We start from the raw sequence: 115,343 nt of genomic DNA on the forward strand, positions 1-115,343 counted from the left end.
GGTCTCTACAGCTTGGATTCGAATTAAACTTCCATCCGAACTTCCAAAGGACTACGGCATGTATATCGATGAAATATATGCACAGCAGTTATCGGTTTACATTGGTGATCGACTCCTGCATGAAGTTATATTTGATTACCCCTCGGATCAGCAACGCAGTTTATTTCCAATTAGTTCGGAGGATGCAGGAGGAACTGTCTATTTGAAGCTCCAGACATCCATGGACCGGCTAGGTATTCAATCTGATATCCGATTAGATCATTATTCAACTCTGACGCGTACATATATATTTCGGGATTTACAGAACATAATTCTCGGATTTGGCTTTCTTTTTATAGCTGTGATCATGCTCATTTGTTCCTTCTTTTTAAAGAAAATTGGGCGGGCTACCTGGATTTCCCTGAGTTTAATCATTCTTACACTAGGTACGATCTTTCTAACGTATTCACCATTCCTGTACGCTAATTTTACCCAGTTCGGGGCTGTGTTCCTGGATTTATTCGATATATCACTGTCCATATTCTTACCTTCACTTACTTACTTTTTTGAGAAAATATTCGACAATGGCAGATTTAAATGGATTCGTATTTTTCGCAAATTTCAAATTGGTTATTCGATTTTCTGTATTATCCTTATGCTATTTAATCAGCTCAATCACTATCAATTTATTGAAACCTATTTATTTTTCACACTAACAGTACTAAGTATGATTATGATTTTCCAATTTATTGTGATGATTGGACTATCCGTTGTTTTTGTAATACGGGGCAATAGAGAGGCTGTTATTTTCTCATCCGGCTTCGCCATCTTTGCATTGATGGGGACTTTTGATCTCATTCTTTACTATTCTAATAATCAAAAGTATCAGTTCTTCCTATGGAAGTTTGGTGTGGTTGGATTTATTATTGCACTCATCGTGATATTGGGCAGGCGTTTTGCCATTAACCAAGAGCAGATGTCTAACTATTCGAAGGAACTAGAATTTTATAATCACCAGCTGCAGCTTTCTGAAAAGATGGAAATGATTAGTTCCTTAGCGGCATCGGTTGCGCATGAAGTGAGAAATCCGCTTCAGGTTACACGGGGATTCTTACAGCTTGTTGCTGCTAGAACGGATGACAAGAACAAAGAGTATATGACGATCGCGATCGAAGAGTTGGATCGGGCCTCAGTCATTATTACAGATTTCCTGACGTTTGCGAAGCCGCAGCTGGATGAGCTTGTGGAATTGAATTTGAGCAAGGAAATTGGTCAAATTGAAGGTATTATTATGCCTTTAGCGACGCTGAATGGTGGACGGATTACAGTCAGCGTGCCTTCTGATTTATACATTTATGGGAATTCTTCGAAGCTCAAGCAAATCTTGATTAACCTCATCAAGAATAGTATCGAAGCGTTTCAAGTAGATGGGCAAATTCATATTTGGTCTTATGAAAAAAATGAAGAGGTATTCATCCATATCAAGGATAATGGCGAGGGAATCGAGCCCATGCAGTTGACGAAATTAGGTGAGCCTTACTATTCTACGAAGACAAAGGGGACCGGGCTAGGATTAATGGTAACATTTCGTCTGATCGAGATTATGAAGGGACATATTGAGTTTAAAAGTCAAAGATACTTGGGTACAGAAGTAATTATACGGTTTCCCAATGTGACAGTAAATTAAGAAAAGGTGTTCCGCTAATTTAGCGGGACACCTTTTTTATTCTACCAAATTGCTTCTGCGCCATTTGATGTTACTAAAATCTTAGCTGGATTTGTAGGGATTACTAGAACAAACTCTGTCGATGTTTCTTCAACAGCTTTAACCTTAATGTCGTCAGGAAGTGTAATGTTAAATGCTTGCTTAAGCGCAGCTTTCGGATTGGATAGAAGTTGTTGTTTAAAGGCTTCATCTTCCCAAGCTTTTTGAATAATTTTGGCTTTTACGCTTTCATTTGTGGACATTCGTAACCACTCCTAGTCATATGGGTAATTTTGCCTACAAGTAAAAGTATACCATGTTCATCTCTATTAATCTATCAAATTCTATCAGAATTAGACAAAAAATAGTAAAAGCCGCCAGAGGCTAACGCTGCTCTTCGTTCTTTAATTTCGTTAGCTACACGATGGATATTTTGCACAAGAGAATCATGGAAATCTACGATTTGCACCATGCGGCCAGATAAGCTTAGCAAATGCTCATGATGGGAATCAGCAATCTTGGCATAAACCGCCAAATAATCGTGGACTAAGAGTTGCTGTTTAACCATTTCGGGTGTTAGCTCATCTGTTGTCGTAAGGTTCAAATGCTGTCGGATAGAGGCTAATAAGCAATTATACGATCCTTCTACCAGATCCTCTTCCCAGTCTGCCCAGTCATCCAGCATTTGAAGTGTAACTAGCGTTTGTTCAACAGCAGCTGTGACAGCGGGTAGTAGATGAGCTTGATTGGCGAGAAGAAGAGCCCCTGTGCTGGCATTTTTGACGGGGCTGGCTTTCTTGGCAATTTGCATTTTGTCATTATGGAAGTAATCCGATTGAAGCTCATTCGTTACACACTTGGACCATTCTATGATGTACGTTTCATAATGGCTCCAGAAGGGGGAACTAGAAGGAAAGAGTTCACGATACAGGGATAGGAATTGGATGTGAAATAAGTTGGCAAGCGGCAGCTTGCTGGAGTGTTCCTCTTTGGCAGCATCCATAATATCGTCTTGAATGAAGTAGTAGAGCATGACGAATACATTTGCCAGTGACAGTTTGTTGAACTCTTCTGTAGTCAGCTCACAAATATCTTCCATCCAATACGGGAGGAGATAACAAATATAATTTTTGGTACTCCCCTCGTTACTCGCGTCAAACTTAGCTAAATAAGCAAGTCCTAATTGGTCCAATGGAGAAGGGAATTGTCGTACGGCTTCCTTTGCCTCGGCAAAAATAATTTGCAGTTGGTTTTCGTGAKCACTTAACCATTTCATCGTTCTTCAATTCCTTTCTGGACGAGCGTATTCTCGTATTTGAGCTGCTTACGGAAATCGTTAGGGGTGATGCCGTTGTACTTCTTAAATAACCGATAGAAATAAGAGTCACTGGTGAAGCCGGTTTTTTCAGCAATTTCCGCCACGGAAAGCGATGTGTTTAATAGCAGATCTTTGGATTTATGCATGCGGACATCCTGGATCACATCGGTAATAGCGACCATCGTGTGTTGTTTGTACAAGCGGCTTATATAAATAGAGGACATCGCGAGTTCATCAGCAATGGAGTTGAGTGACAGGTTTTGATTCGCATAATCCCGATCAATGATATCGTTCATTTTCTTTATGAGTTCTACATGCTTGGAGCTTCGCTTTTCATCCAGCTTTTTCTGAAGCTGCTTGAATAAGTCAATGAATTGCAGGTTAATTTCTTCAATCGTCTCTACATGCGTTAGAGAAGCAACCGCAGCATCCAAATAGAGGGGAAAAGCAAGCGCGTTATTCTTGTTGATGGTCGTCAACACGTTGTTGACGGTTAGCGTCAGATGGGAAATGGCCAAATGAACGACCGTGTACGGATACAGCGATGTTTCATTCACGATGTCGATATAAATGATTTCGGCTTCTTCTGAATCACCCGTCATGAGGCAATCGACAAGCTGTTTTTCTTTCTGTGACGGAAACTTGTACTCTTTGGTACGGTACGCAATGATTTCGTCTGACCAAATGATGCAACCATGACCTCTGAACAAGCGATGATAAGAGGCTTCTAGCAGTTGTTTATAGAGCTGGAAGCACTGTGTGGCTTCGTCTTGCAGCGGACTTACTGTTATCGATACCGATAACTTAATGAAGGAAGAGATCGATGCTTGCATGCTTCGGAGCAACTCGGTGAAAGCTTCAGGCTCCAAACGAAAATCCGCTTCCTTAGCAGAAAGCAGCAAAATGATATGATCGTCTCCCATATCCGTGCCTTCCGCGTGGAAGCTGGAGGAGCTAATCTCGGTACATATATTCATGACCGCATAGCGTAGTAAGGTTAGTTGATCCCTATAGGTTCGAATGTTTTCTTCATATTGATCGATTTTAACCATAAGAAGCAAGGAAGGATGCCTAATTGTGATTTTGGAGCCGAAATAACTTAATTTCGACTGCAGAGCTTCGGGGTGATAAGCATCTCTTCCCATAATCATATTTCTCAGGAAATTTTGTCGCAATATTTGAAGATTGTCTCGCTTTTCGATTTCTAATGTTTTTAAGCTTCTTATTACTTTGTCAATGGGATCGAATAAGCGTTTGGACATGAAGAAGGAAAYAAGTAGACCTGCAAGGAGAATGCTAAGTGAGATATAGATTGTCTTGGCACGCATGTCCTTAATTTCTTTGGTGATAATCGTGTAAGGGGTCGTGCGAACGTAACGCCATCCCAGAGAATCAGGAGCTGTATACGAAATTAAAGACTTCGTCTCATTCACGTTGTCTACCAAATAACCTGGTGAGGAAGCATTGGCGATAATCTTCTGTATGTAGTCTTTATCTGCATAATCGGATAGTACGGGATTTGTGCCATCGGTGGAGATCAGGAGGCCTTCTTCATTAATAATAAATTCATTGCTGGCTCGATTGTTTGCAAAGTTTTTCAATGATTTACTGAAGAACGATTCTGAAATATTGACGACAACGGCAGAATTCAAGGAATTATTCAAATTGATGGCATCGTAACACAAATAGGAATAGATCCCCACAGATGTGGATTGGATGGAGCTTGCATCATTCGCCTTGAAAGACCTTGGAATCGGTAAGAAGGGAATATAATCCTGAAAATGATCCAGAATATCGACCATGCTTGGATCGCCTAGGGTAGCTTTCGTTTGGATACCACTCTGAAAGTTGTTTGAACTGACATAGAAGAGCTCTGATTTCGCGTTATAAACATAAATCGAGTCGATAAAAGGCATCGCTAACCGATATAAATTCAGTTGTGACATACTGCCTTGGACATCATAAATATCAGGTTTATCGTAAAACAACAGTTTGCTGATTACGAAATCACGATAAATTTGAAAGGATAATGAAGTGGCTGTCTCTGTAATGGTCCGAATTTCTTGACTCGTTTGCAGCAAGGAGTTGGAATCCGATTCATACACCTGCTTGAGCGCTATATTGTCGAAATTGACGTAGAGAATGGTAGAGGAGACAAGTAGTGTAATTACGATGGACAAAACAATACTGAGAAGTATGTTGCGATACATAAATTTGCTCTCCTGATTTCGAAGCTTCATGCCATCCGTCTCCCCCTTTGGTAGAAAAAGTATATCCCAACTATATACTGCTTGCAATGGAATCGGATAGCCCTTGGGGATGAAAAAGCACGATAAACGCCATTTTATCCATGAATGTTTACTTTGTGCATATGCTTTTGAGGCGATTTCAGGTAGGTTCGTTCATAAATGTTAGCAGATATTCAGTATCGCTGACGTAACAATTCTGTCTATAATTCGAGTATGGCAACCGACAAGCAAAATCACGACATATTAACGCAGGGAGGTTTTACAGCATGATCCGGAAGAAAGGATTCTTCTATGAGTTAAACAAAAATAAATTGTTGTTTCTCATGATAGCGCCAACATTGATCTTCTTCTTTATTAATTCGTACGTACCAATGGTTGGGATCTACTTCGCATTCACCAGGTTTGACTTTAATGGGGGGCTTTTCGGAAGTCCATTTGTAGGCTTGGAGAACTTTGAGTTCTTATGGAAATCAGGCGTGTTGTGGACATTAACGCGCAATACGGTGGCATACAACCTGGCATTTATTGTTTTCTTAAATGTGGCTGCTATCTTTTGCGCCATCCTATTAAGTGAAATGGCAGGGAAGTTCTTTAAGAAGATTACGCAGTCCGTGATGTTCTTACCTTATTTTATTTCATTTGTTCTTCTTAATGCAATCGCATACAACATGTTTAATTATGATACTGGTTTTGTGAATGCAACGCTGAAATCCTGGGGTTCATCACCCATTGATATTTATAACTCACCATCTGCATGGCCAGTTCTGCTGGTGATGTTCTACGTGTGGAAAAATGTCGGCTACACGATGGTCATTTATCTGGCTACGATTACAGGCATAAGCGATGAGTATTACGAAGCGGCCACGATCGATGGAGCGAACATTTTTCAAAGGATTTGGTACATTACAATTCCAATGTTGAAGCCAACTTTCATCATATTGCTCTTATTTGCTTTAGGCAGCATTATGAAAGGCCAATTCGATCTTTTCTACCAGCTTATCGGAAATAACGGCATTCTGTACAATGCGACAGATATTTTAGATACGTATGTATTCCGCTCCTTGAAGGTCACGTTCGATATCGGGATGGCGACTTCTGCTGGATTGTATCAATCCATCTTCGGCTTCGTACTGATTATGACAGTGAACTATTTTATTAAAAAATCAAATGATGAATATGCACTTTTCTAGGGGGTGACTGCACGTGCGATCCAGAGGAATTGATTCCGTTACATTTAATATTATTGCCTATCTAATTATTATCGCATTTTCCGTAATTTGTATATTCCCCTTTCTACTTATCATTTCGGGCTCGTTAACGGACAATGATTCCATTATACGTGAAGGCTATCACCTCATACCGAAAGACTTTTCAGTAACAGCGTACACGGCAGTGCTTACCTATCCAGAAAAAGTATTAAGAGCATACGGAGTCACGATCTTCGTTACGGTGGTAGGGACGGTTCTAGGGCTGTTTATGATGACGATGGCGGGCTATGTACTGCAAAGGAAGGATTTTAAATATCGGAATAAGCTTTCCTTCTATATTTACTTTACAACGCTTTTTGGCGGCGGCCTTGTCCCATGGTACATCATGATAACGAAATATCTACAACTAACAGATACCTATGCAGCGCTGATTTTCCCAGGACTTATGTCTCCTTTCCTTATTATATTAATGCGCAGCTTCATTAAGTCTTCCATTCCAGAAGAACTTACTGAGTGTTCCAAAATTGATGGAGCGAATGATTTTACGATTTATTATCGTGTTGTACTCCCTCTGGCGATGCCAGGGATTGCCACCGTAGGATTATTCCTGGCTTTACATTATTGGAATAGCTGGTTTTCGACATCGCTCTTTATTAATGATCAGAACAAATATGAACTTCAGTACTTCTTGTATAACATCATTAATACAGCAGCAGCAATTTCTTCATTGGGGATAAGCACAGGGGCAACGATGAGTCAGGAAATTCCAACGGAATCTACCAAACTAGCTATGGCTATTATCGTGACGGGACCGATTTTATTCTTGTACCCATTCGTCCAACGTTTTTTCGTAAAAGGCCTAACAATAGGCGCTGTCAAAGGTTAGAACTGAAACGGAATTATTCCGTCAGCTAACATAGATTGGTATAACTGAACCAAATTAGCACGATAAAAGGGAGGATTTACATGAAAAGAAATGCGAAAAAGATGTACAGTGTATCAGTTGCTATTGCTCTTGCGGGTTCCGTTGTTGCAGGGTGCAGCAGCTCGACTTCCACAACAACACCTAGTCCTTCAGCAGCAACAGCAACGAAAGCACCTGAAGCGACTGCAGCAGCGCCTGCGAAAACAGGTATCGATACATCCAAGAAAGTGGAATTGCAATTTTATATGCTAGGACCTGCGCCGAAGGATCTTCCTATTATCGAAGAAGAAATTAACAAGCTGGCTTTGAAAGATTTGAATGCGACAGTCAAATTTAATTTCACAACGTGGACAGATTGGGATCAGAAATATAAGTTATTACTATCATCCGGTCAAGCGGTGGATCTGATCTTTACAGCAGAATGGACGCAATATCAATCTTACGCGAAAAAAGGTGCCTTCCTAGAACTGGATGGGCTTCTACCGAAAGCTGCCCCTAAATTAAATAGTTTTGTACCGAAAGATATGTGGGAAGCCGTGAAAATTGATGGCAAGATCTATACCGTTCCTGCTACTTATAAAGAGTATGTAACGACAGGCTTCATCTGGCGTGAAGATCTCAGAGAGAAATACAACTTGCCGAAGCCGGATTCCCTTGCTAATTTCGAAGCGTATCTAGCTGGTATCAAGAAAAATGTGCCTGATATGGTACCATTGGCAGCGAATAGTGATGTAAAGGGCAGTCTTTCTGATCAATACAAAAATTTGACGATCGATCCAATAGGAGCTGTTCCTTATGGGTTGAACATTGGTTACAAAACGCCATCAGAGGTTGGCTTGTATTGGGGCTCTGCAGAGCACTTGAATGAACTCAAAACGATGAAAAAATGGCAGGATGCTGGCTATATTACGAAGAACGTCCTGAATACGAAGGATGCGATGACGGATCTGATCACAAGCGGAAAAGCGGCAGCGAATTTAGGAGATAACCCTACTCGCTTTAACGATCAAAAGCTGAAAATTGCTTCTACACACCCAGAGTGGAAGCTTGAATACTACCCAGCTCCAATGATCAAAGGCCATGCTGAGCCCGTTCACCCAATCCACAATGGTTTTGCAATTCCGAAAAGCAGTAAAAACGCTGAACGTGCACTTGCGTTCTACGAAAAAATGGTAACGGATAAAACTTACAATCAATTGACAGAGTACGGTATCTTAGGCAAAAACTACACAGTTGATAATGGCTACTATACAATGATCGGTGACAGCAACAGCAATGGTTTCCCTAGAGAAGCTATGCAGGGTTGGGCTTGGAGAAATCCAGAGTTTATGGTGTTCGACAAAGGCTATGACGGCGTGAAAAAAATCTTCGCAGATCTAGATAAAATAGCAACGCCTGATAAATACACAGGGTTTGCTGAAGACTACACAAGCTATCAAGCAGAAAGAGCAGCTTTAGAGCAAGTTGAGAAGCAATATCTCTACCCACTTGAAGCAGGTCTGGTTGCGGATGTTGAAGGCGGATTGAAAACATTTATGGAAAAAGCGAAAGTAGCTGGACTTGATAAAATTCAAGCTGAGTACAAGAAGCAATGGCTGGAGTATGTGAAAAGCCAAAATATTAAATAAGTAAACTTGATTAAACGAAAAGAGCACCCGATGGATGGGGCTCTTTTCGTTTTGTATTGACAGTCGGAGGCTTTTTGTTTAAATTGGAAGCAAATCGATTGTTCACAATATGACGGTGGGAAGGGAAACGACAATGAGCAGTAGTGAATTTTTGAAGCTGGAGAATCAACTTTGTTTCAGCTTATATGCGAGCTCCAGAGCGATTACGCGTATGTATCGCCCTTTTCTCGAGGAGCTCGGCATCACCTATCCGCAATATCTCGTTCTGCTAGTGCTCTGGGAGCAAAAGGAAAGCACAGTTAAGGAGCTGAGTGAGAAGCTTGACCTGGATTCAGGAACATTGACTCCGATGCTCAAGCGGATGGAGGCGCAGAAGCTGCTTGTTCGGAACCGTTCGCAGGAAGATGAGCGGGTCGTACTCATCCACATCACGGAGATGGGGCAAGCTCTCTACGAGCAGGCACTCTGCATTCCACAGACGCTGTTTGCATCGAGTGGATTGTCGCCAGAGGAAATTACGAATTTCAATACACAGTTGAAACGAATTATTACAAGCGTGAATGCCTCAATATAAGTAGCAGCATGGGGATTCTCGATGAATCGAGGCTTTGAAATGAATTATTTCATGTATATTCTTATCAATAATATTGTTCCAATTTGCATTATGATCGCGATAGGCGTGACCATGTATCGTGCCTTTCAAATTGATATCCGAACGCTCTCGAAGCTCAATTTTTATGTGTTCTCGCCTGCGCTTGTTTTTGTGAAGCTCTATGAATCCGAAATGAGTCTCTCCATACTTATGCAGGTGCTTTTATTTTTTGTCATTTTCTTCAGCCTGCTATTCGCGATCATAGAACTGATCATTCGCATACAGAAGCTGCAGCGCGGTATGCGGATCGCCATGCGGAATAGTGTTATTTTCTATAATAGCGCGAATTACGCGCTGCCGTTGAATCAAACGGTATTCGGCGGCAATGCCTATACCTTAGCCATCCAAATCGTCATAATGATTATGCAGTCGCTCATTCCCAATACCTATGGGATTTACACGTTAAACGCTCATAAAACTTCTTGGAAAGCAACGATGAAAACGATTCTCTCGTTACCGGTGATTTATGCAATTCCCATAGCATTGTTATTGCGTTACTATCATGTCCCAGTGCCGTCCTCGATCCATATCCCTTTGACCTACATAGCAAATGCCTTTATGGCAACAGCGTTGTTGACCTTAGGCGTGCAGCTCGGTGCGATGAAATGGGAGTTTCACTTCTCCAATGTGCTGTTGTCGAACATGCTTCGCTTGGCGATCAGCCCACTGCTAGGTTTACTCGTCGTTTGGATGCTGGGCATTGAGGGCTTGACGGCGAAAGCATTAATTCTGTCCTGCGCAGTACCTACTTCATTGAGTAGTGTACTCCTTGCCATTGAGTATGAAAATGAGGCCGAGTTTTCTTCACAGGCCGTCTTTACATCGACACTATTCAGCATGTTTACCATACCGATTGTCATATATTTGTTGGATTTCATTTAAAAAATGTGGGGAATATTGAAAGTAGCAGGATTATCGACAATTTTCGGCGAATGGGTACTTATACCTAAACTTATCCAATTCAAGGGGGATTATTGCTATGCGATACCAATTTTGCCAGTACGTTACGATTGTCGATATGAGTGATGAAATTTTGTCTGAGGTGTTATTTGAACATGGGGAATATGAGTCTAACGCAGTCGCTATTGGTTCTTCCGTTCTAATTCATCAACTGGGATTGAAGCAGTTCGAAGTTGTCTATGATAAGCGTGAGGGCAAGACGATTCGTTACAAGATCGAAGATATTGAAGTAAATTTAATTGAGCAGCCCACGGTGACTCGTGTTTTCCTTGAGCCTGTTCGATTGATTGTGGGACAGCATGATATAGGGGAAGTCGAATAATTCAAATTCGTTGTGAAAGGAAATAAAGTCATATGATGAAAATATTTATGTTGATTGGAAGCTTAAATGCTTTCCTTTCTGTCGCATTAGGAGCGTTCGGTGCTCACTACTTGAAAACGAAAATTCCCGATAAGATTGATGTCTTTCAAACGGGAGTTCACTATCACATGATTCATGCGGTTGCGTTACTCGTGATCGCACTGCTGTCAGACAAGCTGGGTAATAACGCATTGGTGAATGCCTCTGGATGGGCAATCTTCATCGGAATTATCTTGTTCTCTGGCAGTCTGTATGCTTTGAGTACGACTGGTCTTAAGGTCTTCGGACCTATTACGCCGCTAGGCGGACTGAGCTTCCTAGTAGGTTGGATCCTGCTTGCCCTAGCTGTACTAAAATTAAAATAGGAAAAGAGCCGGAGAAATTCGGCTCTTTTTCTTATTTTATGGCAAGTTAGCAGGAAATGGCACAACCGTTGTAGAAAGAAAGCAATGATTTGGAAATTAGAACGTGATGGCTTAACTACGACTGGGAGCAAGATCGGAAATCAATGCAATGCTTCCCTAACGAAGACAGAACCTGATAAGGAGGCCAATTCGTGAAAAATCGGCTCTATATTGGCGTATATGTCGTCGCAGCCATATTCATTAGCCTATTCGTAAAGCCGTATGCTCCTTGGATTTGTCTTTTGGGCGCACTCGTACTGCTTTATCTATTGCGTATGAAAAGGAATCTGTGGCAACAACCTATGCCAAAGGAACTACCGAGGGATCATGCGTATCTCAGTGTACTGGATTCCCTTTTTGAACATAATCCCAATGCGATCGGAATCTTTAATGCGGAGGGCAAATTCATTCGGATGAATCAAGCGGCGGAATCGATATTGGGGTATTCGTTCGCAGAGCTTATACATCAACCATTTACTGGCATTGTAACGGAAGAACAGTTGAAACACACAGAGTGGCAATTGCAACAAAGCCGAAACGGTCTCCCTTACACCTTTGAGACTTCGGTTCATCATCAGCGCGGTTATCGCGTCGATTTATATGTAACAGCTGTTCCTGTTGATATCCATCACCATTCCAAAGGAAACATTCTGATTTGTCAGGATGTTACGGAACGTAAGCGTGGTGACGAGCAAGTCCGATATATGGCCTATTACGATGATATGACCGGGCTTCCGAATCGGCGGTTATTTAAAGATCATTTAAATGAACGACTTCGTGTCTTCCAGTCGAATGGACATAAAGTGGCGGTGTTTTATTTAGATATTGATCGCTTTAAGCTTGTGAATGACAGCTTTGGACATGATTATGGTAACATGTTGCTTCTTCAGCTAGCTGAGCGTTTCACGCGATGCTTGACCGCGGAGGATTTCCTGGCGCGTACGGAAGGCGACGAGTTCGCTTTTTTCTATTCAAATGTTGAAGATGTGAATGATGTTATGACCGTCATTGCGGAAATTAATCGTGTATTGGAGATGCCTTTCCTCCTTGAGGAGTATGAGCTGCATGTCACTGCAAGCATTGGCGTCGCGATTTCCTCGGAAGATACGAACGATGCGGACATATTGATGAAATATGCGGATATTGCACTTGCGAGGGCCAAAGAGAAGGGCAGAAACGATTTTCAGATTTTCAATAATGATATGAAATCTGTTTCTATTAATCGTTTGAAGCTGGAGAATGAGCTTCGCAGAGCGCTAGTCAATGAAGAATTCGTTGTCTACTATCAACCTCAGGTAGATATTGAATCAGGGCGAATTGTTGGGGTAGAAGCGCTGATTCGTTGGAAACATCCGGAAAAAGGCATGGTTATGCCCAATCATTTTATCCCATTAGCGGAGGAAAGCGGCTTAATAGTACCCATCGGCGAATGGGTGCTGCGCGCGGCTTGTAAGCAGAATAAGACATGGCAGTCGGCAGGGTATTCCGCTATTCCCATCTCAGTGAATTTATCGATGAGACAATTTTTTCAGCATAATCTGAAAGGGAAAATTAGTCATGTGCTTGAACAAACAGGGCTGGATCCGCAATATTTGGAGCTGGAAATTACCGAAAGTATGACCATGGATGTTGATCATGCGATACAATCGCTGCTTGAACTGAAAGAGCTTGGCGTGAATGTGAGTATCGACGATTTCGGTACAGGCTATAGCTCGCTCTATTATTTGAAGAAGTTTCCGATTGATAAGCTGAAAATTGACCGGTCCTTCGTACGAGATATAATGGTGGATCCGAATGACGCGGCCATCGTTGCAACGATTATTGCGATGACGCACCATTTGAATCTGAAGGTTATTGCTGAAGGTGTAGAGACAGAAGATCAATTGAAATTCTTATATCAAAATCGATGTAACGAGGTTCAGGGCTATTGGTTTAGTCCTCCTGTGGATAGCGTGAAGCTTGAGCATATGCTAAGGAATGGCATTTCTGTTGCGGCTGCGGCTGCTTCAGGTGAATGAAAAAAAGGTACTCTTGCGGATCGTCTGCAAAGGTACCTTTTCTCATTCAATTTGTGGTCACGTAATCATCGATTTCATTCAGCTTAAACAGATAAACCTTCTTCTCATCGACATGATAGACGGTAACATTCTGGCTGCTTGTATCAAAATTAAGGATTCGACAAGGGAGATTCAGCTTGATACCTTGTGCTTTAATCACCGTCAAACGGATCAAGGTATTGTTGGCTTTGAATTTCTCTAACTGTTCAACAATATGCATGGCAGCTTCTGAATTTGTCGTTCGTCCCGCTGGTGTTGGCGTAGGAGCAGGAGCTGTTGGTTTTTTATTTGTATGTAGGGAAGCTGAGCTTCCTTGTTTCTTGTTCAGTTCAATGAGTTGACCAAGCTGAATACCTTTAAGGATTTGATAATCTTTGATCGTGTCTACATTTAACAAATGAAGGAGCTTTTCCATTGCCAGGCCATTTGTCTCATCTTCAATTAATATCTCTACGGTGAATAAATGTCCGTTTTTCGGACTTGTGTTTGGATTCCGTTGGTTCATCATAGCCTCCTTACCGCACTGAAATCGCACTTATCCTAACTATATCATGATATTCTAGCCAAATGTAGCTTCCTTTTCACAATTACCTGACATCAAAGCTGACATCCGTAAATGCGACAGGTAATATTTGTATTGCCTACTATTCACTGGAGAAGTACGATGGATTTATCGAATAGAAATGAAAATAAAATGAAGGAAGGTTGAGCCATGAAGTGGATCGTACTCGTTATCATCCTAGTTGTTGTCCTTCTTTTGGTTTATAAAATTAATTTGAAAATTAGAAATAAGATGGCTGCTTCAAAGGTTATTAAAATGTCTTTGCAAAGTAAAAAATCTTCAAAAATAAACAAGCAAATGTGTTCGTTTTGCCGGAAGAAGGAAAAGAAGCTGTCCTTCTACACAGATGAACAGGGAAGAGTTGTTGGCGTTTGCAAAGTTTGTAAACCACAAGCTGAGCGGAGAGCTTTAATGAGGTTGTAGGAAAATCACACAATATCTTTACAGCGATCTCACACCGTACTAGCCGCAGGCGCATATACTACCGTAAGACTGCGAAGAGGAGCTGTGCAGAGCATGATGCGCGTAGAACCCATTCTTCTTGAAGGACATACAGCAATCGCGATTGAGGTTAAATTACCGAAGACGACCTTGCTAGTGGTGACAACGGATAAAGGTTATATTATGTGTGGCGCCCTCGATGTGGCGCTGCTCAACGAGCGACTAAGTGACAGGAACATTGTAGCGGCACGAGCCACCGGGGTTCGAACGATCGAGGAGCTCCTGGAAGCACCGCTTGAATCAGTAACCCATACAGCGGAAGACCTTGGCATTTTTGCTGGGATGACGGGCAGGGAAGCCATTTTGAAAATGATGTAGGGAATTCATACGGCATGCTCGAACGCTTGGGTCTTTAAGACCTAAGCGTTTTATTTTTTTAGACAAATGAACAAAGCAGATCTGTTGTTCTGTGCATGAAACTAAAAATGCATGAAAATTCACATTTCCTGCAATTTCCTTGCTTATTTTATGTATAAAGGTGTTGTTATTTTATTGACCAAGTGTTAATATATGATTCGTCCATTACATAGAACGGGGGAAAAATGATGAAAAAATTAATGATTTCTGTAGTAGCAGCAGCTTTAGTTTTGACAATGACAGGTTGCGGTTCTAAAGATAGCGGTGGCACGAAAGTTAAATTTGCAACAGATGCAGCCTATGCACCGATGGAATATATGGATAAAGACAAGGTAACTGGTTTCGATATCGACTTCCTTGCTGAAGTTATGAAAGAAGCAGGTCTTTCTTATTCGGTTACCAACACAGGTTGGGACACGATGTTGACAAGTGTTGAACAAGGGAAAGAGTACCAAGCAGGAGTTTCCAGCGTATCCATCACAGATGAGCGTAAACAAACGTATGATTTTTCAGCTCCGTACTTCGAGTCAACGAACATGATTCTAGTTAAAGAAGGCAGCCCGATCAAAAGTGCTGTAGATTTGAAAGATAAGAAAGTAGCGGTTCAAATCTCAACTACGGCGGATACGCTGATGACGAAAATCATGGGTAATGATAACAAATCCTTGAAACGTATGGATAATAATACGCTTGCACTTATGGAACTTGAGAGTAATGGTGTAGACGCGGTAGTTGCGGATATTGCTATTATTCGTGAGTATGTTAAAAATAATCCAAACAAAAAATTCGCTTCGATTGCAGATCCGAAAAATTTCGAATCCGAGTACTACGGCATTTTGCTTCCTAAAGGCAGCGACCTTAAAGCGAAGCTTGATCCAGCGATTAAGAAAGTAATCGAGAACGGCACATACGCGACAGTGTACAAAAAATGGTTTGGTCAAGAGCCAGATACGAAGAAATTGCTCGAACAAAAATAAAAAGTTCAAAAGCATGCGTGATTTAACCTTACGCATGCTTTTCTTCTGTGAGTAGAAGAATAATGGAGAAAGGAAGTGTGGAATGGATTTTCGTTTTGATATCATTCTTGATTATTTACCCTTACTGTTGAAAGGAACGCTTTGGACGATTGGCATTTCCATTCTCTCCATTTGTTTCGGTTCTGTTTTAGGGCTGGCAGTTGGTTTAGGCAAAATGTCACACCGCGGCTATTTGAGATGGCCAACTAGTATGTATGTTAACTTTTTCCGCGGCACACCGCTGCTGGTTCAAATATTGCTTGTCCACTTTGGTGTTGTACCCTTATTCATAGGCTCTACAAACCCAATCATTGCATCAATTGTGGCTTTGTCCTTGAATTCAGCGGGGTATATGGCTGAGATTTTCCGTGCAGGTATTCAATCCATTGATAAAGGCCAAACAGAAGCCGCGCATTCATTAGGCATGACACATTTCCAAACGATGAAATCCGTTATTTTACCGCAAGCGATTAAACGAATGATTCCGCCGTTCGGAAATGAATTCATCGTTCTGATCAAGGATTCCTCGCTATTTGCGATCATCGCTGCACCTGAACTTATGTATTGGTCCAATGCGATGCGCAGCCAATATTTCAAGGTGTGGGAGCCGTATTTAACAGCTGCACTTATTTATTTCATTCTAACCTACTCTCTAAGCAAGCTTCTTAGCTATATTGAAAGGAGAGTATAACGATGACTGCTTTAATTGAAGTAAAGAACCTAAAAAAAGCGTTTGGAGATAATGTTGTTCTACGTGACATTAGTACGGAAATTCAGCATCAAGAGGTGCTAGTTGTGATTGGACCTTCGGGTTCAGGGAAATCCACGTTCCTACGATGCTTGAACCTTCTGGAACAGCCAGATGGCGGAACGATCACCATTGATGGACGTAATCTCATGAATCCTGCAAATAAAATTAATGAGATCCGTATGGATTTGGGTATGGTATTCCAACGGTTTCACTTGTTTCCACATATGAAGGTTATTGATAATATTATGCTTGCACCCATCCAAGTTCGGAAATGGCCGGAGGATAAAGCACGGAAGAAAGCGCTGGAGCTATTAGCTAAGGTAGGGCTTGCTGATAAAGCAAACGCACTACCAGACTCATTATCTGGTGGTCAGGCGCAACGCGTTGCGATTGCCCGGGCACTTGCGATGGAGCCGAAGATCATGCTGTTCGACGAGCCAACCTCTGCGCTTGATCCCGAAATGGTCGGCGAAGTGCTTAACGTCATGAAGCAATTGGCCAAAGAAGGCATGACGATGGTTGTTGTTACCCATGAAATGGGCTTTGCGCGTGAAGTAGGCGATCGCGTCATGTTCATGGAACAGGGTGTCATTGTTGAGGAAGGCAAGCCGCATCAAATTTTTGAGGCACCGACCCAGGAACGTACCAAATCATTTTTGTCTAAAGTGCTATAGTATTCGATTAGGGAGTCGCATAAAGCGGCTTTTTTTTTTTCTACCACATAAGAATTTATAAGTTTCCTATACTAGGAAGTACAAATTCTTATTGGCGATAAAAACAACCTCTAAAACGCGGTCGCACATCCTCGAAGGACTTCGATAGAAGTTTTTCTCATTTTCTCAATAAAAAAATAAGATGGAAAAAATTCCAATATGCTATGATGGACAATAAGGTAACCAAACCATTCGATACGAAAGGTGACTTATGCCATCACAGCTCACGCATCTATTTAACCGATTTCAACTTCGTGTATTTTTTTATATACTCTTGGCGATCTCACTACCCTTGCTGCTTGCGCTTTATGTTGGCAATCAGCAATTCTCCTCCTACAGAGAGAAAGAGCTTATGCGTGCGATAGATCAACAACACGATCAAATCATCAAGGGACTACAACAGGAATTGCGTTTTGTAAAAGAAACGACACATCGACATGCTGAAGATTATGGCATCATTTCTTTTGCTAAACTCAAAGATTCTTCTTCACAAGCTGCCAAAGAACTGAGTACCTATACGAATAGCTTGCTATCTGAGCAAACATCCCAAAATCGTTACATTGAGCAGGTATGTGTATCGATCCGGGTTTCTAATAGAACGCTTTGTGCGCATAATGGGGAAGTGGATGGGGCGCTTGTTGCACGGGAGAGAAGCACGAACAAAAGCTTTGAGCCATTAGGTGAAGAGTCAAGTCGATTTAACGCCTACCTCATGACCTATTCGGAGTTGATGATTGACAAGTCTAGCATGCTGGAGCTTGGACGCGTTACGCTATGGTTGAACATGAATGAATTATGGAAGACGACATCCATGAAGAGTGGCAGTTCTCAATCTTATGTGCTTATGGACGCAGAGAAAAGGATTGTCTACCGTAACGGGGCCAACATCGGGGATTTGCAAGGCATGGGGCAGGACCAAGTCCGTATAGATAAAATGACAATTCGTTCCTCGAAGCAGGTAGAGATCATCGGAGAAACCCCGTGGATTTCGTATTATGAAGTTCCACTGCCTATGAACGGTGAAGCATTTCCACATTATCATTCCTGGCTGATTGCTTTAGTTGCTTTGGTAATCGCACTTAGCTTAGGCTGTCTCTTCCTTTACATCTCATCTGTGACGAAGCCGCTCTACGCCCTCAAAGCATTAATGAACCGCGCCGAGCGGGGGGATCTGAGAGCCTATTGGACTACTAAGAGTTCCGAAGAGTGGACACAAGTAGGGCAGAGCTATAATCAAATGTTGAACCGTTTGGAAGACCTCATTAAACAGGTGAAGCGGGAAGAATCCTTGAAGAAAGAAGCTGAAATGGAAGCGCTCCATTATCAGTTGAATCCGCATTTCCTCTATAACACATTGAATACGATAAAATGGGTTGCCAAAATACATAAGACACCTCAAATTTCAGAGGTCGTTAGTGCGTTAGTTCGTCTTTTGCAAGCTAGCTTAGGTAAAAAAGGGGACTTTATCACATTGCGTGATGAAATTGGTCTGACCCATGACTACATGGAAATTCAAAGGTTTCGTTATGGGGATCGCATTCAGATAGAAACGCGTGTGGATGAGATCACATTAGGCTGTTTAGTACCGAGGATGCTCCTGCAGCCGCTTGTGGAGAACGCGATTATTCATGGAATCGGGCCATCTAAGCGAGAGGGAACGATTACAATTCGGACATGGTTAGATCGAGACCTCTTATTTTGCCAGGTGGAAGACAATGGGATTGGGATGCAAGTCGAAGAAGGCAGTTCGGGCTGGAAAGCGATGCATGCAACGGGAGGAGTGCAAGCTGATCGCATGCTGAAGGAGCGAATGAGCGGCGTTGGAATTTCACATATTCGGGAGAAAATTAAGCTGATCTATGGGCCTGAGTTTAAAATGCATATTAGTAGTAAACCTGGCGAAGGAACCACGGTTAGGATGTTTCTTCCGATCCATCATGGAGAGGAGTGAAGTGAAGATGAATGTGCTTGTTGTGGATGATGAACCGATCATTCGGCAAGGATTGCGTGAGTTGGTGGATTGGGAACAGCATGGGTTTACTTACGCAGGTGATGCAGAGGATGGTATGGAGGCCTGCGAGCTTCTGGAAGCCTTGCATATCGACATCGTGATCACAGACCTCATTATGCCGCGCATGGATGGCTTAGCGTTAATTCGTAAGCTAAAAGAATGTTCAAGACCGATCAGCGCCGTCGTATTGAGCTGTATGGATGACTTCACCTATGTGAAAGAAGCGATGAAGCTAGGGGCCAAGGATTATATTCTTAAACCAACGATGGAGCCCGAGTCGTTAATCGACATCTTGCTTGGCGTGAAGAAAGATCTCGAAATCCAACGGAATGAGCGAATGGAACAGGGGATTAGGGAGCTTGAGCTGGCATCGACGCTGCAGATGCAGCTGTCGAATCGGCTGCAGGCTTATCTGCAGACAGGGGTTGATGAAGCTGCGCTGCAGGCAGAGCTATTCGGTGCTGAGCGCAGCGCGGGGAGCAGCGGCAGCGAAGGGAGTGACAACAGCAGCTTGGTCATCAGTCTGCTGCTGCACACCGGCGCAAGCGCTGCTGCCGCAGGCTGGCGCTGGACAGGCTGCCTCGCGGCGCTGCCGCTGGCCGCAGACAGCGTGCTGCTGCTCATCCCGGCAGCAGCAGACGGCGACGCCCTCGCTGCGGCCGCAGCGCTCGAGCGCGCAGCGCAGGTCCGGCTGGCGCATGCGCCGGACTGGTTCATTGGAGCCGGCAACGTCATTCGCCGGCTCCAAGACGTGCAGCCTGCTGCGGCGCTGCACGCGCAGCAACTGCATGAGCGATTCTACGGCGTGAGCCGGAATCGCCGGATTGTACTTGCGCCAGAGGCTGCAAGCAAGACAACCGCAGCGCTGCCGTATGACATACGCAGCGACCTGCTGCGCTGTATCGTACACGATAACAGCGAAGGGTACTTGCATCACACGGAGCTTCTGTGCGCCAGACTGAGGGAGCAGCGACCGAAGAAGGAAACGGTGTTGTCCTTTATCCAGGAGCTGCTTGCATTAGCTGCTGGATATGCGCGCGAACGCGGCTACACAGAGATTGAACGCTATGAAGAGCTGTTCGTTCATAACAAGGAGATGAGTAAATGCGCAACCTTTGAACAGGTAACGGAGCTTCTTCTTCAAGCGATGCGCATGCTCATGGACAACCCAGTAGCCCTAGGAAATGATAAGAAGCATCGCTCAAACAATACGTTTATCCGCAAGGTTCTGAGCTATATGCAGGAGAATTATGCCTCTCCCATCAGCACTTCGGACATGGCCGATCATGTGAGGCTTAGCCGCAGCTATTTAAGTGATTTATACAGTAAAGAAATGGGCGAGTCACTGAGTGAAACACTGACACGAATCCGCATGGAAGAAGCGAAACGCCGATTGCGAACGGGTGAAATGAAGGTATATGAAGTAGCAGATGCGGTAGGCTTTCCAGATGCCAAAACATTTGCAAAGACGTTCAAGCGCATTGTAGGCTGTTCGCCGAAAGAGTTCGAGAAGCCTAATTAGAAATTCCTGCCTTTTCATTGCGATGATCCGAGAAAACGAACAAACAGACACCTTTTCCAACAAAGGCAGTCTGTTTATTTATTATGTAAAGGTTTACATTTATAGAGAAGATACGAGATTAGCGTAAAGATGAGGTGTTAACTTTGACTATGCATGAGGTTCAGGTGCCCATGGTGCAAGCTATTGGTGTCACACGTATATTTGGGAAGGGACCAGGCGCGGTTCATGCGTTACGTGGAGCGAATCTTTCGATTCCCAGAGGCAGACTAGTAGCATTGCGCGGAAGGTCCGGTTCTGGTAAAACAACCTTGCTGAACATCATAGGAGCTTTGGACCATCCTACAGAAGGTGCTGTTTACCTAGATGGGATGGAGATCAGCACGCTCTCTGAATCCAAGCGAAATGAACTCAGACGGAAGCAAGTCGGACTTATTTTCCAATCGTTTGCCTTAGTGCCCTATATGTCCGCTTACGAAAATGTCGAGTTTGGTTTGCGCATATCGGGTATTCCTCCCAGTCAATATAAATCATTAGCAGAAGAGGCACTCCATTTCGTGGGCTTGAAGTCGAGAATGAAGCATCGACCTTATGAGCTTTCTGGCGGAGAACAGCAGCGAGTAGCGATAGCAAGGGCTATTGCTCACAAGCCTAAGCTTATTTTGGCAGATGAGCCTACGGCGGAGTTAGACAGTAGAATGGGTCTTCAGATCCTCAAATTATTCAAGGATTTGGTGCAAGAAGGGATGACCATTATTTTGACTACGCATGATCTGGCGATCATGGAAATTGTAGATGAAGTCTATGCATTGGAGGATGGTTCCATTGTCGATGAAGGTTAATAGAATCGCTTCGAGGTTTGTTCTTATCACCGGAGTGATATTCATACTTGCTGGCTGCTCCTTGCTGCCGAAAGAAGAAGAAGCGCTGAAGCCGCCTTTAGTTAAGCCAGTCAAAGAAAATTTTGAACTGTATGAAGTGAAAAAAGGCACCATTACGAGGAAGGTCAGTGCAATTGCGACGTTTAAGTCGAGTAAAACGACCAGCTATTATTTTAAGGAGTCGGGTCTCCGCTTAGCTGGATTACGTGTCAAATCAGGCGATATCGTGAAACAGGGTGATGTGCTGGTTGAGTTGGAGAAGGGCGATTTAGAAACGAGGATTGCGCTTCAACAATTAAATCTGGAGAAAGCTCAGATCGCTAGCTTACAAGCCAAGCAAACTTCCCCCGATCAAGAGCTAACGATTCGTCTAAAGGCCATTGATGTGGAAGCTGCGCAGCTGCAACTGGCAGCCCTTCAAACGCAATTGGCGAAAACGAGAATAACGGCAGATGCTGGTGGCGTCGTCACTTATGTGACGGATGCTCAGGAAGGAAAGATGGTAGATGCCTTCAGTACGTTGGTCGTCGTGTCAGACCCTACCAAGCTGCAACTCTTTTATGAATCATCAGATAGCAGTGCACTTTCGGGAATTGAAGTGGGCATGAATGTAGACGTGAAGTTTGGTACCAATGATAAGGTAGTACAAGGCAAAGTGCTGCAAACCCCTTCAAGCGCTCCTCCAACCGATAATAAGCCGCAAGCCGAACGAAATGCCAAGACTATTATCGTTGGGATTCCCGAGGGGACTGAAGGAGCCGTGATCGGTGCATCGGGTGACATGACGATCAATGTTGAGAAACGAGAAAATGTAATCGTCATACCGAGAACAGGTCTTCGGTCTTATCTAGGTCGAGATTATGTGCAAGTGCTGAATGGTGAAAGCCGCAAAGAAGTCGATGTTGAGAAAGGGCTTGTCACAGCTACGGAAGTGGAAATCCGAACGGGGCTTAAGGAAGGCCAGAATCTCATTTTAAATAATTAGGACGCTTTAGAGCTTATGCTTACGATGCTAGTTTTGCTAAAGTAAAACGCTTAGGAGGATTACAATGTCTTTATTTCTGATGATTCTCCGTAAAATGGCAAAGAACCGTTGGTTAGAGTTAAGTTTACTACTAGGGTTAATTATATCCGTTGCCCTTGCCAGCTCTATGCCGATTTATACGCATGCCATTTTGCAACGTATGTTGATCAAAGATTTGGAAGTTCAACAGACCCAAACACAGCAATATCCAGGACAAGTGTATAACCACGCCTACTTTGCCAAATCCAAAGACGGAGATAAACGATTAACGGAAACGGATGCTTTAGTGACCGAGCAGGTTAAGCGCTTTGGTTTGCCTATTCTCCTATCTACGATAACCCGAAGTACACAGACTTTTGATCTTACACCTAGCGATCCTAGTAAAGTAGATCCACTAGTAAGACGGTATGGCGAATTAGCTGCCATGACGGATTTGGAAAAGCATATTCGTCTCGTAGATGGCGTTATGCCTTCCAGCAAGAGCGTGGACGGTGTATATGAGGCGTGGGTATTTCCAGAGTTGTTGACGAAGCAGAAAATCGTACTTGGCAATGAATTAACCATCGTGAGCAACGATTTGAAGAACAGCATTCGAATTAAGCCTGTAGCGGTGATTGATCGCGCAGATTTTGCTGATATGTACTGGACGACCAATAAGATGAATGATACGAGTTCAAGATTTTTCATTCCATATGCCTTATTTGATCAAGATTTTACGAAGAACGGCAATTTTAAGGATATGTTCTCTTATTGGAATCATGCTTTGGATTATCATCAATTGAAGTTAGAGGGCATAGATAACTACATCGCGACATACAAAGAACTGGAAACTTATTTTCGAAATTTAGAAACCTTTACATCTAGTAATCCAACGATAACCACCTTACAATCCTATGGGGAGAAAGAGAAGAAGCTCCGTATTCTGCTTTGGTCATTGAATGTGCCCGTATGTATATTACTGGCTTTCTATTTATTCATGGTCGCTAATTTGATTACGGAACGGCAGAAAACAGAAATTGCCGTATTGCGAAGCCGAGGAGCAAGTCGAGCTCAGATTTTGATTGGGTATGTGATCGAAGGCATTCTACTTGGTGGAGTTGCCCTGCTAATCGGTCCTTTTGTAGGGCTTCAATTAACGAAGGTTTTGGGTGCTTCGAATGGTTTTCTGACGATCGTCCAGCGTGCTGCAATGGAAGTGAAGCTGAATGAAGAGGCCTATCAATATGGTTTGATCGCTGTAATCGCATCGGTTTGCATGACGCTCATCCCCGCTGTACTGGCTACACGTGTGAGCATTGTTGGTCATAAACAGACACTTGCGAGGAAGAATAAGCTTTCTTTTGTTCATAAAATATATCTGGATATGATCTTATTAGCCGTATCCATGTATTTATTGCAAAGCTTTAAGCGACGGATGGATGATCTGGTAGCGCTAGGATTAGATTCTATGGACATGAAGGTTGATCCACTGTTATTTGTCGTGCCTGCCTTTTTCATATTCGCGATGGGTCTTTTCCTTCTGAGGATCTATCCATGGGTCATTCAACTGATCTATACGGTCGGTCGCAAATGGTGGCCAGCCTATTTATACTCAACGCTGCTGCAAGTGGGAAGATCAACCACACAATATCAATTCATCATGTTATTTATTATTATGACACTGGCAACAGGCATTTTTAGCGCGAGCGCAGCCAGAACGATGAATAAGAATGTGGAAGAGAAAATCCATTATAAGAATGGGTCCGATATTGTTCTGCAAACGGCATGGGATAACGACGCGCCTCCTCCAGAGACTGGGCCGCCAGGCCCCTCAAGTGAAGCGAAACCGCAAGGAAGTGAGGGCGGGGGTAAGAAACGTGTCCAATATGTAGAGCCGCCGTTCATGCCTTTCACGCAATTAACAGGCGTAGAAGCAGCGGCACGCGTATTTCAAAAGAAGGACGCCTATCTCGGTCTTGACAAAGATTCGAAAAAAATAACGCTTATGGGAATTGATACCGATGATTTTGGTCGAACAGCCTGGTTCCGTGACCATTTGCTAGATCATCATTTCTATGACTATTTGAACCTGTTGGCTACGGATTCCAAAGCCGTGTTGATTTCTAGGTCCATTGCCGAGGAAACCGGGGCTGAAGTGGGGGATGTTGTTCGTATCGGATGGAATGATGTTGAGGGAGCTACAGCGGTCATCTACGGCATTATCGATTATTGGCCTAGCTGGAATCCGAATCCGATATTGACGGCCTCTACAAGCTCGGTGAGCAAAACAGATGCGCCAAAGCAAAGTAAAGTGGACGCACCGAAACTAGTCATTGGACATCTTTCTTATATCCAAAATAATTTAGCTGTGGAGCCGTATGATGTGTGGTTAAAGCTAAAGCCGGGGATGACGAGTCAAGCCTTATATGAAGCGCTGGATCAAAAGCACATGAAGGTATCTCGTTTAGTTGATACGAATATGATGGTGATTGGGTCTAAGAATGACCCATTCCAACTGGCAGTGAATGGCGTCATGACGCTTGGATTCTTGATTGCGATTGGTATTAGCTTTATTGGATTTCTTCTATACTGGCTACTTTCGTTGTATGGGCAGATTCTACAATTTGGCGTGCTTCGTGCGATGGGAATTTCCTATAGGCAATTGATCGGAATGCTAGTCGCCGAGCAGCTTCTTACTTCAGGCGCAGCTGTACTAATTGGTATGATTACGGGGAATACAGCTAGCCGGTTGTTCGTTCCTCTTTTCCAATTAACATTCGATTCATCAAGCCAAGTGCCGCCTTTCCAAGTCAGCTTTGATCCGAGAGATCAACTGCATTTATATATCATCGTTACGATCATGATCGGGATGGGGCTCCTATTGCTCGGCACGATGCTCTCCAGAATTAAGATTCATCAAGCCGTAAAGCTTGGGGAGGATTAGCATGATTCATTGTGAAAATTTAGTTAAAATTTATAAAGCGGCAGATCTTGAAGTGGTCGCCTTGCAGGGTCTTGACCTTCATATTCAAGAGGGTGAGCTCATGGCCATTATCGGTAATAGCGGCAGTGGGAAATCGACGCTGCTCAATATGCTGGGCGGACTGGATCGACCTTCGGCAGGGAATCTGACGGTGGATGGGAAGGATTTATTGAAGTTTAAGGAATCCGATTTGGTCAAATATAAGCGAGAAACCGTAGGCTTTGTCTGGCAAAATAATGCCCGCAACCTGATTCCCTATTTGACGGCATTGGAAAATGTGGAATTGCCCATTCTGCTGCAGGGACGACGTAAAAGGTATCGTGCTATGGATTTATTGGATGCTGTAGGATTGAGTCATCGGAGAAATAACAAGCTCAATGAGCTTTCCGGCGGGGAGCAGCAGCGTGTCGCCATTGCAATTGCGCTCGCTAATCAGCCTAGGCTCCTGCTGGCGGATGAACCGACAGGATCCGTCGATACGAAGATGGCGAATCAGATCCTAGATCTGTTTCGTGAGTTGAATCGTAACTTCGGGCTGACTGTCGTAATCGTAACGCACGATCCGCTTCTGGCGAAGAAGGTAGACCGTGTGGTTGCAATTCGTGACGGCAAAACCTCCTCCGAAATCCTGCGACGCAAATCTTATCAAGAAGAATTGCTGGAGCTGGAGCAGGGGATCATTTCTTCGGAAGAGGATTCACATGTTGAGTATGCTGTCGTTGACAAGGCAGGCAGGTTGCAAATTCCAGCTAACTATCTTGAATCCATAGGAGCTGCTGGTACGAATAAAGTTCGCGTAGAGATGGAGAATGGACGCATTATTCTTCTACCGCAGGACAAAGTATAAGGAAATCCCCCGCCCGTAATCGAAGCCATATACGATTATGGGCTTTTTCCTTTTCTGAAAACTTGAAACGTTACCCCGTTCCGCATAAAATATGAGAAGGCTGCTGCGATTTAGGAGCTCAACCTAAAACGCAGTCTTTTCTTTGGACTTTTGTAAATAATAGGAGAGTTGAAACTTTTCCTGATCATACGCTGTCTAATTTATAGTTCGCTGAAACAACTTCTAGGAGGCATGACGACAAAAAATGAAAGATAAAATGAAAGTATCTATTTCCATACTTTTAGCGTTATTCATCTTTGCAGGTTGCGGCAATAAAAGTGAAGTGACGCCTAGTAGTTCGCCTACGCCAACAGTGGCAGCAACACCAACAGCGACGGTTTCATCAAGTGCAGAAGCGACTCCTACTACACCGGTGACCCCTTCGGCTACGGTTACACCTAAGCCTTCTGCTAAACCACCAGCTTCTCCAGCGGCAAGCAGTGCTCCGCCTAAGAATGGTGAGATGCAAGTAATTGCTAGGCCAGAGAGTATTACCGTTCTTGTTAATAAGCAAAATATGCTGCCATCGAGCTATGAGCCGAAGGATCTTGTTTATCCGAACATTGCATTTACGTTTTCTGAAAAAAATGATAAGCGTAAAATGCGGCAAGTTGCAGCCACTGCCATTGAGAAGCTTTTCGCTGGAGCGGCAAAGGATGGCATCCCTTTAGCAGGTGTTTCTGCGTATCGCTCGTATGCAACCCAGAAAGCCCTTTTTGACAGCTATGTGAAACAAGATGGCCTAGAAAAGGCGAAAACGTACAGCGCGGTTCCCGGAACAAGTGAGCATGAAACGGGGCTTGCCATTGACGTGTCGGGCAGTAACGGCAAATGTGCGGCAGCGGATTGCTTTGGCGGGACGAAAGAAGCGATTTGGTTAGAGAAGCATGCAGCTGAGTACGGTTTTATTATCCGCTACCCACAAGGAAAAACCGCTATAACGGGCTATCAATATGAGCCGTGGCATTTGCGATATGTAGGAACAGACATTGCGAACGAAATCCAATCGAAGAATTTGACAATGGAAGAATATTATCATACGGTTCCAGTCTCGAAGTAATCCTATGAAAATAACCCCGCTAGGACCAATCGTCCAAGTGGGGTTATTTTTGTTGGTTTACCGACCGCGTTGGTAAGGTGCTGGTGGAGCGAGTATACTGTTCCTGTTGGAATTATCAAATTTAAGCGGTTCATTAAAAATACTTGACGTTTTAATCATTCTATCCTAAAGTTCGATTAAGATGATATTCGAATGGATGTCGTAATTTTGCACCTTCATCTGTCGTCAATTCGAAATTTATCCGCCTTCAACCCCATGATACAATGAAGCCAAGTCACTTATTTGGAGGTCATTTAGGATGAAAGTAGCAATGTTAAGTTTCTGGCACGTACATGCAAAGGATTATGCAAAACAGGTAAACGAACATCCTGAAACTGAAATTGTCGCGGTTTGGGACGAGATTGTGGAAAGAGGTCAGCAAGAAGCTGAAATACGCGGTGTGGCTTTCTACGCTAGTCTCGAAGAGCTATTAGCAAATCCTGAAATAGAAGCAGTCGTTGTGGATACACCAACAAATCTTCACCGAGATGTGATCATCGCTGCCGCGCAGGCAGGTAAACATATTTTCACAGAGAAAGTCATTGCTCCTACGCTTCGCGAAGTGAATGAGATCCTCGCAGCTGTGGAGGAAGCAGGTGTAACCTTAACGGTCTCGTTACCGCGTTTAAATTCACCATCTACTTTAGCAATCCAAGAAATTGTTCAGAAAGAGCTGTTGGGTCAAATTACGCTTGTTCGCACGCGACTCTCTCATAATGGCGGAATTTCTACCAATGCGAATCCAAATGGTTGGTTGCCGCAGCATTTCTACAATGCCGAGCAATGTGGTGGCGGAGCTCTCATTGATCTTGGCTGTCATCCCATGTACCTCAATCGTCTATTCTTAGGTTTACCTGTTGCTGTAAGCGCTTCTTATGGCTATGTGACGGGTAGAGAAGTTGAAGATAATGCCGTATCGTTACTCCAATATGAGAATGGTGCATTGGGTATTGTTGAAGCGGGCTTTGTGAATGCTTTCTCACCTTTTGTCATTGAAGTTCATGGCACAGCAGGCAGTGTATTGTACTCCGAGCAAGATGGACGTGTTATGCTGCGTACGAACAAGCTAGAAGAAGCGACGGGACAATGGGTGGCTTATGAGTCAATTCCAGAGGCTAAGCCGACTGCTTTTGATCAATGGGTATCACATATTCAAAATGGCACCAAAGCCACTGAAAATATCGCACTGGCTGTGGACTTAACGAAGCTTATGGAAGCTTCCAATCTGTCAGTTGCAAGCAAAAGCCAAGTCCGCTTGGATTCCTTGGTTAACTAATGCTTACAAGCTGGAAAGGAAGCGGTGATCACCGATATGAGTCAACCCTTTTACTTCGAACCTATGCTCGAAAATCCGATGGCTTTAGATCGCCTGGAATTAAGCTTCCGCTGGGGGGCTTACGGACTTCGGGTATTGCGTTGTCACCTGACTTCCTTTCCAGCAGGAGCTATCGTTGATTATCATCAGCATTCCGAGTACGAAATTCACTATATCCCCTGCGGCAAAGGGAGAGTCATTCTGGATGGGATTACACATCCACTCCATGAAGGACTGCTCTATGTCACAGCCCCCGGCGTCATCCATCGGCAAGAAGCGGATGAGCTTGAAGCCATGGGGGAGCTGTGTCTCCATGTGGATATTGTAAAGCTTACTCAGAAGGAGGAAGCAGGTTCTTCTATGACCACTCCTGGTTGGGGTGAGGAATGGGAGATCGCGGAAGCGGAAGCCTGCATCGGACAGATAGGTGAGCTGCCCCACATTCCGGCCGTAGATCGCCATGAGGCGATGAAATGCTTCCTCGTTGCTTATGAAGCTTGGCGGAACAATCAGCTGGGTCAATATACGATTATTAAACAGTCCATCGTTCAGATGCTGCTAAGGACAGTAAGTGCCTATAGACCGGACCAGCAGGGAGTTAACCTGCCTGCCCGTGATATGAAAAGCTATCGCTACCAGATGGCTATTCAGTTCATAGCCGATAATTTTCACCGTCCCCTTACGTTAGAGGGAGTAGCTGATCGGGTGCAAATTAGTTCGCGGCAGCTCCAACGTATTTTCAAAGAGAAGGCGAATGTGTCGTTTAGCGAGTATTTGGAACAAGTGCGTCTCAAATTCGTTTGCAGTGAGCTGCACCAAACGACGCTTACTTTAGAAAAGATTGCGGAGCGCAGCGGGTTCACATCCAGCAACTATTTGCACTATGTGTTCAAAAAGGCGCACGGAACGACCCCCAATGCCTATCGTGAAAATAAGCTGCCCCTGCAAGCTAGCGTCATCTAGAACCCAGAACAGCTCAAACGTAGATTCACTACGTTTGAGCTGTTTTTTCCATACTTGCCCACTTCAACCCCAACCCCAACCCCAACCCCAACCCCAACCCCAACCCCAACCCCAACCTCATTAACTGGAAAAAATCCATCTATTTTGAGCGAAAAACGAGCTAGAAGTCGAATAAATGGAAAAACTCCAGTTATTTTCAGGCTAATTCCGCAATTGAAGCAGAACGCCGAAATTTAACTGGAGTTTTTCCATCTAAACACATATATTGGCTAAAATTAGAGGAATTAACTGGATATTTTCCGGTTAATTGGAAATCTAGACAGCTTTAGCATCGAGTATTAAGATCTATTCGAAAAGCTTACGCAGATTTTCCCCGTATGGCGCTTGAACGATACCTTTTTCCGTGATAATCGCAGTGACGTACTCATTCGGCGTCACATCGAACGCAGGATTGAACACTTTCACGCCAGCTGGCGCTGTGCGTTTGCCAAAGCCTTGCGTGATCTCGTCTTCATGGCGTTCCTCGATCGGAATATCGCCGCCAGTCGGCGTGTTCAAGTCGATGGTGGACAACGGACTTGCCACATAGAACGGGATGCCATGCGCCTTCGCCAGCACAGCTACGCTGTACGTGCCGATTTTGTTGGCTACATCGCCGTTAGCAGCAACACGGTCCGTTCCCACGATGACCGCTTGAATCCAGCCCTTCGCCATGACCGCACCGGCCATGTTGTCACAGATCAGCGTGACGTCTACGCCGGCCTGCTGCAGTTCAAAAGCCGTTAGCCGCGCGCCTTGCAGCACAGGCCGTGTTTCATCGGCGAACACTTTGATGTTCAGCCCTTGTTCCTTCGCCAAGTAGAACGGCGCTAGCGCCGTGCCATACTTGGCGGTTGCCAAACCGCCGGCGTTGCAGTGCGTCAGCACGCCGAACCCATCCTCGAACAGCGTGAGCGCATGTTCGCCAATACGGCGGTTGGTGTCTTCGTCCTCCGCCTGAATAACTTGCGCTTCTGTCAGAAGCGCAGCCTTGAAGGCATCCGGGCTCACGCCCTCGGCTGCCAAAGCACCTGCTCTCGCACGCATGCGATCGAGCGCCCAGAACAAGTTCACTGCTGTCGGACGTGATGTCGCCAGGTAGTCTGCTTGCTTCTGGACTTCGGCCAGAAGCTCCCCCCCAGCAGCATCCACGCCGCGGATTCCGAGGTACACCCCATACGCGGCGGCGATCCCAATCGCAGGTGCGCCGCGAACTTTTAAGTGCCGAATCGCTTCCCACACCTCAATCGGTGTCTCCAGCGGCAAGTACACAATCTCCTCCGGCAGGAGTCGTTGATCCAGTAAATCAAGCTGCTGGCCATTCCAGCGCATGGATTGCAAAGCCCCTTGCTCTTGGTTTTCATCTTTTACGTTGTTCGTCCCTTGGTTTTCATCTTTTACGTTGTTCGTCGTCATAGTACATAACCTCTCTCTGCTGCTCGTGTTGCGATTGCAATTAGCTCATCAATCGAGGTAACCTGACGGTTCGCACGAATGCTGGCTGTGCCGATCGTTAAAGCCATACGCTGAGCGCGTTCTCTCGCTGCAGCATCTTCAATTTTATCAATATCAGCAACATGGGCGAGTCCGATTACGCGTCGTACCATTTTGGCACCTGCGAATCCAACCGTATCACGCAACAAGTTAGACATGAAATAATCTTGATAACCCGGAGCCGTAAATACACGATCTACCCCATGTTCGTTCCAAAGCGTACGGAAATTTTGTTCGAAATGTGTCCATACATCCTTAACGGTTTCAGTTAAATAAGCACGGTAAGCGGAACGGCTTTCTTCGTCCTTGCTCCAACCTTCTTGTGCAGCGAAGTTGAGAAGCAAGTTGGCTAATACAGCGCCAATATCGAAGCCCATCGGTCCATAGTAGGCGAATTCAGGGTCAATGACCTTGGTCGAATCAGGTTTGATGAAAATACTGCCCGTATGCAAGTCACCATGAAGAAGGGCTTGCGCTTGTGTAAGGAACTTGTTGCGCAGAATCGCAACTTCGAAGTGAAGTTCTTTGTCTGCCCATAGCTGTTCGGCTGCATCACGGATAGGTGCTTCAAAATTGTTCGTTTCCGCATCACGATATGGATCATCGAAGATCAAATCCTCGGTAATTTTGCAAAGCTCAGGATTGATGAAGCGTCCCAGCTGGATTTTCTTCTCTTGTTGATTTTTGCCTAAGTCCGAAGTGAAGAATAATGTATTAGCAAGAAAACGCCCAATATGTTCGGCGAAAAGCGGGTATTGATTGCCCTCGATTAACCCTCTGCGCATAATGACATGATCGCTCAGATCTTCCATTACCGTTAGGGCTAGATCAGCATCATAAGCATAGACATGCGGAACGAGATCTGGATTTAAGGTTTCTTCAATCATCAAAGCTTCACTCTCGATACGCGCGCGGTCAAGCGTCAACGGCCAAGATTCCCCAACCACTTTGGCATAAGGAAGAGCTTGCTTCAAAATAATACTTTTTCCTGTAGCAGCTTCGGTTATACGAAATACGAGGTTTAAATTCCCATCTCCGATTTCCTGGCTGGCTAGATCAGCACCTGCTTGAAATAATTGCGGAATACGGCGTGCGTATTCGATGGCTTGCGCTTCTGTTAATGGATGATAAGTGGACATGAACGGCCTCCTATAAGTTTTCGTCAGAAAACTGACTTCGTAAGCGTAATCTTAAGTGATTGGAATTAATTCCAACTAGTTTACTGAGTATTAATATTCTTTACCTAGTATAAGACAAATTGATTCCGCATGAAATACACTTTTCATAAATGTCGGTTATTTTACATAAAATCCGCGGAATTAACGTAAATTAGCGTGTACAAGCACGATTTTACAGGCAAAATGAAGGAGGATTTTGATGACGAGCGCAACCTTAGTTTCAACTCAATCTATCCAAGTCGTTCTTAATAAGCAAATTGCTAATTGGAACTTACTATTCGTCAAGCTCCATAATTTCCATTGGTATGTCAAAGGGAATCAATTTTTCACGCTCCACGTGAAATTCGAGGAGTTATACAATGAGGCTGCACTTCATGTAGATGAGTTGGCTGAACGATTGCTGGCCATTGGCGGTCAACCTGCTGCAACGATGAAAGCGTATTTAGAGATTTCTTCTTTAAAAGAAGCCTCCGGCACAGAGACGGCCACGAAAATGGTCGAAGCGATTATCGAGGACTTCACCGTTCTTACGCAGGAGTTGAAGGCTGGCATGCAGATTTGTGAGGAAGCAAGTGACGATACGACGTCGGATATGCTTTTAGCGATCCAAACTTCATTGGAAAAGCATCGGTGGATGCTGCAATCATTTTTGGGGTAAATGAGAAATTTACACAATCTTCAACTCGCTAGAACATACCCATAATGAAAACAAGATATCCTTGAGACAAGATGGTTTCGAAGGATGAGGATGTGGGATAATGAAATTCCTGAATGTCATTACTGCCGTAGCAATAGGTACAGTTTTCCTATGGATTGCTGCTCAGGCAGATACGCCTGACACGACCCGCGAGCCGAACCCAATGAAAGTGAATCAAGAACAGTTTGCCCGAATAGAGCAAGCTAATTACGCTGAATTAGTGAAATAAGAAGAAGGAATGGCCGAATTATTGCGCCGTTCCTTTTTATTTTTCCTGAAATATGTCAATTTTCATTTGTTTTGCTTAGAAAGTTTATTTATAATAGATGGATTAATGAGGAGAACGAGGAGTTGGCGTAAATGGGGCAGGGGATGGCTTTAAAAGAATGGGCATCTGCGGTCAAAGCATTAGAGGCAGGTTCTCAAATTTTTATTATGCGCAAGGGAGGTATTGTCGAAGAAACAAGAGATTTTCAAGTGGAATCGAATGATTTCTTTCTCTATCCAACGTATGAGCACCAGAGAAAAGAACTTCTGAAAGAGCAATATCGCGGGGTTATCGATGAAACTTTGGTTAATTGGAGCGTTGAAGATACACATGTGACGATCAGCTCCTTTGCCCRAATGGTTGAAGATATTGAAGTGAGCGATCAGGATAAGCTCAATCAGTTATTTCCTTTCCATATTTGGACAGAAAATTTCACAGAAGAGCGTTTGAAGTGGAAACGTAAAAACCCGCTGCATATAATGATTTTAAGGGTATATACGCTCAATCAACCGGTTCAAATTGAGATCGAACAGGCCTATATTGGCTGCAAATCATGGATCCAGCTTGGGGTTTCAGTTCCGGAAGAATCCGCGATGACCCCTGTGTTGAATGAGGAAGAATTTACCGCCCAAGTTGCTGAAATAAAACGTACTTTGGCGTAAAAATTACGTAGTATTTCACAAAACGCTCTCCTTTTTCACGCAATTGCCCTTTCTTGATTTGTGACAGTAAGTTATAATAGAATTATTCTAATGAGAATCAGTGATTATCACTGCATGTGATTGTCATCAATCTAGTACACTCAAACATTATGGAGGCTTAAAGAAAATGGCAAATTCATCAACATTTACAATAGAGGGTCTGAAAGCGACCATCGAAGGAAAGGAAATTTTGAAAGGCGTTAGCCTAGAAATCAAAGGCGGAGAAATTCACGCGATCATGGGGCCGAACGGTACTGGTAAAAGTACATTGGCATCCGCGCTAATGGGTCACCCGAAATATGAAGTAACAGAGGGGTCTGTTACATTAGATGGCGAAGATGTTCTTGAGATGGCTGTTGACGAAAGAGCACGCGCTGGTTTGTTCTTGGCTATGCAGTACCCGAGCGAAATCACTGGCGTAACGAATGCTGACTTCTTGCGCAGTGCAATGAATGTTCGCCGCGGTGAAGGCAATGAAATTTCTTTGATCAAATTCATTCGTCAAATGGAAGCAAAAATGAAGCAACTGGAAATGAACCCTGAGTTCATGCACCGTTACTTGAACGAAGGCTTCTCCGGCGGAGAGAAGAAGCGTAATGAGATTCTTCAAATGCTTTTGCTTGAGCCTAAATTCGTTATCCTTGATGAAATTGACTCTGGTCTAGATATCGATGCATTGCGTATCGTTGCTGAAGGTGTTAATGCTATGCGCAGCGAAGAGCGTGGATTCTTGATCATTACGCATTACCAACGTTTGTTGAACTACGTTAAGCCTGATTTTGTACATGTTATGATGCAAGGTCGTATCGTGAAGTCCGGTGGTCCTGAGCTCGCAGAGCGTTTGGAAGCGGAAGGTTACGACTGGGTCAAAGAAGAACTCGGCATCGTTGATGAAACGGTTGGTCAAGATGCAGAAGAATTCAAACTTCCAATGAACACGCCAGGACCGAAGTACTAGGAGATGAGAGACTTTGATCTTAGGGTCAAAGATACTTATAAATGGAGGAAATCATGAGCACTAAAACAACACTTTCCATCGATTCTAACGCTGTTATCGAGCTCTCCCGCAGCAAGCAAGAGCCGGAGTGGATGACAGCCCTTCGTACAGAAGGGTTAGCGTTAGCTAGTTCGTTGGAATTACCTATACTAGAGAAAACAAGAATCGACCGTTGGAGCATTTCTGCTTACGGTTCCTATAAAGAGCAAGCAACTTTGAGTTCACTTGATGCATTGCCTGAAGTGACCAAAGGATTAACAAATTCCGAGAATCTGATTGTGCAACGTAACTCCGGTATCGTGTACAACCAAGTGTCTGAGGATTTGAAAAAGCAAGGCGTGATTTTCACTGATCTTGAAACAGCGATTCGTGAGCATGGCGATTTAGTTAAGCCTTACTTCATGCAAGCTGTTCAAGCAAATGAAAATCAGTTGACTGCTTTGCATGCAGCGTTATGGAATGGCGGTATCTTCATCTACGTTCCGAAAAATGTTGTTGTTGACATCCCTCTTCAAGCACTGTTTGTAGCAGACGATGCAGAAGCAACATTTGCACCGCATGTTCTGATTGTTGCTGAGCAATTCAGTTCCGTAACGTACGTAGATAACTTCGTATCCTCCGTTGGAGACGCAGCCCTTGTACAGAACGGAATCGTTGAAGTGTTTGCAAAACCAGGATCCCGTGTAAGCTATTCGTCCATTCACAGCTTGGAAGCCTCTGTAACAGATCTGACTTACCGCCGTGCAATCCTTGAAAATGATTCAAGAATCGGATGGGTTGTAGGTGAGTTGAACTATGGGAATTCGATGTCCGATACGACATCCATTCTCAAAGGTAAAGGGTCTGACTCCGATGCGAAAGTGATCTGTGTTGGTACGAATGATCAGAAACTAAACTTGACGACACGCGCCGTACATTGGGGCAAAGCGTCAACTAGCGATATGATTACACGTGCAGTAATGCGTGATAGCTCTACAGCGATCATCAATGGGATCACGAAGATTGAAAAAGGCGCACAAGGCTGTAATGGTCAACAGACAGAGAAAGTCTTGATGCTTAGCCCGAAAGCTCGTGGAGACGCGAACCCGATTCTTCTAATTGACGAAGATGACGTGAAAGCAGGTCATGCTGCGAGTGTTGGGCAAGTGAACGCAGAACAAGTACATTACCTGATGTCTCGTGGTATTACCAAAGAAGAAGCACAACGTTTAATCATTTATGGATTCTTGGCTCCGGTCGTATCCGTAATTCCAGTTAAAAGCGTTGAAGAACAGCTGCAACGCTTAGTAGAAAGGAAGCTAGGACAATGATATCTGCCGAGATACGTGAACTTTTTCCCATTCTGAAGCAAGAAGTGAACGGTCATCCTCTGGTTTACTTGGATAGTGCTGCTACTTCCCAGAAGCCTATTCAGGTGATTGAGGCACTGAAGCATTACTACGAGTGGGATAATGCGAACGTTCATCGCGGGGTTCATACCCTAGGTTCCCGAGCTACAGATGCGTATGAAGGAGCTAGAGCCAAAGTGGCTAAGTTCATCGGCGCAGCCAGCGAGCAGGAAATTATTTTCACAAGAGGCACGACAACTGCTATCAATATCGTGGCAGCCAGCCTTGCCCAGTCGGAACTTCGTGAGGGCGATGAAATCGTCCTTACACCGATGGAGCATCACAGCAACCTGATTCCTTGGCAGCAAGCTGCTAAAAAGTCAGGCGCCACGTTAAAATATATTCCGTTGCAACCTGACGGATCCATTTCTCTTGCTGATGTCGAAAACACGATTACAGATCGAACGAAAATTGTTTCGATTGTGTATGTGTCCAATGTGCTAGGTGTTATTAATCCAGTCAAGGAAATTGCAGCCATTGCCCATAAGCATGGTGCCAAAATCATGGTCGATGGTGCGCAAAGCACCCCGCATATGAAAGTGGATGTGCAAGATTTGGATTGTGACTTTTATGCCCTATCCGGGCATAAGATGTGTGGTCCTACCGGAATCGGGGCATTGTATGGCAAGAAGTCTTTGTTAAATAACATGGAACCCGTAGAATTTGGCGGCGAAATGATCGATCATGTCGATCTTTACGAGTCAACTTGGAAGGAACTTCCGTGGAAATTCGAAGGCGGAACGCCTATGATTGCAGGAGCAGTTGGGCTTGGTGCGGCAATCGACTTCTTAACTGAAGTCGGAATGGATAATATATATAAACATGATATTCAGCTTACGAATTATGCCTTGGATCGTATGATGCAGATCGAAGATCTAGCTGTTTACGGGCCAACAACGAATCGTGCAGGTCTTGTTACATTTAATCTTGGGGATGTTCATCCTCATGACGTGGCAACCGTACTGGATTCCATGGGCATTGCCGTTCGTGCCGGTCACCATTGCTGCCAACCGCTGATGAGATGGCTAGAAGTGAGCAGCACAGCTCGTGCAAGCTTTTATCTATATAATACGGAAGATGATGTAGACCGTCTTGTGATGGCCTTACAGAAAACAAAGGAGTACTTCGGCGATGCAATTGGATGATTTATACCGTAGAGTAATTATGGATCACTATAAAACACCGCGCAACCGTGGGAAGTTTGAGTCCGGCGAGTCTGTTACGATTGATCTCAACAACCCAACCTGTGGTGATAAAATTTCACTTCAGATGCAAGTTGAAGAGGGCATCGTGAAGATGGCGAAATTCACAGGCGAGGGCTGTTCGATTAGTTTATCCTCTGCATCCATGATGACGGACGCAGTCAAAGGCAAAACAATCGAAGAAGCACTGAAGATAGCTGATGATTTCTCTGGCTTGATGAAGGGCGAATCTGTCGAATTCGAATATGAAGACATTGAAGCTCTATCTGGCGTGAACAAATTCCCAGCGAGGATCAAATGTGCAACTCTAGCGTGGAACGCTCTTCGCAAAGGGATTGAACAAACTCATAAGACCGATAACTAACGCATTTTGCGATGGAATAGGTAACCATAGGTAAGAAAGATAATGTTAAGGAGGAATCAACCATGGCTAAACAAATGCCAGATTTAGAGGATTATAAATATGGTTTTAGAGATGAGCACAAATCCATTTTCCAATCAGGTAAAGGTTTGACTCGTGAGATCGTTGAAGAAATCTCTAGAATTAAAAACGAACCAGAATGGATGCTGGAATTCCGTCTGAAATCACTTGAGCAATTCTTCAAAATGCCAATGCCGCGCTGGGGCGGAAACATGGATGACTTGGATTTCAATGATATCCAGTACTATGTTCGTCCATCCGAGAAGCAAGGTAAAACATGGGAAGAAGTTCCTACGGAAATTAAAGAAACATTCGACAAGCTTGGTATTCCTGAAGCAGAGCAAAAGTTCCTAGCTGGTGTATCTGCACAGTATGAATCCGAGGTCGTTTACCACAGCATGCAAAAAGAGCTTGAAGATCAAGGTGTTATCTTCACCGACACGGATACAGCTCTTCGCGAACACCCGGAGTTGTTCAGAAAGTATTTCGGAACGATCATTCCTCCTACGGATAACAAATTTGCTGCTCTAAACAGCGCAGTATGGTCCGGTGGATCCTTCATTTACGTACCAAAAGGTGTGAAATGTGAAGTGCCTTTGCAGGCTTACTTCCGTATTAACTCCGAGAACATGGGTCAATTTGAACGTACTTTGATTATTACGGACGAAGAAAGCTTGGTGCATTACGTTGAGGGCTGTACAGCTCCTATCTACAGCACAAACTCCCTTCATAGCGCAGTAGTAGAAATCGTATGTTTGAAAAACTCCCGTGCTCGTTATACAACGATCCAAAACTGGGCACCTAACATCTACAACCTCGTTACCAAACGTGCGGTTGCAGAAGAAGGAGCAACGATGGAGTGGGTTGATGGTAACATCGGTTCCAAGCTTACGATGAAGTACCCAGCTGTTGTTCTTAAAGGCCGCGGCGCTAAAGGGATGGTTCTTTCCATCGCTGTAGCGGGCAAAGGTCAGCATCAAGATGCGGGCGCGAAAATGACGCATCTGGCACCAGATACAACATCGACGATTGTTTCTAAATCGATTTCCAAGCATGGCGGTAAAGTAACATACCGTGGTTTGGCTTCCTTCGGGCGTAATTCCCAAGGTTCCAAAGCTAACATCAAATGCGATACGTTAATCTTGGATAACGAGTCGACATCAGATACAATTCCTTACAATGAAATCTTGAACGATAACATTACGCTAGAGCATGAAGCGACAGTATCCAAGGTATCTGAGGATCAATTGTTCTACCTCATGAGCCGTGGACTTACGGAAGCAGAAGCTACGCAAATGATCGTTATGGGCTTCATTGAGCCATTCACCAAAGAACTTCCAATGGAATATGCCGTGGAAATGAACCGTCTCATCAAGTTTGAGATGGAAGGGTCCATCGGTTAATCTCCTGACAATAAAAAAAGCGTTCCAGAGATAATTCTCTGGGACGCTTTTTTTGTATGTTAACCGTTAATACGCTTACGATTCTGTGTCGCTGCCGATTGGAGAGCAACATAGAGCGATTGGATATTGAACTTTTTCTTAAACTCAAAGCGATAAGCCGCGGTAGAGATGTTGTTCGCTTTGTAATAAGGTGAGGTTATGTAATGGATGATTAACTCGCTGTCATCAAAGCCTGTACCGCCAGATTCCATCGAGACTTCATAGATCGAGTCTAGATCAATGGTCGAAACCTTGGTTTTTTTGCCAGTAACACCCTGGTGATCAATCAGGATAATACGCTCGTCAGTGATAACGAAAGAATCTCTTACTAGCTTGAAGCCTGTAGAAATGGTTTCATTTGGCATAAGATACACACCGTACTGCTTCGAAAGCTCCTCAACAGAAACCTCCGATAAATTTCCTAATATTCCACTGAAAATACCCAATACCATCACTCCTTCTTGAACAAATATATGTATGTATTCCACATTTAGACTGTGTTTCCTTTCCGCAATATCCGTCCGACTTTCCAACATACTCCAAGACAGTTTGAGCGAACTGATTGCATATTTGCATGCTAGTTGTCTCACTCTATAAAGGATAATAATGCGTTCCTTAAGGAGAGAGAAATTCATGTGGAGTAAGCTAAAGGCACCTGCAATAGGAAGTATGGTCGTCGTGCTGGCGATTACGACAGCATGTGGGAAGGATTATGCGAGACCTCGAAGTGTAACACCATCGCAGAGTCCTACAGGTCAAACAGGCCAAGGAAACTCGGTTACTAAGAGTCTGTCTCAAGCGGGAAAAGATATCATCGCGCTCGGGAACAATGACGCTACCCTCCCAATGAAACAGATTGGTAATGTGAATTATGTATCTGCTCAAGAATTAATTAAAACGTTAAAATTCCAATCTGAATGGGAAGAATCCGAGAGTAAGTTGTTATTAGGCGATAATGATGCCAACTTTGAATTAATCATGAACTCGAAAAAAGCCATTAAGGATGGCGCGGAAATCCAATTGAGTCAGCCAATTGTGAAAGAGGGAGCTACGGCTTACTTGCCTGTCTCGGGCTTGGCTGATTTATTTCAAGATGATATGTCATATGAAGTGAGAAAAAGTGATGTGCTAATTCACGCATCCCCGACCGCCATCATCGAAAATGAAGATGATACCGTAAATGTGAATGACAATTCATCAGAGTTGGATTTCGGAGATGATCCTACTGATCCCTTCAAAGACAATGGAGCAGGCGCAAATCCGGCATTGATGCCTAATAAATCAATAGGTGATATACAAGTTTGGTCCCCTTATGATCAAGAAGAAGCAGTGCCAGTTCTGAAGAACATCGATATCAATGCCATGATTAATAAAGGAAAGCAATATTTAGGTGTCAAATATAAATTTGGAACAGGGCCCTATCCCAAAACAGGCCGATTCGACTGCTCAACATTCACCCAATATATTTTCGGGAAATATAATGTTAAGCTACCGCGGCTATCTCGCCAACAAGCGACTTACGGCTCCTTGGTCTCCCGCAAATCGTTGCGTAAGGGTGATCTGGTGTTTTTCTATGTGCCAGGACGCTTCAAATCGAACAAAACGGTCGGGCATGTTGGTATTTATATTGGAAATATGCAGATGCTTAATGCAAACACTGCGCCGAAAAATGGCGTACAAATCACGAATATTAACAAACCATATTGGAAAAAAACATTTCTCAAAGCAAAACGAGTTGCCTATTAATGGACGTAATGGTAAAAGTCTATCCCTCGGATAGGCTTTTATTTTTGACCACATTAGAAAGTATAAGTTTTCGGTTCCCGAAAACATCTTTCTATTTGGCGATAAAAACTACCTTTAAAACGCGGTCGCTCATCCTCGAAGGACTTCGATTGAAGTTTTTCTCATGATTTTGAAACAATTGAATCCTTCGTGCGTTTAAATGAGTAGGAACTTTTTTGCGGAGGGAGGCATGGAAGAATGAGAATTATGCTTTATGAAAAATTGCTGGATGGGCAACTGCTCCAAATCGGTGAGCGCGCATGGGATGATAAGCTGATTCAAGCCTTAAATGTGGCTAATTTCATTCTCGTTGGCGGGAAGGAATTCGAAATGATTGAAGGTCGATTAAATCTAGATATCCAAGTATTTGAACTGCTTCTCGTTGCAGCCAGCTCAGAAGGGGGAGGGAGCAAGTCGTGAAACGACCGCTTAAAGTACTATCAGCTTCGCTCAGTCTGATTCTGTTAAGTCAAATGCTGTTGGTATCGGCTCAGGCTGCAGAGACGCCAAGTCCGAATACAAGTTCATCCAAATTGGTGGAATGGTCGAATGAAGACGTTAAAGCGTATTACGATCCACAAGTGGATTGGAGCTTACCCGTCCCGCCAGATAAGAGCTTAGTTTCACCATCACCATCGCCAACCCCGAGCGCAACGGGTGGCAGCAGTGCTCCTATCATTGTGAATCAGGTATCGGGTAGTGGTTTTGGATGGGATGATCTTCTCCTGTATCATCTTATTTTCAACACGGTAAGCCCATATTCATCTAGCAGCTGGGGGAGCAATCATCGTTCGTATTATTATCGTTCGAATACCCCATATGTCAATAAAACGTATCAACCAAGCTCGTTTACGAATCGTTCCACCACCAAGACGCCTACAACCTCAAGCGGAAGTGGAACCTTTACAACGAATAAATCGTCAACTACCACGAAATCAGGCACGACAAGTTCTTCAGTTAACAGTTCTAATTCCAGCAGCACCAAATCAACTTCAACCTCTTCAGGCAGCATAGGTGGTAAATCAAGCGGCTTTAGCTCATCCTCAAGCTCAAGCTCTGGGGGTTAATCGAATGGGATTTGAAGTTATAGGGACACCAGCTCCTGACAGAGACTTCAGAGTTCAGCAATTGGCGGAACTTGGGTTCACATGGGCCAATTTGGAGAAGGAAGACTACTGGATTGATCAGCTCGTCGCTATGCCGGGCGAGGTCTACGAGGAACTTATTCATGCCGCAACAGGGCTATGGCAGGTGTTTGATAAAGCGGTCCGTTATGTTCATGGGAATCGAGAGCTTTATGCAGACTTATCCATACCTGAAGTGCTGTGGGATGGGTTGGATCGGCTTGAACCCAATGCAGAAGGCTTCATAAGCCGTTACGCCAGATTTGATTTTTCCGTCGGTCAGGATGGTGCGATTAAACTGCTTGAACTGAACGCAGATACACCTACCGGCTATGTCGAAGCTGCCATTGCCACCCCATGGCTCTGTGAGCAATATGGTGCCCAATCACCGAATGTCAGGATGAAAGAGCTCATTAAAGCTGCATGGGAAATTGAGGCACCCGATTACGCGGCGTGCATAGCATACGGACAACATGCGGAAGACACTGGCACGATAAATGCGCTTGTCGCACATAGCCAGAGAGAGATGACATGTGTGGATTGTTTGGATTTATGGATTGACGAGGGCGTCGTCAAGGTTGGAACTGATCAGACCATTCAGCGTATGTTTGCCCTATATCCAAAGGAGTGGATGGGGGTTGACGACGGGGGAGAGGCACTGTCGTATGCAATCGAAGAACAATTCCTTCACTTGTTTAATCCCTTGCACGCTGTAGTTCTGCAATCCAAAGGCTTACAGGCGTTAATTTGGGATCTTCATAAGAGATATTCGGAGCTATTTACGCTAGATGAGCACGAGGTGATTAAGACCTACATGCTGGCTACTTACATGGCTCCAATCCTCGAAGGCAGTTATGTGTCCAAGTCGATGTTTGGACGTGAGGGCGGCTCTGTAGAGCTGTATAACGAGCAAGGAGAGCTGGAGTTCAAGGATGAAGCGGGCTTTGATACAAGTGTGTTTTTTAAACGTGTGTACCAAGAGCGGGCAGATTTGCCGCGGCTTTCCTTCCAGCATGGCCAAGGTCATTTATTAACAGGCCTTTTTGTATTGAATGGTGAGCCTTGCGGGCTTCTAGGAAGAGCAGGCGGAATCATAACGGGAAATGCAAGTCAATTTGTGGCGATTGGAGTGAAAGCGCCTTGAAACAAGGAAGATTCATGCTATTGGCAATAGGACTTATCGGAATCATTGTTATTATATGGATGTTCAGCATGGCATTCGATAAAAAACCATCCGTCCTGAGCACAACAACATCCGGGAACGCAGCAACAATGACGAATGCTACACCAGGTGAAGTTCCGTGGGACTATCAAGTTCAGCAAGTGAAGGTCGGCGATTTAATCGATGGCGACATGGTGCTGTTGCCTAACAATGATCGAATTTCCAACGATCAGAATTTTGCGACAGGAGATACCATTTGGGTATTGAGCTATATGCAGGCAACGATGAAAGCGGATAGTCAAGGGAAGAACGATGTCACCTTGTCGCAGTGGAAGCCCATAAAGTCTTTCAAAACAAAAGAAGAAGCAGACAAGGATCTGGCAGAGTTGAAAGTAGAAATAAAGACGGATGTGAAGTTGGTCGGAGTTTATAAAACGGAACTTGATAGCAAATTTAGATTCTTTGCCGTGGTAGAATTGCCAACTGGCCAGAAGGTCAAGCAACCGATTCCAGAAGCTCGTTATCAAACTTTTAAGGATAAAAAAGAAGTAGGCGTTGTTCTAGAGGAAGTACATGATTATTCAGATTTTGATCAATCCATGGCTAAATTTCGGGGGTGGGCAGAGTGATCGTTTTGGATCTAGTGATTAGTTTATTTGTTATCGTCCTGCTACAGTTTGCAGGGATGTACATCTTTAGTTTAATGACACCTTATCGCGACATGGAAGAAATAAATAGTGGCAATGTGGCCGTAGGCATCACCATGGGAGGTAAGTTCGTAGCGACTGCCATCATTCTAGCCATTGCTGCCTACACGAACTCCTCCATTTGGCATATGAGTCTTTGGTTTGCGGTAGGGTACGCATGTTTAATAGCTTCATATTGGGTTTTTGATTGGTTAACCCCAGGTATGAAGCTATCAGATCAGTTGAAGCAAGGTAATGTTGCTGTGGGTACCCTACTGGCTGCTGTATATATTGGTATTGCGATTTCGGTGAGCAGTCTAATTATTTAACTTGCCTTTGTATTAGATCGCAATTGTTGTAATTTCTATATTGGCGAGTTGCGATAAGTCCAAGAATTGATTGTCGATGTTAATGAGCGGTCGGAAGAAATCGGTAGGGTTCGTCATAATGATGGTTCCTTCACGTCCGTCGCTCAGAGACACCTTCTTACCAATAAAGTTAGGAATCATATTACGAATGAATACTTGCGTGATTTTGGGATCCAGCTCACCAAAGCTCATGCGGTGCAGTTCCTTAAGAACATGCAGCATATCACGTCGTTGTTGATAGACCCTGCTTGATATCATTGCGCTGTAGACATCTGCAACCGCGACAATACGCGAATAAGAATGAATGTCCGTACCGAATTTCCGGAGCGGATAGCCGGAGCCGTCCATACGCTCATGATGCTGAAGAGCAACGAGAGCTAATGTATCGTCCTTTATTGATTTACGAATGATGTCATAGCCATAAATGGTATGCTTCTGAACTTCCTCGAACTCGTCCTTCGTTAGCTTGTCTGGTTTATTCAAAATATCCGGATGAATTCTACTTTTCCCAATATCGTGTAAATAACCTGCTTTACCGATCACTAACGCTTCTTTCTCCGATTTGTTCATCCATTTGGCAATATAATAGGATAACATACCTACTTGGACACTATGCTGAAGGGTGTAATCGTCTTGACTGTTCAATGAAAGGAGTAGAGAGACAACATCTTTCTCCTCATGAATGCTGTCAATCATCGGATTGAAAGCGGATTCTACAGCTTCATTGCGAAGAGAACCTCCGTCTTGCAAAGCTTCAAACATCTCTTTAATGCCTTGAACAGCGCTGTTAAATGAGTTAATCTGCAATACATTTGCTTGTCTGGTCGGTTTTTCTTCGACGACTTTCTCGATTTCACTGCTTCTTGGCGCTATATCAACATAATCCACACTGTGGCGATTAAGCATTGAAATGTCTCCAGCATCGAGAACCGTGTCTGATGATAGGAGATGTAGACCTACTGAATTGTAGGAATCGGAAATTAATTTGTCACCAACGATAAGTTGAAGCACATGTACACGCATAGAAGCTCCTCTCCAAGTCCAGATATCACGTAGGTATATAGTAGTAATACTACATCCCAATATAACGGCTGTAAAGACTTTTGGCTTGAATTAAATCTTCAGTCCCTTGAATGAGAACACGACCGCCAGGGAATAGAATAATTTGAATATCCGCAGAAGCGTGAAACTTCAACAGAAAGCGGTTCTTTTCAACAAGACCAAGCGGTTTTAACCGTTCTTCCCAGTATTCCAGAGGGTGTGTGCTTGGGATGATCGGATGAATCTGAACCGAATTACGGCCGCAGAGGGATTGAATTGTATCGCTTTCAAGAATCGCATCTAAGTACTCATATTGCTTATTGGCACAAGCGGGACAATCCGACTTCTTAGCCCCTAATACCCGTATCGCTGAGTTCTGATTGAACCATAAGTCCCATTGCTGCATGCTGAGATTGAGCTGATCGGTAGCTCCTACGAGCAGCTTGAGTGCCTCTGTGGCTTGAAAAGAAGCGACAACATGTATGATACCGCCAATGACCCCTGCTGTATCACAAGTATCCGTAGTGCCCGCAGCAGGTGCTTGTGAAAATAGACAGCGCAAACAAGGTGTTTGTTCAGGGAGAATCGTCAAAGAGACGCCTCTCGAGGCAACAGCACCGCCATAGATCCAAGGAATGCCTAATTTCATGCTGACATCATTTAGCAGAAAACGGACGGCAAAATTATCCGTGCCATCGAGAATGACATCGATATCATGCAGCAAGTGTTCCGCATTCGTAGCGTTAAGATCGCAGACATGAGGGTCAATAACGACAGCTGAATTGACAAGCTGTAGACGTTTCGCAGCAGCAATCGCCTTAGGAATTGTAGCAGCAGCATCCTCTTCATCGTAGAGCATTTGCCTTTGCAGATTGCTCTTGTCTACAAAATCACGATCAATGATACGGACATAACCAACACCGGCACGCACCATATGATTGGCAAGAACGGTGCCTAAAGCACCCATTCCAACAATGGCAACTCGTCCGTGGCCTAGCTTTCGCTGACCTTCTAGTCCGATGGGGGGGAATAGAATTTGTCTCGAATAACGCGGGTCAACGTCTGGAACTGCTTCTGTATGTAAATGTGGATCCAAGTTAAGTCATCTCCGATCAAATCAGTATTCAGCCTTCGGTGCTTGGAGCGGATTCCAGGGTCCAGTTTGATTACCTTTCCATTCGGACCCGTCTTCCCATATTTCTTTTTTCCAAATGGGTACAATTTGTTTCAATCGCTCAATCGCATAGCGACTTGCTTCATAACAATCAATACGGTGAGGAGAAGATACGGCGATGACGACACTCGCCTCTGCAATCGCAACCTTACCCAAACGATGGGTGATGGCACACATGGTGCCAGGCCACTTGGCATCGATTTCCTCACCGATGCTCGCCATCGTTTTCAAGGCCATAGGGACGTAAGCCTCATACTCCAATAGGACGGTACGCTGTCCATAAGTCATTTCTCGTGTAGTACCGATGAAAGCAAGTGAAGCGCCATGATTGGGATGATTCACCTTTGAGGTCACTGATGTAACATCAATAGAAGAATGGGTGATTTCATAAAGGGAAGGTTGTCCACCCGAAACAGGCGGAATGAGAGCAAGCTCATCAGAAGCGGATACGGTATCCTGATCACCAGCATAAGCTTGATTTTTGGCGAAAAAGCATATAGGAAGTTGAGCCGCAGCTGCAGGATAGTCAGTCATGATTTTATCCTTTAATTGTGCGATCGTAATGGACTCTTGTTCGAAGGAAATCGTTAGAACAGAAGTCCCGAATAGGTCGACAAGACCTGCGAAAAGTTGGATGTGTAGGTTCAATTTGTATCTCCTAGCCATAGGTGTTAGAATCCCTTACAGCATATCATATTTTGCCCTAAAAATGGTATAATGGAGTGATCCTTTGATAGGAAAAGCCTCTGAAATAGGGAAGGAGATCTAAACATGCAAACTAATTTACTTATAGAAGTGTCTGACATACATAATAAGAATGTAACCTTTACCGTCCCTGAAATGGTCGCTTTGGCGGAACACCGGTTGAACATTCAAGATCGTGTACCCGCTGTGGAGGGAGATGCATTTGATCTCAAAACGTGGTACCACAACTGGTCAAGCAAGGGGCAAAATGATGGAAGCGAGGAGCCTACCCACGTGAGGGTGGAAGCCGTAGATGAGTTCCAAGCGTTAATACCATGGTCACAGGTGGATCAAGCCCTTTTTCTATATGCACAGGAGGGACAACCGCTGAAGAAAGGGTATCCCATTCGACTATACGTACCTGATGGAAGCAGCGAATGTCTCAATGTCAAAAGTATTGTAAAGATATGGTTTCTGTACGAACCGGCTTTGGGCGAGGAAGCGACGTATGGGTTTAAGAACAAAGTGGCACTCGATGAGTTGAAATTCAAGAAATGAGCAGACGGATACTTGCATAACATAGTGACATGCTAGGAAACGAGTTTAGTTCGAAGAGAGGTGAACGGGATGTCGGCCCCCTTGCAACGGTTAGTCATTTTACATACGAATGATATTCACAGTCATTTTGAACAGATGCCCAAAATAAGCGCGTATTTCGATCGTGTTCGCCGCCTCTGGCCGCCACATCAGGTATTGACACTCGATATTGGCGATCATATGGATCGGATGTTCCCTGAGACAGAAGGAACGAATGCGATCGCGAACTTAGAAATTATGAATGCCACAGGCTATGATGCGATGGTTTTGGGAAATAATGAAGGATTGACCTTCACTCCGGATTGGCTAAGAGCTGTTGTGCTAGAACATGCTCAATTCCCGATCATTGGCAGCAATATTACCGAAATATCTACTAAGAAGACGCCGGATTGGATGCTGCCGACGCTTACCGTTGAGAAGTCGGGTCTTCGTATTGGATTGATAGGGGTCACTGCGGCTTATCAGGATTACTATGAGCTGCTGGGCTGGCATGTATCCGATCCTATGATGGCTGTAAGCGCCCATGTGAGCCTTCTGCGACCTAAGGTAGATATTCTTATCGTCATGTCGCATCTGGGCCTGAGGACCGATCAGCGAATGGCTGAGGAGCTGGAAGGCATCGATGTGATCCTAGGCGGACACACGCATCATCTCCTTGAAGAGCCGCTATTGCTCGGCAGCACTTATATTTGTGCGGCCGGCAAGTTCGGTCAGTATGCCGGCCATATCGAACTTGCCTACGACCCGGCGCAGCGCCGGATCGTGGAGATGCACGGCCGTGTCGTCCCGATGACGGCGGACAGTGAAGAAGACAGCAGCGTGACCACGCTGCTGGAGCACTATCGCATCGCCAGCGCAGCCTCGCTGGCGGTGGAGGTGGCGCAGCTGCAGCAGCCGCTGCGCTTGGATTGGTACGGCGAATCCCCGCTCGGCAACTTGCTTGCCGCGGGTATTCGCCGCTGGACCAGCGCCGAGATCGGGCTGGTCAATAGCGGGCAGCTCCTTCAGGGACTGAAGGAGGGGGGCTTGACCCGGGGCCGGCTGCTGGAAATCTGCCCCGGCCCGATCAATCCCTGCCGCATGCTGCTCAGCGGCGCGGATATTCGTCAAGCGCTCGAAGAGTCGCTGCTTGACGAATTCATGGAGAAGCCGATACGCGGCTACGGCTTCCGCGGGGAGGTGCTCGGCGTGCTCTGTGTGGACGGGATAACCGTCCAAGTGGATGCCACGCGCCCTCCCTATGAACGCATTCTCGCCGTGCATGTTGGCGAGGAGCTGCTAGATCCAGAACATTCCTATCTCGTCGGAACGATCGATATGTTTACGTTCGGTTCCGGCTATTTATCGCTGAGCCGGGGCAAGCAGATCGTCTACATGCTGCCAGAATTTATCCGTGACGTACTGGCGGATCAACTGCAAGATGAGGCCGCGATTGCAAGCAGCCATATGCCTAGGTACACAGATATTGTCAGACCCACTCCCAAACAGGTAGAATAGGTAAATGAAGAAGGATTCACGATATTTATCAGGTCATAGGGGGCAATTATGCATACAATTTTTGAAGCGATCATCATTGGGATCGTTGAAGGCTTGACTGAGTTTTTACCCGTATCATCGACAGGACATATGATTTTGGCGCAAAGCTTATTAAACACACAAAATGATGAAGTTATGAAAACATTTGATTTCGTGATTCAGTTGGGTGCCATCATGGCGGTTGTCATTATCTATTGGAAGCGAATCCTATCTCTATTTGGACTCGTGAAACGGAAGAGTGAAAGTAATACAGGGAAAAAGCTGAATTTAATTCACATTTTAATTGGTATCGTGCCTGCTGGTGTGATTGGCGTCTTATTTAATGATATTGTGGATGAGAAGTTATTCAACACGACAACTGTGTTAGTAGGTCTCGTGCTTGGCGGTATTCTTTTGATCATTGCCGAGAAGAAGAAGGAACGGCCGAAGACGATGGTTCTGGATGACCTGACGTATCGACAAGCTTTTGCAATTGGATTATGGCAGCTCATATCCATCTGGCCAGGCTTTTCCCGATCAGGCTCCACGATCGCTGGCGGTATGCTGTCTGGCGTTAGCCGAGCGGCTTCAGCCGACTTTACGTTTATCATGGCGATTCCAATTATGTTCGGAGCTTCAGGCGTCTACTTTTTGAAAAATTATGATGCGCTTTCTACGACTGATTTGCCCTTTTTTATTGTAGGATTTCTAGTGGCTTTCGTTGTTGCGTTACTGGCTGTCGTATCTTTCATTAAATTTGTACAAAAGATGAAGCTAACTTACTTTGCCTATTATCGTTTCGCAGTTGCGATTATTTTCGCGCTTTATATGTTTTTAAAGTAGAAAGTCTCATAAATCTAGCGAATCGCGTCGAAAGACGCGGTTTTTTGTATTGAACTTTTGGGCAAAATCTATTACATTAAAATAGTACTTAATGCTCACCTAAGCGGGGGTCCTGAAATGCTGTTTATGCCGATCAACATGTGTCAACCTGGAATGAGGCTGGCCAAGAATATATACAACGATGATGGTATGGTTCTTCTGGCCGTTAATGTTGAGCTTACACAGAGACTCCTTGATCGCTTGTTTAGCAATGGAATTGATTATATTTACATAGAAGACGCAAGAACGAATGACATTATTCAAGAAGATGTGATTCAAGATGAAACAAGAAGCAAGGCGGTTTCCGAAATTCGTAATACCTTTAAGAAGGTAATGGAGGATTCGAATAAACGCGGAGCCGTTAATTATTACGATATTGGGCGTAATTTTCGTGATGTCATGAAGATGATTATTGATGATCTCAGTGCTCATGAGGGTGCAATGGTCATGCTCAATAATATGAATGTGAAAGATAACTATTTATTTCAGCATTCTGTGAATGTAAGTATATATGCGATTATGCTTGGAATCAGTTATGGGTATAGTCGGGATAAGCTGGAGACACTTGGTTTGGGTGCGTTATTGCACGATATTGGGAAAACGAAAGTACCGTTAGGAATTCTGCGCAAGCCTTCTCAGCTAACACCTGATGAGTTCAAAGAGATGAAGAATCATACGACCTATGGTTTCAATCTTTTGAAAGATGAGCCGAATATCCCACTTCTTTCTGCCCATTGTGCCCTGCAGCATCATGAACGGATTAATGGCAGTGGATACCCACGGGGGATTCAAGGTAGTGAAATCAATGAGTTCGCTAGATGGATTGGACTCGTTGATTCCTATGATGCTATGACGACAACACGGGTATATCGAAGACCTTTATTGCCGCATGAAGCGATGGAGCAGCTATTTGCGGGCTCTGGAACGATGTATGATCAAAGTCAGATTGCGTTATTCCGTGACAAAATTGCCATTTATCCATTAGGTATTACGGTACGCTTGAATACAGGCGAATACGGCATTGTATCCAAGCTGAACATGGCTGTTCCGCAAAGACCGATTATACGCGTGCTTCAAGATGAGGCAGGTACTGTACTTAAAGAACCCTATGAAATCGACCTTTCAAGCAAGCTGTCGATATTAATTTCCGAAATTGGGGAAATTAAAGTCAGCGAATCGGAAATAGATTTAAGTATGCCAACAATTCTTTAGAACAGATATAGCACTTATTGAATGAAGAACCTGGGAAACCAGGTTCTTTTTGTAGATCAAGGAGGATGTACGATGCGGGAGTCCACGGTACAAGGAAAGTTTTGGAGATGGGGCCATGCCATGTTTCAGTTCCGCTGGCTCGTGTTAACAATCGGAATCATCTTCATGCTCATCTTTGCTGTCTTCGCTCAAAAAACGCCAAGTATGCTCAAGGACAACGGGTTTACGCCAAAAGGGAGTGAATCCGATCTGGGCTTGATTCAAATGCGGAATGAGCTTGGCGTGCCGGGAACACAGCTGAATTTCGTTTATCAGGGTATCAACGGTCTTAATTTAACAGAGAAAGCGCAGCAAGATGCGATTATGGACTCTCTTACTGAACTGAAAGAGTTGCCCTATGTAGAGGGTGTGAAGTTTGTATCCACACCTCGTAAAGAAGGACATCTAGATGTTCAAGCTGTTACCGTATCACTCGAGTTGGATACGGATCCTGCGTTAGAGAAATATCCAGAGCTCAAGTCATATGTGCATCCGCCTCCAGGTATGGACGTGTATGTAACTGGGGGCCCAGCGATTCTATATGACATGCAAGTAGCCAGTAAACATGATATTGCAAAGTCGGAAGCCATTGGTTTACCGATTGCACTTATTGTTTTGCTTATTGTTTTTGGTACATTCGTTGCAGCGCTCTTACCCATGATCGTGGGTATAATGAGTGTGACCCTTACACTTGGCGTTACCTATTTTATCGCACAGCACCAATCGTTATCGAATTTTTTGCCTAATATGGTTACGATGCTGGGACTTGCTGTCGGTATTGACTATGCGCTTTTCCTGGTCAGCCGATTTCGTGAGGAGCTCAAAGTCCAAAGGAATGTCGCCGATGCCGTAGCGATGACTTGTCAAACCGCTGGTAAATCGATATTTTTCTCTGGTATCGCTGTACTCATTGGTTTGTTGGGCATGTTTTTTGTAGATTTGACCTTCTTCCGCTCCTTGTGTCTAGGGGGTGTCATCGTTGTTTCCATCTCTGTGATTGTTGCCAATACGGTGCTGCTAGCGCTTCTAGGAGTTCTTGGTCATCGTATTAACTCCTTACAGGTTGTTCCTAAACGATTCCGCAAGCAAGGAACATCCTTGTTTTGGGAAAAAATCGCTTATGCGGTGATGAAACGTCCGGTCATTTTAGTTGTTCTTGTAGGTGGCGTGTTGATCTATAGTATGACGCCCCTCAGTCATATGAAATTAGGTGTGCCGAATGCGGAAGTGCTTCCTCCGAGCTATGAATCCCGTTTTGGAGCAGAACTGATGAAAACCGCCTATGACCCTCGAATGACAGGGCCGATTCAAATTGTGATACATACGAAAGATGAGGTTTGGTCGTCAGCTTCGATTGGGGAGATTCACGCGTACACTGATCGGGTTAAAGCTGTCGCTGGTGTAAAAGAGGTCCAGAGCTATCTAAGCGTACTAGGGGCGCATTCCGATGCTGAGCTTGCAGGCATGTTGGCAAATCCTGATGTTAAAAAGCAGCTTGAAGACACGCAATTAGCGAATGGCCATACCGCTTTGTTGGTCGTTGTACCTGAGAAGGATACGGATGACCCTGCGACGGATACGCTTGTTCACGAGCTTCGCATGCTGAATAAAGCGGGATTAGAGACTGCGGTTACTGGCGGACCTGCCTATCGGCTGGATATCATTGATCGCATTCAAAAGGAAATTCCTGCAGTCTTAATTTTCGTCATGGGAATTACTTATCTTGTTCTGATGTTTGCTTTTCGTTCTGTTCTGCTTCCACTTAAAGCTGTGCTTATGAATATGCTTAGTCTGGGTGCTAGCTTAGGCATCGTTGTTTTAGTTTTTCAACATGGGTATATGGCAGATATGCTGCACATTACGTCGATCGGATATGTGAGTGCAACGCTGCCAGTGATCATCTTCTGTGTCGTTTTTGGCATTTCCATGGATTACGAAGTGTTCCTTATTTCACGTATCATGGAAGAATATGAGGCAAGCGGCGACAATGATCAGAGTACAGCAGAAGGGTTGAAAAAAACGGGAAGCTTGATAACAAGCGCAGCTTTCATCCTTGTTGTCGTAGTGGGTTCATTTATTTTCACGGATATTGAAATCATGAAGGCGCTGGGACTGGGTCTTGGACTTGCCGTATTGATCGATGCCACAATTGTAAGAGTCATGCTCGTTCCTGCGCTTATGAAGCTGCTAGGCGATGCTAATTGGTGGGCACCGAGATGGCTCCGAGTTAAGCCTCAAGCGAAAGTGGATAAGCAGTAAGCACCATCTGCAATTAYTTCCCCAGTTTCCTTTTTTGTGAATCATAAGTTACAATAAAGGGCATAGGTATAGGCATAAAAGGTAGTAACATGTTCTTGAATAGGAAATGATAGGTCAGGTGTAAACAGCATGAATAGGAACGTATCACACTCCATCTTACCGGAGTTAACTCCCCATTATGATCCATGGGACCCCATTCGGTCGTATCGGAAATACGGGAAACATGTCTTAACAAGTATAGAGCTAACCATCACCAATTTGTGTAATATGCGTTGTGAGCATTGTGCAGTTGGGGATTCACTTACGATGACAGAAGGGCCTCGTATTCCGTTGCCGGTCATTTTACAAAAGCTTGATGAGATCGAGCATTTGGAAACGATCAGCCTAACTGGCGGCGAGCCGTCCTACCACATCAAGATCGTGAAGGATTACATGCTTCCGATTCTCAAGTATGCTCGGGAGCGGGGCATTCGCACACAAATTAATTCGAATTTAACCTTGGATTTGGAGCGATATGAGCTGCTTGCGCCTTATCTCGATGTGATGCATATCTCGTTCAATTATTTGAATGCAGATGATTTCCATCAAGTAGGGTTTGTGAACGCACAGCGTCCTGTTGGTCAAGCAATTGCATCAGGGATGTATGAGCGCATGGTTAATAATACGATCGCACTCAGCAAAGGCGGACTGTACGTCTCTGCAGAATCGATGATTAATACGCGGACCCATTTGAAATTGCCTGAGATTCATCAGCTGATTAATGAAATGGGGTGCAAACGTCACGAGGTACATCCGATGTATGCGAGCTCCTTCGCCTCACATCTTCCGATGGTTTCGCTGGATGAATTGCGCGCGAGTATCCATCGCTTGTTAGATCAACGTAATCCAGACATGTGGATGCTATTCGGAACGCTGCCTTTCTTCGCATGTAATGAACTGGAGGAGGACCGCAGGTTAGTTAAGCGTCTACGTGAGGAACAGAATGTAACGGTTCGTAACGACCCCGATGGACGAAACCGATTGAACGTCAGTACGTTCACAGGCGAGGTTTTCGTAACCGATTTTGCTAATGAGCCTCCGCTTGGAAATATACATGATGATGGGCTTGATGCCATCTTTGCACGTTGGGAGAATAATCAGCTGAACCAGCGCGTGAACTGCTTCTGTAGTGCTGCTTCTTGTTGCGGACCCAACCTGCTTGTTGCTGATTCGTACTATCGAAATGTGGATTTCAAAAGTCGTAAAGCTATTATCTAATCATCTTTCTGAAGGAGAAATACATATTGGCACATACGTCGTTTGATTTCGGTTCCATCGCACTCAATCTTTTCCTGGTTATTATACTCGTCTTGCTGAATGGATTTTTCGTTGCAGCGGAGTTCGCACTTGTGAAGGTTCGAGTGTCTCGGATTCAACAACTCGTAAATGAAGGCAGCAGTAAAGCCAAATATGCGAGTATCTTAACATCCCAACTAGATAGGTATTTATCAGCCACACAGCTTGGGATTACACTCGCCTCCTTGGGGCTGGGTTGGGTTGGAGAACCGGCGATTCATGATCTGATTATGGAGCCCCTTTTTCATACATTTGGCTTAGGGGAGTCTGTGTATACAACGACTTTGTCCTTTATTATTGCCTTCGGGTTTATAACATTTTTGCATATCGTGCTGGGTGAGCTGGCACCTAAATCGTTTGCCATACAAAAACCAGAAGTAACTTCCTTATGGCTTTCAGCACCTTTATTGTTTTTCTACAGACTGTTTCGCCCTATTATTTGGGTGCTTAATGGCGCGGCGAACAAATTTCTTGCGATGATTGGCGTAGAGCCAGCCGGTGAGCATGAAGCAGCACATACGGAGGAAGAGATTCGTATTCTGATGGATGAGAGTGTCAAAAGCGGCCATATCAATGAAGATGAGATGACGCTTTTCGATAACATTTTTGAATTTTCCGATCTCATCGCTCGTGAAGTGATGCTGCCGCGGACAGATATGGATTGTCTGTATATGGAAGCAAGCTTTATCGATAATTTACGGTTCGTTCACGAAACCAAACATACACGGTATCCTGTTGCCGATCAGCATAAAGATAACATTGTAGGCTTTGTGCATATTGCGGATCTGCTGACGGCGGATCCTGATGTCGAGCAGGAGCTCAAGACCTTCGTTCGTCCCATTTTAAATGTGCCTGAATCGATGGAAGTTAGCCGGGTACTTAAGCTGATGCAGAAAAAGCATTCCCAACTCGCAATCGTCGTTGATGAGTATGGGGGAACTGCGGGGCTTTTGGCCTTAGAAGATATCATCGAAGAAATCGTGGGTGAATTGCATGACGAATTCGATGTTAACGAACGTCCTGGTGTGGAAGTCAAAGACAAATATACATCTGTCGATGGTCGTGTATTGCTTGAAGACCTAAATGATATGCTGGACCTCCAAATTGAGGACGATGATGTGGATTCGATTGGGGGCTGGCTGTTTAAGAAGGTAGAAGGCGCGCCTGTCAAAGGTAAAAAAGTACCTTACGCCAACCATGTGTTTGAAGTGACTGAGGTAGATCGATTACGTATTGTACGCATACATATAACGAATATCGACACAGATCAAACCGGGAAATGAATAATCGGAGGAGTCCCTATGTCACCTAAGACAACCATACTCATTGTGATAGGATTATTGCTGATGTACGGTTTGTTTACCGTAGGGCTGCCATTTCTCCTAGCACTGGTGACTGCTATTTTCTTGGACCCATTAACGTCTCTCTTGACGCGTGTCGCGAAAATAAGCCGCTTTATCGCCGCAACCCTTGTTAGTACAGCATTTACACTTCTGATGCTGGCATTAGTCTATTTTATTGGGATGAATGTCGTAACTGAGTTAATCGATCTTGGGCGTAAAGCACCGAACTATATGGAGGATGTCAATAAATACGTGGATCAAGCTGTTGTGCGAACCCAAGTATTCTATGATTCCTTATCGCCGGAAATGGCAGCGCAGGTACAGAACTGGCTAGAACAAAGTACAGAAACGCTAACAGGTGCTTTAACGAGTATACTGAGCGGAATATCAGGTTTTTTCCTCAATATGGCCGGGAAAATCCCTAATTTATTCATGTTGTTGATTGTGTACGTGATTGCCCTGTATTTGTGCATGTACAACTTGCCTAAATTGAAGGTAGCGTTTCTCTCGATGTTTGAGTCGAAATCCAAAGATAAAATGGAGCATGTGCTGACGTATTTGCGAGAGGCTATTTTCGGTTTCATTCGCGCGCAGCTGATCATGGCGATTTTTACGTATTTGCTGACTTTCATTGGACTGCTAGTACTTCGGGCAGAGTACCCGCTCGCGATTTCGCTGCTCGTCATGGTGATGGAATTCCTGCCTGTGATTGGGACCGGTATTATTTTCATCCCATGGATCATTTACCAGCTGCTTATGGGTTATACGGGTATGGGTATTGGATTGTTTGTTCTTTTCCTAGTGCTGATCATACTCAGACGTATCCTTGAACCTAAAGTGCTAAGCGATGCCGTTGGTATCAATTCGTTAGCCGCTCTTATTTCGTTGTACATTGGTTTTGAGTGGCTTGGATTTGCTGGCCTGTTCCTCGGCCCATTGGTCGTCATTATTTATCAATCGTTGCGCAAAGCGGGCGTGTTGAATTTTAACATTAAACTAGATTAAAAGAGTGCTTAAGAAATCCTTTTCCGAATTGCGTGTGCGCAATCGGAGAGGGATTTTTTTGTTTGCACCTTCGAAACAAGAGCATCTCCCCGAAAAAGATGGGAAATCGGTGATTTTGGTCAAGTTATGCCGCATATAACGAGTCATATAGGCTCTAAAAAGGAGGAGACGTATGTACTCACAATTTAAAGCGTGGTACCCGTATATCGGACAGTGTGACCCTTGTCCACCGATCCGAGTGAAATGGTATAATACGCCGCCGCAGTTATATATTCATTTTCAACCGCCAGGACTGCCACAATTTAGTCCGTATGACGCATTAAGAGTAGGGACGCTCTGGCCAGCACTCTACGGGCCTTACCCGATGCCGATACAGGAGCCAAGAGCCGATGAAGGAGGCCAATCTACATGAGCGAGCGAGTGCTACCTGAAGCCTATTACAAGCAGCTTCGCGATCTGCAAGCCGTGGATTTTGTATTGGTGGAGTTGACGCTCTATTTGGATACACACCCTGACGATCTGAGCGTGATCCAACAATATAATCAATTTGCTCATAAACGTTTGCACATGGTTCAGCAGTTTGAACTGGAATTTGGCCCATTGATGTCCTATGGACATAGCTTCACGAAAGCGCCGTGGCAGTGGGTGGAAACACCTTGGCCATGGCAAGTTTAAGCAAATGCTTACGAAGCCAGTTTTCTTACGAAAACTTTAAGGAGGATAGCCAATGTGGATTTATGAGAAAAAGCTGCAATACCCCGTCAAAGTTAGCAAATGTGATCCTCGGATGGCCAAACTGCTTCTTGAGCAGTATGGGGGGGCAGATGGGGAGCTTGCTGCGGCGCTGCGATATTTGAACCAACGATATTCGATTCCGGATAAGGTCGTTGGTTTGTTGACAGATATCGGTACGGAGGAGTTTGCCCATCTTGAGATGATCGCTACGATGGTTTATAAGCTGACGAAAGATGCCACTTTGGAACAAATGAAAGCGGCTGGATTGGATGATCACTATGTAGCTCATGATCGCGGGCTCTTCTATCAGAGCGCCGGAGGCGTCCCCTGGACAGCTGCCTACATACAAGCAAAGGGAGACCCTATCGCCGACCTCTACGAGGACATAGCGGCAGAGGAGAAGGCTAGAGCGACTTACCAATGGTTAATCGACGTAACGGATGATGTGGATTTGCAGGATAGCTTGAAATTTCTCAGGGAAAGGGAAATTGTGCATTCGCTTCGGTTTAGGGAGGCAGTTGAAATTTTGAAGGCGGATCGTGTGGAGAAGAAGATTTTCTAAACATAAGCAAACTTCAAAAGGGGGCAATCCTGTGAATGAGGGAGAGCATCCTTTATCTTTGAGGAAGGGGGAAATTGCGAAGCAGGAGAAGTATGAGTTTCTGACTATGGAGCTGGACTTGTCGGGGTGAATTTCGGTTACTCCTCAGACTAGCAAAAAGAAGATCGCCAACACCCTTCAGCCCTTCATCGAGGGTAGGTGGTTGGCGATCTTTTAACTTTTTAGACGAGCTTTTTGCTTTGTTACGCCATGGACTGCATAGCTATGATTTGTAACAACCTGTTAATGACAACAGCTGCCTGTGCTCTTGAAGATTCAGTGTTAGGGGCGAAATGTTGTTCATCGTATCCGTTCATGATTCCTAAGAATGCTGAAATCTTAACATACGATTTAGCCCAGTCACTGATATTCTCATTATCTGAGTAGGTATTTTCTGTCGGAACGGACAGATCAGTGAGCTGCTTTTTCGTTGCGTATAAGTAGGCTTTTACCATCATGACGGCCATTTGCTCTCTTGAAATACTGCTTTCAGGAGCAAAGGTATGGTCATTCAGGCCGCTAACAATACCAGCTTTTTGAGCGGCATAAACGGAGTCCTTATACCAGGAATTGCTCAAGACATCCTCGAAATCAGCTGATTCGGTCTGTTTTCCTAGCTTCAATGCCTTTGAAAGCAGTGAAACGAATTGTGCTCTTGTCAGATGATTATCCGGTTCAAAAGACGAAGCGTCCATACCGTCGATAATGCCATCGGCAACCAAATGTTCAATTTCTTTTTGGGCCCAGTGTCCTTGAATATCTAGGAACTTTGTGGCGTTCAATTTCTCTAGAACTGCATATGTGGAAAAATGCGGCAATGAGGCAGTAATAGTCCCGTCACTCTGAATGCTACTGTCCACGCTGTTCCATTCTCCGGTCTGCTCATTCAACACGTAGACGCCAAGTTTGGTAGGGTCGCTTACTTTATTTGAATCGTATTCAAATGTTGCTTGAACAGGCTTAGTGAAAGCGCCTAGCGGCTCACCATTCTCTGTTAAATGGAAAATAAAGAGGGATGAAACAGCTTTGAATTGCGGAATTGCCGCTGGAGCAGCTTCAATAACCTGCTTGAATTCGATTTGATTTTTCCCGTTTTTAATCGGAATAGCATTAGGTGGAAAATGAAGTGTTCCGTTGTTAGATGTAATTACCAAAGGTTTGTCGTTCGTTCCAGCCATTTGGAGGATATCGGCATCCAGCTTGATAGAGAGCTTGTCTACTTTTTCCGCTGACCGTGCGTCAAGATGCAACTCTTTTGAATTGGATTTTAGATCAACAAGCAAATCCTCCCGATCGGGAGTCAGATCAAAGGCCATTTTTCCATCTTTGTCCACAGTCGGAGCTGGTTTAATGTTTGGCGGGAATGCGAATCCGAATCCGCCGCCACCCCCGCCGCCGCCAACGGTTCCAGCATTCGTGGTGAAAGAAGAGATAGACCCATAATTGCTCGCGTTCCCTGCTGCATCCACAGCTTTAATGGTAAATGTATAGGTTGTAGAAGCTTTCAAGTTGCTCAAGTTGTAATGGACTCCATTACTTACTGTCGCTAATTCTTGATAGGTGTTTCCGGTTACGGTGTATAGCTTGTACGCAGCCACGCCAACATCATCATTTGCTGGAGTCCAGTCAAGTGAGGCACTGGTGTCTGTCACATTTGCATGCGTCATTATGCTATTCTCGGACCAAGTTGGCGCATCTCTGTCAACGAATCCTGCCGGCTTCGTAGTAAATCTTACTGCAGGCGCCCCCAATACGCCCCAATGTCCTTTGGAGTCACCTGCTTGCAACACGTAGGTATAGGTAGTATCAGGACTAAGATCGGTCAAATTAAAGGATGTGACAGGACCATGGATTTCTACTTTCAATTCAAATGAAGGAAACATCGTATGATCATTGAGTAAATATACTCTTATTTTATTAACATTTGCGCTATTTTGGCTCAGTGCCCAGGTTAAGGTAGCATTTGTTGATGTCACGTTCGTTGCATGAAGCGGCGAAGTATCTGACCATACATCAGCCCCTAGTCCATATGGATCCGAACCTGATCCGCCGCTGTTATTGCCCCCCCCTATTGCTGGCGGTACTTGAACTGAGACGGGATCGCTCTCTGCTTTACCAGAACTTTGGTTCGTAATGAAGATTGTACTACCAGTGGAACCGACGTCGCCAATGTAGACAGTAACAGCATGAAGTCCCGCACCAGCTGTTCCTTCTCCAAGCAGAACTCCGTTAGCACTGTATACACGAGCGTGATCACCTGATTGTAGGTTGTTTACTGTGACTGTATCCGGCACATCTAAATTCTTGATGATTGTAATGGAACTAGCTGACAGCTTAGGTGTTACGCTTCTAGGAAAAATCTTTGTACTCACAAAATAAGGCTGTCTGCCATCCGGCAATTCAACGACGATAGCAAAGCCACGCGCAGATGCAGGAACCTGATTTAAGTCTAGTGGAACCATGTAATTGGGTTGCCCTGTGGCAAGCTCCGCCAGTGGTGTTCCAAATAAGTTTTCATCATTGATATAGTAAACACGGTATATCGCTCCTGCTGTCTCCTTTGTGGCAGGCTGCCATTGCAGAGCTCCTTTGAATTCGCCCGGCACATCTTTGGTTGCTGTTAAAGTGACTTGCACAGGCAAATAAGTTGGAGAATCCCATAACGGGAATACAACCGGAGTATTGAGTTGAAAGGTTGTATAGTTGTCCCTTTGTAATACAGAGAAAACCCCTAGAGAAACAGCATCATCGGGTACATGGGTGGTATTTAAAATAAAATCTAAAGTTCCGTCGGAAAGTGTCTTCATTTCTTGAGGATAAATAAATTGGCTTATTTGTTGATTGGCCTTCAGAAAGGCAATCGCATAATTGGAGACAACTCCACTATCTTCAGCTGGCTTTAAGAAGATATGGCCGCCAATCTGCTTTTCGTCGGTATTACTGTCCCAAAGAAAAGGTTTTTGTGCTAATAAATGCGTTTGAACGTACGTATCTATATCGGATAAGCTTGCAAAGTGATAAATGCTTTTATCACTGGATATATACAATTCTCCGTTTTGAGTAACGTAGGCGTTGGTAACAGGAAAAGGCAAATCTTTAATACTCAGGAATGTGTCACGATCATAGATTCCGTTTGCACCAAACACTAGCGAATCTTTGGCATATAAGACCGGAGCAGGATAAGTTCCATACACGACGCCAGTACCGCTATAGCGCTTGTTACCATAGTAGAATTGATCGCCATCCTTAAACAGCCGCCCCTGATTTGTCCATAAATCTAGATTAAAGACTTGTTTACCTGTAAGAGTAGCGGGATCAATTTGAAAGATGCCGTTCGGAGAACCATATGTTACGCTGCCTGATCCGTACATGGCACCGGTCACTGTATCATAAAAAGCTCCGTACAAGTTAAAATTCATGGGGAGCGATTTATCAGCCAATGTCCGATTCGTTCCATAATTCGAATCATATACGCGCATATTGCTTACAAAGTATTGTCCCCAATAATAAAGTAAATGATCTGCTGGATACACGTAATCCGGATTGGATCCTAGTGAGTACCGAATTACTGGCGTTATACTGCCAGCTAGCGATGAGGCATCAACTACAGCAAGATGAGTTTCTCCTCCGAGTGCAATATACAGTTTACCATTTTGCAGCTTGATGTCGGTAGGATTAGCGCCTATGACCTGCTTTCTGATAACGGTCATGTCGCTTTTGCGAATAACTAGGCATTCATTAGTTGCTTTGGAAACGGCATAAATATATGGAGTAGAGTCGTCCGTAGTCCACGCGCTAATAGAGTCACTTGCACTAACAAAGTTGATATGAGAGTTCGTTTGGATGCTGTAAGGGTGAGATAGATCCAATGTAAACGTTTCAATAGATGAGTGACTGTTGGTGCTATCGTACACATACACGGTTCCGTTATCGTTTAGTAGACCAAGCTTGATTTCATAAGGCAGATCGGCTAGTTTTACGCCAGTGTCTTTATTGAAAACTGCCTGACTTGTCAGCACGTAGCTTCCTGTCACATCCACAATTTTAGAATCCAAATAACCATAATCACCGTAGCGCCTATAGACGCCGTTGATTTCTGTAAGATCGGCTGCATTCATTTTAGAACCGCCAAAAAATACGTTGGTTCCGTCGAAGAAAATTTTTGGGTTAGGAAAGCCAAAGCCGTATCCTCCGTCGTAGTTGCTTGAGCTAATTAATGTGTTAGTTAAATAGTTATAGGCATTAAGGTCTGAGCCTGATGAGCTTGTTTCACCGATGTAAATGGTATGAGTCGCTTCATCAGCTGTAAAGACGGCATCATCTTCTTTATAAGAGCTAATTTTCGTAATCGTTCCGCTGCTGCGATGATACGAATAGTTCTGCCAATCGGAAGTGTAAAATAAATAGTCGGATGTTGCCGCAATGTAAAGGGGCTGCGCGTTTATGGCGATTGACGGTAGTAAGGATTGCGTGGAAACGTCGACAGGCTGAATAAGCGTTGCCCCAGCCAATGCAATGAACAGTGTATTTCCATTGCGTGCTATGCTCGTAGGATTGGACCCGACAGTCAACTCTTTTTGAATCGTCATATCCGAAGTTCGAATGAAATAAAGCTTATTTGTACTGCTGGATATAGCGTAAAGATAGCCTGCACTCCAATCCCCCAGCCAATCTGTGACGCCTTGTGAAAAGGACAGCGATTTAATCGGGGAGTTTGCAACAGCTGTGTTTAAACTATTTACTGATGCTTCCTTATTGTTGTCCCCCCCAACTATAAGACTCTGTGGCGAAACATACGGGCTGATTTCATCAGCCTGAACAGGTGAAAGGTTTGCACCCAATAGGCTAATGAAAAGAGATAAAGTGAGTAGCACGATAAAGCATGTTCTGTGATTTTTTGATAGTAACACGCGAAGTCCTCCAATTTCGTAATATATGTATTACTTCGCTTGTAAAACTGAAAATTCCTTTTTTTTTGTATTGGGATTAATTGGGTGACGCTACAGACCTCGCCGATACGCCGTCGGCGTCATCTTTTTCAGCTCCTCGAATGTTAATAAAGTAATTCGAACTCTCAAACTCGAGCACCTCACAAGTAGGATTCGGTAATATTCATTCCGAATCCTACTTGAAAAAACGGAACGGAAGAAATGTCTCTCGTTCAGGTTAGGTAGTCAGAAAGTATCAGTGCATATCACTTCTTATTAGTGTCTTAATATACAATAGGTGACCCTATCGCCGACCTCTACGAGGACATAGCGGCAGAGGAGAAGGCTAGAGCGACGTACCAATGGTTAATCGACGTAACGAATGATGTGGATTTACAGGATAGCTTGAAATTTTTTAGGGAAAGGGAGATTGTGCATTCGCTTCGGTTCAGGTAGGCCGTTGAGATTTTGAAAGCGGATCGTGTGGAGAAGAAGGTGTATTAAGAAGGGAGAGGATGCAAACTGCGGCCCCTAAAAGGTGAATTCACCGCGATGACGGTCGCGGTTGACCACTTCTATTTCATCGAAAAGTAGCCAACTTTCTTGTATCCCCACCTCATAGAAACGCCATAGAAAGGGCCGCCATAAAGTAGAAATCGCTACTTTGGGGCGGCCTTTCGAGTGAATTTAGTCGTTAAATCGATTCGTGTTGCATGAAATGATATTGTCTTTTCGCCATAAGTTGTATTAGTCCCAAATCACCAAATTAAAAAAGGGATGACTTGTGAAAAGTGACCAATAGTTCGATTCTACCAAATTAATTACCTCATTTTCCTTTGTGAGAGTTGATTTGGTTGATTAAGTGGGGTTATTAAGGACTAAATTCGAATGAAGGATGGATTACTTGTAATTAATTTGGTAATTTCGGACTAATTGGGTTGTCGAGGGAGTCATTCGTCTCGAGCTAATGAGAAAAGCGGATTAGGAAGATCAAACTAGATTAACTCGAGAGCAGCAGCGGCCCAATGAGTGGAATCAGTCGATATTATACTATAAACGAACGTAAAAACGTGGTAGCTCATCGTTAAATACGAGCGACCACGTTTTTCATGTCATTTATCTAGTTAGACAATCACGATTAAGCTTCTTTCATCGCGGCACCGCGCACCCAAACCTGCTCAAGCTCAAGCTCCGAGCTGATCAGCAGCAAATCGGCTTGCTTGCCTTCGGCAATCGAGCCGTGCGTCCCTTCGAGGCCAAGCAGCCTCGCCGGATTGCCGCTCGCGAAGCGGCTCGCGTCTGCAACGCTGACACCAACCTCGCGCACCATAAAGCGGAGCGCATCGATCATCGTCAGCGTGCTGCCGGCGAGCGCGCCGCCTTCCGTCAGCCGGGCAACGCCCGACTGCACGGTGACGGCTTGGCCGCCCAGGTCGTACTGCCCGTCGCCGAGCCCGGCGGCGGACATGGCGTCCGTGATCAGCAGCAAGCCATGCGGCTGCTTCACCATCGTCAGCAGCTTGATCGCTGCTGGATGCACGTGAATCCCATCGGCGATCAACTCGCCGCTGATGCGTGCGTCGGTGAGGACCGCACCGACAGTTCCAGGCTCGCGATGATGCAACGGCTTCATCGCGTTGAAGGTGTGCACCGCATGCGAGAGCCCCGCAGCCACAGCCGTCTGCATGTCGGCGTAGCTGGCGTCCGTGTGGCCGCATGCGGCAACGATGCCATGATCGCGCAGCCACGCGATCATCTCGAGGCCCCCCTCGCGTTCGGGGGCCAAGGTCAACTGCTTCATGAGCTGCGGGAACCGCTCATGCCAATCTTTCAACCAATCGAGCTGAGGCGTGACCATCAGCTTCGGATCTTGGGCGCCCGCCCATTTGGGCGAAATGAACGGCCCTTCGAGATGCACGCCAAGCAGTTGCGCATAAGGCATTCCCTGCTCTATATAGCTTTGTACTTCGACAAGCACGCGATCAATCGCTTCACGTGTAGCCGTCATCGTCGTTGCCAGCATGCCGGTTGTGCCATGAGCAGCATGGTAACGTGTGATCGTATTCAATGTCTCTGGATTCGACTCCATGAAATCGGCGCCATAGCCGCCATGGACGTGAACATCGATGAAGCCTGGCAGCAGCCATTTACCGCCAGCATCGATTCGTTCGACAGTTGGACTAGCTGTGTCCGCCAGCCAGCCAGATTGTTCACCTACGTAGGCCAACTGGCCATCAACCACGTGAACCAACCCATTTTCAATTATGCCTTGTTCCGTGACAACCTTGGCACCTGAGATGAGAAGCTCGCTCATTCGAATAGCCTCCCAGCCTCAGCATCAAGAAGTACAACAAGGTGAGGATGAGTTTGAAGCAATGTAGCAGGAACTTCTGTGGTAATCGGTCCCGTCAGGGCGCGATGAACGATTTCGGCTTTATCGGCGCCGCGTACGATCAATAGGATGGTTTTGGCTTTCAGGATCGTACCGACTCCCATCGTCAAAGCGTGCGTAGGCACGTCATCAATCGAATCGAAATAACGCGCATTGGCTTCACGTGTTTCGTCTTTCAATTCAACACGGTGTGTGCCGCTAATCAAGGAATCGTCAGGTTCATTAAAGCCGATATGTCCGTTATGGCCAAGGCCAAGTATTTGCAAATCAATTTGCTTTGCATCATCCAAAAGTTGATTGAATCGCTCACACTCCGCTTCCAAATCAGCGGCATTGCCATTCGGGATATGGGCAGCCTCGGCAGGAAGGTCAATATGTGCAAATAAGTGTTGTTGCATATAGGCGTGATAGCTTTCGGAGTGGTCGACAGGTAAGCCAACGTACTCGTCCAAATTAAAGGTCGTTACATGTTTAAAACTTACACGGCCTTTATCGTAGGCTTTCACAAGCTCTTCGTAAATACCTACGGGTGTGCCGCCAGTGGCTAAGCCAAGAACGGCTTTCGGCTGCATTTGAACCAGGGAAGTAATAATACCTGCACCTGCTTCGTTCAGTTCTTGTTGGTTTTGGAAAATATGAAGGTTCATTATCGTTATTCCTCACTTTTAAGTTTTTAGTTGAAGTTAGGTTTATTTTGCGTGAAAGTATCATTTTTTGATGTAATTATTCTCATTTCAATCATAACTGATTTATTTGAGATCGGCAATAACCATTTTGCCATGAAATATAGATCGTATAAGTTTCACTTTCTACATTGTCTATATTTTTGATAAACACTGTGATAAGTCCAAGAAGGACTGAAGCCTTTATTGTAATTGTACATTGACTTACATGGGTATGTTTGCCATTCTTAACTAAGATCATTACAACTATTTTATACATATAAAGGAGCAAGAAGATGACTACTCGGGGACAACTGCCAGAAGCGATGCTTTTTGATTTGGATGGGACCTTATTTCAAACGGAAACTTTACTTTTACCAGCGTACCATGCGACATTCGATGAGCTTCGAGCAAGAGGCTTTTTCGAAGGTGAGACGCCGCCAGAAGAACGCATTCTAGGAGCTCTGGGCATGCTCCTAGAACATATATGGATGCGTGTTATGCCGGAAGCACCTATAGCCACACATCAAGAAGCTGATAAATTATTGATCAAGTACCAGGTTCAGGGACTTCTGGAGGGCCGCGGGGTGCTATACGATGGCGTGGCGGAAACTTTGCAGACGTTACATGCCAAAGGTGTCCGTTTATTTGTGGCGAGCAATGGCTTAGAGGAATATGTCAAAGAGGTCATTGCAGCGATGGGGCTTGCACATCTATTCGAAGGTTTGTACAGCGCGGGTGAATATCTCACGAGGTCGAAAGTAGATTTAGTTCAAATTTTGCTTGAAAAACATGGGATTCAGTCGGCTTGGATGGTCGGAGATCGCTCGTCTGATGTGGAGGCAGGTCTTTGCAATAACCTCACGGTTGCAGCTTGCGACTATGCGGGCTTTCGAGAAGCTGGTGAGCTTGATGGCGCGCATATTCGTATTGCACGATTTACAGAGCTGCTTGATCATATTTCCTAATTCTCGCGGGTTGTCGCAAAGCCGGATCCTTGGGCATACACTGTAGCACATTGAGAGATAAAGGTGCTGATCAGAATGCCTTCTTTTGTAGGAATATTTAATATTATAAGGAATGAAGGAAACCTGATTAACGGAGATACGTGTGTCATTGCCCCGACCAGTGCCTCCAAAACATATACAGGTGCAGGCGGGGGAATTACAGGGGATTTTTCGATATCCACGACCGTTTTCAGTGCGACAATTACGTTAGACCCTGACGTGATTGAAGCAGGGGCGAATAAGGTAGGAACCGGGACTTAAGTAAGCAAAAGATTCGAATTTGGACCGATTCAAGCTCACCCTGCGTGAGTCGATGAATCGGTCTTTTGTTTTAGGTGAAGCCTATTGACACTGGCAAGCTTATTTATTTATTATTAACATATGAACAATCACTCATATATCATTTTTTCCTCACAATAAGGTCATCTTGAACACAAGTAGTGAGCAGCTAGGGAGGGAATGCCATGCACCAGCACGATTCGGAAAAACACCACGCATGTGGACATGACCATGGAGATAAGAAGAATCATGACCATGGTGGTCATAGCCATCACCACGACCATCATCATGCTCACGGACACCATCATCATGGAAATGGTCATCACCATGGTCCTGTGGGGAATAAACAAGGGTTGCTCATTGCGCTAGGCATAACCGCAGGTATCATGGTACTTGAATTTGCTGGCGGTCTCTGGACGAATAGTTTAGCGCTGCTCTCTGATTCTGGTCATATGCTAAGCGATGCTGGCGCACTAGCACTAAGTCTCCTAGCTTTATGGTTTGCAGCAAAGCCGTCCTCAGCTCGTTTATCCTTCGGATTTCACCGGTTTGAGATATTAGCAGCCCTCTTTAATGCGGTGACGTTATTTGTCATTGCGGGACTCATTATTTGGGAAGCCATTGAAAGATTCCTCCATCCTGCTGTCGTTGCCAGCGGGTCCATGATGCTAATCGCATGCATAGGTCTTATAGCCAATTTGTTAAGCGCCTGGTCACTCATGCGTAAAGGAGATGTACATGGCAATCTGAATATGCGCAGCGCTTATTTGCATATTTTGGGTGACGCTTTAGGTTCTGTAGGTGCAATCATAGCTGGCGCTGTGATGCTGCTCTTCGGGTGGTATGCGGCGGATCCTATCATCAGCATTATTGTGTCTCTACTTATTTTAAAAGGAGCTTGGGGCGTCCTGAAATCAACCCTGCACATCTTGATGGAAGGGACGCCAGGATCTATTTCCATCGGGACTGTTAAACAAGTATTAGAAGCGATTGAAGGTGTCGTTGACGTTCATGACTTGCATGTGTGGACGATTACATCGGGGATCGAGGCCTTAAGTTGTCATTTGCTTATTGAGGACGATCGAGACAGTCAGGAAATTCTTCAACAAGGGATTACTGTCATCGAGAAGCAGTTTGGCATCACGCATGCGACCATCCAAATCGAAAAATCAACGAACAATCACAGCGCTCTTCCTGTATAAATTAGGTGACGAAGATAGGAGGATTTTCTATGGATAAAGGATTACTGGAAGCCATCGCGGTAACCGATGATTGCAGCTGCGAGCATGCAGAAAAATCCAAAGCAGAGCAAGAGAGTGAGCTAACCGATGGTCAGGCGACTGGCATTGCGGAGATTTTTAAAGCCTTAGGAGATCCAACGCGTGTTAAAATCATCTACTTCTTACTGAGCAAGGAGCTCTGTGTTCACGATCTTGGAGCGCGAATCGGGATGGAGCAATCTGCCGTTTCACATCAACTAAGGTATTTGAGAGATCTGCATATTGTTAAAAGACGCAAAGAAGGAAAGACAGTATATTATTCCCTAGACGATGAGCATATTGAGCAAATTTTTGTGCAAACGATGGGGCATCTTGGGCATATGTAAGCTGATCTAGGCAGCATATGTAGAAAAACCTGAGCGTACGAGAATCGATCTCGTTGTCTCAGGTTTTCTTGTTTTTCATGTGGAATCTAGTCAATTCAGTCAATTCTCAGAGCCTTTATTTTTTTGCTGCAGCATCCAAAGGGCATATTCCAACGGTCTTTGTATGGCCTTCTGGTAGATAGCGTGCTGACCAATCCTGCGAAAAACTTCTCGCGAAGGCTTCGGATTCACTTCGAGCAGCCATACATTGCCTTTGGGATCGACGGCGATGTCCATACCGAGTTCACACAGCTTGCCGAATTTGACCTCCAAATAGTCAGCAAGCTTGTAGGCGAAATCGTTCATCTCGTCCTTGATTGCCTCTATTTGCTCAGGGGAAGTGAAGCGATACCTCAACAATCGATCTTGCGTTACCGCAGTGCCGCCCCCGTGAAGATTGGAGGTAATACTGCGATGAGGACCAATTCTTCCGGCACAGCCAGTTACTTCCCACTCACCTTGACCGTTTTTCTGAATGAGCAAACGATAGTCATGAACACGGCCATCATTCAGTGTCAGATGAATGCCTTGTTGAACAACATAGTCGGGGCTCAGATTCAAGGTATGCAGCTTTATTGCCAGCTGTCTTTCATTTGCTCTGAAGGGCGCTATGATCGATCGGTATTGATTTCTACCTTGTAACAAATATAGATCAGAGGAAAGCTGTTCAATGCGCATGATGCCTCTTCCTCCGGTGCCATTCTTCGGTTTGACATAGATAAGCTTATACTTTTTCAGAAATCTCATTAACTCATTGATGTTGCTGTATCGGACCGTCGTTGGCAGATAGGGACGAATCGCTCCGCTTGTGGAAAGTGTTTGATGCATCGCCCATTTATTGGCGAGCGGTTTACTTAAATAAATCAGCTTGGCATGGCGGTTGCGGAACGCTTGAAGCATATGATAATTCGCCGCGGCTTTATAGCGGCAGCGATCATAGATAATAGGAGGTAATGTCGTGTACTTCCGAAGCCATCTTCCTCGACTGGAATCAAACGTGAGTGTTCGCACTGCGTTTCCCTGTACATCCGCCGGAGTAAACACCTCGACTTGAACACCTAGCTTCTGGCCTTCTTTACTTAGCAGTTTGAAATAGGCCAGTTCTTCAAGTCGAGAGTTGTTTAAATAGATAGCGAGTACGCCTAGTCGTTCTTGAGCCAAGCATAATCACCTTCTTCTCCGAGTATTGATCAAATGAAGACTGTATTGAATAATCCGTTCAAGCGATTTCTGGCGGATCTTGGGTTCATCGAATTTCATAGGTTTCGAATTCGCTTCAAAAAACCAGATATGTCCTGCCGTATCAACCCCGATATCCATAGACATTTCCCCAAGTGGATTACCAGAGGATTTCTCTATTTGCGTGGCGAGTGTGATCGCGGCAGTGCGAACGCGAGTTAGAATGTTTTTGGCACCTTTGGCTCCAAAAGCATAAGTGAGCAGCTTCCGCGGTTCGTCAATCGATCCGCCGCGCGGAACATGTGTTGTGATGCTTGCTTTACCTGCTACTCGTGCGCCAACACCAGAAACACTCCACTCACCCTTCGCCGTTTTCTGGACTAATGCACGCAAATCGTAAGCACGTTCTTTGAATCTAGTTAACGCAATCCCCTGTTGGACGATATAATCTTGGGAACCGCTATGTCGATTCCATTCCTGCCAAATCTCATCCGAGGAATTATGATAGCTATAGACCATTTTTTTGTCTTCTTGACGGCTCAGTCGATATTGCCCATGGTTCGGTTTGGTGGACACGCGATCTATTCGCATGATGCCCATTCCCGCTTTACCTTTCACTGGTTTCAAGTAGAGCACGGGGTGCTTCTGTAATAATTCTGAGAGATCGGATACCTCGTTCATTTGCTGTGTATCGGGCATGTAAGGTTTACTTTCCTTGGCACTATTCAACCAACTGAATAATGTCCATTTGTTAAAAAAGGAAGGGTTGAATAAATGGATGCTCGTGCTGCGCTTACAGGCCTGAATAGTTTGCTGAACCTCAGGTCTCATTTCCATTTTTCGGTAGGGGATTCGATTGTAAACAACTTGAGGAGAGGGAACAAGTTCCCTGCTCCATTTATTAGCACCTGGTTGAAAGCGATAACCGTACATCTCAGAGTTCGATATACTGAAGTCTTTCGTTGTCACGACATAAACGTCGAGGCCATAGCGCTCACCCGTTTTTATCAAATCAAGAAAGTTATCTAAGTTTCCACGAAATACACGGGAACTGTCTTTCACTGTGAGAATGGCCAGTGTAGGTTTAGGTGCTTTCTCATGAAGGGTAAAACCCATTAGTTTTCCCTCCTTGAGCGGAAGCGGCTCAAATAAAGACAATGCTCATAAACATTTTGAATGGTGGCAGCATCTCCATCTTTCAGAGAAGGATGCTTGAAAATCGATCGACCCGGCTTCGCATTGGCTTCAAACATCCAAACTTTTTCATTCTGATCAATCCCGATATCGAAGCCTAACTCGCCAAGTAAATGCTCATAATTATTTTCAATTCCTTGGGCTAGCTTGATAGCCGTTTCTTTGGCGTTGTCTAGAATTTGCTCCGCACGTCCCCCATAAACTAAGCGTAGAACCTGCTCAGGTGTCATGAGCTGCCCCCCGTTGCGGATATGCGTTGTGACGCTGCCTTTACCGGATTTCTTAGCACCAATCGCTGCCACAACCCATTGATTATTACCGTTTTTCGTCAAATGGAAGCGGAAATCAATCGGGCAATTATCAATTTCGATGAGTCGAATCCCTTGTTGGGCAACGTAGCTTGCTAGGCGGCCGCGTCCTGTTCCCAACATTTGCATCAAGCCTTCGAATTTGGCATAGCGAATCAGAACATTTTTATTCGCTTTCCGGAAACGGACGAAATAACCACGCTTCGGATTATAGGTTACCCGATAAATACCGATGCCAAGGCTCCCAGCAGTTGGTTTTAAGTAAATAAATTTATGTTTATCGAGCATTTCTTTGATTTGTTCAGCAGTTGGATTAATTCTGGATTCAGGAACGAACTTAAATGCTTCGTCGCCGTCTAACATTTTGTAAACATCCCATTTATCAAAGAAGCTCCAGTTAAAGATCGGAATACCTCGTTGTACAAAGCGATTCTTAAATCCCTCCATACCTGCTGATTTCTCTGCTTTGCGGCTAGATAGCCGGTTGTAGATAACGTCTGGCAGCGGGAATGTTTTGCGCATCCAGCCTCCGCCTTCTTTCGGAACTAGGCCTGTCACTGTCTCTTGAATCCAGTTCACATTCCTGGGACTGAAAGCGAAGCTGAAGGAGCGATGTGAACCTGTATTAATGACTTGGCGAATGAAGCCAGTTATGGAGCCAAAGGGCGATGTACCACTCTCTACATTGGTTAACACACCGATAAGTGGACCAATGCGAAGCTCTTTATTATTGGTATTAGCAACTAACACATTCCCAGTTCGAGGAATACGTAAGGAGGCCATTAAGGAAAGCGGGATGTACATATGCTGACCACTTTTTTTGATCAAACGGACCGGTAACGAAGTCCCTTTACTCCCAACCTTTACAGTAATGGATTTAGTTCCGGTTAACCGTAAAGCTTTGGCGAGATCACTCGTTAAGTAGACCGATCTATCTGTTCGTTGTACGGCGTGGAGCATACACGATGTCAAACTCATTAGGTTACCCTCCTAAACTTGTTGCCCTACGGGGCTTTCCGTGTCAAAACAGGCAGATATGACCTTCTGCCCCCATGAGCACGTTCAAACAAAGCTTAGCTAACTCAGCTCAGCTGTTTGTTTAACAAAAATCCAGCATAGTGGATCGGATTTGCAATTGATTTCATACGTGCTCGTTCATTATTTAAACGGGCAAAAATCGTTCTGCCCGGCTTCGAATTMACTTCAAGAATCCATACACGTCCGTCAGTATCAATCCCCAAATCAATACCAAGCTCGGCTAGTCGACCATGATAAGATTCCAGGAAGGTCGGAATGAGCTTTGAGAGCATGGCAATCGTGTTAATCAGCTGATAGGACCTCAATTCACCGAATTCTCTGGTTAGAAAATTACTCACATCTTCGGCAGTGCCACCGCCATGCAGATTGGAGGTGATACTTCCAGGTTTACCAACGCGAACGGCCATACCCGTTTGTTCCCAGTTACCGCGACCATTTTTCTGAACTAAGGATCGTACATCATAGGCCATTCCGTTCATCGAGTGGAGATGTAAATATTCTTGCAGGAGGTAGGGACGTGAGCCTAACACGTTCTTCAGCCAATGCCAGCAGGAAGGCCATTCCTTGAACTCGCCTGTAATAGGATGGTTATGTCCATCTCGTCCTTGTACGCTGTACCCCATGCCCTCTTTGTGAATGTGTAACGCACCTCTGCCTTGACTTCCGCCTTGAGGCTTTAAGAAAGCATCTGATCTGCTTTGAAACCAGATTTCGAGCTGGTGTCGGCTACGGAGTCGGCTGGTTTCTGGCAAGTAAGGATGGAGTGCAGGATCCTTCTGTAAGATCTGCCCCACTTCCCACTTTCCGCTTAGACCGTAGCCAAGAAACCGAATAGAGGAAATCGCACGCAGCTTGCGCACATGATATTGATAGGTGAGATAGCTATGTTTATTGCTGAAGAAACAGCGATCATAGATGAGTGTCGGAAGGGGGAACAGCTTGGTAATCCATACCTGCTGTGTCCTATCGTACATGTAGCCTCTTACCATTTCTTGCTTCCATTCGATGCGATTTGGTGAGAAGACAAACACATCAATTCCTTCGTTAGCTCCGTGAGTCGTCAGATTCTGATAAAAACTTACGCTAGCAAATGGAAGTTCTCGGTTCAGTTCGGTTACCATGATGCCTAACAAAGGGCGCTGTGTTCGCAATCGCATGTTTCACCTCAATACTTCGCTAAAAAACGAGCGTATTTGACTAGCGTTCTTACAGAAGGTCTAATTTTATTTTTATTGGTATCGGTATTTAGTGCCGTATTATCATCCTTAGATGGCTTGGAGTTGACTTCCAGAAGCCAAACTCTGCCTGCTCGATCGACGGCAAGATCAATCCCTAGTTCTCCAAAATGACTGGGAATTTGGGTTTCGATCCCTTTCGCAATGTCCAATGAGGCTTTGCGCAGTCTCCGAATAATAGAGGCGCGAGTTGGCGTGGAGAAGCCAGCTTTAGCTAATGCTTCAGGAACCGTTGATAAGCTTCCACCGCGTGCAAGGTTAGAGACAAAGTGCTGGCTGCCTGCAATCCGACCTACAATGGAAGTGATTTCCCATTCTCCTTTTTCACCGCGTTGAACAAGTGCTCGGAAATCAATGGGATTTCCCTCTGCAGTTATGAGATCAAGTCCTTGCTGGATTTGATAACGCTGTGTCTTGAGCTTCCCAGATACGGACTGAAAGACGGCTAGAAGAGATGGGAAGGTCTGTCTGCGGACACCGGCAAGGCTTGTTGAATGAGCCGTATAGGTTTCTCCGCCACCTTCTCTGCGAATACGAATAATGCCATTGCCAAGACTTCCAGTAATCGGTTTAAGGAATAGAGCACTATGGCGAGCAGCCATTGATTTCAGCATTTGAAAGTTTTTGAATAGGTAAGACTCAGGTAAGTAGCTGTGCAAGGAGCTATCTTTGCGAAGAGCTTCGAACACTTCTGTTTTGTTCAAATATTTCTCGTTGAAGATTTCCGTGCCATAACGCGATTTGACGTCCTTCATGAACTGTTGAACATTGGTCATATTCTCGTACTTCCGCGAAGTGAGTCGATTGTAGATCACATTGGGAATCGGAAATGTTCTTTTACTCCAAGAACCATTCGCATACGAATAAGCAGAAATTGCTTGTGGATTGGCACGCATCTCTTGTGGAGGGAAGAAACACACACTAGCCCCTACTTGATTACAAGCATCAGTCAATTCTTTACAAAAAGTGGTAATAGGACCAAAAGGGCGGCTGGGGGAACTCGTATTCACGCGGCTAATCATGACGCCAATTAAAGGTCCGATCGACATTGTATTCGAAGTTGGCTTATAGTTGATAGTAAGCCGTGCCCCTTGATGTAGACCAATCTTGGATGCAAGTGCAGGGTCGACACGGAGGCTATTCGGTACCGCAGCTGTGACCACTTTGACATCCTGCTGGTATGAGCCGAATCGCATGTTAATCATTTGATTGGACGGAACTTTCCACTTTCTTGCAATGGCTTCACTTAGAACAACGGTCCGATCATCCAAATAGATGCTGGTGCTTTGAATGGATACGCCAACTTTCGTTCTGGTGGTCAATAGTGAACACTCCTTCCAGCATGAGAAAATCCCTGTCGCGGCTATTCAAGGATGATCGACCGCATGTAAACGGCATTACTGCTTAGCAAAGTAAACTACTCCATCATATGAGGACATATTTGCCTTTGTTCCTAGGCATATGACGGAAAGCGCCCATTCTTCAAACATAACTTCAGGGAGTATTCAGCTAATTTTTAGGGTTTACTCAGGATTTGAAGCTTTTAACCACGTATAATGAGCTTAGATTCTTATTTAGAGAGATGGGATGGGTTAGGTATGAAAGCATCCTCCAAATGGACAAAATGGCAGATCGGATTCGTGAGTGCGATGATTGTGGTCTATTTATTTCAGGAAGTCAAAGAAAGCCCTGAATTTCTCACGGCTGTTCGAGAAGCTTCTAAATTTAAGCTGAATGCATCAACAATCGTTACTCAGAAGAAGACGGACACCCAAGACCAACTCAATCGGACAGACGTTTCTTTCGCACAGCCGCAACATCAGCAAACACAACAACAAGCGAAGCCCCACACAAGAAGTCACGCATCCTAGCTAGCATCGTATATGGACAGGAGATGATGGCCACATGTTTCATGAGCTTACATTTCGTGCAATGAATTCAAACATGCAGGTCTTACTGGAATCTGAAACGCCGTTAGCTCAACTTGAAATCCCAATATTGGCTGGATTTACGCTTGCAGAACAACGGTTTAGTCGGTTTCTACCCACGAGTGAATGTTCGTATATCAATGCACGAAGCGGGCAGCCTAGTATCGTTTCTGACAGCATGATAGAGGTACTTGAGTTAGCCTGCTACTATAAGGAGCAAACGAATGGTGCTTTTGACATTTGTGTCGGACATGCGTTGAAGCAAGCGGGGTATAGACAATCATTTGAGAGACTAAATGAAAGTATCGTCGAGCTTGAACCGTTTTCTCCCTTTTCAGAAACAGGATTGGCGCTGCAAGTGGATCCCTGGATGAAATCAGTTCGAATCCCGACAGGACACCTGTTAGATTTCGGCGGAATTGTGAAAAGCTGGACAGCTCATCAATTAGCCAAACAACTTCGTAAGGAATGGCGAGTAGGCAGGGGGCTCATGAATGCAGGCGGCGATGTTGAAGTGTGGGGCGGAGCGTCGGAAAACGAGCTGTGGTGCATTGGCATTGCCAATCCCTATGAATCGGATACTTCCCAGGAAGCTACGCTTCAACTAAGAACCGGTGCTGTAGCTACTTCCAGTATATTGCGCAGGCGCTGGCAAACGAGCGAAGGGGCGCAGCATCACCTCATTGACACACGTACGATGAGGCCAAGCACATCTTTAGTTGTGCAATGCACCGTAGTCGGCCAAGATTTGATCGCCTGCGAAGTGTGGGCCAAAGTGTTGTGTATATTGGGAATCGAAGAAGGAGTTCCTCTCTTTCAGCGTAGAGCACAAGGAATGGAAGCTTTGTTATACACCTCGGTAGGCGATGTATTTCAAGTGAAGCCGCTACACCGCAGCATAGAGCTAACGTGGACTGGATTGAAAGGAGCAAGAAGCCTATGATTCATTTTTTCGTTGAATTACCAACCTGGTTGATGATTCGAACCTTTGGTATTCTTTCCTATCTGACATTGTTTCTTGGAATGGCGATCGGTATCACCTATAGCTTTCCACAACTCCAAGGGCGCAAGAAGGGTCAACTGCTTCGCTGGCACACCTATGCGAATCTAACGGGAACCTGTTTTGCCCTCCTGCATACGGTTCTTCTCATTATAGATACCTTCATGCCTTTCGACTGGGCGGAACTCCTAATCCCTTTTACGGCGAAAAATAATCCTATTTTGAACGGCTTGGGGACTCTCGCTATGTATGGTTTATTAATCGTATTATTTACAACTGATATTCGGCATAAGCTAAAACGAAAGTTATGGCTTGCCCTTCATATGTTGTCCTATCCGATTTTTGTTTTGTCTCTGCTTCACGGCATCTTGTTAGGAACGGATAGCAAGCGCGGATGGGCTGCACTCATGTACGTCGGGACGGCGATCATTTTAATTAGTTTAACGTTACTTAGATTTCAACTTTCATCGCGTAAACGTCAAGTTCAAGCAGGGCAAACCAAACAAGGTTGATTCAGAGTTCCCGTCGATGCGATTGGGGCTCTTTGGCGTATTCACATGTTGCGAAACATGTCGAAAATGTCTATAGTAAAAGGGTATTTATTAAGAAATGAGGATAGTAAACCGACATGGCAAAAGCAAAAATTACGGAGCTTGATATTGTCAGAGCAGTATCCATCCTTGCTGTCGTTCTAATTCATGTAACGGCGGACTGGACAGTGGATCCAGCTCTGAAAGGCAGCAGCACGCAGCTGTTTATTTTATTTCTGAACAAAATAAGTTATTTTGCTGTTCCCGTATTTATTTTTTTGAGCGGCATCGTGTTGTTCTATATTTATGCAGATAATTGGAGCGCTAAGCAAGCCGGTATTTTCTATTGGAAACGTGTTCGGCAAGTGCTTGTTCCCTACATCGTTTGGTCCTTTTTCTACTATATATATAATCCATGGCTGTGGACGCCAGGGCATCCAATAAAAGTAGATCTAAGCGTTTTTCTTAAGCAGTTAAAATGGGCAGATTCGGGCTATCATCTGTATTTTATGATCATTATCGTGCAGTTCTACCTGCTGTTTCCGCTGCTCGTTTGGGCCGTAAGAAATGCAGCATGGTTTCGCAAAACGCTAGCGCTTTGGGGCTTAGCAATTCAAGCTGGTGTCTACATCTACAGTCACTGGGTTGGTCCGATCAGCCATAAGCCTGAGCTATGTATCACCTATTTCGGCTATTTCCTCGTTGGCGGTGCCATCGGGATGAATTATGGAAATTTCCGTGCATGGTTGGACCGCAACAAAGGGTGGGTAATTCCCTCCTCCATCGTGAGTGGATTGGTTTACACGGGGCTGTATTTATTAGCATCCAGGGGATATTCCTTCGAAAATACTTGGTTTGAGATTACGTGGCTGTTGTATAATCTTGGCATTGGTGTGAGCATGATTTGGATGGCTAAGGAGCTCCTGTTAAAATGGAAGCGGGTAGGTAAGTTTTTCGTTTCCCTCGGGATGATGTCCTTCGGTGTTTACTTAATGCATCCTGCCTTGTTGTCCTTATGGAAATATAAGGTTCATATGCCAGGTTCGATTCTACTGTTTAATGTTTACAACGGGATTGTGTTTGTATTGATTGTGGCCATACCATGGACATTAACATTGCTGTATCGTAAGGGAAGAAAAGTGTTGATGAAATAAGGATGAGGAGACCTGGTTCGCTGGGTCTCTTTTTTGGTTTAGCGCTCAGGGAGGGAGCTACCGTGCGTGGATTTTGATTGATTGTAGTTGCCAACAATAAGTACTTGTCGCGGCCTTATTTGGCTAGATGCACTGACATTTGGGTGAATAAGAACTCTTGGAGTTCTTATTTCAAGTAATTCCACGTAAAAAGCCCAAAACACAGCCAATAAGAACTCGCCATAGTCATATTTACCGAAAAGCGCAGCAATCTGGGAGAATAAGAACTCTTAGAGTTCTTATTCGGGTAAACGCCAAGAAACCTCACCAGTTTCCTCAATTAGTATCTCCACTAGTACCCCCACCAGTATCTCCATCAGTATCTACACCAGTTCTCCACCAGTATCTCCACCAGTATCTCCACCAGTATCTCCGCCAGTATCCCTACCAGTTCTCCACCAGTATCTCCACCAGTATCTCCACCAGTATCTCCACCAGTATCTCCACCAGTATCTCCACCAGCACCCCCACCAGCACCCCATCAGTATCCCTACCAGTCCCCCTGCCTTTACCCCCGCCACTTTCCACTTCCTCAGTTAAGATGGATTTGAAAAACAGGTTGATTTCAAGGATACTAAGAGAAATGAGACAAAGGACGTGGATCCAGACAATGAACGCAATCATTGAACTCTTGCAAAGTCATCGCTCCATCCGCAAATTTACGAATGAGCCCGTTAGCCAAGAACAACGCGAGGCGATTATCAAGGCTGCGCAAGCCGCCTCGACTTCGAGTAATATGCAAGCATACAGCGTTATACACGTGTCGGATGCGGACCTGAGAAGCCAGCTAGCCGAGCTAGCTGGCAATCAAGCTTACGTCAGCGAGTGTCCGCTGTTCCTCGTGTGGTGCGCAGACCTGCACCGCTACGCGGAGGCGGTCCACCAACACGTGGACACGCCGGTTACCGGCAATGCTGAGAATCTCATCATTGCCACGGTCGAGGCTGCATTAGCTGCGCAAAATGCAGCGATTGCCGCCGAGTCACTCGGCCTCGGCGTCTGCTACATCGGCGGGCTGCGCAACAAGCCAGCTGAGGTGAGCGAGCTGCTGGGACTGCCCCAGCTCGTGTACCCGATCTTCGGCATGTGCATCGGCATGCCGGATCAGGAGCCGCTGCATCGCCCGCGGCTCCCGCTGGAAGCCGTATACCATGAGAATCGGTATACAATGAACTCAACAGCGGTCGAGACGTACGACGAGACGATCCGCGACTACATGAATGTGCGTACCGCCGGCAAAGTCGATACGAGCTGGTCCAAAGAAATGGCTGCGAAAGCGCAGCGTCCAAGAAAGCACATGAAAGCCTTTCTGAGCAGCCAAGGCTTCGAAGTGGAATAAGCTTGGCCTTCACGCGCCCATACGCTCATATATCTAGTACTTGTCTCATACAATGGAAATAGGTAGAGATAGGTTCGAGATTATTTGGAGCGAAAGGCGTGTGATTCCATTGAAAGGTTTCAAAAATGTCGTGTACATGAGTTTGGCAGTCGGCATGTTATTTTATTCCATTCCACAACTACAATTCCGTGAGGTTGGTTCCTTGCCGATGATATTTAGTGTCATCTGGCTCGTGATGGCCTTGCTCATCATTGCTGCGCATTTGCACCAAATTCTTGGTGTAGATGAAGAAAAACGCAAGCAGCAGCTCCGCATCAATCGGATGAAGAAATGGCAAATGGAGCAGCTCGTACAAGGCAGACGAAAGCTTCTGCAATTCCGCAAGTAGGCGAAGAATGAGCTAATCTTTGACATCGAACGTATGTTTGGTATAATGATTGTGGAGCATCCAATCCAATAGGGTTGGATGTTTTTTCTTCTAACGAACCTCATTGTTCTTACTTGTTAGAACGCTTATACTAGTAATACAGACTAATACAGTATTTAGTGAATGAGGTGTAACAGTTGGATACACATTCCGTCGATACATTAACGAAGCATGAGCAGATTTTGCGGCATATTGAAGACTTAAAGTTAGGTAGTCGGATTTCCGTGCGCAAAATCGCCAAAAATATGGAAGTCAGCGAAGGCACTGCCTACCGCGCGATCAAAGAAGCAGAGAATCAAGGACTCGTTTCGACCAAAGAACGGATCGGAACCGTTCGTGTTGAGAAAAAACTTCGTCAGAACATTGATAAACTGACCTTTGCCGAGGTTGTGAATATGGTGGATGGTCAGGTGCTTGGCGGGGCGAAAGGACTTCATAAGACGCTGCACAAGTTCGTCATCGGCGCCATGGAGCAAGATGCGATGATGCGCTACATTGAGGCAGGCAGTCTGCTAATTGTAGGTAACCGTAATCGGGCACATCTGTGCGCTTTAGAGCAGGGAGCGGGCGTGTTAATTACGGGTGGTTTCAATACGAGTACCGAGGTCAAAGTGCTGGCGGATGAATTAGAGCTGCCAATTATTTCAAGCAGTTATGACACGTTTACCGTCGCATCCATGATTAACAGAGCCATCTACGATCGTTTGATCAAAAAGAAAATCATGCTCGTGGAAGATATTCTCGCCTCTGGCGCAGCGCTCTTCGCACTAAAGGCGAACAGCACATTGAAGGATTGGCAGCGAATGTCCGAGGATACGGGCTATAGCCGCTTTCCCGTCGTCGATGAGTGGAATCGCATTATCGGTGTAGTGACGTCCAAAGATATGGTCGGTGCAAGCACGCAGCAATCCGTCGATAAATTGATGACAAGAAATCCGCTCACCGTTTCACCTCAGACGTCGGTTGCCTCAGCCGCCCACATGATGGTGTGGGAAGGGATTGAACTGCTGCCGGTCGTGGATACGAATCGGAAAATTGTCGGCGTGCTGAACCGCAGCGATATTTTGAAGGCGATGCAATCAATCCAGAAGCAGCCGCAGAACGGTGAAACCTTTGAAGATTTGATCTGGTCTGGGATGGAAGAAGTAAGGGACGAGAAAGGTAAACTGCAATTTCATGGCGTGATCACGCCGCAGATGACGAATCATTTGGGGACTGTTTCAGAGGGGGTACTTACGACGCTCATGACGCAAGCGGCTTATCGAATTGTGCAAGAGCATAAGAAGGGTGATCTCGTTATGGATAATATGTCGACCTATTTTCTGAAGCCGCTGCAGATTGATTCCAAAATAGAAATACGACCCACCATCATCGAGGTGAGCCGTAAATTTGGCAAGATTGATGTGGAAATTTATCATGCAGGAGCCCTAGTTTCGAAGGCGATGTTAACCGCCCAAGTGATCTAACGCAACTGACGATCGAAGTGTCCATGATTGCGAATACCAACGAAAACATTGAAGACACCAATCAAGACGAGCACTGTGCCGAAGATACGGCGGAAGCTGGATTCGCTGAAAAAGAAGATTTGTGTAATTGCAATGAGAACTAACATGAATCCCATGCAAATGTTCATGCGGGCCGTATACAAGCCGCGTTTGGCCGGATCTGACTCGCGTCTGGAGCGAATGCTGTAGAACAAAGTGAGCGCGAGAAGAAAGCAGATAAGAATGAATAACGTGAGTTGAATGGCGTGCATAGGTACAATCCGTCCCTTATGTAGAATTTACAATTAACTTTAGCGAGTTTAAGGTGGGATTGCAAGATGAGTCACCGATTCATGTTATGTTTTTTTCTCCTCAGCCGTAATCCAAATGGTTAATTCCGTTTGAATCAACACAATGGATTTGACTTGGACAACAAACTTTTTATCATGTAGAAAATAAGTTCTTTGCGTAATTAGCCGCTCGTAAAGGGGCTGGGAATCACGTACAAAGGTAGCTTTTTGCCCGATGACAAGCTTGAGTTCACTTTTGATATCACCTTCAATTTCTTTCTGAATGTCCTCGCTAAAGATGTCAGACTCGTTTCTGGGCATCAGATGGACATTGACTACATTCACTAGGCTTTGATTGTTTTTAGTCTTGGTTAAGTTAGCAATATCAATTTCGAGATCTTCATTCTCCTGTAAAACCTTATGTAATTGCACATATAACTCATTATACGTGTGATGATGAATGCTCATATACACAGCGCTCCCAATGATCGCTCCCGACAACAGCAGTCCAAAGCTCGCAAGCAGTCGTTGATATCGGGCAAAAGGAGGGATTCTCAAGGCTGATGGCCCCCCTTGCAGATCATTTGAATGAGCGCAGTTCCGAATTGTGCCCCTGTAAAAGCAACGATGATATAGACAATCTGTTTGATTGCCGGATTGAGATGGCCGATGGCCACATGACTTTCAATATAACGGATTGGATCAATGGTACCGCCAACCGCAGCGACCATGGCCCAAATCTTAATATTTTCTGAAATGGTCAACATTTTTTCAGTTGGAGATTGCAAGGTTAATACGGCTGCGATACCGCTTAGCATACTGCCTCCGAATACGACCCCAAATGCAATGCAGAAATACATGATAATACTTGCCCAAAAGCCAGCCATGTGTTAATCGCTTCCTTTCTACTGAGTTGAGAGGACAAACTCTCTCTACTACTGTATGGGACTGGCTAGCTCCAATATGATAAAATGTAAGGAATAAATCATGAAAGAAGGGGGGAATTGCGGATGAGTTCGTTTGTACATCTGCATGTGCATAGTGAATATAGTTTATTAGACGGTGCGGCACGGATGGAGGAGCTTGTTTCACAAGCGGCTAATCTTGGCATGACCTCTCTGGCCTTAACGGATCATGGTGTCATGTATGGGGCCATTGCCTTCTACAAGGCTTGCAAACAGCGTGGCATCAAACCGATTATTGGTTGTGAAGTGTACTTCACTGCGGGTTCTATTCGTGATAAAGGAACACGGCAGGAGCAGCCGATTTATCACCTTATATTGCTTGCGAAGAATTTCAAAGGCTATCAGAACCTGATGAAGCTCACGTCGATTGCGCATCTACAGGGCTTTCACTATAAACCGCGTATTGATTTAGACCATCTGTCCCAGCACTCGGAGGGGCTGATTTGCCTAAGCTCTTGCTTAGGCAGTGAAGTTTCCCAGCATTTGCTCCATAACCGGTATGACGAGGCGCGCAAAGCGGCAGAGCGTTATCGCGACATTTTCGGTGACGATTTCTTTCTGGAGATTCAAGATCACGGCATGATTGAGCAGAAAAAAGTGATGGTTTCCATGATTGAACTGAGCAAAGAAACCGGCATTCCTTTAATCGCCACGAATGATGTGCATTACGTAACAGAACCTGACCATGTGATGCAAGACATTCTTATTTGTATCGGCACGGGCAAAACAGTGGAAGACACGGATCGGCTCAAGATGGGAACGAGTCAGATGTATTTGAAAAGCGAAGAGGAAATGCGGCGGTTATTCGTCCATGTGCCTGAAGCGCTTGCGAATACAGCTGAGGTTGCTTCACGCTGTGATCTCGAACTGACGTTCGGAAAGTCGATTTTACCAAGCTTTAGCCCCATTCCTGCACAGTTGTCAGCTGGTCAATATTTGCAGGAGCTGTGCAAGCAAGGGTTGGAACAGCGTTATGGCAGTAAGCCAGAGTGGCATGATGCGAGCCATCCCATGAGGAAACAGGCGGAAGATCGCCTTGCTTATGAGCTTGGTGTCATTGCGAATATGGGCTTTTCCGATTATTTCTTAATCGTATGGGATTTTATTCGGTTCGCTCATGAGAAACGGATTATGACGGGGCCAGGGCGGGGATCCTCTGCAGGGAGCTTAGTTGCTTATGTGCTGCGCATTACGAATGTCGATCCGTTGCAATATAAGCTGCTGTTTGAACGGTTCTTGAACCCGGAACGGATATCCATGCCGGATATAGATATTGATTTCAGCGATGAACGCCGGGATGAAGTCATTGACTATGTCGTTGCCAAATATGGTCATGAACATGTCGCTCAAATTATTACCTTCGGAACAATGGCGGCTAAAGCCGCAGTTCGGGATGTGGGGCGTGTCCTCAATGTGCCTTATGGTGACGTGGATCGGGCTGCTAAAGCGATTCCCAATCAGCTTGGAATGACACTGAAGGAAGCTCTTCAGGTGAGCTCCGATTTGAAAGGAATGGTAGCCAGACAGCCTAAGACCGCAGAACTACTAGAGATGGCTATGCGTGTTGAAGGGATGCCGCGCCATGCCTCCACGCATGCTGCAGGAGTTGTGATTTCTCGTGAGCCATTGACGCAATACGTGCCTCTGCAAGAGGGGACGGCTCAAACGGCACTCACGCAGTATACGATGGAGCATTTGGAGGCGATTGGACTCCTCAAGATGGATTTCCTGGGACTAAGGACCCTCTCAATTATTGAGCGAACTGTGGACTGGCTCGCCCAAATGGAAGAGGTTCAGATTAACTTCGATCTTCTCAATATGGACTCGGATGACATGACTTATGAAATGTTGAGCAGAGGGGAAACAACCGGCGTTTTCCAATTGGAGTCAACAGGCGTGCGCAAGGTACTGAAGGATTTGAAGCCTTCCGAGTTTGAAGATATTATTTCTGTCTTAGCCTTGTACCGCCCAGGCCCAATGGAATTTATACCGAAATATATTGCTGGTAAGCATGGACTGGTGGAGGTTGTTTATCCGCATCCAACACTAGAGCCTATACTACGGGACACCTATGGCATCATCGTGTACCAAGAGCAAATCATGCAAATTGCCTCGTCAATGGCAGGTTTCAGCTTAGGTGAAGCCGATCTATTGCGCAGAGCTGTTTCTAAAAAGAAGCGGGAAGTACTCGATGAAGAACGGACTCATTTCGTCTCGGGGAGCTTGCGACAAGGATTTAATGCCGATGAGGCGAATCATGTGTACGATATGATCGTGCGATTTGCGGATTACGGCTTCCCGCGTGCGCATGCTACGGCGTATGGCGTGCTTGCTTTCCAAACTGCTTACCTTAAAGCGCATTATCCTATTTATTTTATGGCTTCGATGTTAACCGCGGTTATGGGGAATCATCGCAAGGTTGCTGAGTACGTGGACGAATGTCGACGTGTGAAGCTTGCGGTTCTTCCGCCGGATGTGAATGGCAGCAGAACAGTCTTTACGCCTGATTCGAGCGCCGGAGCCATTCGATTTGGTTTGGCCGCTATCAAAAATGTAGGAACACAGGCAATTGACGCGATTCTAAGTGAGCGTAAGAAAGCGCCGTTTGAGAGCTTGCTGGATTTCTGCCGACGGGTCGACCTTCGCGTAGTTAATAAAAGAGTGGTTGAATCGCTCATTCAAGGCGGAGCTTTCGATACGCTTGGCGGGCATCGAGCCCAACATCTGGCTATCCTAGATGAAACGATTGCCTCCGCTACGAAATGGCGCAAGGAACGGGACGATTTACAGCTTCATCTCTTCGGATTTGTCGAAGAGCCGAACTGGGAAGTTGAAGTGCCGAATATCCCGCCGATGCCGCAATCCAAGCAGCTAGAGCTGGAGAAAGAACTGCTCGGCATGTATATCTCTGGTCATCCTTTGGACGCTTATGCTGAGCAGCTGGCAGAGCTGGATGCCGTGATGATGCATCAGCTAACGGAGCTTCCAGATAATAGCGACGTCCTTGTCGCAGGGATGATCCTCTCGAATAAGACGATCGTCACCAAAAAAGGCGATCCCATGGCTTTCATGGAGCTGGAGGATCGCATCGATAAGGTCGAGGTGGTCTTGTTCCCCGAGACCTGGAAGAAGTCGGCTCCGCTCGTGCAGAAGGGCAGACTCGTCCTCGTCCGTGCGAAGCTGCAGCTTCAGGACGAGGACCCGCCCAAGCTGCTCGCGGAGCAGCTTGCTGCGCTGGACGACCCGGAGGCCGTCCAGCGGCTTCGCAGGCAGCCTGCGGCGCAGCGACGATCCCCTGACGCTGTCAGGGATCGTACGCCGCGCCCGGCTGCCTCTCCGAGCGGCTCGCGCAGCGTCGCTCCAGCCAATCAGGCGGCCCCCGCAGCGGGCCGCCCAGAGCCCCACGCTGCGGCTGCTGAGGCGAAGCCGCAGCGCGTGTTCGTCAAGATCACGGCTGACTGTGAGCAGCCGGATAAGCTCCTGCAGCTGAAGGCGCTGCTGAAGCTGCATAAGGGCCAGCTCGCGGTTGCGCTTTTCTATGAAAGCAGCAACAAGCTCTTGGCCTTGAGCGACCAGTATCGGGTCGATCCGACCAAGGATCTTATGCGCATGATCGAGACGATCATGGGCAAAGATTCCGTGCGAGTGAAATGAGATAATTTCACTCGACGTGTTTCTCATTTGGTTCTCGTGGGTTTTCTCTTGTGCTTCTCATCGTTGTTTCTTATGGATCTTGTAGTAAAAAAAGCTTTCTCCGCATATGAATAGGAACCCAGCTTTTCATTCTATTCATGTAGGCATCCCATTGCTAGGAGGAGGATTTATGACCGAACAACACATGATCCAGCTACTCCAGAAACGCGGTGTGACCGTAGATCAAGTCGCAGAAATCGTATATAAGCTGCAGAAGCCTTATAATGATCAACTCACGATTGAAGAATGTGAAGACAGTGTTATGGCAGTGCTTTCCAAGCGTGAAGTGCAATATACCCTCTATACAGGGATTGCCCTAGATGAATTAGCAGAGAAGAAAATGCTGCCAGAGCCGCTGCAATCTATTCTTGAGGTGGATGAACCGCTCTACGGGGTAGACGAGACCTTAGCACTTGGGATTGTGCATGTTTATGGCATGATTGGCTTAACCAGCTTCGGTTATTTAGATAAGGAAAAAATAGGGATTATCCGCGCATTGAACGATAACCGCAGCGCTGTGCATGTTTTTCTCGACGACTTAATTTGCGGATTAGCCGCAGCAGCCTCAGCCAGAATCGCTCATCAGAATGAGCATGCGCCTGATTATAGCAGTAAACACCGTCTGGACTAAGCCTTAATAGTTCAGGCTTTACTTTTTATATCGATGTGCTCTGTTGCGGGCAAAAGTGAAATTATGATATCATTATTGCATTGTGTGTTCCTATGCGTATAAAGGATGTTGTTATCGTCATTGCTTAGTTGCCTTAGTGGTTGTAGTTGCACGTCATAGGAGGTTTATTCATGTGGACGGTGATCTATATAGCTCCTACTGCGAAAATTGCAGAGCGGATTAAACAGAAGCTGACGGAAGAAGGTTTTCTCGTTCAAGTACGAGGCATCTCTTTATCCAAAAATCAATTCGAAATTGTTGTTCCCGAAGGGGAGCTGGAAGAAGTACAAGAAGTGCTCAATTCTATTTTACATAGATAGTAAAAGTAGAACTATGAACGTGGCTTGTCAAGGAATATAGATCATAGCCAAGTAGAGGTGGAAATGTGCTAAAGGATTTATTTCAAAAGCGAAAATATGCAACGATTCCTTCCGAGAGAACGAAAAGGGATATTCCTGAGGGTTTAATGAATAAATGTCCGAAGTGTGGCACGATTCAGACAAGTAAAGAGCTTGAGAAGAATCTAAAAGTGTGTACATCTTGCGGTTATCATTATCGATTAAGCGCATCCGAACGGATCCAACTAACGCTCGATGAAGGCCAATTTGTTGAATTTGATGCGGATATGATCTCAGAGGATCCTTTGCAGTTCCCTGATTACGTCGAGAAATTGGACAAAGCGAAGAACACAACGAAGCTCCAGGATGCGATTATGACGGGTCAAGGAACGATTGGTGGATATCCAGTTATCGTTGCTGCGATGAGCTTTGATTTTATGGGAGGCTCACTAGGTTCCGTTGTCGGTGAGAAAATGACCAGAGCCGTAGAACTGGCGATTGAGAAAAAGCTTCCGATTCTCATTTATTCCACATCTGGTGGCGCACGTATGCAAGAAAGTATTCTCAGCCTTATGCAAATGGCCAAAACTAGCGCAGCATTGTCCAAGCTTAACCAAGAAGGCGGATTATTCATATCTATTATTACAGATCCGACTTTTGGCGGAGTTTCGGCGAGCTTTGCAATGCTTGGCGATATTATTATTGCTGAGCCGGCAGCTTCATTTGGCTTTACGGGCCGCCGCGTTATCGAGCAAACGATTAAGCAGAAGCTGCCTGATAATTTCCAAACATCTGAATTCAATCTCGAGCATGGTCAGCTCGACAAGGTCGTCTGCCGCAAGGATATGAGACCGACGTTAATTAAGCTGCTCGACATGCATGGTGTGAAGGAGGAGGCAACTTATGGCGGGTGAAATGCCGTTTGAACAGCCACTGGCGGAACTAAAAAGTAAAATTGCCGAGCTGCGTAAATTTGGGGCAGAGAAGCAGATTGACTTTTCAGAGGAAATTCGTCGTTTGGAAGAAAGATACACTCAGCTTGAGGATGAACTATATACGACGATGACGTCAGCGGAGAAAATGCAGCTGGCACGCCATCCGCAAAGACCGACGACGATCGATTATATTAACACAATTTTCACGGATTTCATTGAATTTCATGGTGATCGCTTATACGGCGATGATCTTGCTATTGTTGGTGGACTAGCGAAACTGAACGGGGTACCCGTGACGGTTGTTGGTCATCAAAAAGGGAAAGATACGAAAGATAATATCGCGCGGAATTTCGGATGTCCGCATCCGGAAGGGTTTCGTAAAGCACTGCGTATGATGCGTCAAGCGAACAAGTTCAAGCGTCCCATCGTGACATTTATTGATACGAAGGGAGCGTTCCCTGGGAATGCTGCGGAAGAGCGCGGTCAAGGAGAAGCGATTGCCAGAAATCTGCTGGAAATGGCCTCTTTTCGTGTGCCGATCATCTGTATTGTCATCGGAGAAGGCGGCAGTGGCGGTGCCTTGGCGTTAGGTTTAGGTAATAAGGTGCTAATGTTGGAGAATGCGATCTATTCGGTTATTAGTCCTGAAGGCGCGGCTTCAATTCTTTATAAAGATGCTTCTAAAGCCTTACATGCAGCAGAAGCTATGAAAATTACGGCCGATCATATCCTTGAACTTGGCGTTATCGATGGTATTATTCCGGAGCCCAAGGGCGGCGCTCACCGGGATTTAGCAACGCAAGCCGAACATATTAAATCAGCGGTCTGGGAACAGCTTCAGCAACTGCTGAGTTTGAACGAACAGGAGCTACTCGAGGATCGTTACCGTAAATTTAGAGATATCGGTCGGTTCACATTCACTCAGGAGGGTAACAGTAACCATGCGTAAAACGAAAATTGTCTGTACCATTGGACCAGCAAGCGAATCACAAGAAAATCTTAAAAAGCTTCTAGAAGCGGGTATGAACGTAGCTCGTCTTAATTTCTCTCACGGAGATTTTGAAGAGCACGGTGCACGTATCCGCAACCTTCGCGCTGCATCCGCTGAGACAGGCAAAATAGCTGCTATTTTGCTTGATACCAAAGGTCCAGAAATCCGTACAGGTAAGCTAAAAGAAGAGCCAATTGAGCTTGTTCAGGACAAGCACATTATTTTGACTACAGAAGAAATTCTTGGGGATATCGACCGTATCTCTGTTACGTATTCAGACCTGCCGCGCGACGTTAAAGTCGGATCGACGATTCTAATCGATGACGGTTTGATTGGTCTTACAGTAGTTGATATTCGTGGAACAGAGATCGAGTGCCGTATCGTCAATGGCGGAACGATCAAAAGTAAAAAAGGCGTTAACGTACCAGGCGTTAAAATCAGCCTTCCAGGTATCACAGAAAAAGATGCGAATGATATCGTGTTCGGGATCGAACAAGGTGTAGATTTCATCGCAGCTTCTTTCGTACGTAAAGCAAGCGACGTCATGGAAATTCGTGAATTGCTGGAGCGTCACAATGCTTCGCATATCCAAATCATTAGTAAAATCGAAAACCAAGAAGGCGTTGATAACCTAGACGAAATTCTTGAAGTTTCCGATGGTCTGATGGTTGCTCGTGGAGATCTTGGTGTTGAGATTCCGGCTGAGGATGTTCCGGTTGTTCAAAAGCAAATGATTAAAAAATGTAACATCGTAGGTAAACCGGTTATTACCGCAACGATGATGTTAGATTCCATGCAACGTAACCCGCGTCCTACACGTGCGGAAGCAAGTGACGTAGCGAATGCGGTATTCGACGGAACGGATGCTGTGATGTTGTCCGGTGAAACAGCAGCAGGGAAATACCCAGTTGAATCCGTTGAAACGATGGCTCGTATTGCTGAGCGTGCGGAAGAGGCTTTGGAATATAAAGAAATTTTCCTTCGTCAAGCACAAGCGCAACAAGTTACGGTTACAGAAGCAATCTCGCAAGCGGTAGCTAACTCCGCATTGGAGTTAGGCGCTAAAGCGATTCTGACCGCAACGGAAAGTGGCTATACAGCGCGTATGGTTTCCAAATACCGTCCGAAATCTCCGATTATCGCAGTTACGCCAAGCGAGCAAGTCATTCGCCGTTTATCCCTCGTTTGGGGTGTAATTCCGGTATTTGGCGAACAAGCGAAGACGACAGATGAGCTGTTCAACCTAGCGGTAGAAAGCTCCATCAAAACAGGTATCGTTTCTCTTGGCGATATCGTTGTCATCACAGCAGGCGTGCCAGTGGGCCGCTCTGGAACAACGAACCTGATCAAAGTTCATCACGTTGGTGAGATGATTGCCAAAGGGACAGGCATCGGTATGCAAACAGCTACTGGTATCGTAGTAACTGCACGTACACCAGAAGAAGCTAACGCGAAAATGATAGACGGAGCTGTGCTTGTAACCGTATCAACGGATAGAGAATATATGCCGGCTGTTCAAAGAGCATCTGCCTTGATTACCGAAGTGGGCGGCATCACGTCACACGCGGCAGTCGTTGCACTCAGCCTTGGTATTCCAGTTATCGTAGGCGTGGAAAACGCAGTAGAAATCATCAAAGACGGTACAGAAGTGTCGATTTACCCAGAAGTAGGCGTTATCTACTCAGGTCAAGCGAGCGTTCTGTAAGTGATATCGAAGAGTGAAGCGAGAGAACGATCTTGCTTCACTCTTTTTTGCGTTTAGAGGGACACCAAATTCTGAGCTCACGCCCCACCTATGATATACTGGAATCACCAAGTATCTCAGGAGGATTTTCACATGAGCCAGGAACAATGGCATCAACATCAGCTGCGTGTGCGGTATCAGGAAACGGATCAAATGGGGGTTGTTTATCATGCCAACTATTTAACGTGGTTCGAAATTGGGCGCACGGAGCTCATACGATCCCTAGGTTATCCCTATCGTAAAATCGAGGAAATGGGCCTGCTCTTGCCTGTAACGGAAGCTGATCTCAAGTTCAAAAAACCAGCGCGTTACGATGATCTTGTGGGGATCTATACACGGGTGTCACACATGAGCAGCGTTCGCCTGCAATTTACTTATGAAATTCGCAGAATACATGACGATCTCACTGAAGAATTAATGGTGACAGGAACATCTGGACATGTTTGGGTGAATCCTTCTTGGAGGCCAGTACGTATAGAGAAGGAAGCGCCAGAATTGTGGCAGCTCATTGCGAAGTATTCTGAAGGAGGCTAAACCTATGTTTCGTTGGATTCTTGCTATATTTATTCTTGTGCCTGCGATTGAAATAACCATGTTGATCATGTTAGGACATCTAGTTGGAGGTTGGATGACCTTCCTGTTAATCATAGCGAGCGGCTTCTTAGGTGCTTACTTTGCTAAGCGCGAGGGACGCAAGGTGATGGAATATGCGAAGTTTGAGTGGTCGCAAGGTCAACTGCCTGCTGGGCAAATCCTGGATGGGATCTGCATTTTCCTTGGAGGGATATTGCTGATTACGCCGGGCTTCATAACAGACATTTTGGGTTTCCTGCTCGTCTTTCCGTACACGAGACCGATATTCAAAGTGCTGCTGCTGGCCATCATTCGCAAACAAATCGGAAAAGGCAACATGCACATCATCAATCGCAGATAATAAGTTGTCAAACCAAAGGCTCGGTCATCCTCCTATTTCGGAGGTGCCGAGCCTTTGTGTATGTACGCTGCGATATCATGAAAGATTCTCGCTCGGTAGAAGGCGGTAATGAGGATGAGTGATACAGGTCCAACGATAAGTCCCAATAGTCCGAATAGCTTTAAACCAACGAACATCGCAATAAGCGTGGCTAATGGGTCTAGGCCGACTGAAGAGGCTAATACTTTGGGCTCCATGATTTGCCGCGCTATAACAATAACGCCATATAAGACACTAAGTCCAATGCCAAGCACGATATTACCTTGAGCAAAGAACACATAGAGAATCCATGGCACCATGACAGCGCCTGTTCCTAGATATGGCATCAAGTCAGCTAAGCCAGTTAGCAAGCCGATGGTGATTGCATAATCAACTCGGAGAACAAGTAAGCCGATGATCACAACTAGCGCAGTGAGTGATACAAGAATCAACTGAGCTCTTATATAGCCGAACAAGGCTTTTTGCAAGTCCGTTCGGATCAACTTTGTTGTTTTTACAATCATGTCTGAGAAGATGCCTTTATAGCGTTTGATGAGTCCATACCAATCCTTACTGATGAAAAAGGTGGCCAACATGACAATGATCGTGATCGTTGCGATATTAGGGAGCGAGGTCAGGAATGCTTTGAGCCCTGCAAAGACATAGGTGATGATCAATTTACTAACGTCAGCAATTGAGCCTGCTGTGGAAGAGAGATTGGTGTTCACCGTCTCCTGATATTTCGGATTATTTTCAAAAAAATCATTTACACGATCAATCCATTGTTGGAAGGTGACCGAATTAATGAACACATTAAATTCTTCTACCCACCGGTTGATTTGAAGTTGGATCGTATCTGCGAGTGAGCCTAATTCCACGACAATATTGGCTACAAGTAAAGTGATGACAGTAACCATTGCCCCTAGGAATAAAAGCATGGATAAAGTGACAGACAACCATCTKGGCAGCTTTAATTTGAATTGAAAAAAATTAACAACCGGATTGAGCATAAGTGCGATCAACCAACCAAAAATAAAGGGGTAAATGAGTGGAATGATATAGTAAAAGGCAAGGGCCACTAATGTGAGAATTATCGCCACCCAAATGCCCCTGAAAATTTGGTGAACCAGTCGCGGATTTAGGATACCCATGGTAGGAATCACTCCTTGTTTCAAGTCAATTTCATTGTAACATGAACATGGATAAATACGGAAATATCATGTTCTTTACAAAATCTTAATATATTGAAATACAGGGATTTGGATTGTCGCCTCCAAAGACCCATAGTACAATGAAGATACAAGATTACTAATAATGCAAAAATACTGGAGGATTTATGAGTATTGCGCGCGAGCCAGAACTGAAGGAAGTTAAAGAACTCAAAGAAGTCAAAGAGATTTCAACCAAGTACTTAAATCGTGATTTGAGCTGGATTGAGTTCAATTGGCGTGTGCTTGAGGAAGCGCAAGATGCGAGTACACCACTGCTAGAGCGTGTGAAATTTCTGTCGATCGTATCGAGCAACCTCGATGAATTCATGAGTGTTCGTGTCGCAGGACTCAAGGATCAAATTAAGGCTGGCTATACCAAAAAGAATTTCACCGGTTACACTCCAGCAGGGCTCATTAAACGTATTATGAAACGCACAGCGAAAATGGTGACAGAGCAGTACAAAACGTATCGTGAAGTAACGCGGCTTTTGACGAGGGAAGGCATTGTTTTTACCGAGTATGAGGATTTGAATACGTCTCAGAAGAAAGCCATGGATGCCTACTACCATGATATTGTTTTTCCCGTGCTCACTCCGATGGCTGTCGATCAAAGCAGACCGTTCCCACTCGTACATAATCAATCTTTATATTTAGCGGTTTTACTTGTTCGTGAGGGCGAAGATTTGGACGAAGAACCTTTCTTCGCTATTGTTCAAATCCCAAGCAACTTGTCACGCTGCATTCCTGTACCTACGCGTTCGAATAGTAAAAAAACCGAATTCATACTACTTGAAGAATTAATCGAGCACCATATTCAGTCTCTTTTCAGCGGCTATATACCGATTTCCGTGCATGGCTTCCGTGTGACGCGAAATGCGGATTTAACACTCAATGAAGAAGGTGCGGAGGATTTACTGGAAGAGATCGAAAAAGAGCTTAGGCGCAGACGTTGGGGCTCTCCTGTGAGGTTGGAGGTCCAAGAAGGGATCCATCCCTACGCCTTAGCGCAATTGCAGGATGAGTTTGAGATAGAGGAACAAATTTTTGAGATTGATGGACCCTTGGACATCACCTACTTTATGAAGTTAGCCAACACATTGAATGGCTTTGATAATCTTCGCTATCCGCGGATTGTTGCCAAATATCCCGTTGAATTTGAGGATTCAGCTGATTCGGCTGACTTTTTCAATATTCTTAAAACGAAGGATGTACTCGTTCATCACCCGTACGAGACTTTTGACGCCGTAACGGACTTCATCGTCCATGCCGCTTATGATCCGCATGTATTGGCCATTAAGATGACACTCTACAGAGCGAGTGGTAAATCGCCGATTATTCAGGCATTGGCTAGAGCGGCAGAATCAGGTAAACAGGTGACGGTAGTTGTTGAGCTGAAGGCTAGATTCGATGAAGAGCGGAATATTGCTTGGGCTAGAATGCTTGAAAAATCAGGTTGTCACGTGGTATACGGGCTAGTGGGACTCAAAACTCATGCGAAAATCACGCTTGTCGTGCGACAGGAGGAAAATACCCTTCGTCGATATATTCATGTCGGTACAGGTAATTATAATGACAGTACGGCCCGGTTATATACCGACGTTGGTTTGTTCACCTCAAACAGTGTCATTGGCGAGGACGCATCGGCGCTTTTCAACGAAATTACAGGGTATTCGGCACCTCATGACTGGCAATCCTTCGCCGTAGCTCCAACGGATTTGAAAGATAAGTTGTTCGAGCTTATTGCTCGTGAATCTGCGCATGCCAGAGCTGGTCGACCTGCACAGATTATTGCGAAAATGAACTCCTTGTCTAATCAAGAGATGGTGGATGCGTTATACGCTGCGTCACAGGCTGGCGTGAAGATCGAACTCATTATTCGCGGGGTATGCTGCTTGCGGCCAGGTGTTCCTGGTCTAAGTGAGAATATTACGGTACGGAGTATTGTAGACCGGTTTCTAGAGCATTCACGGATCTACTATTTCGAAAATGGCGGGCATGTCGATGTCTATCTATCCTCGGCAGATTGGATGACGCGCAATTTAACGCGGCGAATTGAGTTGATGTGTCCGGTTCTGGACCGCGAAATGAAGAAAATGATGATTCATATTCTGAACGTGACGCTCCACGATAACGTCAAAGCGAGAGAGCTCATGTCCAATGGAATGTACACACGTATAAAAAATGAACTGACCCCTTATCGGAGCCAGTTCGAGGCGATGCGGATTACTTCATGGAAGAAACTCCGGCTTGAGTCGTAAGCTTGAGTCCCCAGATTTTTTCGAAATCTTTGGAGAATGCAGTCAACTCCCTGAGCTCCAAATACGGGTTGTGCCCACAAAGCAATTTGAAGCTTATCGATGTTTCACTGCGCTGAATACTGATGACCTCTTGAATAGGCTGTGTCTCACTAACATCCATCGCAATGGCAAGCTTAAGGATAGCACCGAGCTTAATGATTAAGACCCAATCGGATTCCAGTAATAGGTCCTTGTACGTAAGAGCCTGCTGCTGGGTCCGATTTTTTGTTTTGAAAGTTGCGATAAGTGAAGCAATGACAATCTCACGATGGCTTAGGCCGTCAATATGAGCTTCTTGGATCATATATTCCGTGTGCTTGAGGTATTGGTAGAAATGAACACTAACACCAATTCGGTACAATAGAGCAGCTGTGTGCAGCAGCAGTCTGCCGCGGGCTTCAAAATCTGTGGATGGAGCAAGCGCATCATACAACTGCATGGCAAAAGTATCGACATGCCGGACATGCTTGACAGCAGCATTCGGGTGGAGTGTTAGGACGTTCTGGATGCTAGCTTCCAAAACATTATCTTTAAAGGGTTGCTTAGGATTATAGGTTTCAAAGAAGAGACCATCGCGTAAACCAGAGCCGCTAATCAGACAGGCAGAGGATTTCGCTGCTTCGAAAATCGTCTCTAGAATAAGTAATCCAGGCACCATGATATCGACTCGCTCTTTGGCGAGGCCATCGACTTTCTTTCTTTTTTCTATGGGCAACGAGGATAAAAGATTTGAAAATTCCTGAATCTCACCAGACTTCAGGACATAATTATGAGCAAGCTGGAGCGGATATTTATTACGCTTACGGCTCATTTTTCCCAGTGTACGGATCGTACCTCCTAAACCAACCATGGGAAGATCAGGTGAAGTCGAAATCCAAGGCTGCGAGGCAATCGCCTCAATTACCATCTTACGAATATCGGTAATCTCCTGATCCGTTAGATTAGCGCCCTTCATATATTGGCGAGTGGTATTCACTGCTCCGAATGGAAATGAGACACTGTGTACCAATTCCCTATCCTTTAATAAAGAGACCTCTGTGCTTCCGCCACCGATATCAATGATCATGCCATCGCGAATATCCATGGAGTTAATGACCCCGAGATAACCAAAGCGCGCTTCCTCAAAACCGCTCAATACCTCAATGCGGAGCCCGGTTTGTTCCTCAAGGACGCGTACGATATCCGCGGTGTTGGCAGCGTTCCGAACGGCTGCTGTTGCAACGGCTCGAACGGTTGTAACTGCTTGAGACTGGCATAACATGGCATAATGGGTTAAGATAGGAACTATTGAATTAATATCCTTGCTATGTAAGATGCCATCTTGACCCATACGTTCGCTAAGTCTTGCGGAATCTTTATGCTCACTCACGACGCGATAAGCTCCTTGGGCATTAATTTCATAAATGACAAGTCGGATGGAGTTGGATCCGATATCGACGATGCCAATCCTCGTTGCGTGGTTGCTCATAGTGTCGCTCCTTTTTAACTCAATTCACGGATTCATTGGTTACATTGTATCAATCTCGCACTATGTCTACAAATTTTTCCGCGCCCACTGAATAATTCGGGGAAATTAACAAAAACTTGTATCGTGTGTTTGGAAACTGTGTATGGAAAATGGTGTGAAAATTCCGCCAAAAAGAATTTCTATGGTAGTGATAATGAACTTCTATGACCCCATTTGTTCACTTACCAAGTAAAATACTTTATTATTAAGAGTAGAAACAGCAATAATTTGCTAATAGAGTAGCTAAGGAGAGATTCTCATGTCTGCAACCAAAGGTTTAGAAGGAATTGTAGCCACAACCTCGTCGATCAGCTCCATTGTAGATGGCGTGCTTACGTATCGCGGGATTGATATTGATGACCTCGCAGAAAATGCGACATTTGAAGAAATTATTTATTTACTTTGGTTCGGTAAATTGCCTAAACAAGCTGAGCTTGAGAAATTACAAAGCGACCTGAACTCATACAGTAAAGTACCAGATGCGGTAATTGACCTCATTCGTACATTCCCCAAAGATGTGAATTCGATGGCAGCTCTTCGTACAGCGGTTTCTGCACTTGCCCTGTATGATGCAGAAGCAAATGATGCTAGTATGGAATCCAATGTGCGTAAAGCGATCAAGCTGCAAGCACAAATTCCTGGTATCATCGCAGCTTTCGCACGTATTCGTGAAGGCAAAGAGCCAGTAGCTTCCCCAGGATATTCTTCTGTAGCCGCTAACTTCTTGTTCCAACTAACAGGAAACGAGCCGGATAAAGTTGCAATCGAAGCGTTGGACAAAGCATTGGTACTTCATGCTGACCACGAGTTGAATGCATCCACTTTCGCAGCGCGTGTTACGGTAGCAACACTTACAGACATCTACTCCGGTATCACTTCCGCAATCGGCGCGCTTAAAGGACCACTTCACGGTGGCGCGAACGAAGCGGTTATGGTCATGCTTGAAGAGATCGGTACTGTTGAGAATGTTGTTCCTTACATTAACGATAAATTAGAGCGCAAAGACAAAATCATGGGCTTTGGTCACCGCGTATACAAAAACGGCGATCCTCGTGCGAAGCACTTGCAAAAAATGTCTTATGAGCTTGGTAAATTGACAGGCAACTTGAAATGGTACGAAATGTCCATTAAAGCAGACGAATTGGTAACAGGCCTTAAAGGTTTGAAACCAAACGTAGACTTCTACTCGGCATCCGTATACACAACATTGGAAATCCCGCGCGACTTGTTCACGCCAATCTTCGCGATCAGCCGTACATCCGGTTGGGCAGCTCATATCCTTGAGCAGTACGAGAACAACCGCTTGATCCGTCCTCGCGCAGAGTACACAGGTCCAGTTAACCAAAAATATATCCCAATTAGCCAACGCTAATTGTTAGTGCTTCAAGCTTAAGGTGCGGGCAGTTCGGTACTGGGCCCAGCTAGTCTGGGGGAGTACTGTAACTCCCGTCACTTTTTGTGTGCCTATAGCTATGCACATCATATAGATGAAACTATTTTAGACAAATTTGAGGAGGAAATAATCATCATGCCACAATTCGAAACTTACGATCTACCAACAGAAGGTCAAAAAATCACGATCGAAAACGGTGTACTTCAAGTTCCTAACAATCCAATTATCCCTTTCATCGAGGGTGACGGTACAGGTCCTGACATCTGGGCAGCTTCCGTACGCGTACTAGATGCAGCAGTTGAGAAAGCATACAAAGGCGAGAAAAAAATCGCTTGGTACGAAGTATTTGCTGGTGAGAAAGCATTCAACAAATTCAACAGCTGGTTGCCGAACGATACTTTGACAGCTATGCGTGAATACATCGTGTCTATCAAAGGACCTCTTACTACACCAATCGGTGGCGGTATCCGTTCCCTGAACGTGGCACTTCGTCAAGAGCTTGATCTTTACGTATGTTCCCGTCCAGTTCGTTACTTCGACGGCGTTCCATCCCCAGTTAAACGTCCTGAGCTAGTTGACATGGTTATCTTCCGTGAAAACACAGAAGACATCTACGCTGGTATCGAGTGGGAAGCTGGTTCCGAAGCAGTTAAGAAAGTAATCTCCTTCTTGCAAAACGAAATGGGCGTTAACAAAATCCGTTTCCCAGAAACTTCAGGTATCGGTGTTAAACCAGTATCCTCCGAAGGTACAGAGCGTTTGGTTCGCGCTGCAATCGAGTACGCAATCAAGCATGGCCGTAAAACATTAACATTGGTACACAAAGGTAACATCATGAAGTTCACAGAAGGCGCGTTCAAAAACTGGGGTTACGAGTTGGCTGAGCGTGAATATGCAGATAAAACATTTACATGGGCACAGTACGATCGCATCAAAGAAGCAGAAGGCGCTGAAGCAGCGAACAAAGCTCAAAAAGACGCTGAAGCTGCTGGCAAAATCATCGTAAAAGATGCGATTGCTGACATCGCGCTTCAACAAGTTTTGACTCGTCCTACTGATTTCGACGTTATCGCTACATTGAACTTGAACGGTGACTACCTGTCTGATGCACTAGCTGCACAAGTTGGCGGTATCGGTATCGCTCCAGGAGCTAACATCAACTATTTGACTGGTCACGCAATCTTCGAAGCAACGCACGGTACAGCTCCTAAATATGCTGGTCTTGATGTTGTTAACCCAGGTTCCGTAATCCTTTCCGGCGTTATGTTGCTTGAGCACCTTGGTTGGTTGGAAGCTGCTGATCTGATCTACAAAGGTTTGGAAACATCCATCAACAACAAAACCGTTACTTATGACTTTGCACGTTTGATGGACGGCGCGAAAGAAATTAAGTGCTCTGAGTTCGCGAACGAAATCATCAAAAACATGGCTTAATTCTTACCTATAGTTGAGTTAGACTAAATATGAGGAGGTATATTTTAAATGGCTATTCGTCGTAATAAAATTACCGTTGTTGGCGCGGGTTTCACAGGTGCTACTACTGCTCTAATGCTAGCTCAAAAAGAACTTGGTGACATTGTTCTACTCGACATTCCGCAATTAGAAAACCCTACGAAGGGTAAAGCGCTAGACATGCTCGAAGCAGGTCCAGTGCAAGGCTATGACGCTCAAATTACAGGTACATCCAACTATGCGGATGCAGCTGGTTCCGATATTGTCATCATCACGGCAGGGATTGCTCGTAAACCGGGGATGAGCCGCGACGATCTCGTTAACACAAATGCGGGTATCGTGAAATCCGTTTGTGAGAACGTAAGAGAAGTTGCTCCTGATTCCATCGTGATCATTTTGAGTAACCCCGTTGATGCCATGACTTACGTAGCTTACCAAGCACTTGGTTTCCCTAAAAATCGCGTCATCGGTCAATCCGGTGTCCTTGACACAGCTCGTTACCTAACATTCATCTCCCAAGAGTTGAACGTATCCGTTGAGGATGTTAAAGGGGTTGTAATTGGCGGACACGGCGATGACATGGTTCCTCTCGTACGTTACACATACGCTGGCGGGGTGCCAATCGAGAAGCTAATCTCAGCTGATCGCATTGAAGCTATCGTTCAACGTACACGTACTGGCGGCGGAGAAATTGTTAACTTGCTTGGTAACGGTAGTGCATACTACGCACCAGCAGCTTCCCTTGTGCAGATGACTGAAGCAATACTTAAAGATAAAAAACGTATCATTCCTACAATCGCACTTCTTGAAGGCGAGTATGGTTATGATAATCTGTTCATGGGTGTTCTTACAGTTCTTGGCGCTAACGGTATTGAGAAAATTATGGATATCGAATTGACAGAAGCTGAACGAACAGCACTGGATAAAACAGCTGAATCCGTACGCAATGTTATAAAAGTTGTAGCGGGTTAATTGTTATAAAATAAAGGGCTAGCCTCCATTAGGGGGTTGGTCCTTTTTTTGTGAATTTTTTATGGAAGATTAGGCGTTGTTTCTGCATAAATGGTCACATTTTTATGGAGATATGGTGAATTTGCTCATAAGATGACATCGCTTTCTTGTTACGTTCAATCCGATTCTGTATACTAAAAGAGAACGATTCTAATTAAAATTGCGGAGGTCGACTCAATGTACCATGTTATGATTTTTTTACATGTAATAAGTGCTCTATTGCTTGGCTCTTATGTTGTTTTCCCTTTCATTGTGGGACGAGCTGCTAGCTTATCTGGCGCTGGACAAGAAAGCTTCATGGGATTGCTATCTACGATTAACCGAATTGGCCAATTTTCTTTGATTGTTACTTTCATATCCGGAGGCGCGATGATCAGTGAAGTTGATCCGTCTGCATTGTGGATGATACTTTCCGTGGTTCTGTTAGTTATTGTTGGGGCTGTTACTGGCATGCTCGGCAGCAGAATCAAAAAGCTGAGAGCGAACAGTGCTGCAGGCAAGAGCATTGTTACTGATGCTGCGAAAATCAAAGTGTTCAGCTGGATCGGTGCGGTAGCGGTTGTCGTTGCTGTTTTTATCATGACAAATCGTCAAATTTTTGAATCATAGGAACAACTTCGAACGGGTACGCGAAAGAACCTCTTATTCCCACTAATGTGTGGAGTAAGAGGTTCTTTTTATGCTTGTTTGCGATCGTTGTGGGATTCTTCGGTTCTCACCGAATAAATGGATTTCCTCCAGTTAAAATCGGGAAAATCGCAGGGAAATGAGAAATAGATGGATTTTCTACAGGTATTGTCGAGCTTTTCGCCTCAAGTGATGAAAATGGAGAAAATTAACTACATGAAATCCATCTATTACAAATTTATGGGTGGAAAGCGAGAAAAAAGCTGGAGTTTTTCCAGTTATTTTGGGGTTAGACTTGTTGCGTCCAGAGACTGTTGTGGCTCCTTTCTCAGGTTGAGGAGCCACATAGGGACGGAATTGACTCAGGTTTGATGCTGGGTTAGTTAACTAGCTAGGATCCGGATCTGCGATGTCTAGCGTAATTTCATCTAATGTTTTCTCGAAGGAAGCACTCATGTGCTGGAGGAAGTAGTCTACTTCAGGCATATTCATCTTCTTTAAACTGTCTAGCACTTGTTGCTTCGCCACGACGAACTCACGATTGCCGGTGGAGAGCTCGGTTAGGCATTTGATATAGGCTTCGATTAGATCAGCGGCCTTCACCCAGCGGTAGAGCTCAGGGTCAGGATCTTGAATGAGCCCGCGGTAGATGCTGCTGAGTGCTGGGGGAATCGTACCAATCAGGCGCTCAACCGCGACATCTTCGATTTCACGGAAATTGCGCAGAATTTGCTCGTTGTTGTGCTTCACAGGCTGAGGGATGTCACCCGTCAGCACTTCGGAAGCATCGTGGAACAACGCAATGGAGACGACGCGGTCGGTCGGTACATTCCCGCCATAGACTTCGTTAGAGATGGTGCACAGCATATGTGCAATGGAGGCTACGTAGAAGGAATGCTCGGCGACGTTCTCGCGGCGCATGTTCCACATAAGGCTCCAGCGATCGATATATTTGAGTCGATATAAGTAAGCGAAAAAGTGATGATTCATGGGGCTAAGCTCCTTCATGTTTGAATTGATGGGCCGAGTAACACGTCCCGCTCGCAAGGGCTACTTCACGCTCGGCGCCACCCGAACAGCCACCTTACCGGTGGCCGGGGTGTAGACGAGCAGCTGCCCGATCAGCGCTTGCAGATCGTCAAGCGCGATCGTGATCTGCCCGTGCTCACGCAGCACGGGCTGCCGCAGCCGGACGCGCGCGCTGTCGCCGCGCGTCGCTTTTTTCGCATTCACCTGCAGGGTGAATGCCTCTTGCCCGAGGCGGAGGCGAAGCTCTCCGCCTTCCGCAGTGGCGCTGCCGCCGAGCTGCGCGGCAGCAGCGGCCGCGTCCACGCGCAGCGGCGCGCTGCCCGGCTGCGCCGTAACCCGGCGCTGGATCGAGCGCTGCAGCAGCTCCGGCGTGATGCCGGGGCTGCCCGCGTTGATCCGCGGGATCAACAGGCGATCGGCGCTGCGCGTCGCCATCTCGGGCGAGATCGTGAAGGCATAGCGGATGCCCGCCTTCGCCACTTGCTCCGTCGCCGCAGGTGACGTGATGCCGAACGGGTACGCCATCGCGTCGAGCGGCTTATTATCCGTGAGCCCAGCAAGCTTGCCTATGCAGGCTTGCGCATCGGAGAACACGCGCTGCTGGTAAACATCAGCGGCATCGCCGTCGAGTCTGCCCACAAGCGCGGCTTCCCCACTCGGAAGCTTGTGGTGAAGGTTGTCTGTGTGGCAGCCGATATCGATGAAATTCGTCGCATGCGTCATTTCACTGATCTGCTCCTTGGACATCGATGGTATATAAGAGGCCAAGGGGTTCGCTAAATCCGTCGTGATAACGAAGTTGACGGCGGGGATGCGTAAGCTTTTGAGAATGGGATAAGCCCCTGTAAAAAAACTTTGATACCCGTCATCAAAGGTAACCAGAACGGCGTTCGATGGAACCGTTGCGCCAGCCATGTACATTTTAAACTCATCTAAAGAAATGAAATGATAGCCTTTGCTGAGCAGCGACTCTAACTGATTTTGAAACAGGGCACTTGTGATCGTACTTGAGCTTGTATCCGTGTCATGGATGTGATGATACATCAGGACGGCAACCTGATCTTGGTAGTAGACGGTTTCGGACCGTTCAGCCTGCAGAGGTGTCAGCAAGAGCGTGAGCCCAATGAGACTAACGAGAATCGAAATTGCGATTCTTTTGTACATGTCAGCGAATCTCCTTGTTTTGCTCACAAGAACCGTCGAACTGTTCCTATGAGGTATGGTATAATGGTTTGTATTCTTTAAGATTATGCGGGTAATTGAGAGGAGATAGACAGCGTTATGCAACATTTTTATCAAAGTGTTTATGATTTAATTGTGGAAACATCTACGAATCTTCCTGGTGATGTTCGTCGTGCGGTACAAGCCGCGCAAATTAAAGAGGATAATGGCACGCGTTCCGCATTATCTCTATCCAGAATTGCCGATAACATTCACATGGCGGAAACGAATGTATCCCCGATTTGTCAGGATACAGGAATGCCAACGTTTATTATACACTGTCCGGTTGGGGCAAACCAAATTATTATGAAGAAACACATCCTTGAGGCGGTTGCTAATGCGACGAAAGCTTCGAAACTTCGTACGAATTCCGTCGATTCGCTTACAGGTGCTAATAGCGGGGATAACCTCGGACCTGGTACACCAGTCGTCCATTTCGAGCAATGGGAACGTGATGATGTTGAAGTGAAGCTCATTCTCAAAGGCGGCGGCTGCGAGAACAAAAATATTCAATACAGCCTGCCAGCTGATCTTGAAGGCGTAGGCAAAGCAGGTCGTGACCTTGACGGCATTCGCAAATGTGTGATGCATGCGGTATATCAAGCGCAAGGTCAAGGCTGCAGCGCAGGCTTTATCGGTGTTGGGATCGGCGGCGACCGGACAAGCGGTTACGAGCTTGCTAAGCATCAATTGTTCCGTCGTGTAGACGATGTGAACCCGCATCCAGACCTTCGCAAGGTTGAAGAATATGTGATGGAGCACGCGAATACGTTAGGAATCGGCACGATGGGCTTTGGCGGTCAAGTGACCTTACTTGGTTGTAAAGTTGGCGTGATGAACCGTTTACCAGCTAGCTTCTTCGTTTCTGTAGCGTACAACTGTTGGGCGTTCCGTCGTCAAGGCGTGATTTTGAATGCCGAAACAGGCGAAATCAACGGCTGGTCTTACCCAAGAGGTATTGAGGTTTCGTTCCAAGAGGCTTTCGAAGCAAGTGCAGAAGAAGCTAGAAACACACCGCAAGAAGAGCGTCGCGAGATCGTGTTGACGACTCCGATTTCGGAAGAGCAAATTCGCAGCTTGAAGGTCGGTGATGTGGTCGTTATTAACGGAACGATGCACACAGGACGCGATGCCCTGCACAAATATTTGATGGATCACGATGCGCCAATCGATCTGAACGGAGCGGCTATTTATCATTGTGGGCCGGTAATGGCCAAGGATGATGCGGGTGAGTGGCACGTGAAAGCGGCTGGACCAACAACGAGTATTCGTGAGGAGCCATATCAAGGCGATATTATTAAAAAGTTCGGTATTCGCGCGGTGATCGGTAAAGGCGGCATGGGTCCTAAAACGCTAGCAGCGTTGAAAGATCACGGCGGCGTCTACTTGAATGCGATCGGTGGAGCAGCACAATACTATGCACAATGCTTTAAAAAGGTTGAAGGCGTTGACTATCTGGAATTCGGTATTCCAGAAGCGATGTGGCATCTAGAAACAGAAGGCTTCGCTGCGATTGTAACGATGGATTCACACGGCAACAGTCTGCATGCAGATGTAGAGAAGAATTCGTTAGAGAAGCTGGCTGCGCTGAAAGAGCCAGTGTTTAAATAACATTTACAAAAAAAATACTGGATTATCTATAGAAATTAGGGTTACTATTTAGAGTAGCCCTTTTTCTTTTTTTTGGAATAAAACGGCATATACCCCTGTTGGAGGTTTACGCATCCATGACCAAATTTCGTGCAAAGCTAACCCTTATTTTAATCTTATTAATTGGATGCTCGATGTTGGTTGCCGGTATTTTCATGGCGAAGGTTCTCGAGAGCTCTCATGTGAATTCATTACAAGAAAATATGGAACGAGAGCTAAATGTGATTGCCTCAAGCGGCGTATGGGATTATCAAGGGACGGATGCCGAGTTGTTTAAGTATTACTCTGCTCAGGCTCATCGACTGAAGAGCGCAACGGGCGAGCGATTGACGTATGTGCGTGCTGACGGTAAAGTGCTCGGTGACTCCGATCAACTGCCAGAGCAAATGGACAATCATTTAACAAGACCAGAAATTGCAACTGCAGCGAAAAATGGGGTCGGTTACACGACACGTTACAGTGATACGCTGAAAGAGAATATGCTGTATGCCGCCATTCCCGTTAAAAATGAAGCCAAAGTGACAATTGGGTATTTACGTATTTCGTTGAGCTTAGAGCAAGTAGATAAATCCATTCGCAGCTTATGGTATTTCCTTATTTCTGGACTAGCGATTCTATTCGTCATTGCAGGTATCGTCAGTTATCGAATTGCCAAAGGGATTACACGGCCAATCGAGCGAATGACCAAAGTGGCGCAGCAAATCACCAATTTGAATTATGAATCTCGTGTTCCAGCTTATAGTAATAATGAAGTTGGGCAGCTTGGGCAGGCGATTAATCGAATGTCTGAAAGCTTGCAGGGGCAAATGGCGCGGATTCAGGAAAATGAACGCAGACTCCAAGGCGTCATGGAAAATATGATGAGCGGCATCATGATGATTGACCGCGAAGAGCGGATTATGCTGCTCAATCCTTCAGCTGAAGCGATTCTGGGATTTTCTTCTCAGGAGCTGTTAGGAAAGAAATATAATGAAGCGAAGCAGCAATATGATTTTACGAAAATGATCCAAGAATGCATCGAGCTTCAGGAACCGATCTCTGATGAGATGATGTTCTATTATCCTGCCGAACGTATATTGGATATCCATTTGAGTCCCATCGCGCATGAGGATGAAGAATGGTCGGGCGTGCTCATCGTGCTGCATGATATCACGGCGGTTCGACGATTAGAGCGAATGCGCAGTGAGTTCGTTGCCAATGTCTCGCATGAGCTGAAGACGCCGATTGCGGCAGTTAAGGGCTTTGCCGAGACGCTGCTGGCGGGCGCGCTGAATGATAAGGAAACGGCAGTGTCGTTTCTGCAAATCATTTTTGATGAGAGTGAGCGGTTGAACCGATTGATTGGGGATATTCTGGAGCTTTCCAAGATTGAATCCAAGCGGATTCCGATGAATTTCTCGCCCGTCTATTTGCCGGAATTTCTGGAGAGATCGCTTAGTGTATTGAGGAAAGAAGCAGAGAAGAAGCATATTGAGCTCAGCATGACGGTAGAAGATGATATGTATATCGAAGCAGATGAGGATCGATTGCGCCAAATCATCATCAATTTGCTATCCAATGGTATCGCCTATACGCAAGATGGCGGTAAAGTCAGGCTTCGTGTAGAGCCATTAGAGACCAATGTTGACGGGGATTATGAACGACTGCGAATCATTGTTTCGGATACGGGAATGGGGATACCGAAGAAGGATTTACCGCGTATTTTCGAACGGTTTTATCGAGTGGATAAAGCGCGATCCCGAAGCTCAGGCGGAACCGGACTCGGGTTATCGATCGTAAAGCATCTCGTGGAGCTGCATAAAGGAACGATTCGCGTCGAAAGTGAAGTTGGGGTAGGTACGAAATTTATTATTGAATTACCTGTGATTCATTGAAATGGGTTGATCTTTGTTACGGATTTACACAGCGATGATGAAGCCTTTACAATGCCTTTACATTTGTGTGATACACTCAAGTAGTGCAATGTTAATAAACTGTAAATGCGAGGGATCCCATGGCACAGAAGATACTAGTTATTGAAGATGAGCCGACGTTGGCTCGGTTATTATCCTATAATCTCTCGCAAGAAGGCTATGACACGAAGGTAATCGATCATGGTGGGGACGGCCTGCAAGAGGCGCTTCAGCAGTCTTATGATTTAATTATTTTGGATATTATGCTCCCTGGACTAAGCGGCTTTGAGGTGCTGGCTAAGCTTAGACAGAAAGGAAATCGTACGCCTGTCATCATCCTAACGGCTCGAAATGCCGAAGATGAGGTCGTACAGGGCTTGAAGCACGGGGCTGATGATTATATTACGAAGCCATTTGGGGTGGCCGAGCTGCTGGCTCGTGTGGCTGCTGTTCTGCGGCGTACACAATCAGATGAAGCCGCTGCGGATATCGCCAAATCGAATGAGAAAGTCATTCAGGCGGGAGAACTTCGTATTTATCCAGAGAAATATGAGGTCGTGTTGAACGGCGAGTCGATTCCGTTGCGTCCTAAGGAGTTTGAGGTTTTGCTGTATCTTGTTCAACGTCCAGGTGTGGTTGTTACCCGTGATGACCTCATGAATATCGTTTGGGGCTTCGACTATATCGGGGGTCAGCGCACGGTGGATGTGCATGTGAGTTCCTTACGCAAAAAGCTGGAAATGAATCAACAGTCCGTTCAAATTGATTCGATTCGCGGCGTTGGGTACAAGCTCATTGCGAGTTCGATTAAAAAGTAAGTAGCATGGATGCTGGGTAGACAGCGGCCATGCTTTTTTTCTGTTTGGCGGATTTGCTTAGCAGATAACACAATCGCATACAATCTTCGCAAAATCGGGAATTTTTTTAGCGGTGGTATTGGGTATAATTAGTGTATACATATGACTGCTAACTTAAGAGGAATTTGCAGGATCATTATAGAGGAGGATCATCATGTCAACGACATATCGGATCGCGATTATTGGGTGTGGGGGGATTGCCAATGGCAAGCACATGCCTAGCCTTAGCAAATTGGACAATGTAGAAATGGTAGCATTCTGTGATATCGTTTCCGAGAGAGCAGAGGAAGCTGCTGCGAAGTTCGGTAAAGGAGAAGCACGCGTCTATGAAGATTATCGCGAGGTATTGAAAGATAGCACCATCGATATCGTTCATGTATGTACACCGAATGACTCCCATGCGGAAATTACGATTGCCGCTTTGGAAGCTGGCAAGCATGTGATGTCAGAGAAACCAATGGCGAAGACAGCAGTTGACGCTAGACGAATGGTTGAAGCGGCTAAACGTACTGGCAAAAAGCTAACGGTCGGTTATAACAATCGTTTCCGCGGCGACAGCCAGCATTTACATAAACTTTGCTCGGAAGGTGAGCTAGGCGAGATTTATTTCGCAAAGGCACATGCCATTCGCCGCCGCGCTGTACCTACATGGGGCGTGTTCCTCGATGAAGAAAAACAAGGCGGAGGCCCGTTGATCGATATCGGTACACATGCGCTCGATTTGACGATGTGGATGATGAATAACTATGAGCCGGCCGTTGTTTTGGGTACTTCCTATCACAAGCTTTCCCAACGTGAGAACGCGGCAAATGCTTGGGGTCCTTGGGATCCAGCCAAATTCACGGTGGAAGATTCTGCATTTGGTATGATTACGATGAAAAATGGCGCAACGATTATCCTTGAATCCAGCTGGGCTTTAAATACGCTTGAAGTGGACGAAGCGAAATGTACGCTCTCCGGCACGGAAGGCGGCGCTGATATGAAAGGCGGCCTGCGCATTAACGGTGAGAAGCACAGTCGCTTGTTCACGACAGAAGTGGAACTGAAAGCGGGCGGGGTAGCTTTCTATGATGGTAAGGCTGAGGTTGCATCAGATCTAGAAATGAAATTATGGATTCAAGCGATTGAGAATGACACAGATCCAGTTGTTACACCTGAGCAAGCGTGTGTCGTTTCCGAAATTCTTGAAGCGATTTACGAGTCAGCACGTACGGGTAAAGCTGTGTATTTCGACTAAGACTGATAACGTCCTCCCATGCCTAGGAAATAGTTAACGACATGAAAAATCCCTTCTTCCGATGCACATTATCGGTTGGAGGGATTTTTGGTTGTTTTCCGATGCTCGCCGGGCGATGTGCCTGTGCGTTGTTTGAATATTTTAGAAAAATGATGTAAATCCGCAAACCCGCAATAGTCCGAAATGGATTCATGGTTGAGCTCTGTATTCGTAAGTAATTCTTTTGCATGGTGAATACGCATTTGCAATAAATATTGGTACGGAGAAGTCCCGTAGCGTTGCTTGAAGAGGAAACTGAATCTAGAAACAGATAGATTGGCCCGATCAGCCATGGCCTCTACGGAGAGGGGGTCACTTAAATGATTAGAGAAATAAGAGGTGATCCAGTTTAAGGTTGGAGCTGGTACGGGTACATCGCGCTGATAGGGTTCTAAAATAGAAAGGATGATTTCCAACATAAGCTGCTGTGTTCTCAGCTGTGTAAACGGATCTTGGACATTGACAAGTTCAATGGTTTGCAAGAGCTTTTCTTTCATAAGAGCTGGGTTCTGCGCTTCTACATGAACGGGAACTTTTATACCGAAAAGATCATGAATTGTTGGCTGCATCAGATGGTTGTATGCGGTTAGATCAATTTGACCTGGTCTTGTAGGGAAGCTGGCTTCCCGTTCGGGATTGTAGGCGATATCAAAATGGAGATAAGGCGTGACGGTGCTTGTCAGTCCCTCTAATGAAAGCAGGCTGCCTGGCTGGACGAGGCAGAATTGACCTGGGTAGAACATATATTTCTGATGATTGACCCAGAAACAGCAAGTGCCTTCTTGTATGTACACCAATAGATAGTCCAAGAGTCTGCGCTCGGGATTGTTCCAAGGCTTGCGGACCGCAAAGTCACATTCCCTGATAAAGGGGACGATGGGATGCGTGTGAGATAATTCATTATACATAGAAGAACACCTCTTACTGAACTGATATGTGGAAAATCAATATGACTGCCTTAGCATTCCGCGCTCACCTCTTATTGTAGTGCATGATGTCACTTGTTTTCCAGTTGTTTTTGACAAATCAATAACCTTGTTTGACAAAGATTATTTGGGAACAGGGTCGTATAATGAAGCTATAAATAGACAAGTTGAGGTGCATAGCACATGAGTAATCTTGAATCGAACCAAGTTAATGATTTGCCGTTGTTAGAAGACAGTTACAGGTTGTCGCAAGAGCAGCAGGAAAGCTACCAACGCAATGGGCATATTGTTCTTCGCGGGGTAGCAAACGAGGCTGAGATTAACGTCTATGAGCCGATCATTTCCAACTTGGTGAAGACCTTGAATAACCAAGATAAACCGCTTGAACAGCGTGATACGTATGGGAAGGCGTTTATTCAAATCTCGAACTTGTGGGAACAAAGTGAAGCGGTTCGCCGGTTCGTTTTTGCGAAGCGTTTTGCCAAAATTGCTGCCGATTTAATGGGTGTTGATGGCGTACGTATGTACCATGATCAAGCTTTGTATAAGGAGCCTTATGGCGGTCATACCCCTTGGCATCAAGATCAAATTTATTGGCCGCTCGATACGGATAAAACGATTACGATGTGGATGCCGCTTGTACCGATATCTGAAGCGATCGGTTCGATGACCTTTGCTTCGCAATCCCATCTCATGGGTTATATAAATAAGATGGTCATTTCGGACGAATCCCATCGCACACTTGCGGGTTATATCGAAGGTAAGGGCATTGAGACCAAGTCTCACGGCGCGATGGAAGCAGGGGATGCCACGTTCCATGCGGGTTGGACGCTGCATAGCGCGCCTGGCAATCCGACGGATACGATGCGTAAAGTCATGACGGTCATTTATTATGCGGATGGCTTGCGAATTGCTGAGCCGGATAGTAAAGCGCGTGAGAGTGATTTGAAACGGTGGTTTCCTGGCCAACAGCCTGGTGAACTAGCTGCTTCTGAGCTGAATCCGTTATTGTACAGCCGCAAGTAAAAAGAACGCTTTCCCGCATCTCGTAGGGAAAGCGTTCTTTTGGTTTATGCATACCTGTAGGTGTCTACCATTTACTCCCGTGTGGAGAAGGGCAACGAGCGCTGCTGAGCTTCGCCTTCACGCCCATCAAACAGCCGCAGTGGCGGCAAGTTGTGCCCAATTGATAGTCGCTGCAGCTTGTGCAGACCGCGATGCGTCGGTCATATTCCGCCTCGGTCGTCAGCTTCAAGTTCCGCACGCGTAGTGTTTCACCGAAAAGCTTGGCGATTTCTTCGGGTGTTACGTGAACAGAGGCTGAACACCCTTTGCAATCTGATCCGACATCTGTTCTATTTTCAGCTAAATGATCCATCTTAAAGCGCTCCTAGGTAAGACAAAGTGTGACCACAGAGCGAGCAGGAAGGGTAACGAGCAGCACGTCATTTTCAACTCGATAATCGGTAAAAGGTTGTGACTTCACGTTATCTGGATCCTCGAAGGTATTATGCGCTTGCAGCGTATCGGATGTGATTACTAAACCTGAGATGGTTCCCGAAAGTGTACCTATAATATCGCATTGAACCTCAAGCGGCTCGGCATGGTGCAAATTACAAAGAGAAATATGCAATTGATTATCTGCATTTCGTGATGCGGATGCGCTAAGTTGGTTGATTTGTTTGCCATCCATCGTATAGGACGGGCTGTCTGTTTCTACCGCAATGTGGCTAGCATCTTGATGCACTTTGTACATGTCGAAGACATGATATGTAGGTGTAAGCAGCATGTCAGCACCCTCTGTAAGGATAACCGATTGCAACACATTCACGACTTGAGCGATATTGGCCATACGAACACGATCACTGTGTTGATGGAAAAGGTTTAAATTAATGCCAGCGATGAGTGCGTCGCGAATGGTATTTTGTTGATAGAGGAAGCCAGGATTCGTGCCAGGCTCTACATTGTACCATGTGCCCCATTCGTCCACGATTAAGGCCACTCTTTTGTCAGGATCATAGGTATTCATAATTTCGGAATGACGTGTAATGAGTTCATCCATGTAAAGCGTCTTCTCTAGAGTTGAAAACCATTCTTGTTCCGTAAAATCGGTTGCTGAGCCTTTATCCTTCCAGACACCAGTAGGAATCGTGTAGTAATGAAGACTGATGCCATCCATATATTTGGTCGCTTCACGCATCAAGACTTCGGTCCAATTGTAATCAGTGCTGTTGGCGCCACAGGCGATTTTGAAAATTTTATTATCCCCATAATTCCTTACATAGCAAGCGTATCTGCGATACAAATCAGCGTAGTACTCAGGACGCATATCCCCGCCACAGCCCCAATTCTCGTTACCCACGCCAAAATATGTAAGCTTCCACGGCTTCTCACGGCCGTTCTCTTGACGCCAGTTCGCCATCGGTGACTCGCCGTCGAAGGTCATGTATTCGACCCACTCCGACATTTCGGCTACGGTACCGCTTCCAACATTCCCGCTAATATAAGGCTCAGCGCCGATTAACTCACACAGACGGAGAAATTCATGCGTGCCGAAATGGTTGTTCTCAAGAACACCGCCCCAGTGCGTATTAATCATCCGTTTGCGTTTCTCAGCGGGACCGACGCCATCTTTCCAATGATATTCATCCGCGAAGCAGCCGCCAGGCCAGCGAAGAACTGGAATTTGCAGCTTTTTCAGCGCTTCAAGTACATCGTTACGCATACCTTCTGTGTTCGGGATCGGGGAGTCGAGTCCAACCCATATGCCCTCATAAATACAGCGCCCCAAGTGCTCAGAAAAATGGCCATAAATATTTCGGTTAATCGTGTGTAGCGGTGAATCGGCATGAATAGTCAGCTTAGCCATGAATGGTATCTACTCCTTAGTGATTCATATTTGAAATCGACTCCCGACTGATCAGAGCAGCCGAAAGTATGATTTGTTCCTTGGCGATAGACGCTTGCGCGTGGTGGCGATGAATGGCGGAAAGCAGTTCCTCGACGAGATGCTTGGCATCCAAGCTAAACGTCGTCAATCTTGGTGAGATTTGCGCGGCAAGCGGAATATCATCACAGCCAATGATGGAGGCATCCTCCGGAATGGAGCGGCCATTCTCTCGCAGGCCTTGCATGCAACCGGCGGCCATCCAATCGTTCACGGCGAATATGGCATTCGGAAGTTCAACTGTAAGCAGCTGATCCGCTGCTCGTCGGCCGCCTTCCCAGTTCATTTTCTCCGTAATGACTTGGACTTTCGCGTCCTTAG

The 115,343-nt window shown here is 45.3% G+C and carries 107 protein-coding genes and 1 pseudogene (1 of these 108 running past the window's edge); 78 read left to right on the forward strand and 30 right to left on the reverse strand.

Annotation, left to right across the window (positions count from 1 at the left end):
* Positions 1-1,666: ATP-binding protein (locus AC1DVJ_RS09250; protein WP_477590120.1), on the forward strand; the 1,666-nt coding region annotated here is incomplete at its 5' end.
* A gap of 41 nt (positions 1,667-1,707) precedes the next feature.
* Here the strand turns inward: AC1DVJ_RS09250 and AC1DVJ_RS09255 are convergent.
* The 3 genes from AC1DVJ_RS09255 to AC1DVJ_RS09265 form a co-directional block, all read right to left on the reverse strand.
* Positions 1,708-1,947 (reverse strand): NHLP leader peptide family RiPP precursor, encoded by a 240-nt coding sequence (locus AC1DVJ_RS09255; protein ID WP_477590122.1) that lies wholly within the window; start codon positions 1,945-1,947, stop codon positions 1,708-1,710.
* 74 nt (positions 1,948-2,021) lie between these two features.
* Positions 2,022-2,960, reverse strand: coding sequence for a hypothetical protein (locus tag AC1DVJ_RS09260; RefSeq protein WP_477590124.1), 939 nt, complete (start codon positions 2,958-2,960; stop codon positions 2,022-2,024).
* On the reverse strand, positions 2,957-5,242 hold the full coding sequence (locus AC1DVJ_RS09265) for an AraC family transcriptional regulator (protein ID WP_477590126.1): 2,286 nt from the start codon (positions 5,240-5,242) through the stop codon (positions 2,957-2,959). The genes AC1DVJ_RS09260 and AC1DVJ_RS09265 overlap by 4 nt, the downstream gene beginning before the upstream one ends.
* A gap of 275 nt (positions 5,243-5,517) precedes the next feature.
* On the opposite strand from AC1DVJ_RS09265, the gene AC1DVJ_RS09270 reads away from it, so the two are divergent.
* From AC1DVJ_RS09270 to AC1DVJ_RS09305, 8 genes are all read left to right on the forward strand, one after another.
* The gene (locus AC1DVJ_RS09270) at positions 5,518-6,441 is read left to right on the forward strand and encodes an ABC transporter permease (protein ID WP_477590127.1); all 924 of its coding nucleotides are present in this window, start codon (positions 5,518-5,520) and stop codon (positions 6,439-6,441) included.
* Positions 6,442-6,454: 13 nt separating this feature from the next.
* Positions 6,455-7,345 carry a carbohydrate ABC transporter permease gene (locus tag AC1DVJ_RS09275; protein ID WP_477590129.1) on the forward strand — a complete coding sequence of 297 codons (891 nt, stop codon included), beginning with the start codon at positions 6,455-6,457 and terminating at the stop codon, positions 7,343-7,345.
* Positions 7,346-7,419: 74 nt separating this feature from the next.
* Complete coding sequence (locus tag AC1DVJ_RS09280) at positions 7,420-9,012, forward strand: extracellular solute-binding protein (protein WP_477590310.1); 1,593 nt, start codon at positions 7,420-7,422, stop codon at positions 9,010-9,012.
* 109 nt (positions 9,013-9,121) lie between these two features.
* Positions 9,122-9,586 carry a MarR family winged helix-turn-helix transcriptional regulator gene (locus tag AC1DVJ_RS09285; protein WP_477590131.1) on the forward strand — a complete coding sequence of 155 codons (465 nt, stop codon included), beginning with the start codon at positions 9,122-9,124 and terminating at the stop codon, positions 9,584-9,586.
* Between the two features lie 39 nt (positions 9,587-9,625).
* Positions 9,626-10,546: an AEC family transporter gene (locus AC1DVJ_RS09290; RefSeq protein WP_477590312.1), complete on the forward strand. Its 921-nt coding sequence runs from the start codon at positions 9,626-9,628 to the stop codon at positions 10,544-10,546.
* Positions 10,547-10,643: 97 nt separating this feature from the next.
* Positions 10,644-10,946, forward strand: coding sequence for a hypothetical protein (locus AC1DVJ_RS09295; RefSeq protein WP_477590133.1), 303 nt, complete (start codon positions 10,644-10,646; stop codon positions 10,944-10,946).
* Between the two features lie 35 nt (positions 10,947-10,981).
* Positions 10,982-11,350, forward strand: coding sequence for a DUF423 domain-containing protein (locus AC1DVJ_RS09300; RefSeq protein ID WP_477590314.1), 369 nt, complete (start codon positions 10,982-10,984; stop codon positions 11,348-11,350).
* 191 nt (positions 11,351-11,541) lie between these two features.
* The gene (locus AC1DVJ_RS09305; protein WP_477590135.1) at positions 11,542-13,407 is read left to right on the forward strand and encodes a putative bifunctional diguanylate cyclase/phosphodiesterase; all 1,866 of its coding nucleotides are present in this window, start codon (positions 11,542-11,544) and stop codon (positions 13,405-13,407) included.
* Between the two features lie 46 nt (positions 13,408-13,453).
* On the opposite strand, the gene AC1DVJ_RS09310 is transcribed toward AC1DVJ_RS09305, so the two are convergent.
* Positions 13,454-13,951, reverse strand: coding sequence for a hypothetical protein (locus AC1DVJ_RS09310; RefSeq protein WP_477590137.1), 498 nt, complete (start codon positions 13,949-13,951; stop codon positions 13,454-13,456).
* Positions 13,952-14,158: 207 nt separating this feature from the next.
* Between AC1DVJ_RS09310 and AC1DVJ_RS09315 the strand changes: the two genes are divergently transcribed.
* The 14 genes from AC1DVJ_RS09315 to AC1DVJ_RS09380 all read left to right on the forward strand — a co-directional run bounded on the left by AC1DVJ_RS09315 (position 14,159) and on the right by AC1DVJ_RS09380 (position 30,006).
* Positions 14,159-14,431 carry a hypothetical protein gene (locus AC1DVJ_RS09315; protein WP_477590139.1) on the forward strand — a complete coding sequence of 91 codons (273 nt, stop codon included), beginning with the start codon at positions 14,159-14,161 and terminating at the stop codon, positions 14,429-14,431.
* A gap of 93 nt (positions 14,432-14,524) precedes the next feature.
* Entirely contained in the window at positions 14,525-14,827 is a 303-nt protein-coding gene (locus AC1DVJ_RS09320) for a YunC family protein (protein WP_477590140.1), read from the forward strand.
* Positions 14,828-15,051: 224 nt separating this feature from the next.
* Positions 15,052-15,843 carry a basic amino acid ABC transporter substrate-binding protein gene (locus tag AC1DVJ_RS09325; protein WP_477590142.1) on the forward strand — a complete coding sequence of 264 codons (792 nt, stop codon included), beginning with the start codon at positions 15,052-15,054 and terminating at the stop codon, positions 15,841-15,843.
* Positions 15,844-15,925: 82 nt separating this feature from the next.
* Positions 15,926-16,573: an amino acid ABC transporter permease gene (locus tag AC1DVJ_RS09330; protein ID WP_477590143.1), complete on the forward strand. Its 648-nt coding sequence runs from the start codon at positions 15,926-15,928 to the stop codon at positions 16,571-16,573.
* 2 nt (positions 16,574-16,575) lie between these two features.
* A complete protein-coding gene (locus tag AC1DVJ_RS09335) occupies positions 16,576-17,307 on the forward strand; it encodes an amino acid ABC transporter ATP-binding protein (RefSeq protein WP_477590145.1) in 732 nt (243 codons plus the stop codon).
* A 250-nt stretch (positions 17,308-17,557) separates the two neighbouring features.
* Positions 17,558-19,297: a sensor histidine kinase gene (locus tag AC1DVJ_RS09340; protein ID WP_477590147.1), complete on the forward strand. Its 1,740-nt coding sequence runs from the start codon at positions 17,558-17,560 to the stop codon at positions 19,295-19,297.
* Positions 19,298-19,304: 7 nt separating this feature from the next.
* Positions 19,305-20,879 carry a response regulator gene (locus AC1DVJ_RS09345; RefSeq protein WP_477590149.1) on the forward strand — a complete coding sequence of 525 codons (1,575 nt, stop codon included), beginning with the start codon at positions 19,305-19,307 and terminating at the stop codon, positions 20,877-20,879.
* Between the two features lie 149 nt (positions 20,880-21,028).
* Positions 21,029-21,718, forward strand: coding sequence for an ABC transporter ATP-binding protein (locus AC1DVJ_RS09350; protein ID WP_477590315.1), 690 nt, complete (start codon positions 21,029-21,031; stop codon positions 21,716-21,718).
* On the forward strand, positions 21,708-22,742 hold the full coding sequence (locus AC1DVJ_RS09355) for an efflux RND transporter periplasmic adaptor subunit (RefSeq protein ID WP_477590317.1): 1,035 nt from the start codon (positions 21,708-21,710) through the stop codon (positions 22,740-22,742). The genes AC1DVJ_RS09350 and AC1DVJ_RS09355 overlap by 11 nt, the downstream gene beginning before the upstream one ends.
* 64 nt (positions 22,743-22,806) lie before the next feature.
* Positions 22,807-25,704: an ABC transporter permease gene (locus AC1DVJ_RS09360; protein WP_477590150.1), complete on the forward strand. Its 2,898-nt coding sequence runs from the start codon at positions 22,807-22,809 to the stop codon at positions 25,702-25,704.
* Between the two features lies 1 nt (position 25,705).
* Positions 25,706-26,590: an ABC transporter ATP-binding protein gene (locus AC1DVJ_RS09365; protein ID WP_477590152.1), complete on the forward strand. Its 885-nt coding sequence runs from the start codon at positions 25,706-25,708 to the stop codon at positions 26,588-26,590.
* A gap of 244 nt (positions 26,591-26,834) precedes the next feature.
* The gene (locus tag AC1DVJ_RS09370; RefSeq protein ID WP_477590153.1) at positions 26,835-27,689 is read left to right on the forward strand and encodes a M15 family metallopeptidase; all 855 of its coding nucleotides are present in this window, start codon (positions 26,835-26,837) and stop codon (positions 27,687-27,689) included.
* A 298-nt stretch (positions 27,690-27,987) separates the two neighbouring features.
* Positions 27,988-29,004, forward strand: coding sequence for a Gfo/Idh/MocA family protein (locus tag AC1DVJ_RS09375; RefSeq protein WP_477590154.1), 1,017 nt, complete (start codon positions 27,988-27,990; stop codon positions 29,002-29,004).
* Between the two features lie 36 nt (positions 29,005-29,040).
* Positions 29,041-30,006, forward strand: a complete 966-nt coding sequence (locus AC1DVJ_RS09380) for a cupin domain-containing protein (RefSeq protein WP_477590156.1) — start codon at positions 29,041-29,043, stop codon at positions 30,004-30,006.
* 345 nt (positions 30,007-30,351) lie between these two features.
* Here the strand turns inward: AC1DVJ_RS09380 and mtnA are convergent, their stop codons facing one another.
* Positions 30,352-31,461 carry an S-methyl-5-thioribose-1-phosphate isomerase gene (mtnA, locus tag AC1DVJ_RS09385; protein ID WP_477590157.1) on the reverse strand — a complete coding sequence of 370 codons (1,110 nt, stop codon included), beginning with the start codon at positions 31,459-31,461 and terminating at the stop codon, positions 30,352-30,354.
* Positions 31,458-32,678: an S-methyl-5-thioribose kinase gene (mtnK, locus tag AC1DVJ_RS09390; protein WP_477590159.1), complete on the reverse strand. Its 1,221-nt coding sequence runs from the start codon at positions 32,676-32,678 to the stop codon at positions 31,458-31,460. Before mtnK ends, mtnA begins: the two co-directional genes overlap by 4 nt.
* 238 nt (positions 32,679-32,916) lie before the next feature.
* Here mtnK and AC1DVJ_RS09395 point away from each other — a divergent pair, with 238 nt between their 5' ends.
* From AC1DVJ_RS09395 to sufB, 8 genes are all read left to right on the forward strand, one after another.
* Positions 32,917-33,375, forward strand: a complete 459-nt coding sequence (locus AC1DVJ_RS09395; RefSeq protein WP_477590160.1) for a Dps family protein — start codon at positions 32,917-32,919, stop codon at positions 33,373-33,375.
* Between the two features lie 100 nt (positions 33,376-33,475).
* A complete protein-coding gene (locus AC1DVJ_RS09400) occupies positions 33,476-33,643 on the forward strand; it encodes a hypothetical protein (RefSeq protein WP_477590162.1) in 168 nt (55 codons plus the stop codon).
* A 131-nt stretch (positions 33,644-33,774) separates the two neighbouring features.
* Entirely contained in the window at positions 33,775-34,344 is a 570-nt protein-coding gene (locus AC1DVJ_RS09405; RefSeq protein ID WP_477590164.1) for a DUF1802 family protein, read from the forward strand.
* A gap of 166 nt (positions 34,345-34,510) precedes the next feature.
* Complete coding sequence (gene sufC, locus AC1DVJ_RS09410; RefSeq protein ID WP_477590165.1) at positions 34,511-35,341, forward strand: Fe-S cluster assembly ATPase SufC; 831 nt, start codon at positions 34,511-34,513, stop codon at positions 35,339-35,341.
* Positions 35,342-35,394: 53 nt separating this feature from the next.
* Entirely contained in the window at positions 35,395-36,690 is a 1,296-nt protein-coding gene (sufD, locus tag AC1DVJ_RS09415) for a Fe-S cluster assembly protein SufD (RefSeq protein WP_477590166.1), read from the forward strand.
* A complete protein-coding gene (locus AC1DVJ_RS09420; protein WP_477590167.1) occupies positions 36,687-37,913 on the forward strand; it encodes a cysteine desulfurase in 1,227 nt (408 codons plus the stop codon). Before sufD ends, AC1DVJ_RS09420 begins: the two co-directional genes overlap by 4 nt.
* Positions 37,900-38,334, forward strand: a complete 435-nt coding sequence (sufU, locus tag AC1DVJ_RS09425) for a Fe-S cluster assembly sulfur transfer protein SufU (protein ID WP_477590169.1) — start codon at positions 37,900-37,902, stop codon at positions 38,332-38,334. The genes AC1DVJ_RS09420 and sufU overlap by 14 nt, the downstream gene beginning before the upstream one ends.
* A 62-nt stretch (positions 38,335-38,396) precedes the next feature.
* Complete coding sequence (gene sufB / locus AC1DVJ_RS09430) at positions 38,397-39,794, forward strand: Fe-S cluster assembly protein SufB (protein WP_477590170.1); 1,398 nt, start codon at positions 38,397-38,399, stop codon at positions 39,792-39,794.
* 59 nt (positions 39,795-39,853) lie between these two features.
* Here the strand turns inward: sufB and AC1DVJ_RS09435 are convergent, their stop codons facing one another.
* Entirely contained in the window at positions 39,854-40,279 is a 426-nt protein-coding gene (locus tag AC1DVJ_RS09435) for a PH domain-containing protein (RefSeq protein WP_477590171.1), read from the reverse strand.
* Positions 40,280-40,466: 187 nt separating this feature from the next.
* Here AC1DVJ_RS09435 and AC1DVJ_RS09440 point away from each other — a divergent pair, with 187 nt between their 5' ends.
* The 6 genes from AC1DVJ_RS09440 to AC1DVJ_RS09465 all read left to right on the forward strand — a co-directional run bounded on the left by AC1DVJ_RS09440 (position 40,467) and on the right by AC1DVJ_RS09465 (position 44,919).
* A complete protein-coding gene (locus tag AC1DVJ_RS09440; RefSeq protein WP_477590173.1) occupies positions 40,467-41,579 on the forward strand; it encodes a C40 family peptidase in 1,113 nt (370 codons plus the stop codon).
* Between the two features lie 237 nt (positions 41,580-41,816).
* Complete coding sequence (locus AC1DVJ_RS09445; protein WP_477590175.1) at positions 41,817-42,038, forward strand: hypothetical protein; 222 nt, start codon at positions 41,817-41,819, stop codon at positions 42,036-42,038.
* Complete coding sequence (locus AC1DVJ_RS09450) at positions 42,035-42,685, forward strand: hypothetical protein (protein WP_477590177.1); 651 nt, start codon at positions 42,035-42,037, stop codon at positions 42,683-42,685. Before AC1DVJ_RS09445 ends, AC1DVJ_RS09450 begins: the two co-directional genes overlap by 4 nt.
* Positions 42,686-42,689: 4 nt before the next feature.
* Positions 42,690-43,886 carry a glutathionylspermidine synthase family protein gene (locus AC1DVJ_RS09455; protein WP_477590179.1) on the forward strand — a complete coding sequence of 399 codons (1,197 nt, stop codon included), beginning with the start codon at positions 42,690-42,692 and terminating at the stop codon, positions 43,884-43,886.
* Positions 43,883-44,533: a signal peptide protein gene (locus AC1DVJ_RS09460; RefSeq protein WP_477590181.1), complete on the forward strand. Its 651-nt coding sequence runs from the start codon at positions 43,883-43,885 to the stop codon at positions 44,531-44,533. The genes AC1DVJ_RS09455 and AC1DVJ_RS09460 overlap by 4 nt, the downstream gene beginning before the upstream one ends.
* On the forward strand, positions 44,530-44,919 hold the full coding sequence (locus AC1DVJ_RS09465; RefSeq protein ID WP_477590183.1) for a DUF350 domain-containing protein: 390 nt from the start codon (positions 44,530-44,532) through the stop codon (positions 44,917-44,919). The genes AC1DVJ_RS09460 and AC1DVJ_RS09465 overlap by 4 nt, the downstream gene beginning before the upstream one ends.
* 12 nt (positions 44,920-44,931) lie before the next feature.
* On the opposite strand, the gene AC1DVJ_RS09470 is transcribed toward AC1DVJ_RS09465, so the two are convergent.
* Genes AC1DVJ_RS09470 through AC1DVJ_RS09480 form a run of 3 tightly spaced genes read right to left on the reverse strand, consistent with a single transcriptional unit; the run spans position 44,932 to position 47,821 of the window.
* Entirely contained in the window at positions 44,932-45,981 is a 1,050-nt protein-coding gene (locus AC1DVJ_RS09470) for an HD-GYP domain-containing protein (RefSeq protein WP_477590184.1), read from the reverse strand.
* A 49-nt stretch (positions 45,982-46,030) separates the two neighbouring features.
* Positions 46,031-47,095, reverse strand: coding sequence for a ThiF family adenylyltransferase (locus tag AC1DVJ_RS09475; protein WP_477590186.1), 1,065 nt, complete (start codon positions 47,093-47,095; stop codon positions 46,031-46,033).
* Between the two features lie 21 nt (positions 47,096-47,116).
* Positions 47,117-47,821 carry a molybdenum cofactor biosynthesis protein gene (locus AC1DVJ_RS09480; RefSeq protein WP_477590187.1) on the reverse strand — a complete coding sequence of 235 codons (705 nt, stop codon included), beginning with the start codon at positions 47,819-47,821 and terminating at the stop codon, positions 47,117-47,119.
* Between the two features lie 123 nt (positions 47,822-47,944).
* On the opposite strand from AC1DVJ_RS09480, the gene AC1DVJ_RS09485 reads away from it, so the two are divergent.
* From AC1DVJ_RS09485 to AC1DVJ_RS09535, 11 genes are all read left to right on the forward strand, one after another.
* Positions 47,945-48,415 carry a molybdopterin-dependent oxidoreductase gene (locus AC1DVJ_RS09485; RefSeq protein ID WP_477590188.1) on the forward strand — a complete coding sequence of 157 codons (471 nt, stop codon included), beginning with the start codon at positions 47,945-47,947 and terminating at the stop codon, positions 48,413-48,415.
* An 81-nt stretch (positions 48,416-48,496) separates the two neighbouring features.
* Complete coding sequence (locus AC1DVJ_RS09490) at positions 48,497-49,951, forward strand: bifunctional metallophosphatase/5'-nucleotidase (protein WP_477590190.1); 1,455 nt, start codon at positions 48,497-48,499, stop codon at positions 49,949-49,951.
* Between the two features lie 48 nt (positions 49,952-49,999).
* Positions 50,000-50,812: an undecaprenyl-diphosphate phosphatase gene (locus AC1DVJ_RS09495; RefSeq protein WP_477590192.1), complete on the forward strand. Its 813-nt coding sequence runs from the start codon at positions 50,000-50,002 to the stop codon at positions 50,810-50,812.
* A gap of 117 nt (positions 50,813-50,929) precedes the next feature.
* Positions 50,930-52,063, forward strand: a complete 1,134-nt coding sequence (locus tag AC1DVJ_RS09500; protein WP_477590194.1) for an HD-GYP domain-containing protein — start codon at positions 50,930-50,932, stop codon at positions 52,061-52,063.
* A 72-nt stretch (positions 52,064-52,135) separates the two neighbouring features.
* The gene (locus AC1DVJ_RS09505; RefSeq protein ID WP_477590195.1) at positions 52,136-54,361 is read left to right on the forward strand and encodes an MMPL family transporter; all 2,226 of its coding nucleotides are present in this window, start codon (positions 52,136-52,138) and stop codon (positions 54,359-54,361) included.
* A 129-nt stretch (positions 54,362-54,490) separates the two neighbouring features.
* Complete coding sequence (gene yfkAB / locus AC1DVJ_RS09510; protein ID WP_477590197.1) at positions 54,491-55,618, forward strand: radical SAM/CxCxxxxC motif protein YfkAB; 1,128 nt, start codon at positions 54,491-54,493, stop codon at positions 55,616-55,618.
* A gap of 23 nt (positions 55,619-55,641) precedes the next feature.
* Complete coding sequence (locus AC1DVJ_RS09515; RefSeq protein ID WP_477590319.1) at positions 55,642-56,979, forward strand: hemolysin family protein; 1,338 nt, start codon at positions 55,642-55,644, stop codon at positions 56,977-56,979.
* A gap of 18 nt (positions 56,980-56,997) precedes the next feature.
* On the forward strand, positions 56,998-58,044 hold the full coding sequence (gene ytvI / locus AC1DVJ_RS09520) for a sporulation integral membrane protein YtvI (RefSeq protein WP_477590199.1): 1,047 nt from the start codon (positions 56,998-57,000) through the stop codon (positions 58,042-58,044).
* A 172-nt stretch (positions 58,045-58,216) separates the two neighbouring features.
* A complete protein-coding gene (locus tag AC1DVJ_RS09525) occupies positions 58,217-58,456 on the forward strand; it encodes a spore coat associated protein CotJA (RefSeq protein ID WP_477590200.1) in 240 nt (79 codons plus the stop codon).
* Complete coding sequence (locus tag AC1DVJ_RS09530; protein ID WP_477590201.1) at positions 58,453-58,719, forward strand: spore coat protein CotJB; 267 nt, start codon at positions 58,453-58,455, stop codon at positions 58,717-58,719. The genes AC1DVJ_RS09525 and AC1DVJ_RS09530 overlap by 4 nt, the downstream gene beginning before the upstream one ends.
* A 52-nt stretch (positions 58,720-58,771) precedes the next feature.
* Positions 58,772-59,341 carry a manganese catalase family protein gene (locus tag AC1DVJ_RS09535; RefSeq protein WP_477590202.1) on the forward strand — a complete coding sequence of 190 codons (570 nt, stop codon included), beginning with the start codon at positions 58,772-58,774 and terminating at the stop codon, positions 59,339-59,341.
* 242 nt (positions 59,342-59,583) lie between these two features.
* Here AC1DVJ_RS09535 and AC1DVJ_RS09540 read toward each other — a convergent pair whose 3' ends face one another.
* Positions 59,584-64,290 carry an S-layer homology domain-containing protein gene (locus AC1DVJ_RS09540; protein WP_477590204.1) on the reverse strand — a complete coding sequence of 1,569 codons (4,707 nt, stop codon included), beginning with the start codon at positions 64,288-64,290 and terminating at the stop codon, positions 59,584-59,586.
* 315 nt (positions 64,291-64,605) lie between these two features.
* On the opposite strand from AC1DVJ_RS09540, the pseudogene AC1DVJ_RS09545 reads away from it, so the two are divergent.
* Positions 64,606-64,764, forward strand: a pseudogene (locus AC1DVJ_RS09545) (manganese catalase family protein); the annotation flags it as partial.
* 682 nt (positions 64,765-65,446) lie between these two features.
* Here AC1DVJ_RS09545 and nagA read toward each other — a convergent pair.
* Entirely contained in the window at positions 65,447-66,622 is a 1,176-nt protein-coding gene (gene nagA, locus AC1DVJ_RS09550; RefSeq protein ID WP_477590206.1) for an N-acetylglucosamine-6-phosphate deacetylase, read from the reverse strand.
* Positions 66,619-67,347 (reverse strand): glucosamine-6-phosphate deaminase, encoded by a 729-nt coding sequence (gene nagB / locus AC1DVJ_RS09555; protein WP_477590207.1) that lies wholly within the window; start codon positions 67,345-67,347, stop codon positions 66,619-66,621. The genes nagA and nagB overlap by 4 nt, the downstream gene beginning before the upstream one ends.
* A 311-nt stretch (positions 67,348-67,658) precedes the next feature.
* Between nagB and AC1DVJ_RS09560 the strand changes: the two genes are divergently transcribed.
* The 4 genes from AC1DVJ_RS09560 (at position 67,659) to AC1DVJ_RS09575 (ending at position 70,254) form a co-directional block, all read left to right on the forward strand.
* Positions 67,659-68,330 (forward strand): HAD family hydrolase, encoded by a 672-nt coding sequence (locus tag AC1DVJ_RS09560; RefSeq protein WP_477590209.1) that lies wholly within the window; start codon positions 67,659-67,661, stop codon positions 68,328-68,330.
* Between the two features lie 75 nt (positions 68,331-68,405).
* Positions 68,406-68,630 (forward strand): spore germination protein, encoded by a 225-nt coding sequence (locus tag AC1DVJ_RS09565; protein ID WP_477590210.1) that lies wholly within the window; start codon positions 68,406-68,408, stop codon positions 68,628-68,630.
* 203 nt (positions 68,631-68,833) lie between these two features.
* Positions 68,834-69,850, forward strand: a complete 1,017-nt coding sequence (locus AC1DVJ_RS09570) for a cation diffusion facilitator family transporter (RefSeq protein WP_477590212.1) — start codon at positions 68,834-68,836, stop codon at positions 69,848-69,850.
* 29 nt (positions 69,851-69,879) lie between these two features.
* A complete protein-coding gene (locus AC1DVJ_RS09575; protein ID WP_477590214.1) occupies positions 69,880-70,254 on the forward strand; it encodes an ArsR/SmtB family transcription factor in 375 nt (124 codons plus the stop codon).
* A gap of 99 nt (positions 70,255-70,353) precedes the next feature.
* Here the strand turns inward: AC1DVJ_RS09575 and AC1DVJ_RS09580 are convergent, their stop codons facing one another.
* The 5 genes from AC1DVJ_RS09580 to AC1DVJ_RS09600 form a co-directional block, all read right to left on the reverse strand.
* Positions 70,354-71,454 (reverse strand): YheC/YheD family endospore coat-associated protein, encoded by a 1,101-nt coding sequence (locus AC1DVJ_RS09580; protein ID WP_477590216.1) that lies wholly within the window; start codon positions 71,452-71,454, stop codon positions 70,354-70,356.
* 6 nt (positions 71,455-71,460) lie between these two features.
* Positions 71,461-72,588 carry a YheC/YheD family endospore coat-associated protein gene (locus AC1DVJ_RS09585; protein ID WP_477590217.1) on the reverse strand — a complete coding sequence of 376 codons (1,128 nt, stop codon included), beginning with the start codon at positions 72,586-72,588 and terminating at the stop codon, positions 71,461-71,463.
* The gene (locus AC1DVJ_RS09590) at positions 72,588-73,952 is read right to left on the reverse strand and encodes a YheC/YheD family endospore coat-associated protein (protein WP_477590219.1); all 1,365 of its coding nucleotides are present in this window, start codon (positions 73,950-73,952) and stop codon (positions 72,588-72,590) included. The genes AC1DVJ_RS09585 and AC1DVJ_RS09590 overlap by 1 nt, the downstream gene beginning before the upstream one ends.
* A 104-nt stretch (positions 73,953-74,056) precedes the next feature.
* Complete coding sequence (locus AC1DVJ_RS09595) at positions 74,057-75,169, reverse strand: YheC/YheD family endospore coat-associated protein (RefSeq protein WP_477590221.1); 1,113 nt, start codon at positions 75,167-75,169, stop codon at positions 74,057-74,059.
* Between the two features lie 8 nt (positions 75,170-75,177).
* Positions 75,178-76,569 (reverse strand): YheC/YheD family endospore coat-associated protein, encoded by a 1,392-nt coding sequence (locus AC1DVJ_RS09600; RefSeq protein ID WP_477590223.1) that lies wholly within the window; start codon positions 76,567-76,569, stop codon positions 75,178-75,180.
* 234 nt (positions 76,570-76,803) lie between these two features.
* Between AC1DVJ_RS09600 and AC1DVJ_RS09605 the strand changes: the two genes are divergently transcribed.
* The 4 genes from AC1DVJ_RS09605 (at position 76,804) to AC1DVJ_RS09620 (ending at position 79,859) form a co-directional block, all read left to right on the forward strand.
* Positions 76,804-77,118, forward strand: a complete 315-nt coding sequence (locus AC1DVJ_RS09605) for a hypothetical protein (protein WP_477590225.1) — start codon at positions 76,804-76,806, stop codon at positions 77,116-77,118.
* A gap of 34 nt (positions 77,119-77,152) precedes the next feature.
* Positions 77,153-78,118 carry an FAD:protein FMN transferase gene (locus AC1DVJ_RS09610; RefSeq protein WP_477590227.1) on the forward strand — a complete coding sequence of 322 codons (966 nt, stop codon included), beginning with the start codon at positions 77,153-77,155 and terminating at the stop codon, positions 78,116-78,118.
* Positions 78,115-78,687 carry a ferric reductase-like transmembrane domain-containing protein gene (locus tag AC1DVJ_RS09615; RefSeq protein ID WP_477590229.1) on the forward strand — a complete coding sequence of 191 codons (573 nt, stop codon included), beginning with the start codon at positions 78,115-78,117 and terminating at the stop codon, positions 78,685-78,687. The genes AC1DVJ_RS09610 and AC1DVJ_RS09615 overlap by 4 nt, the downstream gene beginning before the upstream one ends.
* Before the next feature lie 116 nt (positions 78,688-78,803).
* Positions 78,804-79,859 carry an acyltransferase gene (locus AC1DVJ_RS09620; protein ID WP_477590231.1) on the forward strand — a complete coding sequence of 352 codons (1,056 nt, stop codon included), beginning with the start codon at positions 78,804-78,806 and terminating at the stop codon, positions 79,857-79,859.
* A gap of 423 nt (positions 79,860-80,282) precedes the next feature.
* Here AC1DVJ_RS09620 and AC1DVJ_RS09625 read toward each other — a convergent pair whose 3' ends face one another.
* Entirely contained in the window at positions 80,283-80,522 is a 240-nt protein-coding gene (locus AC1DVJ_RS09625) for a hypothetical protein (protein ID WP_477590233.1), read from the reverse strand.
* Between AC1DVJ_RS09625 and nfsA the strand changes: the two genes are divergently transcribed.
* The 3 genes from nfsA to AC1DVJ_RS09640 all read left to right on the forward strand — a co-directional run bounded on the left by nfsA (position 80,509) and on the right by AC1DVJ_RS09640 (position 83,130).
* Entirely contained in the window at positions 80,509-81,237 is a 729-nt protein-coding gene (nfsA, locus tag AC1DVJ_RS09630; protein WP_477590235.1) for an oxygen-insensitive NADPH nitroreductase, read from the forward strand. The genes AC1DVJ_RS09625 and nfsA overlap by 14 nt on opposite strands.
* 100 nt (positions 81,238-81,337) lie before the next feature.
* Entirely contained in the window at positions 81,338-81,625 is a 288-nt protein-coding gene (locus AC1DVJ_RS09635; RefSeq protein WP_477590237.1) for a hypothetical protein, read from the forward strand.
* A 176-nt stretch (positions 81,626-81,801) separates the two neighbouring features.
* On the forward strand, positions 81,802-83,130 hold the full coding sequence (locus AC1DVJ_RS09640) for a DRTGG domain-containing protein (protein WP_477590238.1): 1,329 nt from the start codon (positions 81,802-81,804) through the stop codon (positions 83,128-83,130).
* On the opposite strand, the gene AC1DVJ_RS09645 is transcribed toward AC1DVJ_RS09640, so the two are convergent.
* From AC1DVJ_RS09645 to AC1DVJ_RS09655, 3 genes are all read right to left on the reverse strand, one after another.
* Positions 83,127-83,420, reverse strand: a complete 294-nt coding sequence (locus tag AC1DVJ_RS09645) for a YtpI family protein (RefSeq protein ID WP_477590239.1) — start codon at positions 83,418-83,420, stop codon at positions 83,127-83,129. The two genes, AC1DVJ_RS09640 and AC1DVJ_RS09645, sit on opposite strands and share 4 nt — an antisense overlap.
* A gap of 84 nt (positions 83,421-83,504) precedes the next feature.
* Complete coding sequence (locus AC1DVJ_RS09650) at positions 83,505-83,996, reverse strand: sporulation membrane protein YtrI (protein WP_477590241.1); 492 nt, start codon at positions 83,994-83,996, stop codon at positions 83,505-83,507.
* The gene (locus tag AC1DVJ_RS09655) at positions 83,993-84,325 is read right to left on the reverse strand and encodes a YtrH family sporulation protein (RefSeq protein ID WP_477590243.1); all 333 of its coding nucleotides are present in this window, start codon (positions 84,323-84,325) and stop codon (positions 83,993-83,995) included. The genes AC1DVJ_RS09650 and AC1DVJ_RS09655 overlap by 4 nt, the downstream gene beginning before the upstream one ends.
* Before the next feature lie 123 nt (positions 84,326-84,448).
* On the opposite strand from AC1DVJ_RS09655, the gene AC1DVJ_RS09660 reads away from it, so the two are divergent.
* From AC1DVJ_RS09660 to AC1DVJ_RS09695, 8 genes are all read left to right on the forward strand, one after another.
* Positions 84,449-88,057: a DNA polymerase III subunit alpha gene (locus AC1DVJ_RS09660; protein WP_477590245.1), complete on the forward strand. Its 3,609-nt coding sequence runs from the start codon at positions 84,449-84,451 to the stop codon at positions 88,055-88,057.
* A gap of 169 nt (positions 88,058-88,226) precedes the next feature.
* Positions 88,227-88,727, forward strand: a complete 501-nt coding sequence (locus AC1DVJ_RS09665) for a phosphatidylglycerophosphatase A family protein (protein ID WP_477590247.1) — start codon at positions 88,227-88,229, stop codon at positions 88,725-88,727.
* Between the two features lie 170 nt (positions 88,728-88,897).
* A complete protein-coding gene (locus AC1DVJ_RS09670) occupies positions 88,898-89,086 on the forward strand; it encodes a glutamate decarboxylase (RefSeq protein WP_163949334.1) in 189 nt (62 codons plus the stop codon).
* A gap of 65 nt (positions 89,087-89,151) precedes the next feature.
* On the forward strand, positions 89,152-90,018 hold the full coding sequence (accD, locus tag AC1DVJ_RS09675; protein WP_477590249.1) for an acetyl-CoA carboxylase, carboxyltransferase subunit beta: 867 nt from the start codon (positions 89,152-89,154) through the stop codon (positions 90,016-90,018).
* The gene (locus tag AC1DVJ_RS09680) at positions 90,008-90,988 is read left to right on the forward strand and encodes an acetyl-CoA carboxylase carboxyltransferase subunit alpha (protein ID WP_477590251.1); all 981 of its coding nucleotides are present in this window, start codon (positions 90,008-90,010) and stop codon (positions 90,986-90,988) included. Before accD ends, AC1DVJ_RS09680 begins: the two co-directional genes overlap by 11 nt.
* The gene (pyk, locus tag AC1DVJ_RS09685; protein ID WP_477590252.1) at positions 90,981-92,735 is read left to right on the forward strand and encodes a pyruvate kinase; all 1,755 of its coding nucleotides are present in this window, start codon (positions 90,981-90,983) and stop codon (positions 92,733-92,735) included. The genes AC1DVJ_RS09680 and pyk overlap by 8 nt, the downstream gene beginning before the upstream one ends.
* A gap of 132 nt (positions 92,736-92,867) precedes the next feature.
* The gene (locus tag AC1DVJ_RS09690) at positions 92,868-93,308 is read left to right on the forward strand and encodes an acyl-CoA thioesterase (RefSeq protein ID WP_477590254.1); all 441 of its coding nucleotides are present in this window, start codon (positions 92,868-92,870) and stop codon (positions 93,306-93,308) included.
* Positions 93,309-93,312: 4 nt separating this feature from the next.
* Complete coding sequence (locus AC1DVJ_RS09695; RefSeq protein ID WP_477590255.1) at positions 93,313-93,708, forward strand: FxsA family protein; 396 nt, start codon at positions 93,313-93,315, stop codon at positions 93,706-93,708.
* A gap of 32 nt (positions 93,709-93,740) precedes the next feature.
* Here the strand turns inward: AC1DVJ_RS09695 and ytvI (AC1DVJ_RS09700) are convergent, their stop codons facing one another.
* Positions 93,741-94,877 (reverse strand): sporulation integral membrane protein YtvI, encoded by a 1,137-nt coding sequence (gene ytvI, locus AC1DVJ_RS09700; RefSeq protein ID WP_477590256.1) that lies wholly within the window; start codon positions 94,875-94,877, stop codon positions 93,741-93,743.
* Between the two features lie 185 nt (positions 94,878-95,062).
* Here ytvI (AC1DVJ_RS09700) and ppk1 point away from each other — a divergent pair, with 185 nt between their 5' ends.
* Positions 95,063-97,195 (forward strand): polyphosphate kinase 1, encoded by a 2,133-nt coding sequence (gene ppk1, locus AC1DVJ_RS09705; RefSeq protein WP_477590258.1) that lies wholly within the window; start codon positions 95,063-95,065, stop codon positions 97,193-97,195.
* On the opposite strand, the gene AC1DVJ_RS09710 is transcribed toward ppk1, so the two are convergent.
* The gene (locus tag AC1DVJ_RS09710; RefSeq protein WP_477590260.1) at positions 97,161-98,702 is read right to left on the reverse strand and encodes a Ppx/GppA phosphatase family protein; all 1,542 of its coding nucleotides are present in this window, start codon (positions 98,700-98,702) and stop codon (positions 97,161-97,163) included. The genes ppk1 and AC1DVJ_RS09710 overlap by 35 nt on opposite strands.
* A gap of 298 nt (positions 98,703-99,000) precedes the next feature.
* Here AC1DVJ_RS09710 and citZ point away from each other — a divergent pair, with 298 nt between their 5' ends.
* The 4 genes from citZ to AC1DVJ_RS09730 all read left to right on the forward strand — a co-directional run bounded on the left by citZ (position 99,001) and on the right by AC1DVJ_RS09730 (position 103,206).
* Positions 99,001-100,113: a citrate synthase gene (gene citZ, locus AC1DVJ_RS09715; RefSeq protein ID WP_477590261.1), complete on the forward strand. Its 1,113-nt coding sequence runs from the start codon at positions 99,001-99,003 to the stop codon at positions 100,111-100,113.
* 156 nt (positions 100,114-100,269) lie between these two features.
* The gene (icd, locus tag AC1DVJ_RS09720) at positions 100,270-101,568 is read left to right on the forward strand and encodes an NADP-dependent isocitrate dehydrogenase (protein WP_477590263.1); all 1,299 of its coding nucleotides are present in this window, start codon (positions 100,270-100,272) and stop codon (positions 101,566-101,568) included.
* Positions 101,569-101,616: 48 nt separating this feature from the next.
* The gene (gene mdh / locus AC1DVJ_RS09725; RefSeq protein WP_477590265.1) at positions 101,617-102,558 is read left to right on the forward strand and encodes a malate dehydrogenase; all 942 of its coding nucleotides are present in this window, start codon (positions 101,617-101,619) and stop codon (positions 102,556-102,558) included.
* A 216-nt stretch (positions 102,559-102,774) separates the two neighbouring features.
* Complete coding sequence (locus AC1DVJ_RS09730; RefSeq protein WP_477590267.1) at positions 102,775-103,206, forward strand: hypothetical protein; 432 nt, start codon at positions 102,775-102,777, stop codon at positions 103,204-103,206.
* Between the two features lie 405 nt (positions 103,207-103,611).
* Here the strand turns inward: AC1DVJ_RS09730 and yfbR are convergent, their stop codons facing one another.
* Together yfbR and AC1DVJ_RS09740 are read right to left on the reverse strand one after the other, a co-directional pair.
* Positions 103,612-104,214 (reverse strand): 5'-deoxynucleotidase, encoded by a 603-nt coding sequence (yfbR, locus tag AC1DVJ_RS09735; protein ID WP_477590268.1) that lies wholly within the window; start codon positions 104,212-104,214, stop codon positions 103,612-103,614.
* Between the two features lie 60 nt (positions 104,215-104,274).
* A complete protein-coding gene (locus tag AC1DVJ_RS09740) occupies positions 104,275-105,417 on the reverse strand; it encodes a polysaccharide deacetylase family protein (RefSeq protein WP_477590270.1) in 1,143 nt (380 codons plus the stop codon).
* Between the two features lie 117 nt (positions 105,418-105,534).
* Between AC1DVJ_RS09740 and AC1DVJ_RS09745 the strand changes: the two genes are divergently transcribed.
* The 4 genes from AC1DVJ_RS09745 (at position 105,535) to AC1DVJ_RS09760 (ending at position 111,110) form a co-directional block, all read left to right on the forward strand.
* Positions 105,535-107,085, forward strand: a complete 1,551-nt coding sequence (locus AC1DVJ_RS09745; RefSeq protein WP_477590272.1) for a fumarate hydratase — start codon at positions 105,535-105,537, stop codon at positions 107,083-107,085.
* Positions 107,086-107,201: 116 nt separating this feature from the next.
* Positions 107,202-108,998 carry a two-component system histidine kinase PnpS gene (pnpS, locus tag AC1DVJ_RS09750; protein WP_477590273.1) on the forward strand — a complete coding sequence of 599 codons (1,797 nt, stop codon included), beginning with the start codon at positions 107,202-107,204 and terminating at the stop codon, positions 108,996-108,998.
* 119 nt (positions 108,999-109,117) lie between these two features.
* Positions 109,118-109,834 carry a response regulator transcription factor gene (locus AC1DVJ_RS09755; protein ID WP_477590274.1) on the forward strand — a complete coding sequence of 239 codons (717 nt, stop codon included), beginning with the start codon at positions 109,118-109,120 and terminating at the stop codon, positions 109,832-109,834.
* Between the two features lie 193 nt (positions 109,835-110,027).
* Complete coding sequence (locus tag AC1DVJ_RS09760) at positions 110,028-111,110, forward strand: Gfo/Idh/MocA family protein (RefSeq protein ID WP_477590276.1); 1,083 nt, start codon at positions 110,028-110,030, stop codon at positions 111,108-111,110.
* Between the two features lie 68 nt (positions 111,111-111,178).
* Here AC1DVJ_RS09760 and AC1DVJ_RS09765 read toward each other — a convergent pair whose 3' ends face one another.
* Positions 111,179-112,057 (reverse strand): helix-turn-helix domain-containing protein, encoded by an 879-nt coding sequence (locus tag AC1DVJ_RS09765; protein WP_477590278.1) that lies wholly within the window; start codon positions 112,055-112,057, stop codon positions 111,179-111,181.
* Between the two features lie 201 nt (positions 112,058-112,258).
* Between AC1DVJ_RS09765 and AC1DVJ_RS09770 the strand changes: the two genes are divergently transcribed.
* Positions 112,259-113,101 (forward strand): phytanoyl-CoA dioxygenase family protein, encoded by an 843-nt coding sequence (locus AC1DVJ_RS09770; RefSeq protein ID WP_477590279.1) that lies wholly within the window; start codon positions 112,259-112,261, stop codon positions 113,099-113,101.
* Positions 113,102-113,165: 64 nt separating this feature from the next.
* Here AC1DVJ_RS09770 and AC1DVJ_RS09775 read toward each other — a convergent pair whose 3' ends face one another.
* The 3 genes in view from AC1DVJ_RS09775 to AC1DVJ_RS09785 are tightly spaced (at most 16 nt apart) and all read right to left on the reverse strand, a layout consistent with a single transcriptional unit that may run on beyond the window.
* Entirely contained in the window at positions 113,166-113,453 is a 288-nt protein-coding gene (locus AC1DVJ_RS09775) for a DUF6171 family protein (protein WP_477590281.1), read from the reverse strand.
* Positions 113,454-113,465: 12 nt separating this feature from the next.
* A complete protein-coding gene (locus tag AC1DVJ_RS09780) occupies positions 113,466-114,944 on the reverse strand; it encodes an alpha-N-arabinofuranosidase (protein WP_477590283.1) in 1,479 nt (492 codons plus the stop codon).
* Positions 114,945-114,960: 16 nt separating this feature from the next.
* Positions 114,961-115,343 carry the end of a GntR family transcriptional regulator gene (locus AC1DVJ_RS09785; protein WP_477590284.1) on the reverse strand. 637 nt of this gene lie beyond the right edge of the window, so the window shows 383 of its 1,020 coding nt (coding positions 638-1,020); its start codon lies off the right edge, out of view — the gene reads right to left on this strand; its stop codon occupies positions 114,961-114,963.

The sequence above is a fragment of the Paenibacillus sp. P4_A9 genome (assembly GCF_056402415.1).

Excerpts from the sequence above, each read along its gene's own strand:
- citZ (WP_477590261.1), top strand. The coding sequence starts at position 99,001 with ATGTCTGCAACCAAAGGTTTAGAAGGAATTGTAGCCACAACCTCGTCG.
- AC1DVJ_RS09350 (WP_477590315.1), top strand. The coding sequence starts at position 21,029 with ATGCATGAGGTTCAGGTGCCCATGGTGCAAGCTATTGGTGTCACACGT.
- AC1DVJ_RS09590 (WP_477590219.1), bottom strand. The coding sequence starts at position 73,952 with ATGAGTTTGACATCGTGTATGCTCCACGCCGTACAACGAACAGATAGA.
- AC1DVJ_RS09470 (WP_477590184.1), bottom strand. The coding sequence starts at position 45,981 with ATGCGTGTACATGTGCTTCAACTTATCGTTGGTGACAAATTAATTTCC.
- AC1DVJ_RS09690 (WP_477590254.1), top strand. The coding sequence starts at position 92,868 with ATGAGCCAGGAACAATGGCATCAACATCAGCTGCGTGTGCGGTATCAG.
- AC1DVJ_RS09270 (WP_477590127.1), top strand. The coding sequence starts at position 5,518 with ATGATCCGGAAGAAAGGATTCTTCTATGAGTTAAACAAAAATAAATTG.
- AC1DVJ_RS09285 (WP_477590131.1), top strand. The coding sequence starts at position 9,122 with ATGACGGTGGGAAGGGAAACGACAATGAGCAGTAGTGAATTTTTGAAG.
- AC1DVJ_RS09310 (WP_477590137.1), bottom strand. The coding sequence starts at position 13,951 with ATGAACCAACGGAATCCAAACACAAGTCCGAAAAACGGACATTTATTC.
- AC1DVJ_RS09560 (WP_477590209.1), top strand. The coding sequence starts at position 67,659 with ATGACTACTCGGGGACAACTGCCAGAAGCGATGCTTTTTGATTTGGAT.
- mdh (WP_477590265.1), top strand. The coding sequence starts at position 101,617 with ATGGCTATTCGTCGTAATAAAATTACCGTTGTTGGCGCGGGTTTCACA.
- AC1DVJ_RS09455 (WP_477590179.1), top strand. The coding sequence starts at position 42,690 with ATGGGATTTGAAGTTATAGGGACACCAGCTCCTGACAGAGACTTCAGA.
- AC1DVJ_RS09300 (WP_477590314.1), top strand. The coding sequence starts at position 10,982 with ATGAAAATATTTATGTTGATTGGAAGCTTAAATGCTTTCCTTTCTGTC.
- AC1DVJ_RS09530 (WP_477590201.1), top strand. The coding sequence starts at position 58,453 with ATGAGCGAGCGAGTGCTACCTGAAGCCTATTACAAGCAGCTTCGCGAT.
- mtnA (WP_477590157.1), bottom strand. The coding sequence starts at position 31,461 with ATGACGACGAACAACGTAAAAGATGAAAACCAAGGGACGAACAACGTA.
- AC1DVJ_RS09695 (WP_477590255.1), top strand. The coding sequence starts at position 93,313 with ATGTTTCGTTGGATTCTTGCTATATTTATTCTTGTGCCTGCGATTGAA.
- AC1DVJ_RS09315 (WP_477590139.1), top strand. The coding sequence starts at position 14,159 with ATGAAGTGGATCGTACTCGTTATCATCCTAGTTGTTGTCCTTCTTTTG.
- AC1DVJ_RS09505 (WP_477590195.1), top strand. The coding sequence starts at position 52,136 with ATGCGGGAGTCCACGGTACAAGGAAAGTTTTGGAGATGGGGCCATGCC.
- AC1DVJ_RS09295 (WP_477590133.1), top strand. The coding sequence starts at position 10,644 with ATGCGATACCAATTTTGCCAGTACGTTACGATTGTCGATATGAGTGAT.
- AC1DVJ_RS09365 (WP_477590152.1), top strand. The coding sequence starts at position 25,706 with ATGATTCATTGTGAAAATTTAGTTAAAATTTATAAAGCGGCAGATCTT.
- AC1DVJ_RS09500 (WP_477590194.1), top strand. The coding sequence starts at position 50,930 with ATGCTGTTTATGCCGATCAACATGTGTCAACCTGGAATGAGGCTGGCC.
- AC1DVJ_RS09375 (WP_477590154.1), top strand. The coding sequence starts at position 27,988 with ATGAAAGTAGCAATGTTAAGTTTCTGGCACGTACATGCAAAGGATTAT.
- AC1DVJ_RS09730 (WP_477590267.1), top strand. The coding sequence starts at position 102,775 with ATGTACCATGTTATGATTTTTTTACATGTAATAAGTGCTCTATTGCTT.
- AC1DVJ_RS09645 (WP_477590239.1), bottom strand. The coding sequence starts at position 83,420 with ATGCACGCCATTCAACTCACGTTATTCATTCTTATCTGCTTTCTTCTC.
- AC1DVJ_RS09765 (WP_477590278.1), bottom strand. The coding sequence starts at position 112,057 with ATGTATAATGAATTATCTCACACGCATCCCATCGTCCCCTTTATCAGG.
- AC1DVJ_RS09775 (WP_477590281.1), bottom strand. The coding sequence starts at position 113,453 with ATGGATCATTTAGCTGAAAATAGAACAGATGTCGGATCAGATTGCAAA.
- AC1DVJ_RS09355 (WP_477590317.1), top strand. The coding sequence starts at position 21,708 with ATGAAGGTTAATAGAATCGCTTCGAGGTTTGTTCTTATCACCGGAGTG.
- sufU (WP_477590169.1), top strand. The coding sequence starts at position 37,900 with ATGCAATTGGATGATTTATACCGTAGAGTAATTATGGATCACTATAAA.
- AC1DVJ_RS09440 (WP_477590173.1), top strand. The coding sequence starts at position 40,467 with ATGTGGAGTAAGCTAAAGGCACCTGCAATAGGAAGTATGGTCGTCGTG.
- AC1DVJ_RS09610 (WP_477590227.1), top strand. The coding sequence starts at position 77,153 with ATGTTTCATGAGCTTACATTTCGTGCAATGAATTCAAACATGCAGGTC.
- ytvI (WP_477590199.1), top strand. The coding sequence starts at position 56,998 with ATGTCACCTAAGACAACCATACTCATTGTGATAGGATTATTGCTGATG.
- AC1DVJ_RS09670 (WP_163949334.1), top strand. The coding sequence starts at position 88,898 with ATGTGGACGGTGATCTATATAGCTCCTACTGCGAAAATTGCAGAGCGG.
- yfkAB (WP_477590197.1), top strand. The coding sequence starts at position 54,491 with ATGAATAGGAACGTATCACACTCCATCTTACCGGAGTTAACTCCCCAT.
- nagB (WP_477590207.1), bottom strand. The coding sequence starts at position 67,347 with ATGAACCTTCATATTTTCCAAAACCAACAAGAACTGAACGAAGCAGGT.
- AC1DVJ_RS09525 (WP_477590200.1), top strand. The coding sequence starts at position 58,217 with ATGTACTCACAATTTAAAGCGTGGTACCCGTATATCGGACAGTGTGAC.
- AC1DVJ_RS09615 (WP_477590229.1), top strand. The coding sequence starts at position 78,115 with ATGATTCATTTTTTCGTTGAATTACCAACCTGGTTGATGATTCGAACC.
- nfsA (WP_477590235.1), top strand. The coding sequence starts at position 80,509 with ATGAACGCAATCATTGAACTCTTGCAAAGTCATCGCTCCATCCGCAAA.
- AC1DVJ_RS09335 (WP_477590145.1), top strand. The coding sequence starts at position 16,576 with ATGACTGCTTTAATTGAAGTAAAGAACCTAAAAAAAGCGTTTGGAGAT.
- AC1DVJ_RS09400 (WP_477590162.1), top strand. The coding sequence starts at position 33,476 with ATGAAATTCCTGAATGTCATTACTGCCGTAGCAATAGGTACAGTTTTC.
- AC1DVJ_RS09710 (WP_477590260.1), bottom strand. The coding sequence starts at position 98,702 with ATGAGCAACCACGCAACGAGGATTGGCATCGTCGATATCGGATCCAAC.
- AC1DVJ_RS09740 (WP_477590270.1), bottom strand. The coding sequence starts at position 105,417 with ATGTACAAAAGAATCGCAATTTCGATTCTCGTTAGTCTCATTGGGCTC.
- AC1DVJ_RS09485 (WP_477590188.1), top strand. The coding sequence starts at position 47,945 with ATGCAAACTAATTTACTTATAGAAGTGTCTGACATACATAATAAGAAT.
- AC1DVJ_RS09755 (WP_477590274.1), top strand. The coding sequence starts at position 109,118 with ATGGCACAGAAGATACTAGTTATTGAAGATGAGCCGACGTTGGCTCGG.
- AC1DVJ_RS09395 (WP_477590160.1), top strand. The coding sequence starts at position 32,917 with ATGACGAGCGCAACCTTAGTTTCAACTCAATCTATCCAAGTCGTTCTT.
- AC1DVJ_RS09340 (WP_477590147.1), top strand. The coding sequence starts at position 17,558 with ATGCCATCACAGCTCACGCATCTATTTAACCGATTTCAACTTCGTGTA.
- AC1DVJ_RS09290 (WP_477590312.1), top strand. The coding sequence starts at position 9,626 with ATGAATTATTTCATGTATATTCTTATCAATAATATTGTTCCAATTTGC.
- pnpS (WP_477590273.1), top strand. The coding sequence starts at position 107,202 with ATGACCAAATTTCGTGCAAAGCTAACCCTTATTTTAATCTTATTAATT.
- AC1DVJ_RS09660 (WP_477590245.1), top strand. The coding sequence starts at position 84,449 with ATGAGTTCGTTTGTACATCTGCATGTGCATAGTGAATATAGTTTATTA.
- sufD (WP_477590166.1), top strand. The coding sequence starts at position 35,395 with ATGAGCACTAAAACAACACTTTCCATCGATTCTAACGCTGTTATCGAG.
- icd (WP_477590263.1), top strand. The coding sequence starts at position 100,270 with ATGCCACAATTCGAAACTTACGATCTACCAACAGAAGGTCAAAAAATC.
- AC1DVJ_RS09665 (WP_477590247.1), top strand. The coding sequence starts at position 88,227 with ATGACCGAACAACACATGATCCAGCTACTCCAGAAACGCGGTGTGACC.
- AC1DVJ_RS09605 (WP_477590225.1), top strand. The coding sequence starts at position 76,804 with ATGAGCTTAGATTCTTATTTAGAGAGATGGGATGGGTTAGGTATGAAA.
- AC1DVJ_RS09625 (WP_477590233.1), bottom strand. The coding sequence starts at position 80,522 with ATGATTGCGTTCATTGTCTGGATCCACGTCCTTTGTCTCATTTCTCTT.
- AC1DVJ_RS09380 (WP_477590156.1), top strand. The coding sequence starts at position 29,041 with ATGAGTCAACCCTTTTACTTCGAACCTATGCTCGAAAATCCGATGGCT.
- AC1DVJ_RS09585 (WP_477590217.1), bottom strand. The coding sequence starts at position 72,588 with ATGGGTTTTACCCTTCATGAGAAAGCACCTAAACCTACACTGGCCATT.
- AC1DVJ_RS09760 (WP_477590276.1), top strand. The coding sequence starts at position 110,028 with ATGTCAACGACATATCGGATCGCGATTATTGGGTGTGGGGGGATTGCC.
- AC1DVJ_RS09370 (WP_477590153.1), top strand. The coding sequence starts at position 26,835 with ATGAAAGATAAAATGAAAGTATCTATTTCCATACTTTTAGCGTTATTC.
- AC1DVJ_RS09320 (WP_477590140.1), top strand. The coding sequence starts at position 14,525 with ATGATGCGCGTAGAACCCATTCTTCTTGAAGGACATACAGCAATCGCG.
- nagA (WP_477590206.1), bottom strand. The coding sequence starts at position 66,622 with ATGAGCGAGCTTCTCATCTCAGGTGCCAAGGTTGTCACGGAACAAGGC.
- AC1DVJ_RS09255 (WP_477590122.1), bottom strand. The coding sequence starts at position 1,947 with ATGTCCACAAATGAAAGCGTAAAAGCCAAAATTATTCAAAAAGCTTGG.
- sufC (WP_477590165.1), top strand. The coding sequence starts at position 34,511 with ATGGCAAATTCATCAACATTTACAATAGAGGGTCTGAAAGCGACCATC.
- AC1DVJ_RS09445 (WP_477590175.1), top strand. The coding sequence starts at position 41,817 with ATGAGAATTATGCTTTATGAAAAATTGCTGGATGGGCAACTGCTCCAA.
- mtnK (WP_477590159.1), bottom strand. The coding sequence starts at position 32,678 with ATGTCCACTTATCATCCATTAACAGAAGCGCAAGCCATCGAATACGCA.
- AC1DVJ_RS09780 (WP_477590283.1), bottom strand. The coding sequence starts at position 114,944 with ATGGCTAAGCTGACTATTCATGCCGATTCACCGCTACACACGATTAAC.
- AC1DVJ_RS09325 (WP_477590142.1), top strand. The coding sequence starts at position 15,052 with ATGATGAAAAAATTAATGATTTCTGTAGTAGCAGCAGCTTTAGTTTTG.
- AC1DVJ_RS09745 (WP_477590272.1), top strand. The coding sequence starts at position 105,535 with ATGCAACATTTTTATCAAAGTGTTTATGATTTAATTGTGGAAACATCT.
- AC1DVJ_RS09345 (WP_477590149.1), top strand. The coding sequence starts at position 19,305 with ATGAATGTGCTTGTTGTGGATGATGAACCGATCATTCGGCAAGGATTG.
- AC1DVJ_RS09495 (WP_477590192.1), top strand. The coding sequence starts at position 50,000 with ATGCATACAATTTTTGAAGCGATCATCATTGGGATCGTTGAAGGCTTG.
- AC1DVJ_RS09570 (WP_477590212.1), top strand. The coding sequence starts at position 68,834 with ATGCACCAGCACGATTCGGAAAAACACCACGCATGTGGACATGACCAT.
- AC1DVJ_RS09575 (WP_477590214.1), top strand. The coding sequence starts at position 69,880 with ATGGATAAAGGATTACTGGAAGCCATCGCGGTAACCGATGATTGCAGC.
- ppk1 (WP_477590258.1), top strand. The coding sequence starts at position 95,063 with ATGAGTATTGCGCGCGAGCCAGAACTGAAGGAAGTTAAAGAACTCAAA.
- AC1DVJ_RS09680 (WP_477590251.1), top strand. The coding sequence starts at position 90,008 with ATGGCGGGTGAAATGCCGTTTGAACAGCCACTGGCGGAACTAAAAAGT.
- AC1DVJ_RS09770 (WP_477590279.1), top strand. The coding sequence starts at position 112,259 with ATGAGTAATCTTGAATCGAACCAAGTTAATGATTTGCCGTTGTTAGAA.
- AC1DVJ_RS09360 (WP_477590150.1), top strand. The coding sequence starts at position 22,807 with ATGTCTTTATTTCTGATGATTCTCCGTAAAATGGCAAAGAACCGTTGG.
- AC1DVJ_RS09620 (WP_477590231.1), top strand. The coding sequence starts at position 78,804 with ATGGCAAAAGCAAAAATTACGGAGCTTGATATTGTCAGAGCAGTATCC.
- sufB (WP_477590170.1), top strand. The coding sequence starts at position 38,397 with ATGGCTAAACAAATGCCAGATTTAGAGGATTATAAATATGGTTTTAGA.
- AC1DVJ_RS09565 (WP_477590210.1), top strand. The coding sequence starts at position 68,406 with ATGCCTTCTTTTGTAGGAATATTTAATATTATAAGGAATGAAGGAAAC.
- yfbR (WP_477590268.1), bottom strand. The coding sequence starts at position 104,214 with ATGAATCATCACTTTTTCGCTTACTTATATCGACTCAAATATATCGAT.
- pyk (WP_477590252.1), top strand. The coding sequence starts at position 90,981 with ATGCGTAAAACGAAAATTGTCTGTACCATTGGACCAGCAAGCGAATCA.
- AC1DVJ_RS09535 (WP_477590202.1), top strand. The coding sequence starts at position 58,772 with ATGTGGATTTATGAGAAAAAGCTGCAATACCCCGTCAAAGTTAGCAAA.
- AC1DVJ_RS09655 (WP_477590243.1), bottom strand. The coding sequence starts at position 84,325 with ATGGCTGGCTTTTGGGCAAGTATTATCATGTATTTCTGCATTGCATTT.
- AC1DVJ_RS09330 (WP_477590143.1), top strand. The coding sequence starts at position 15,926 with ATGGATTTTCGTTTTGATATCATTCTTGATTATTTACCCTTACTGTTG.
- AC1DVJ_RS09420 (WP_477590167.1), top strand. The coding sequence starts at position 36,687 with ATGATATCTGCCGAGATACGTGAACTTTTTCCCATTCTGAAGCAAGAA.